A 115,343-nucleotide genomic window follows, 5' to 3' on the forward strand; every position below is an offset into this window, starting at 1 on the left:
CGGTGTCGGCGCGCGGTGCGTTGCCGAAGATTGGGCTGGCCAACGTGCGCAGCGGGTTGCCGATGATGGTGTCGAACGTCCTTCCGAGGCCCTCGATCGTGTGCCGCGCAGTCAGACCGCCTTGGCGTGGCAGGTCTGCGATCAGGTCGCCCACCCCTTGCGGCCTGGCCGTCGCCACCGACGCCGCACCGGCGACCGATCCGGAGAATTTCTGCGCCATCTGGTCGTACTTGTCGGGTGCGTCGCCAGCGTCGGCCGCCGAGCCCCCGAACTTTGCTGCGAGCTTGTCGTAATCCGGCATCACTTGATCCCCGTGCTGAGTTTGAAATTGTTCATCGCTTTGCGATCGGGGAAGGTGTACGTCTTCCCGTTCGGCGCGGTCACCGTGAACTGCTCGGCAGCCATCGGGTTCGGCACTGTCGGCGTGTCGTGGCTGCCGCCGCGGCCGTTGATCTGGCTGCGCAGGTTGTTGCGTACGTTCTGCGGCGCGCGCTGGGCTGCTGCGATTTCCTGCTGCATCTGGCTGACGGTTGCCTCATAGGCTGTCTGGCTCTTCGCCGTGCTCAGGATCTCGCGTGCGTGCTGCATGTCGCTGACGGTGGCCTTGCCGCCGCGCGCCATGGCGCCAGCGTAGGCGGTCGCCAGGCCAATATTGGCCGTCGCGAACTGGCTCATCGCCGGGTCGTTCGTCTGCGTGTCAAACATGACGTCTGCCTTACCGAACGGCAGCAGCCCGGAGCGTGCCACGTTGCGGCTCGCCTGGATCGCCAGGGGCGCCAGTTCGGCGGCTTCGGATGCGGCGTTCTCGATACGAGCGCTGATCGTGCCGGACGTGCGCAAGCCGGCCTTCTGGCCCTGATAGTCGGCGTTGATCGAGGCCAGGTCACCGCCGGTCAGGCCCTTCTCGACGGCTTTCTGCGCCACACGCGCGCGCAATTTGATCAGATTGGCAGCCCCCTGCGCGCCGCGCCCGAAGTTCTGGTACACGCTCGTGTCACCGCTCAGCGCCTGGTCGGCCAGCACGTCGAGGGTCGCGTTGTCGATCGACTGTTCACCGCCCGAACCCATGCCAGCTGCAGCGCGCGCCGCGAAGCGCCGATCAACAGCGCGAGAGTCGGGCGTCTGCCTTTTCTGGAACAGGCGCCCCGGCTGCGCCGTGTTTTTGTCGTACAGCTCATAGGCATCGCCCAGGTCTAAGCTGGCAATGTCAGGCTTGGCCCCGTACTGGCTGACTTCCTCGCGCCCATCTTTGTACGTGATCACGCGAACTGGCTTGCCCTCATGCGTGGCGATGTCAATCCGGTCTACCTGCGGCTGAAACTTGGCCACGTCTGCATAAATCTTGGCGGCCGATGCGTGGTCGCCCTCACTCGCGTAGATGTCCGCCCGCGCGAGCATTCGCTGCACGGCCTGCTGCGTCGCATTCTGGCGTGGCACCGCTCCGCCCTGCTGAATCGTCGGCGGCAGGAATGGTAGCTGCTGGCCCGCTGGCGCGGCGCCGTCATCCTGGCGCTTCGGCAGTCCGGGCAAGCCGGGCAATCCTGCCAGCAGCGCCGTCGTCGATGGGAATTGCGCACCATCGTCGGCGGCAAAAATCGAAGCCGGGCCGGGCGGCGCGCCTGCCGCCATCGGCTGCGGTGCACTGCCGAATACGCGCTGCGCAGCTTGATCGGCGCTCATCCCCTGTCGGGACAAGGCCATGATTTGATTCAGCCGTACAGGGTCGTAGCCGCTCATGCCGGCGGCGCTGGCGGCCGAGAAAGCCGCCTGGGCTTCACCATGGCTGTAGGGCGTGCCGTTGTAGGAGGTGTCGAGGCCGCCAGCGCCGGCTGCTTGCGGCGCGTTGTCGCGGAGCTTAGGCACCCCGTCCAAATTCTGGAGGCGTTCGAGAATGCGCGTATTTCGCGCATGCTCGCCTTCGGCATCCTGCAACTTCAGACCGTACAGCTTGAACTGCATATCCTGCATCTGCTTCTGCCGCTGCTGGTCAAGGTAATCGTCTCGGCCTTGCTGGAAGGCCTGCGCGCCCAGGCCGAGCGCTTGCATGGTGTTGACCGGCAGGCGCGATGGACCCGATGCCTGCATCATCTTCGTGCCCATGGCCAGCAGCCCAGCGCTCACTTCGGGGCTGGCATTGCCGGAAAGGATATCCGCGAGCAGTCCCATGATCAGCCCTCCGCCACATCGAGCAAGGGGGACATCGAGCTGTTGATGTCGCTGGTCGTGACCATCTCCGCAAAGGCCGCCAGCTTGGCATCAGCCACGCCCGGATCTTCCCGATCGAGCAACGTCACCAGCTTTTCGCCCAGCATGGTGCCGATCTCGTACAGCGAAATGTAGGCGTCGGCGCGCTTCAGCTCGCTATCGGTGGCGGGGCGAATCGTGACCTCCTCGCCGCGGCGGATTGCGTCGACGATATCGAGGAGCGTCAACCACTCGTGCCCAGGGTCAGCGCAGAAGTGGCCGATCACGTTCGGGGCGCGGTCGTTGAGCTCCTCAGGGAAGAATACAGCGCGCATGGGTCGTTCCTTTCGATGTAGTGGAACTGCCATTACACCGGAACGGAGTCCCAAAATCAGCGCTGTTTTGGGACGATTTGCAGCGCGGCCGCAATGTCGCGGTACGCTTGCGATTCCCCGACCTGGTAGCGACACATCAGCCGGTCGCGGATCTCGGCCCGGGCCCGGCCATCGCGCAGCAGCTGGTGCGCAAACTCGATGCGCTGAGCCTGCACCGGCGCCAGCAGCCCATGCCGAGCGCCGACAGCCTCGATCAGCTGGCGAAATTCTGCTATTGCTTCCGGCGGCGCGTCGCATTCGCCCAGGCCGGCGAGCAGGTCGGCCAGGACGTCAGCGCGCATCGGCAGCCCCTCGCGTGCGCATGCGCGCGATGTCGGACATAAATGCCGCGCCGGTCGCCTCGCGCGAGCGCGCGTACTGTTCGCAAAAGTCCCCCTTGCGTGCGTGCGCGTACCTGGTGCGGAAACAGCGCCGCCTCGCGCGCGTGCGCGATGTCGGAAGAAAATGCCGACCCGGCATCAGGCCGCCCCGTGCGCGTACGCGCGCGTACTGGTCCGAGATGGCGAGCCCTCATCGGCCTGCAGCGCCAGAACCTGGCCCAGTTCGGCCTCAGCTTTGGCCAGCTCGATATCGTAGATGCTGGTCGGCCGCGGCTTGAGGCCGAGGCATCGGCAAGTCAGCTCCGGCCGGGCGTCTTGAATGTAGTGCCACCGCAGCAGCTCGCGGCGCAGCGGCTGCAGGCGCTTCCATGCGCGCTCCACCAGGGCTGCATCCGCGCTGTCGATTCGATCACCGAACCCGGACAGCGAACCGGCCTCACCCTGCGCGGCGATGCGCATGCGGTCGCAGATGTAGCCCGTCATGGTCCCGTTGCCGCGCCTGGTACCCCCGCATGCCCAGCGTGCCCAGTTGATGATTCGGTCTTTCGTGGTCTGTTTCATGGACTCTCTTTCGTTGTTATTCTGATATTTCGTTACCAGTACGCGCGTGTACGTGCGCGCGCGGGCAATGCGTGCCGAAATTCCCCGCCTCACCCGTTCGGCGCGGTGCCAGCGCCGTACAGCTGGATCCACTGCTGGAGCCGCATGTAGTTGTTCTCGCGGGTCTGCCGGTAGCCAGCGCGGTGGGCGGCGGCCAGCTCCGACCAGTACCGGCGCATCTCGGCCGGGTTCGCCCTGGTCTGCGCCTTGGCGTCCTCGACGTCGGCCGCGTTCCACCCGTAGAAGTTGGCGATATAGGCGAAGTCCCGGAGGAATTGCTTAGATACCAACATCGGCCCAATCCTTTCCGACCTGGTGCGCATCCTGCTGATAGCCCGGTATCTGGATCTCGACGGCCAGCCCCTTCTGCACTAGCCGGCGCGCCAGCGCGAACGCGGCGGCCTGGCCGGTAAAGCTGGCGTCGTTGTCGCCGGCGATCAGCACGCGCTCTACGCCGACGGGCGGCACCCACGACTCCAGCAGGACGGCATTGGTAGCCGCCCAAACAGGCCCGCCAACGCGCTGAGAGGCCGCCAGAGCTGTTTCTATGCCCTCGGCTATACCGAGAGTCGCCCCGGCCGGTCCGAGCCTTACACAGCCCGTATTAAGCGGTTTGCCGGCCATGATCTTCTTCGGCTGTGGCACCGGCGCTTTCTGGCCGTCGTCCGTTAGGTAGGTGCGATGGATCGACGCGCCGGCGCCGTCTGGGTACCGGATGCGCGCCAGCATCGCCGGGAAGCGGCCCAAGTCTTTGCCGTCCTCGTCGGTGTAGCGCAGCGCCGGGTGCAGCCGCAGGTCGGCCGGCACCAGCTCGAGGCCGAGACGCCGATTCAGGTACCGCCACACTGGATCACCGTGCGTAACGGCCCGGGTCGCGTTCCATACCTGGGTGAGCGCGCGAACCTTGCTGTCCTCGTCGCGCTCCTTGACGATCGGGCCGGCCGGCACCGTGCCGACGATGCGGTCGACCTCCTTGGCGGCCTCGCGGAACGACCAGCCCTTGAGGTGCTGCAGCAGTCGGAAGCCGTCGCCGGACCCGCAATGTGAGCAGATCCACGTCCCGCGGCCTTCCTTGTCGTCGAACCGGTACCGATCCTTGCCGTCGCAGATTGGGCAGGGGCCGTGCTTCTTGCGCAGAAATGAGGCGTCCACGCCCAGCGACTGCAGAATGCCGGGCCAGCGGCCGACCGCTTCATCAGCCGTTCGAGGTTTCGTCGCCTGCATGGCTCGCCTCCTTCCGTTTCGCTGCGCGGATCTGCAGGTGCTTGAGGAACCCGATCACCTCCTTGCCCGGCGCCGCCGGCACGTCCTCCATTCCTCGTGGCCACACGCCGAAGTAATCCCTGTACCGGTGGGCGACCCACCCGGGCTGGCGGCCCTTCTCCTGCGCGAGCGCCAGCAGCTGGGAGTAGACGACCTGCTTTTCGAGCTTCGGCGCCTTGGCCTTCTTCTGCAGCGGCACCAGGTCGCCGTCCTGCACACGCACGTCGGCGCGGCGCTCCGGCGCAAACCCGCAGACCGGGCACTTGTGGACCGTCTTGACGTAGCTGCAGGAAGGACAGGCCTTCGGCAGCGGCTTTTCCTGCGCATCCTGGCCGCCCTTCGCGTCGCGGGGCGTGCCGTCGTCCAGCTCCAAGGGGAACTCCTCGGTGGGGAAGCCGAGACGCACGACGGTACCGGAGTGGTCGAGAATCAGCGCGCGGTCCTTGCTGGCGTGTGGGCGCAGCACCCGCCCGGCCATCTGGATGTAGCGGATCAGCGAGCGCGTGGGTCGTGCCAGGATCAGCGTGCGGCACGCTGGGAAGTCCCAGCCCTCCGCGAGGATGCCGACGTTCGATATCACCAGCGTGGCCCCTGCCTCGACGCGCGCCAGAATTGCGCGGCGCTCCTCCTCCTCGGTGTAGCAGTCGATGTGCTCCGCCGCGACGCCGGCACCCAGGAAGCGCTCGACGATGTGCTTGCTGTGCGCGATGTTCGCCGCGAAGCACACGGTCGGCGTGCCGGCGGCCAGGCGCAGCCAGTGCGTCACGATGTCGCCCACCAGCTCCGGCTTGTCGGCGGCGCGGCCGACGTCGGCATCGGTGTAGTCCAGATCCCCGAAGGCGTTACGGGCCTGCTTGATGCCGGTCATGTCTGGCTCGCTGGGGGCGTACACGTCGCAGTCGACCAGGTAGCCGGCCTCGATCAGCTCGGGGATCGTCGCGGCCACCGTCATGTGCTGGAACAGCGGGCCGCTCAGCTCGTCGTAGTGCTTGCCCAGGCCGCGCGCGTACGGCGTGGCGGACAGCCCGATAACTGGCGTGCCCTTGGCGGCCGCCAGCACGGCGCGATACTCGCGCGAACCGGCGACTGTATGCGCCTCGTCGATCAGGATCAGGTCGACGGCCGGCATGCCGCGGCGCGCGATCGTCTGAATGCTGCCCACCAGCACGTTCTCGTACACGCGGGTCGTGTTCTCGCCCTGGATGATGCCGTGCGAGATATCGGCGCGCTGGAAGCGGCGCGAGGTCTGGTCGACCAAGTGCACACGATTGCAAAGGAAGATCACGCGCTTGTGCTTCGCCTTCGCGCCGCGGACCAGGGCCATGCCGATCTCGGTCTTGCCGGAGCCCGTGGGGGAACAAAGCATTTCCCGCGTGATCCCCCCAGCCAAGGCGAGGCGGAGGTTCTGAACAGCTGCAATCTGATACGGCCGGAGCGTCAGGGGACCGGAATCGCCACCAGCCTGGCTGGGCGGGTTTTGGGGGTTAACTCTTCTCTTCTTAGCTGCATCCCAGTTGCTAGCGTAGTCTTCTGAGACGCGCGTCATTGGATAGCAAGGCGCTAGCATGCCGCTATCGGTTTGCATTTCTGCCATGTCCTAGCCTCCTGCTAGCGTTGCGCCAGCTCGGTGTCGATCAAGAAGCCGGACTCGATCAGGAGGGCGAGGTCCAGGCCAGTGATGGATAGCTTTCGCTCCAGGAAAGGGATGTCGTGGGGCACCATGCCGTTGTTCTGGCTAGCGAACAGCCACAACAGCATGAGGTGCCCTTTCGATAAGTCCGGAAGGGAGCAGAACGCGTAATCGTCCAGGATGGCGCGGTGCAGCTTGATCCACGGCGGATTGCGCTTGGCGTAGTGCTGGAACATGTTCCAGTTCTTTACGGCGAGGTGTCGGGCCCTCATGTGCAGCCCCTAGTCTGGCACTGGGCCGGCGCCGCTTTGTTCAAATCCTCGCGCCGGCCACGCAAGATGTAGCGGGCCACACCCTTGTGCACGAGGCCGTCAGGCGCGATAACGTCTTCCCGAACGGTGTAAATGTCCCAGTTCTCGCGCAGCTCCTTGACACGGGTCGCCATGCGCAGATAGCCGGCCGCCGTGCCCTCGTATGTGTTCAGGCCGTTCGGGCCGCGGAACTGCAGCGCGCGGCAAAGGGTGTCCAGCTGCGTCGCGCCATCGGTCGAGCGCAGCGACACGCCTGCTGCCGTGAGCTCCCGGCATACATCCGTGATATTCTGGATGCCGCAATCGATCACCTTTTGTGCCGATCCGAGCCCGCCAGCTTGATCGGATGGAACGCCCCCACCTCCGGGGGCGTTTGCTTTTGAGGATTGCTTGCTCATCGAGACCTCACGCGCTAGCAACTAAAGCGATGATGTCTTCTACCCGCCAAACAGTAGTGCGCGGGCCGAGTTTTACAGGAGGTGGGTACTTCCCGGCTTTTACGCCGGCCCACCAGGATGATTCACTTATCGGAATGATCGGCGGGATTGGCGGCGTGGCCCTTGGCCGGCCGACGATTTGCGAGACACGGAGAAAACCGGTCGAAGGGAGTTGGTGCATTTTGATTGCTCCTGTCTGAACTGGTCCAAAGTGGACCGACAGGGCAATCATGAGGTTTTCTAATGACCATTAATAGACCACCGCCAAGGAGGCTGTACAGCCTACCGGCAGCGTGTTCCGCCTGCCAGTAGGCATTACAGTCATCTAGTCAACGGTATTTTTGAAGCCAGATACGTATCGACTGAGAGTCCTAAACGTTAGCGGAAATTGCCGCATTAGTATTGAGGCGGCATCGTCATTACTCATCAAGGGGGAGATGTTATTTTTCCAAAATTCTCTAACTTCAGCTTTTAGCGCGTGGCTTTCAGCGTGAGCTGCAAGGCCAGCTTTTCTTGCAAGGTCCGATCTGACCTTGGATGCCAAGTCTTCCCTATCATGTTCTATCGCCATATTCCAGGCTTCGTCCCACATTGATAGGCCTTGCTCAAGTGTGATTGCATCGTAGGCTTCATGCATCAGGTCACAAGCTGATTCGACGTGCCCGTGCGTCATCTCGCTCGACGCTGCGTTGAGCCAATATACTGCCATACAGGTAAGTGCATCCGTAGCATTGAGTATCTCATGGCCAGTGAGCTGTTTTACGCCCTGCTTTCTCCCTTCTTTTGGTACCAGATCCGCGAATGCGTTGTAAAGGGTGTAAGCCCATCCTTCGCTATCTGCATATCCGGCTCCTGTTGCCATTGTCCGAGTAAAACTGTTGTTATTCATCGATTTGTCATCGATGCACGACTGCACGTAGGACGCGCACCGCCAACATTCAAGCCAGTAGTCATGTAGAGCTACCGAAATTACTTTTGGCAGGCTCGGGCCGTGCTTTTCCAGTAGCTTACTCAGTAATTTTTGGTAGAGGCTTTCCGCCTTGTATCCTAGTCCCGGAACGTTCGGGGCAGGGACGACCTCGGCGGGTAGGTGCAAATCGCGAACCTTCTGGATAGCTAACTCGGCGGTCAACCGGCTGCGTTGTTCTTCTTTTCGGATAAATTCATCGTGATCCATAAGTTCCTCTGAAGCGTTTTGCAATGCCATATTGGCAGCAGTTTTTCTTAGTTGGTATCCGTGTCCGTACTGAGCTGGTCCAGGTAGTCAGCCCATTGCTGCATCATCTTCCGGCGCTCAGGTAAGTGCGCGGTCCGGTTATAGGCCCGGCCGTTCGGATCTTTCACTGCATGCGCAAGCTGGTGCTCGATCAGGTCAGGCCTAAAGCCAAGCACCTCGTCAAGGATCGTGCGCGCCATGGCGCGGAAACCGTGGCCGCTCATCTCGTCCTTTTCGATCCCCATGCGCCGCATCGCTGCCAGAATCGCGTTGTCGCTCATCGGCCTTTCCCCAGTGCGGGCACTCGGAAATACGTACCGGCCATGCCCGGTCAACGCGTGCACCTCGCGCAGGATCTCTACTGCCTGCGTCGACAGGGGCACGATATGCGGGGTGCCGGTTTTTGTGACGGTATAGCGCCATTCACCGGCTACCAGGTCGATATGCACCCACTCGGCGGCGCGAAGCTCTCCAGGGCGGACGAAAACCAGCGGGGCCAGGCGGAGGGCGCAGGATACGGTGGGGGTCCCCTGGTATTCGTTCAGCGCGCGCAGAATGCCGCCGACCTTCGCCGGATCGGTCACCGCGGCAAAGTGCTCGCCGCGGACAGGGGGCAGGGCGCCGCGCAGGTCGCCAGACGGATCACGCGCGGCGCGGCCGGTCGCAACGGCGTAGCGGAAGACCTGGCCGCAGTTGCTGAGTGCGCGGTGTGCAGTCTCAAGGGCGCCTCGGGCTTCGATGCGCCTGATCACGTCCAGGAGCTCGGGCGCTGCAATATCGCTGATCGGACGCTTGCCCATCAGCGGGAAGATGTCGCGCTCGAGCCGGCGGATGATCCGATCGCCATGTGCTGCGACCCAGTTCGGCGCATGCTTCTCGTACCACTCCCGCGCCACAGTCTCGAAGCTGTTCGCGACTTGCAACTGGCGCAACGACTTCTGTGCCTTTCGGTTCAGGCTGGGGTCGATGCCGTCGGCGATCTGTTTCCGCGCGCTGTCCCGGCGCTCCCGAGCATCCTTAAGGCTGACATCCGGATACACGCCGAGCGACAGCAATTTTTCCTTCCCCTCGAATCGGTATTTCAGGCGCCACCACTTACCCCCGGCGGGGGTAACAAGTAGGAAGAGGCCACGCTCGTCGAAGAGCTTCGCCGGCTTTGGGCCGGGCTTGGCGGTGCGGATTGTGATGTCGGTCAGGGGCATTTGGGGTAAGTCCTTCGCCAGCGGGACGGTTACCCCAAAGAGTTACCCCCGCCGTGATTTGGATTTCGTTGGACTATGTTACCCCAAGTTGGAGCGTTCCCCATAGTAAAAAAGCCCGCACGAGGCGGGCTTTGGAGGCTGTTGGGCTAGCCTAAAGTGTTTTGTGGTGGAGACGGCGGGAATCGAACCCGCGTCCGCAAGCACTCCACAGACAGTTCTACATACTTAGCTCTGCCAATTAATTTAACCTGTCAGACGGGGACGAGCACCCTTCAGCCAGGCGAGTTACCTAAAATTTCGGAAGCAACCAAGTAACCCGGTTGAGTCCTAGCCTCTGTAAATGACTCCACAGCTTTTAACGGCCCACCCCAGAGGCGAGGTGTTGTGGAGCTAACAGCCCTTAGGCTGCCAGTGCGTACGAGTTATCGTTTGCAGTTAGTTTGTTTCTGGATGTATTTACGAGGTGACCAGCCCTCGGTATGCCCTGTTCTGCTTTGCAACCCACGTCGAAGCCAGGTCGTCCCCACAGAAGGAATGGGTATTGTACCCCAAAGCGCCACCAGCGCACAGCGTTTAAGCGGTTTTTAAGTGCCGCGTCAAGCCTTCAGTTCGACCAGCGGCCGCCCAGCCGCCGCCACCGGCGTCACCTCGGCCAGCCCTTGTTCGAACGTGCACTCGAACACATGGCGGCGCGATGCCGGCACGGTGTCGGTGCCGAGCTCGTAGAAGGCGTCCGCGTCCTTGAAACCGGTATCGACCGTCAAGCGTTCCAGCCAGTAGGTTTGCTGCAACTCGTGCAGATGATCGCGCCGGGTGCTCAGCTCGCTGTCGCGGCGGCCCGTGGGCGTCGCACCCTCGAAGTAGCGGATCAGCGCGCCCTCGACGATGTCCGTGCGGGTGCGAGTGGACGGCTCTTCCAGCAGCTCGGTCGACGTCGTCTCGACCTGCACCTCGTAGCGCTGCACCAGCAGGAAGCTGTCGTATTCCTGTTCGGTGGCTTCGCGCAGCCGGTTGACGGCGGTCACCATGCCCTTGGCCAGCTTGCCCGACGGATCGTGGGTCTGGCCGACGTACAGGATCTTGCCCGCGTTCGGCAGGCCTGTATCGTAGCGTTGCAGCAGGTCGTGGATGCTGAACGTTTCCGTCAGCGCACCCCAGTTCAGCAGCAGGTACTTGTCCTGCAGCTCCACCGTGGGTTTCTTCAACGTGGCCTCGAATGGCACATCCAGCTCGACAGTGATGGTGCTTTTGCGCGCTTCCGCGCCGATCAAGACGGGAATGGTCAGCTTCAGCGAGAAAAAGCCCCAGCTGACGCTGCGTTGCGGATCGATCCGCACGCGCGGACGCGCGACAAGGAAATAGATCAGCCGCTTCTCCATCGTACCGTCCAGCGCGAACTGCATGCGGCGCAGGTAGCGGCCGACCGGATCGCGGAAATCGGGCAACTGCGTGCCGTCGGCCAGCAGGTCGTACCAATAGAACTTGCTCTCTGCTACCGTAGCCGTCCAGGTTTGCGGGGCGGTACTGCGCGGTGTGAGGGACAGTTCGGTTGTTTCTTCACCAGGCATTCCTGTCTCCCTCGGGGAAATTGCTAGGTTATTATTTTAATTGCCATCCATGGTAAGCCCATTGTTGGGACCGAGCAATAGGAATTGCCTGAGTGCTCCTACTAACGTGCCGCGCTACAACGTCTACGCGGCCAGCGCGCCATCCTTCAACGTCGCCCGCAGCAGGGCCAGCAGATCCTGCGGCGTCGCCAGCAGGTGGTCGGCGTCCCAGCTTTGCGGCTCGACCGCGCCACAATAGCCCCATTGGCAGGCGATCGTCGGCATGCCCGCCGCACGGCCGGCCTGGATGTCGCGCAGGTCGTCGCCCGCGTACCAGCATTGCTCCGGTGCCAGGCCCAGCCGATTTGCCGCCTCCAGCAGCGGGGCAGGGTGGGGCTTCGCATGCGCCGTGGTGTCGCCGGAGACCACGCAGCTGGCGTGATCCAGGCCGATCAGCGGCATCAGCGGATCGGTAAAGCGGGCCGGCTTGTTGGTGACGATGCCCCAGACCAGGCCGGCGGCCTCGATGCCGTCCAGCAGTTCGCGCACGCCGTCGAACAGGCGGCTGTGCACCATCATCGCGGCCTGGTAATTGTCGAAAAAGCCCTGACGCAGCTCCTCGTAGCCTTCATCCGCCGGGGTCAGGCCGAACGAGGCGCCGATCATGCCGCGCGCCCCCGCCGAGGCGGTCGGGCGCAGGATCTCGTACGGCGTCGGCGCGAGGCCGCGCGCGGTGCGCAGCTGGTTGACGGCCGCGGCCAGGTCGGGGGCGGTGTCGGCAAGCGTGCCGTCGAGGTCGAACAGAATGGCGCGCGGGGCGGTAAAACTCATGGTGTGATCAAAAAGTAAAGAGGCGGCCGCAGCCGCCTGGATTGCCGGAAAAGCCGTTTATTCAGGACGCGTGCACGCCATCAGGTAATTGACGCTCGTGTCGTTGTTCAGGGAATAGAGCCGGGTCAACGGGTTATACCCCAGGCCCTTCAGGCTGTCCACCTGCAAGCCCGCACTGCGGACATATTGCGACAGTTCCGCCGGCGTGATGAACTTGTCGTAGTCATGCGTCCCGCGCGGCAGCATGCGCAGGATGTATTCCGCGCCGATGACGGCGTGTACGTAGGACTTGGCATTGCGATTGAGCGTCGAGAAAAACACGTGGCCGCCCGGTTTCACCAGGGTGGCACAGGCGCGCACGATCGCGCCCGGATCGGGTACGTGCTCCAGCATTTCCATGCAGGTGACGACGTCGAACTGGCCCGCTTCCTCGGCGGCCATGTCCTCGGCGGCAATCAGCTTGTAGCGCACCGGCACACCCGATTCCAGGCTGTGCAGATCGGCCACGCGCAGCGCCTTTTTCGACAGATCGATGCCCGTGACGGTGGCGCCCTTGCGCGCCATCGATTCGGACAGGATGCCGCCGCCGCAGCCGATATCGATCACGTGCTTGCCCGCCAGCGGCGCGCGCGCGTTGATCCATTCCAGGCGCAGGGGGTTTATGTCGTGCAGGGGACGGAATTCGGACGTGGGATCCCACCAGCGGTGGGCCAGTTCGCTGAATTTCTGTATTTCGAGAGGGTCGGCATTCGCATTCATGATCGGCATCATAGCGGTAATCGGGCGGGTTCCCAAGCACGCTTGCACGGCAAGCGGCAGGGAAAATGAAAACCCCGCCACGGGGGCGGGGTTTCGAGCTGCCCTGACGGGTCAGATCGCAGTCTGCGTATTACTTGCTGCGGGTACCGACGACTTCGATTTCCACGCGACGGTTCTTGGCGCGGCCTTCGGCGGTCTTGTTGTCGGCGACCGGCTGTTTCTCGCCCTTGCCTTCGGTGTACACGCGGTTGGCTTCCACGCCCTTGCTCAGCAGGTATGCCTTGACGGATTCAGCGCGGCGGATTGCCAGCTTGTCGTTGTAGGCGTCGGTGCCGACGGAGTCGGTGTGGCCGACGGCGATCACGACTTCGACGTTCATGCCGCCCAGTTTCGAGTGCAGCTCGTCCAGCGCCTGCTTGCCTTCCGGCTTCAGCACGGCCTTGTCGAAGTCGAAGAACGCATCGGCGTTGTAGCTGACTTTTTCCGAGGTCGGCACCGGTGCGGTCGGCACTGGGGTCGGGGTCGGCGCGGTCGGTGCCGGGGTGGCCGGTGCCGGCGGTGCGACGCACTTGCCATTTTCCAGGCGCTCAGGTTCCACGCAGATCGGCAGGTCGCAGCCTGGCACCGCGTCGGCCGGCGTCCAGTAGCCGGTGCGCCAGCAGAGGCCGAACGGATTACGGGCGATCACGCCGCGCTGGTCCTGCACATACGCGCTCTTCGGGGTCGGAGCGGGGATGTCCTGGGTCACTGGCGCGAAAGGCGGCGCGGTGGGCTTGTCCTGGGCGGCCACGGTGCCAGCCAGTACCGCCGACGCTGCAAAGAGGGATGCGATCAATTTTTTCATGTTTTTCTTTCCTTTCGGGGGTGATATCGGCAGAACACACTGCATTGTTCTTGGATGTAGTGCGTTGCGTGGTGCGAATACTAACACGCGCACCCCATGCACTACCATGGAGCGCTATGGGCCGCACCGCATGTGGACAGTACCGATTGCGAAACAGCCAAATTTGTTATTCCGGTCATTTTGCCATACGCGCGCAAAAGTCATGAGCGCGATCCAACCGGGCTCATTCTCTGATCCAAGAACAATGTTGTTTGGATGCAACCTGTTTTGCCGGCGCCCGGCGATAATAAACAGGAAATATTTCGGCACGATTACACGCGTCGGTCGCCATCAGTGTGCCTGAACGGTGCCGCCGGTGGCGCCACTTCGCCGTCGGGCAATGCTGCAATGCGGGCAAATAAGCCGGTGGGCATGCCAGCATGTTAAAATCGTGCGATTGTCTGCCCGCACCTGCGGCAGCGTGAAGGACTACCGGGGACCGCGCAGCACGTGCGCGCGGCGCCGTATGAACCGCCCTGGAACCAACGTCAGAGAACATCGACCCGCCAATGGATCAATTCGCAAAAGAAACAATCCCAATTTCCCTCGAAGAAGAGATGCGCAAGAGCTACCTCGATTACGCGATGAGCGTGATCGTGGGCCGCGCCTTGCCGGATGCGCGCGACGGCTTGAAGCCGGTGCACCGCCGGGTGTTGTTCTCGATGCACGAGAGTAATTACGTGCACAACCGTCCATACGTCAAGTGCGCGCGCGTCGTCGGCGACACGATGGGTAAATACCACCCGCACGGCGACTCGTCGATCTACGACACGCTGGTGCGCATGGCCCAGGACTTCTCGCTGCGCTATACGCTGGTGGACGGCCAGGGCAACTTCGGCTCCATCGACGGCGACGCTGCGGCGGCCATGCGTTACACCGAGTGCCGCCTGGACAAGATCGCCGGCGAGCTGCTGGCCGACATCGACAAGGAAACCGTCGACTTCCAGCCGAACTACGACGGCAAGGAAAAAGAGCCGACCGTGCTGCCCACGCGCGTGCCGAACCTGCTGATCAACGGCTCCTCCGGTATCGCGGTCGGCATGGCGACCAACATCGCCCCGCACAACCTGTCGGAAGTGATCAACGGCGCCCTGCACGTGCTGGCCAACCCGGCCTGCTCGGTAGACGAACTGATCGAACTGATCCCGGCGCCGGACTTCCCGACCGGCGGCATCATCTATGGCGTGTCCGGCGTGCGCGACGGCTACCGCACGGGCCGCGGCCGCGTCGTCATGCGCGCCAAGACCCACTTCGAGGAATTCGGCAAGGAAGGCGGTCGCACGGCGATCATCGTCGACGAGCTGCCATACCAGGTCAATAAAAAATCCCTGCTGGAGCGCATCGCCGAGAACGTGCGCGACAAGAAGCTGGAAGGCATTTCCGACATCCGCGACGAGTCCGATAAATCGGGCATGCGCGTCGTCATCGAATTGAAGCGCGGCGAAGTGCCGGAAGTGGTGCTGAACAACCTGTACAAGCAGACCCAGCTGCAGGACACCTTCGGCATGAACATGGTCGCGCTGGTCGACGGCCAGCCGAAGCTGATGAACCTGAAGGAGCTGCTGGCCACGTTCCTGTCGCACCGCCGCGAAGTGGTCACGCGCCGCACCGTGTTCGAGCTGCGCAAGGCGCGCGAACGCGGCCACGTGCTGGAAGGCCTGGCGGTCGCGCTGGCGAACATCGACGACTTCATCGCCATCATCAAGGCCGCGCCGACGCCGCCGCTGGCGAAGACCGAACTGATGGCGCGCGCCTGGGATTCGTCCCTGGTGCGCGAAATGCTGGCCCGCACAGGCGACGAAGGCCAGGCCGGCATCGAGGCGTTCCGCCCCGAGCACCTGCCGAAGCACTACGGCATGCAGCCGGACGGCCTGTACAAGCTGTCCGACGACCAGGCCCAGGAAATCCTGCAGATGCGCCTGCAGCGCCTGACGGGCCTGGAGCAGGACAAGATCGTCAACGAATACAAGGACGTGATGGCGCAGATCGCCGACCTGCTGGACATCCTGGCCAAGCCGGCCCGCGTGACCGCGATCATCGGCGACGAACTCAATGCGGCCAAGCTGGAATACGGCGCCAAGGACGAGCGCCGCTCGACCATCGAGCACAACGCGACCGACCTGGAAACGGAAGACCTGATCACGCCGCAGGACATGGTGGTGACCCTGTCGCACATGGGCTACATGAAGGCCCAGCCGATCTCCGAATACCGCGCGCAGAAGCGCGGCGGGCGCGGCAAGCAGGCCATGGCGACCAAGGACGAGGACTGGATCGACCAGCTCTTCATCGCCAACACGCACGACTACATCCTTTGCTTCTCGAATCGCGGCAGGATGTATTGGCTGAAGGTGTGGGAAGTGCCGCAGGGTTCGCGCACCTCGCGCGGCAAGCCGATCGTCAACATGTTCCCGCTGCAGGACAACGAGAAGATCACCGTCGTGCTGCCGCTGTCGGGCGAAAACCGCACGTTCCCGGAAGACCATTACGTGTTCATGTCCACCAGCCTGGGCACCGTCAAGAAGACGCCGCTGAAGGACTTCAGCAACCCGCGCAAGGCCGGCATCATCGCGGTCGACCTGGACGAGGGCGACTTCCTGATCGGCGCGGCGCTGACCGACGGCAAGCACGACGTGATGCTGTTCTCCGACTCCGGCAAGGCGGTGCGCTTCGACGAGAACGACGTGCGCCCGATGGGCCGCACGGCGCGCGGCGTGCGCGGCATGAACCTGGAAGAAGGCCAGAACGTGATCGCGCTGCTGGTTGCGGAGAACGAGCAGCAGTCCGTGCTGACGGCCACCGAGAACGGCTACGGCAAGCGCACGCCGATCACGGAATACACCCGTCACGGCCGCGGCACCAAGGGCATGATCGCGATCCAGACCTCCGAGCGTAACGGCAAGGTCGTCGCGGCCACGCTGGTCGACACCACCGACGAGATCATGCTGATCACGACGGGCGGTGTGCTGATCCGCACCCGCGTCTCCGAGATCCGCGAGATGGGCCGGGCCACCCAGGGCGTCACCCTGATCGCGGTGGAGGACGGCACCAAGCTGTCCGGCCTGCAGCGCATCGTCGAGGCGGACGCGGACGAAGTCGAGCTCGAGCCGGAAGGCGGCGCGGCGGCGGCAACGCCTGCGGCGGAGCCCGACACGCCAGCGGCCGACGACACCGCGGCCGAATGATCCATGCGGGCCCTGTTCGAGCGATCGGACCGGGCCCGCGGTGTTTCGGATCGATGAGAAACGCATAAGCTTAGAAGGAAAATCGTGAGCCGCATCGTGAGCAAGCCCGCTTGCGCGACACCAGGAAAGGACCAGCCGTGACGACGATCTACAACTTCTCCGCCGGCCCGGCCGTGCTGCCGAAGGAAGTGCTGCGGCAGGCGGCCGACGAGATGCTGGACTGGCAGGGCAGCGGCATGTCCGTGATGGAGATGAGCCACCGCGGGCCGGAGTTCATCTCGATCTACCGCGCCGCCGAGCGCGACCTGCGCGAGCTCTTGGCCGTGCCGGACAACTATCGCATCCTGTTCATGCAGGGCGGCGGGCTGTCGCAGAACGCCGTGATTCCGATGAACCTGGTCGGCCGTAAGGCGCAACCCGCGACGATCGATTTTGTCCGCACCGGTTCCTGGTCCAGCAAGTCGATCAAGGAAGCGGCGCGCTATGCCAACGTCAACGTGGCGGCGTCGGCCGAGGCCAATGGCTACACGGCCGTGCCGCCACAGTCGGAATGGCAGCTGACACCAGGCGCGGCCTACCTGCACTTGTGCACCAACGAGACCATCGACGGCGTCGAGATCGACTTCGTGCCCGAGCTGCCGGGCGACGTGCCGATCGTGGCGGACATGTCGTCGCACATCCTGTCGCGCGCCGTGGACGTATCGAAGTACGGCCTGATTTTCGGCGGCGCGCAGAAGAACATCGGCCCGGCCGGCGTCACCGTCGTCATCGTGCGCGACGACCTGATCGGGCATGCGTTGCCGATCTGCCCGTCCGCGTTCGATTTCAAGAACGTGGCCGAGAACGAATCGATGTACAACACGCCGCCCACCTATGGCATCTATATCGCCGGCCTGGTGTTCCGCTGGCTCAAGGAGCAGGGTGGTGTCGCGGCGATGGAACGCAAGAATATTGAAAAAGCCCGGCTGCTGTACGCGGCCCTGGACGCCGACGACTTCTACCAGAATCGCGTGGCGCTCGCCTACCGTTCGCGCATGAACGTACCGTTCTACCTGCGCGACGAGAGCAAGAACGAAGCATTCCTGGCCGGCGCCAAAGCGCGCGGCCTGCTGCAACTGAAGGGCCACAAGTCCGTCGGTGGCATGCGCGCATCCATCTACAATGCGATGCCGATCGAAGGCGTACAGGCGCTGGTCGACTACCTGAACGAATTCGCCGAGCGATAACCCCGCGCGCGATTCGACCCGACAGCAAAGGCCGGGGTCGGACCCGGCGGGTCCGACCCCAGTTCCTGGTTCCGGGTTGAAGCGTGCGCCGCCGGCCGCTTACAGATCACTAGCCAACCATGACAGACAAACTGAAACCCCTGCGCGAAAAGATCGACTCGATCGACGCGCAGATCCTCGCGCTCCTCAGTGAGCGCGCCCGGGTGGCCCAGGAAGTGGGCCACGTCAAGGCCGAGACCAACGCGCCCGTGTTCCGCCCCGAGCGTGAAGCCCAGGTGCTGCGCGGCGTGGCCGAGCGCAATCCCGGCCCGCTCGGCGGCGCCGAGGTGCAGACGATCTTCCGCGAGATCATGTCGGCCTGCCGCGCGCTGGAAAAGCGCGTCACCGTCGCCTATCTGGGCCCGGTCGGCACGTTCTCGGAGCAGGCCGTGTACCAGCAGTTCGGCCGCGCCGTCGAAGGGCTGCCGTGCGCCTCGATCGACGAAGTGTTCCGCGCCACCGAGGCGGGCACCGCCGACTTCGGCGTGGTGCCGGTCGAGAACTCGTCCGAGGGGGCGATCAACCGCACCCTCGACCTGTTGCTGCAGACGCCCTTGATCATCAGCGGCGAGGTGGCCATCGCCGTGCACCACAGCCTGATGTCGAAGACCGGCACGATGGACGGCGTCACCGCCATCTGCGCCCATTCGCAGGCGCTGGCGCAGTGCCAGGTGTGGCTGAACCTGAACTATCCCCACGTCGAGCGGCGCGCTGTCGCCTCGAACGCCGAAGCGGCGCGCATGGCGAGCCTGGACCCGACCATCGCGGCGATTGCCAGCGAGATCGCGGGCACGCAGTACAGCCTGGGCGTCGTCAAGGGCCACATCCAGGACGACCCGCACAACCGCACCCGCTTCGCCATCATCGGCAAGCTGCAGCCGGGCCCTTCCGGCAGCGATCACACCTCGCTGGTGCTGGCCGTGCCGAACAAGGCCGGCGCCGTCTACCAGCTGCTGGCGCCGCTGGCCAAGCACGGCGTGTCGATGACCCGTTTCGAATCCCGTCCCGCGCGCGTCGGCACGTGGGAGTACTATTTTTATGTCGACATCGAAGGCCACGTACAGAACCCGTCCGTGACGAACGCGCTTGCCGAACTCAAGGGAAACGCCGCCTTTTTCAAAGTGCTGGGCTCCTACCCGACCAGCCTGACCTGACCTTTCAATATAGAGAGAACTTATGTCCAAGCAATTCGGTCCTGAATACGTCCGTGCCATCGCTCCCTACCAGGCGGGCAAGCCCATTTCCGAAGTCGCGCGCGAGTTCGGCCTCGACGAGGCATCCATCGTCAAGCTGGCATCCAACGAGAACCCGTTCGGCGTGCCGGAATCGGCGCAGCGCGCGATGGCCCAGGCCGTGGCGGAACTGGGCCGCTATCCGGATGCCAACGGCTATGACCTGAAGCAGGCCCTGGCCAAGCGCTACGACGTGCCGATGGAGTGGATCACGCTGGGCAACGGCTCGAACGACATCCTGGAGATCGCCGCGCACGCCTTCGTCGAGCAGGGCCAGGCGGTGGTCTACTCGCAGTATTCGTTCGCCGTGTACGCGCTGGCGACCCAGGGCATCGGCGCGCGCCACATCGTGGTGCCGGCCAAGAACCACGGCCATGACCTGGACGCGATGGCCGACGCCATCGACGCCGACACGCGCCTGGTCTTCATCGCCAACCCGAACAACCCGACCGGCACCTTCGTCAGCGGCGCCGAGATCGAAGCCTTCCTGGCCAAGGTGCCGGCCAGCGTGGTGGTGGTGCTGGACGAGGCCTACAACGAGTTCCTGTCGCACGAAGACCAGTACGAGTCGGCCGAGTGGGTGCGCAAGTACCCGAACCTGCTGGTCTCGCGCACCTTCTCCAAGGCCTATGGGCTGGCCGGCCTGCGCGTGGGCTTCGCGCTGGCGCAACCGGGCCTGACGGACCTGATGAACCGCATCCGCCAGCCGTTCAACGTCAACTCGCTGGCCCAGGCGGCCGCCATCGCGGCGCTCAACGACAGCGAATTCCTGGAAAAGAGCGCGGCCAACAACGCGGCCGGCTACCGCCAGTTCGTCGAGGCGTTCGAGCAGATGGGCCTGGAGTACGTGCCGTCGCACGGCAACTTCGTGCTGGTCAAGGTCGGCAACGACCTGGCCGCCGGCGCGCGCGTCAACCTGGCCCTGCTCAAGCAAGGCGTCATCGTGCGCCCGGTCGGCAACTACGGCCTGCCCGAGTGGCTGCGCATTTCCATCGGCCTGCCGCAGGAGAACGCGGTGCTGATCACGGCCTTGCAGAAGGCGCTGGCGGAGGACCGTGGATAAAGTCGTCATCATCGGCGTCGGCCTGATCGGCGGCTCGTTCGCGCGGGCGTTGAAAAAGGCCGGCGCGGTGCGCCACGTGGTCGGCATCGAGCGCTCGGCGGCATTCGCCGAGCGCGCGCTGGCGCTGGGCATCGTCGACGAAGTGGCGACCGATTTCGCGGCGGTGGCCGATGCGGACCTGGTGCTGCTGGCCGCACCCGTCGCGCAGACGGGGCGCATCCTGGCGACGCTGGCGCCGCACCTGGCGCCCGGGACGATCGTCACCGATGCCGGCAGCACCAAGGCGGACGTCGTCGCCGCAGCGCGCGCCGCGCTGGGCGACAAGGTCGCACAGTTCGTGCCGGGCCACCCGATCGCCGGGCGCGAGACCAACGGCCCCGATGCCGCCATCGACGACCTGTATGTCGGCAAAAAATTCGTCGTCACGCCGCTGGCGGAAAACGCTGCGGCCGACATCGACCAAGTGGCGGCAGCGTGGCGCGCCTGCGGCGCCATCATCCACCGGCTGACGCCGGAGGAACACGACAAGGTGTTCGCCGCCGTCAGCCACCTGCCGCACCTGCTGGCGTACGCGCTGGTGGACGACATCGCCAACAAGCCGCACGCCGGCCTGCTGTTCCAGTACGCCGCCAGCGGCTTCCGCGACTTCACCCGCATCGCCGGCAGCTCGCCCGAGATGTGGCGCGACATCAGCCTGGCCAACCAGGCAGCATTGCTGGTCGAGCTGGACGCCTATATGGCGCAGCTGGCGCAGCTGCGCGCGCGCCTGGCGGCCGGCGACGGCGCCAGCCTGGAAGCGGTCTACGGCAACGCGCAGCGCGCGCGGCGCCAGTGGATCGAGGCCATCGAGGCGGCCGAGGCGCCGCCCCCTACCGATACCGCAGAATAGAAAGAGCATCATGACCGAATCTACCGAACACCCGCCGTATATCGACCTGCAACCGGTCATGCACGTGCAAGGCGTCGTGCGCCTGCCCGGCTCCAAGAGCATCTCCAACCGGATACTGTTGCTGGCCGCGCTGGCCGAAGGGGAGACCAAGATCGTCGACCTGCTCGATTCCGACGACACGCAGGTGATGCTGGGCGCGCTGCGCGCGCTCGGTGTCGAATGGACCGAGGAGCCGCCCACCGCCGTCAACGGCACGGCGCGCACGATCCACCGCGTGCGCGGTGCCAACGGCAGCTTCCCCAACCAGCAGGCCGACCTCTTCATGGGCAATGCCGGCACGGCGATCCGCCCGTTGACGGCGGCACTGGCCGTGATCGGCGGCGACTACAAGGTGTCCGGCGTCGCGCGCATGCACGAGCGCCCGATCGGTGACCTGGTCGATGCGCTGAACGCCGTCGGCGCCGCGATCGAGTACACCGGCAATCCGGGCTACCCGCCGCTGCACATTCGCACCGGCGCGTTCAATACCAACCGGCTGTCCGTGCGCGGCAACGTGTCGAGCCAGTTCCTCACCGCGCTCCTGATGGTGGCGCCGTTGATGGCGCACTCGCATGCGGTCACGATCGACGTGGAAGGCGAGCTGATTTCCAAGCCCTACATCGAGATCACGCTGAACCTGATGCGCCGCTTCGGCGTCACGGTGGAGCAGGACGAGTGGGCGTCGTTCACGATCCCGTCCGGCCAGCGCTACCAGAGCCCGGGCAATATCCATGTCGAGGGCGATGCCTCGTCGGCGTCGTACTTCATGGCGGCCGGCGCCATCGCCGGCGGCCCGGTGCGCGTGGAAGGCGTGGGGCGCGACTCGATCCAGGGCGACGTGCGCTTCGTGCATGCGCTCGAGCAGATGGGGGCGCACATCACGATGGGCGACAACTGGATCGAATCGAAGTCGAAGGGCCCGTTGAAGGCCATCGACGCGGACTTCAACCACATCCCGGACGCGGCGATGACGATCGCCATCGCCGCCCTGTACGCGGACGGCACCAGCACGCTGCGCAACATCGCCTCGTGGCGCGTCAAGGAAACCGACCGCATCGCGGCGATGGCCACCGAGCTGCGCAAGCTGGGCGCGGAAGTGGAGGAGGGCGCCGACTACCTGAAGGTCACGCCACCGAAAGTGCTGGCCGCGGCCACCATCGACACCTACGACGACCACCGCATGGCGATGTGCTTCTCGCTCGCCTCGCTGGACGGCGCCGCCCGCAGCGGCGCCCAGGTGCGCATCAACGACCCGAAATGCGTGGCCAAGACCTTCCCGGACTACTTCACCGCCTTTGCCGGCATCGCCCACGAAGCCAAGTACTAATTTCCTCAAAAATGGGGACAGACCCCATTTTTGAGGAAATGTTGCCAAAAAAATGGGGTCTGTCCCCATTTTCTTGGCAACTATCCGGCGGCTCGTCAGCGGAGTAAAATCCGCCAATGCCTACTTCCAACATCCCCGTCATCACGATCGACGGCCCTACCGCTTCCGGCAAGGGGACCGTCGCCCACAAGGTCGCCGACAAGCTCGGCTTCCACCTGCTCGACTCCGGTGCCCTGTACCGCCTGACCGCGCTGCAGGCGCTGCGCCGCCAGACGCCGCTGAACGATGAACATGCTCTTGCGAAACTTGCCGAGCACCTCCATATCGGCTTCACCGGCGAGGCGATCTTCCTGTCCAACGAGAACGTCACGGATGCGATCCGGGCGGAGGAGGTGGGCAATACCGCCTCGAAGATCGCCGCGCTGCCCGCCGTCCGGCAGGCCCTGTTCGGCTTGCAGCTGGGCTTTCGCAAGGCCCCGGGCCTGGTTGCCGACGGGCGCGACATGGGCACCGTGATCTTTCCAAACGCGCAATTAAAAGTGTTCTTGACTGCAAGTGTCGAGGCGCGCGCGGATCGCCGATATAAGCAATTGATCGGCAAGGGAATTTCTGCTAACATGGACGACCTCCTGATGGATTTGAAAGCGCGCGACGACCGTGATACTCAACGGGCCATCGCACCTCTCGTCCCTGCAGAGGGGGCGCATGTGCTCGATACCTCGGACATGACGGTCGAAGCGGCCGTTGCCCAGGTGCTGAACTGGTATGCGGCCGTCGGGAAATAGTTTGGTGCCGCAGGCGCGCTCTGTCCGCTTGCGGTGGTGTATGAGGACGCTGTGTCCTCCAACCCTCAACCCAGTTGAAGTCGCATCGTGCGAGCCTTGCTGGTTAACATGGAAGTACTATGTCTAATATGGAAAGTTTCGCAGCCCTCTTCGAAGAGTCCCTGTCGCGTCAAGACATGCGCTCTGGCGAAGTGATCTCCGCTGAAGTCGTGCGTCTGGATCACAACTTCGTGATCGTCAACGCCGGCCTGAAATCGGAAGCTTTCATCCCTGTTGAAGAATTCAAGAATGACCAGGGCGAACTGGAAGTCAAAGTTGGTGACTTCGTTTCCGTGGCCATCGAATCGCTGGAAAATGGTTTCGGCGATACCATCCTGTCGCGCGACAAAGCCAAGCGTCTGGCTTCGTGGCTGGCACTGGAAAAAGCAATGGAATCCGGCGAGATCGTCACCGGTACCGTCAATGGCAAAGTCAAGGGCGGCCTGACCGTCCTGACCAACGGCATCCGCGCATTCCTGCCGGGTTCGCTGGTCGACACCCGTCCGGTCAAGGACACGACCCCATTCGAAGGCAAGACCCTCGAGTTCAAGGTCATCAAGCTGGACCGCAAGCGTAACAACGTCGTTCTGTCCCGCCGCGCCGTCATCGAAGCTTCGATGGGCGAAGAGCGTCAGAAGCTGATGGAAACGCTGAAAGAAGGCACGGTCGTGACCGGCGTCGTCAAGAACATCACCGACTACGGCGCGTTCGTCGACCTGGGCGGCATCGACGGCCTGCTGCACATCACCGACCTGGCATGGCGTCGCGTGCGTCACCCGTCGGAAGTGCTGTCGGTTGGCCAGGAAATCACCGCCAAGGTCCTGAAGTACGATCAGGAAAAGAACCGCGTTTCGCTGGGCGTGAAGCAGCTGGGCGACGACCCGTGGACCGGTCTGTCCCGTCGCTACCCGCAAGGCACCCGCCTGTTCGGTAAAGTCACCAACCTGACCGACTACGGCGCGTTCGTCGAAGTCGAGCAGGGCATCGAAGGCCTGGTGCACGTTTCCGAAATGGACTGGACCAACAAGAACGTCGCTCCGAACAAAGTCGTGCAGCTGGGCGACGAAGTCGAAGTCATGGTTCTGGAGATCGACGAAGAGCGTCGCCGTATCTCGCTGGGCATGAAGCAGTGCAAGGCCAACCCTTGGGACGACTTCGGCGTCACCCACAAGAAGGGCGACAAGGTCAAGGGCGCGATCAAGTCGATCACCGACTTCGGCGTGTTCATCGGCCTGGCTGGCAACATCGACGGCCTGGTGCACCTGTCCGACCTGTCCTGGACCGAGCCTGGCGAAGAAGCCGTGCGCAAGTTCAAGAAGGGCGACGAGCTGGAAGCCGTGGTTCTGGCGATCGACGTCGAGCGCGAGCGCGTCTCCCTGGGCGTGAAGCAGCTGGAAGGCGACCCGTTCAACAACTTCGCAGCCATGAACGACAAGGGCTCGCTGGTTACCGGTACGGTCAAGTCGGTTGAGCCGAAAGGCGCCGTCATCGCCCTGTCCGAAGAAGTCGAAGGCTACCTGCGCGCTTCCGAAATCTCCCGCGATCGCGTGGAAGATGCCGGTACGCACCTGAAGGTCGGCGACAGCGTCGAAGCCCTGGTCATCAACATCGACCGCAAGGCACGCAGCATCCAGCTGTCCATCAAGGCGAAGGACAATGCTGAAACCGCTGAAGCCATGCAGAAGATGGCAGCTGACAGCAGCGCCGCATCGGGCACCACCAGCCTGGGCGCACTGCTGAAGGCCAAGTTCGATAACAAGAACTGAGCAAGAACTGAGCAAGAACCAAGACGAACGCGAACAGCAGATGACCAAGTCCGAACTGATCAACCGCCTGGCCGAGCGTTATTCGCAGCTGGTGGCGAAAGACGCGGAGTATGCCGTGAAGACCATTCTCGACGCGATGACCACCGCCCTGGCGAGTGGTCAGCGCATCGAGATCCGGGGCTTCGGCAGCTTCGCGCTGAACAGCCGGCCACCGCGCATCGGCCGCAATCCGAAGTCCGGCGACAAGGTGATGGTGCCCGAAAAACGGGTACCGCACTTCAAGCCGGGCAAGCAGTTGCGCGAGCGGGTGGACGCGATGGTCGGGCAACCGATCATCGAGGACTGAAGATTCTGCCGTAGCATGCAGTCAGGAGGGGCGGGCGCGAGCCCGCCCCTTTTTTTCGGGTCGTCGCGGCGTGCCGACTCGCGGTATCATCGGGTTTTGCAAGCAACAGGAAAGTACAACGATGAAGATAATCTCCACGGTAGTTGGCGTCATACTGTTTATCCTGTTCTTCGGTTTTGCCCTGAAAAACACGCAGGAAGTGGACCTGCACCTGTTCCTCGATTACGAATTGCGCGGCCCCCTGGTGCTGATGCTGCTGGCCTTCTTCGTGGCCGGCGCCGCCCTCGGCGTGCTGGCGCTGACCCCCACCGTATTCCGCTACCGGCGCGAGACGACCCGCCAGAAAGCGGCGATCCAGTCGCTGCAGGCCGCCGCGCTGCAGGTCAACCGCGCGCCGGACAACGTCAACGCGCAGCAGTAAGCTCCCCCCAAAAGATAAGTACGACACATGGAATTTGAACTCTGGTGGTTGCTGGGTATCCCGGCCTTCTTCGGCCTGGGATGGATCGCCGCGCGCGTGGACATCCGCCAGCTCGTCTCCGAATCGCGCACGCTGCCGCGCGGTTATTTCAAGGGCCTGAACCACCTGCTGAACGACCAGCCGGACAAGGCCATCGATTCCTTCGTCGAGATCGTGCGACAGGACCCGGAAGCGGCGGAGATGCACTTCGCGCTCGGGAACCTGTTCCGCCGCCGCGGCGAGACCGAGCGCGCCATCCGCGTGCACCAGAACCTGCTGTCGCGGCCCGACCTGCCGGCCGACGAACGGGCCCACGCCGAATACGAGCTGGGCCAGGATTACCTGAAGGCCGGCCTGCTCGATCGCGCCGAGGAGACCTACCAGCGCCTGCTGGACACCGGCTATGCCGTGCAGGCGCGCCGCGCCCTGCTGGAGATCTTCCAGCGCGAGAAGGAGTGGGTGCGTGCCATCGAAGCCGCGATCGCGCTGCAGGAGGCGGGCGCCGGCTCGCGCCAGAAGGAGATCGCCCAGTTCTACTGCGAGCTGGCGCAGGACGCGCTGGTGCACATGCACCCGGACGACGCGCTGCCGCTGCTGGACCAGGCGCTGCACGCCGACCGCACCAGCGTGCGCGCGACGATCCTGGTCGGCGACGTGCAGCAGGCCAAGGGCGACACCGAGGCCGCGCTGGCCACCTGGCGCCGCGTCGAACAGCAAAGCGTGCCGCACGTGGCGCTGGTCGCCCAGCGCCTGATGGACGGTTACCGCAAAGTGGGCCGGCCGGAGGAGGGTGTCAGCCTTCTCAAATCCTATCTGCAGCAGGCCTCGTCGATCGACCTGCTGGAAGTGGTGTTCAAGGCGGTGCTGGAGCTGGAAGGCGTCGAAGCGGCCAAGCAGCTGGTGGGCGACGAGTTGCGCCGCACGCCGACTCTCCTGGGTCTCGACAAGTTCCTCGAGGCGCGCATGCTGGACGCGCCGCCGGCCGTGCTGGGCGAGCTGTCGCTGGTGAAGAACCTGGTGCACGGCTACACACAGAAGCTGGCGCGCTACCAGTGCAGCCACTGCGGCTTCAAGGCGCGCCAGTTCTACTGGCACTGCCCGGGCTGCAGCCGCTGGGAGACCTACCCGCCGCGCCGTACCGAAGAACTGAATGTGATGAACTGAAGCTGCCGTACGCCCGGCACACCCGAATGCAAGAGCTGGGGTCGGACCCGTCGGGTCCGACCCCCGATTTTGGTCCTTGGGTTACCTGACGTTACCTGGGCGCCAGCCTACAAGCAATAACGGGAAAATATCTTGAGCCTGACTACCTACACCGCCCCCGCCCTCGACAAAGTCCGCGTCCTCGTCGTCGGCGACGTCATGCTGGACCGCTACTGGTTCGGCGACGTCGGCCGCATCTCGCCGGAAGCCCCGGTGCCCATCGTCCGCATCGAGAAGCGCGAAGCGCGCCTGGGCGGCGCCGCCAACGTGGCACGCAACGCCGCGGCGTTGGGTGCGCACGCAGGCCTGCTGGGCGTCGTCGGTGCCGACGAAGCGGGCAGCGAAGTCGAACAGATGCTGCACGCCGGCGGCATCCACAGCTTCCTCAAGCGCGACGAAGCCATCTCCACCATCATCAAGCTGCGCGTGATCGGCCGCCAGCAGCAGATGCTGCGCATCGACTTCGAGGAGCCGCCCAGCGACGTCGTCCTGCGCAACAAGCTGACGCAGTATCGCGCGCTGCTGCCGGACTACGATGTGATCGTGCTGTCCGACTACGCCAAGGGCAGCCTGGTCAACGTGTCGGACATGATCATGTACGCCCGCGCCGAGAACAAGATCGTCATGGTCGACCCGAAGGGCGACGACTTCACGCGCTACACCGGCGCCACCGTCCTGACGCCCAACAAAGGCGAACTGAAACGCATCGTCGGCAGCTGGAACAGCGAGGAGCAGCTGACCGAAAAGGCGCAGAACCTGCGCGAGTCGCTGCTGCTGGAAGCGCTGCTGCTGACGCGCTCCGAGGAAGGCATGACCCTGTACACGCGCACCGACCGCTTCCACATCCCGGCCGACGCGCGCGAGGTGTTCGACGTCTCCGGCGCCGGCGACACGGTAATCGCCACCATGGCGGCGATGCTGGGCGCGGGCGCGGGCTGGAACGAGGCGGTGCAGACCGCCAACCGGGCTGGCGGCATCGTGGTCGGCAAGCTGGGCACGGCCACCGTCACGCGCGCGGAGCTGTTCGGCGCCTGAGTTTGCGCGGGCGCAAAGCGCTGCGGCCACGCTTGACCATCTGTCAACCACGGCTGTGACGGAACGTTACTGGAATCCGGGGCGCATGCCGGGCCCTGCATCCAACACATCCGGAGGACCACATGTTGAAGAAACTGATGCTGGCCGTCGCGACGATGGTCGCGGCCATGAGCATGGCATTCGCGCAGGTCGACGTGAACAAGGCCGACCAGGCCGCACTCGACACGATCAAGGGCATCGGCCCGGCCAAGTCGAAGGCCATTCTGGAAGAGCGCAGCAAGGGCGAGTTCAAGGACTGGGCCGACTTCCAGAAGCGCGTCAAGGGCATCGGCGGCAAGAACGCCGCCAAGCTGTCCGAGGCTGGCCTGCAGGTGAACGGCAAGTCGCTGGACGGCGCACCGGCCAAGCCGGCGGACAGCGCCAAGATGGCGGAAGCGAAGAAGGACGCCACGAAGAAATAAGCGGCCTGCGCCGCGTCAACGAAGCCCGGGCCCGGTCCCGGGCTTTTTCTTGCGCGGTTGTGGCTGGCGACACACAACAATACAGGCGTTGACGCATCGCAAACAATTGTTGTTCATAAATCTTTATTTCCTTGAATTATCGATGTATCCTCTTGGAATTACTTTTCGGGGAGCATCGTGATGCGTACATCGTTCAGGAACTTCGCCGCCGCCGCCGCGTTGACGGCAGCCGCCGCTGCCCAGGCGGGAAATGTCGGCATCAGCGCCGGCAGCTATTATTCGCCTACCCTCGCCAGTGCCCTGACGGCACAGGGCAATACCGTCAGTGCGGTGGACTGGTACAACGACAGCGTGCTGTCCCAATATCAGGTCTACATCCAGGATGGCAGCTCCTATGCCAACGCCGACGCGCTGGACCGCTTCGTCTTCAACGGCGGCACGCTGATCCAGCTGCCCTGGAGCTTCACGCATGTATCGTTCACGGAAAACACCGCCGTGTTCGGGCCGCGCTGGAGCGGCACGCTGCGCGAAGCCAGCCCCGCCATCGACGTGCTGGCAGCGGGCGACTGGCTGCTGAACGGCGTCACGCTGCCGGCGGCGGGCACGCAGACGATCGGCCGTGAAGTGGGCAACGAATTCGTCGAGGGCGTGACGCCCGTGCTGGCCTGGGAGGACGGTACCGCGCTGCTGGGCTACCGCCGCTATGGCGCCGGCCTGGTGGTCGGCTTCGACGTGCACCTGACCACCTCGGACGCGTCGCCGCTGTCGGCCGCCTGGTCGAACCAGGTCGTCTTCAATGCCGTCAGCGCGGTGCCGGAACCGGCCACCTGGGCGCTGCTGGTGGCTGGCGCCGGCGTGCTGCTGCTGCGTCGTCGCCAACCCGAGTAAAACGTCTCAGGCGCCCGCCGGCAGGTTCGCGAGAAACGCGTGGATCTGCGACACCACCTGGGCGCCTTCGCCGACGCCGGCCGCCACCCGCTTGGTCGAGCCGGCGCGCACGTCGCCGATCGCGAACACGCCCGGCACGCTCGTCTCCAGGGGCGAGCGCGCCGGCTGTTCATCCGGGGCGATGCCCTGTTCCAGCTTGGCGCGGCACTGCGCCTTCGTCACGTCGTGCCCGGTGCGGATGAAGCCCTGGGCATCGACGTCCACGCCGCAGTCGCCCAGCCAGTCCGTGTTCGGATCGGCGCCGATGAACAGGAAGACGCGGCCCACGTCGCAATCCGTCTCTTCGCTGGTCCGGTTGTTGCGCAGGCGGACCTGCTTCAGGCCATCCTCGTCGCCTTCCAGCGCCACGATCTCGGTATGCGTGTGCAGCTCGATATTGGCCGTGGCCTGGATGCGCTCGATCAGGTAGGTCGACATCGTCGCCTTCAGCCCTTCGCCGCGAATCACCATGTGCACCTTCTTGGCATGGCCGGACAGGAACACGGCCGCCTGGCCGGCCGAGTTGCCGCCGCCGACCAGGATGACTTCCTCGCTGCGGCACAGGTTGGCCTCGATGCGCGAGGCCCAGTAGTAGATGCCGCGGCCTTCGAACTGCTTGATGTTGGCCAGCGCAGGCCGGCGGTAGCGCGCCCCGCATGACAGCACCACGGTGCGGCCCTGCACGCAGCTGCCGTCCGCCAGCTCCACCCGCAGCGGCCAGGTGTCGCACAAGAGGCGCGCGGCAGCGGCGGGGACCGCCACCTCCACGCCGAACTTCTGCGCCTGCACGAAGGCGCGGCCGGCCAGGGCGCCGCCCGAGATCCCGGTCGGGAAGCCCAGGTAGTTTTCGATGCGCGCGCTGGCCGCGGCCTGGCCGCCGTAGGCGCGCTGCTCCAGCGCCAGCACGGACAGGCCTTCCGAACCGGCATACACGGACGTCGCCAGCCCGGCCGGGCCGGCGCCGACGACGATCACGTCCCACACCTTCGATGGATCCAGCTCCGGCAGCATGCCCAGGCAGCGGCCGATGTCGGCATTGCTCGGGTTTTTCTTGACGCTGCCGTCCGGGCAGACCACCAGCGGCCAGTCGTCCGCCGTCGGCTGGTAGTACTCGCACAGGGTGCGTGCCTGTGCATCTTCCTGCGGGTCGAGGATCGTGTGCGGATGGCCATTACTGGTCAGGAAGCTCTGCAGGTGGAACAGGCGCGGATGGCCGTGCGGTCCCACCAGCACCGGGCCACCGGAGCCCACCTCCAGCAGGTTGACGCGGCGCAGGATCAGCGCGCGCACGATGCGCTCGCCCAGCTCGGCCTCGGCGATGACGAGCGCGCGCAGGTTTTCCGGCGAGATCACCAGCGCTTCCACCTCGCCGACGGCGGTGGCGTTGACCAGGGACGGCCGGCCGGCCAGCTGCGACACCTCCGCCGTGAATTCACCCGGGCCGTGCTCGGTGATGAAGGCCGAATTGCCCAGGCCATCGTAGCGGTTGATGGCGATGCGACCGGCCAGCACGACGACCATGCCGAACGTCGTATGGCCCGCCTCCAGCACGCGCACGCCGTTGTGATACGTGCGCACGGTGCCGAAGCGGTGCAGGCGGCGCACCTCCGCGTCCGTCAGGCGCGGAAAAATCTGGTGGCGGCGCGATTCGATGGTGGCGCCGATGGCGGGAACTTCGTCCTCCTTGCTGGCTTCGGGAACGAACTGGGTGGGAGTAAGCGTCATGTTGGCCATTGCGGGTCGGTACGTGGATGGGTTGCGTGCGCCCTGCAAGTCTACCCGATGGCGTGCACGGCTTGGGGCCATCGGTGCGCCGCTCTCCCGCAAGGCAGAAGCACGGCTGCGTCGTGCGTGCCAGCGTGCGGCGAATAGGCTATCCTCGTGCCAGCACAACAGGGAGACGACAATGGCGGGGCTGGCAATCAGGGGCGTGCACAAGCGGTTCGGCGAACAGCGGATCCTGCATGGGATCGACCTCGATATCGCCGATGGCGAGTTCGTCGTGTTCGTGGGGCCGTCCGGCTGCGGCAAGTCCACCTTGCTGCGCACGATCTGCGGGCTGGAAGAGCCGGACGCCGGCACGATCGCCATCGGCGGGCGTGACATGACGCACGTGGAGCCGGCCAAGCGCGGCATCGCGATGGTGTTCCAGAGCTATGCGCTGTACCCGCACATGACGGTCTACGACAACATGGCGTTCGGCCTGAAGCTGGCCGGCACGCCGGCCGCGCAGATCCGCGAGAAGGTGCAGCAGGCAGCCAGCAGCCTGCGGATCGAAGCGCTGCTGCAGCGTAAGCCGAAGGAGCTGTCCGGCGGCCAGCGCCAGCGGGTGGCGATCGGCCGCGCCATCGTGCGCCATCCCGAGGTATTCCTGTTCGACGAGCCGCTGTCGAACCTGGACGCCGCGCTGCGCGTGCAGATGCGCATCGAGCTGAAGAACCTGCACCGCAGCCTGAAAAGCACGATGATCTACGTGACGCACGACCAAGTCGAGGCGATGACCCTGGCCGACCGCATCGTCGTGCTGCGCGGCGGCAAGGTCGAGCAGGTCGGCGCGCCGCTGGAGCTGTACAACCGGCCCGGCAACCTGTTCGTGGCCGGCTTCATGGGCTCGCCCGCGATGAACTTCGTCAAAGGCACGGTGCGCGCCGGTGGCGTGGACGCGGCCGGCGTGCGCCTGGCGGTAGCCGACGTGGCGGGCCTGGCCGACGGCGCCGCCGTCACGCTGGGCCTGCGCGCCGAACACGTGCAACTGGCGCCGCCGGACAGCGCCGGTGGCATCGCCGTCCAGGTCCAGGCTACGGAGCTGCTGGGCGACTTCAGCTACGTCTACCTGCAACCGGAGCAGGGCGGCGACCAGCTGGTCGCGCGTGCCGATGCGGACGCCACCTGGCAACCCGGCCAGCGCGCGACCATCACGGCCGATGCCAACCGCTGGCACGTCTTCGACGAGCAAGGCAACGCCCATCGTCCCAACCGCTGAGCCCGTGTCCCACCACGGGGTCAGACCCCAAAGTGAGACACGAGCTCAGCCGTGCCAACAGCCCAGCCCGTGTCCCACCACGGTGTCAGTCACCAAAACGGGACACGAACTCGACAGCTGCTGGACGATGCCGCACAATGCTTGGATGACCACACTGACCATCCGCGCCGCCACGGCAGCCGACCTGCCCGACTTTTTCCCCTACCTTGCCGACCAGCTGGCCGAGAACGGTGTCGGCGGCATGCCCCTGTTCCAGCCGATGCCAAGGGGCCAGCGCAGCGTGCCGCCTGGCCGTATCGAAGCTTTCACGAATGGCCTGGCGACGCCGCTGACGGCGCCGGGCTGGCGCCGCCTGTGGCTGGCCTTCGACGGCGCCGCAATCCGCGGTCACATCGACCTGCGCGCCCGGCCCGAGGCGGAATCTGTCCACCGTGCCTTGCTGGGCATGGGCGTGCACCGCGCCGCGCGCCGCTCCGGCCTCGGCATGGCGCTGCTGGACACGGCCATCGACTGGGCCGTGGCGCACGGGCCGCTGGACTGGATCGACCTGGAAGTGCTCAGCGTGAACGAGCCGGCGCGGGCGCTGTACCGCAAGCGCGGCTTCGTGCAGACGGGCGAGATCGCCGACCTGCTGCGCATCGATGGCGAACGGCACGGCTATGCCTACATGGCACTGGCGCTGCGACCGCAAGCATCGGGCTCCGAGTCGGATTAGAATGGTCGTTTTGGGTTAGAAAAAGCTGAGCGCATGACTTACAAGACCATCGCCGACACGATCGGCAACACCCCGCTGGTGCAACTGGTGCGCCTGCCGGGCGCCGACGCCGTCGCGCGCAACAACGTCATCCTGGGCAAGCTGGAAGGCGACAATCCGGCCGGTTCCGTCAAGGACCGCGCCGCCATGTCGATGCTGCGCCGTGCCGAGGAGCGCGGCGACATCAAGCCGGGCGACACGCTGATCGAAGCCACCAGCGGCAATACCGGCATCGCGCTGGCGATGGCCGCCGCCATCCGTGGCTACAAGATGGTGCTGCTGATGCCGGAAAACCTGTCCGAGGAACGGCGCCAGAGCATGGCGGCCTATGGCGCGCAGATCGTGCTGACGCCGAAGACGGGCGGCATGGAATACGCGCGCGACCTGGCCGAGCAGATGCAGAAGGACGGCAAGGGCATCATCCTCGACCAGTTCGCCAACGCCGACAATCCGCGCGCCCACTATGAGACGACCGGTCCCGAGATCTGGCGCGACACGGAAGGCCGCATCACGCACTTCGTCAGCGCGATGGGCACGACGGGCACGATCATGGGCGTGTCGCAGTACCTGAAGGAGAAAAACGAGGGCATCCGCATCATCGGCGCCCAGCCGGAGGAGGGCTCGTCGATCCCCGGCATCCGCAAGTGGCCGGAAGCCTACCTGCCGAAGATCTTCGACAAGGCGCGCGTGGACCAGATCGAGTCGGTGTCGCAGGCGGCGGCCGAGCGCATGGCGCGCCGGCTGGCGGCGGAGGAGGGCATCTTTTGCGGCATCTCGGCCGCTGGCGCCTGCGAGATCGCACTGCGCATTTCGCAGACGGTGGAGAACGCGACGATCGTGTTCATCGTCTGCGACCGGGGTGACCGGTATTTGTCGACGGGCGTCTTCCCGGCGTAAGCCCATGGGACAGGCACCGATCGGCGCCTGTCTCCCGGAGCTGCCGGCAATAAAAAAGCGCGCCCAAGGCGCGCTGATGACGGCGGACGCACCGCGTAACGCCCTGCCCGCAAGCGGGAGGGCGCCAGCGCTGGCGCGGCATCAACCGTTGTTGTTGCTGTTGTTGGTGCTGCTCTGTGGCGTTTCGCCTTCTTTCGGCTTGAACTGCTTGTCGCTGATACGGAACTTGTTGCGGCGGTCGCCCATCAGGTAACGCAGGTCGCGGATCGACAGGTCGCTGACTTCGTGCATGCGAATCAGCAGCGAGGCGCCGACCGGCAGGCGGTGGTGGCGGATCTTGCTGATGACCGGCGGCGCCACTTCCAGCGCGCGCGACAGGGCCGCGTCGTTCTTCAGGCGCAGGTTCTCGATCAGCGTGTCCAGCAGGCGATTGGGGTTGTACTGCAGCAGATCGTCGCCTTCCGAATCGTTGTTCATATCAATACCGACTTGATTTGTCATGATACGTCTGTTCCTTCTGTAAAGTTGTTCTGCAAAGTGAAACACTCGGAGCTCAAGCTGCGCTTCAGGGCCACGTTCCGGCCGTGCGCAAGGCTGCGCGCGACGTTTCCGAGACCCCTATGTTCTCCCTTCACTGAGGAACGATACGCGGATTCCGGGATAACAAGGTTTCATAATATATACACAATTGTACAACATTCCGCAATATTTTACTCACGAGCAATAGAAAAATGGTCCATCTTTTGCTCGCCGTTGTCCTATCGCAACAATGTGTGAGAATTCTACCTGAATTTTTGTGGTAGATAAACGCACAAGAGCGGACGCGGCTTTGTCAATCGTACAATTTTAAGTGTAATATAAAACTTACCACTACTGCTGCACTAAATGCAACAGTAACGGCAGTTTCCCACAAACATTACATTCTTGCAAGCAACGAACGGAGCTTTTTACGCTCCGTTACATATGCGCGCGTTACGACCCGGAACGGGTGATGCGGACTGCGCGGCCCAGTTCGACGACGGACATCGCATAGAAATAGCTGCGGTTGTATTGCGTGATCGCGAAGAAGTTGTTGCTTGCTACCCAGTATTCGGTCGGCTCCGAGCCGTTCTGGAGGTCCACCAGCCCGTAGAGCATGCTTGGCGGCAAGGAGGATGTGGTGACGATGCCGGCCCCCGTCAAGTCTTCCGGGCGAACTTTTGCTTCGAGGCCAAGATTCAGGTATTGCTCCCACGCGCGGCTGGGCGATACGGTGGCGTGATAAACGATGGGACCAGGCTGGTCGCGTTGCCAGCCATGGCCGACCAGGAAGGCCGCCACGCTGCCGATCGCGTCCGCTGCCGAGTTACGCAGGTCGATGCGGCCGTCGCCGTCGAAGTCCACCCCGTACTTGACGATATTGCTGGGCATGAACTGCGGCATGCCGACGGCGCCGGCGAACGAGCCTTGCAGCGAGAGCGGATCGATGCCGGTCTGGCGCGCGTACAGCAGGGTGGCCTCCAGCTCGTCGCGGAAGAACGCCATGCGCGCATCGCGGTTCGGTGCGACCGGGTAAGCGAAGGCCAGCGTCGTCAGCGTGTCGATGACACGGAAGCGTCCCGTATCGCGGCCGTAGATGGTTTCCACGCCGATGATGCCGACCAGGATCTCGGCCGGTACGCCGTACAGCGCCTCGGCCCGCGCCAGCGCCTCGGCATTGTCGTTCCAGAAGCGCACGCCGGCGTTGATGCGGATCGGTTCGATGAAGCGGCTGCTGTAGACCGTCCAGTTCTTCGGCTTGCCCGGCGGCGCCGGCTTGACCAGCTGCACGACGGAATCGAGGTAGCGCACATTCGACAGCAGGGAGGCCAGTTCGGTACGGCTGAAGCCGTGCTTGCCGACCATGTCGTCGACGAAGGCCTGCACTTCCTTCCACTGGCCGAAGTTGACGAATTCCCCGGTGTAGTAGTCGCTGGCGGGCGCCGCGACGGGCTTTTTCGCCGGCTTGGCCTTCGACTTCTTCACGTTCTTGTGGGGCGCCGCGAACACTTCGGGCGGGCACAGGCTGGTGGCGGCCACGAGGGCGGACAGCAGCAGGGTGACTAAGGGTTTGTTACGGAATCGCTTGGCAAATGTCATGGAAAATCGTGGATCAGCGCAATAGTGAGGCCAGCCTGGCGGCGGACCGGTTTCGTTCATCGTCGTCGAGTGCGCGATAACGGAGCGCACTATAGAGTTCCAGAAATTCCGCATAGGCGGCCTTCCGCTCTTCCGGCAGCGGCAGCGCCCGCACTCGGAGTACCAGGCTGTGCGGTCCCTCGCCGGTCGCGGGCACGAGTCCGTGACCGGCCAGCTGACGGCACAGGCGGGCGTAGGCCGCCTGCACCGGATCGGCCGCGCGAGCCCGTCGCAGGCGTCGCCAGCCCCAGATCAGCAGGCCCAGCAGTGCCGCCGCTGCGGGCGTGTGCCAGGTGCCGACCTTGTCCCATAGTTCCGCAAGGAAATTTTGCTGCCGTTCGGGATTGTAATCCAGGACCCATTGATTCCAAGCATTATTCATCGCATTGATGCGAAAACGCAGGCGCGAAAGCCACGAATCCTTGTCGTTCTGCAAAGCGATCAGCCCGGTCAGGCCGAACGGTGCCTGCGCCGGCAAGGCGCGCGCGAGGCTGGCATTGACCCGTTCCGGCGCCACTGCCGCGGTGGGATCGACGCGGCGCCAGCCCTGGCCGGCGATCCAGACCTCGGCCCAGGCGTGCGCATCGGACTGGCGCACCGTGACGTAGCCGTCCACCGGATTGAATTCGCCGCCCTGGTAGCCCGTGACGACGCGGGCCGGGACGCCGGCGGCACGCATCAGGAACACGAACGAGCCGGCAAAGTGCTCGCAGAAGCCCTGGCGGGTACGGAACAGGAACTCGTCCACGCTGTGGCGGCCCAGCAGCGCCGGCTCCAGCGTGTATTCGAAGCGCTTCTCGCGCAGCAGGCGCAGGACGGCATCGACGATTTCCGGCGTGCCTTCGCGCCGTTCTTGCGCCAGCGCCCGCAGTCGCGCGCCCAGTGCCAGCGTCAGCGGATTGAAGCCCGCCGGCAGTTGCAGCCACTTGCCTGTCAGCGCCGGGTCCAGGTCGGCCTGCAATGTGTACTGGCTATGCGCGGTGGCGCGGTAGCGGATGCGTTGCTGCAGTGGACGCAGGGTGAAGGTCTCCAGTTCGTCGGACGTGGCCACGCGCTGGCCCGGCACCGGCAGGTCCGGGCGGGTCAATTCCAACGTGAACAGGTAGCGCCGCTCGCTCGCTTCCATCGTGATCTCGTGGCGGATCGCGCGCCCGCCCAGGGCCATCGTCAGGCCGTCGGCGTTCCTGCGGTAGGGCGTGCCGCCAATGCGGGTCCAGGTGCGGCCGTCGTAGTTGCTGAGCACCACGCCGCGCCAGTACAGCCGGTTCTGCGCCGGTGCCGGATCGAGGAAGCGCACCCGGAACGCCACTTCCTCCGACAGTGCCAGGTTCGTCATCGAGCCGGGCGCCATTGTGTCCGAGATGCCGGTGCGGGCCGAGCGGGCATCGCCCGGCAGGCCCCATAACGGCCCCTGGATGCGCGGGAAGCCGATGAACAGCAGCGCCGCCAGCGGCGTGGCCAGCAGGGCCACCTTGCCGGCCAGGCGCACGCGCCGCGCCAGCGGCGGCACCGCGCCCGTGTACTGGAACGTCAGCTGTGCCGTCAGCAGCACCACCAGCGTGACGGCCATGCCCAGGGCGGTGAGCATCGTCTGCGAATAGAAGAAGTTCGTCAGCAGCAGGAAGAAGCTGAGGAACAGCACGACGAACAGGTCGCGCCGCGCATGCATTTCCAGCAGCTTGAACGCCAGCAGCAGCGCCAGCATGGCCACGCCCGGGTCGCGCCCCAGCAGCGTGCGGTAGGAGTACCACACGCCTGCCATCGCCAGCAGCGCGACCGGCAGCAGCAGCCAGACGGGCGGCAGGCGCCGGCCGCGCCACGTCAGCAGGGCGCGCCAGAACAAGGTGACGCAGACGGTGGCGCTGGTCCACAGCGGCAGGTGGGCGAAGTGCGGCGCGATCACGAGCAGCGCCGCCACGACCAGCAGCAGCGTGTCGGCCTTGTCGCGCGTCAGCACGGGCAGGCGCATCAAGTACCTCCCGCGTCGCCGTACAGCGCCAGCGCGCGCAGGCAGGCGGCGCGATGCGCATCGCCCAGCGCGGCCGGATAGTGGTGGTGGCCCAGCCGGAAGGCATACGGCAGCGCGCGTGCCTCGGCCTGCAGCACCCACTGCGTCATGCGCGCCAGCCGCAGCTCGAGGTCGAGTTGCAGCGGCAGGTCGGCGAAGTCGAGCAGCAGCTCGGCCACGGCGCCGCCGTCGAAGTGCTTGGTGACGAGCTGGCCGCCGTCCTCCGGGTGCAGGCGCGCGATCTGGCGCCAGGCCAGGTGGCGCATCGGGTCGCCGGGCTGGTAGCTGCGGATGCCGGCGAAGTTGTCCAGCCCCACGGTGCCGTGGCCTTCCGCGCTGGCATCGCCGCGCGAGGGCAGCGGCGGGGCATCCTGCTCGGGGAACGGGTAGACCAGCACGCGCAGGTCCGGCTGCCAGTTGCTCCAGGCGCCGAACAGGCCGAGCGGAAAGCGCGTCGTCAGGCGCACCGGTGGCGCCACCAGCCAGCCGCGCCGGCTCGCCGGCACCGTCAGCGTGACGGCGGTGCTGGCGCCGGCCGCCACGTCCACCGCATGGGCGGGCTGGGTGCGCCACGGCGTGCCGGCCGGGTGGAAGCCGATGCGGATGGCGCAGCGGTCGGCCTGGCCGTCGTTATGCAGCTGCAGCTCGAACTGCGCTTCCTCGCCCGCGAAAACGGGCTGCGCCCGTCCCGCGAGCAGGCGCAGGCCGGCCAGGTTGCGCACGGTGAGCACCATGTCGACGATGGCACAGGAGCCGGCAAAGAACGTCAGCGCAAACCCCAGCCCCAACGTGTAATTGATGGCGCCGACCAGCATCAGCACCAGCAGGGCGACATACGCCACGCCGGCGCGGCTGGGCAGCACGTAGACGCGGCGCATCGTCAGCACGGTCGCGGCGCTGCGTTCCGGCATGCGCGAGGCCGGTCTGGCCATGGCTAGACCGGCACGGACTGCTGCAGCCGCAGCACCAGGTCGCGGCTGGCCAGCGCCACGCCGTGCGCCGACTTCAGGGGGCGCAGCCGGTGCGCGCAGACGGGCACCAGCACGGCCTGCACGTCCTCCGGCAGCACATGGTCGCGCCCCTCCAGCGCGGCCCAGGCGCGCGCCGCCTGCAGCAGCGCGAGCGCCGCGCGCGGCGACAGCCCTTCGGCGAACGAGCCGTTCTGGCGCGACGCCTGGGCCAGCGCCTGCACATAGTCGACCAGCGCGGCCGACGCGTGAATCCGGCGCAGCCCCTGCTGCGCCGCCGCCAGTTCGGCGGGCGTCATCGCCGCCGGCAAGGTCTTGAGCAGCGCGCGCCGGTCCTCGCCCAGCAGCAATGCCCGCTCCGCGGCCGGGTCGGGGTAGCCCAGCGAAAGGCACATCAGGAAGCGGTCCAGCTGCGATTCGGGCAAGGGGAAGGTGCCCACCTGGTGCGTGGGATTCTGCGTGGCGATGACGAAGAACGGCTCGGGCAGCGGCCGCGTGACGCCGTCCGCGCTGACCTGGCGCTCCTCCATCGCCTCCAGCAGGCCCGATTGCGTCTTCGGCGTGGCGCGGTTGATTTCGTCGGCCAGCAGCACCTGCGTGAAGATGGGACCGGGGTGGAACACGAAGCCATTCTTTTCGCGCTCGTAGATCGAGATGCCCGCGACGTCGGCCGGCAGCAGGTCGCTGGTGAACTGGATGCGGTTGAAGCGCAGTCCCAGCGAAATGGCCAGCGCGTGGGACAGCGTGGTCTTGCCGACACCCGGCACGTCCTCGACCAGCAGGTGGCCGCCGGCCAGCAGGCAGGTCAGCGCCTGGCGGATCTGCAGGTCCTTGCCGACGATGATGGTCCCCACCTGGCGCGCGACGTCGTGCAATTTTGCATACATGGTGTCTGATATCATGGTGCCTGTGATGCAGGGGATTCTACCCTGCGCCATTGATCATGCGGTACGGAAACGAGCGGGTACAGACCACAGCACAATGACCACAGCCATTTACAGCCATCCCGATTGCCAGCGTCACGAAATGGGGCAATGGCACCCCGAATCCCCCGCGCGGCTGCAAGCCATCGCCGACCAGTTGATCAATGCGCACATCGACGACCTGCTGGAGCATCGCGAAGCGCCCCTGGTGGACTTGGCCGACGTGGCGCGCAATCACTCGCCCAACGCCATCGCCATCGTCAAGACCCAGCCGCACGAGGGCGACGACTACTATCCGATCGACGGCGACACCTCGCTGAACCGGCACAGCTGGCAGGCCGCATTGCGCGCCGCCGGGGCGGCGGTGGCGGCGACGGATGCCGTCATCGATGGTGAAATCGATAACGCCTTCTGCGCCGTGCGACCGCCCGGCCACCACGCGCGGCCGTCGGCGCCGATGGGCTTCTGCCTGTTCAACAACGTGGCCATCGCGGCGCGCCACGCGCTCGATGCGCGCGGCCTGAGGCGGGTCGCGATCATCGACTTCGACGTCCACCACGGCAACGGCACCGAGGAAGCGTTCCGCGACGAGCGCCGCGTGCTGATGGCGAGCTTCTTCCAGCACCCGTACTATCCCTACGTGGACGCGCTGCCGATCACGCCGAACCGGATCAACGTGCCGGTGCCCGCCTACACCAAGGGCGACGTGGTGCGCCAGCTGGTGCTGGACAAATGGCTGCCGGCGCTGCACGCGTTCAAGCCGGAGATGATCTTCATCTCGGCCGGCTTCGATGCCCACCGCGAGGACGACCTGGGCGGCATGGGCCTGGTGGAGGCGGACTATGCGTGGATGACGGAGCAGTTGGTGGCGGTGGCGAAAAAGCACGCCAGAGGACGCATCGTCAGTTGCCTGGAGGGCGGCTACAACCTGTCGGCCCTGGGGCGCAGCGTGGTGGCGCACGTCAAGGCGCTGGCGGAAATATGAGAGACCCATGGTGTCAGGCACCTATCTGCGGGTCGGAGACCCGCAGATAGGTGCCTGACACCGCAGGGTTACGTCCCATATTCGAATTCGACCATCGCATCGTCGCCCCAGCCCCCATCGGCCAGCGGCGGCGTGAAGCGGCGCGCGTGTTGCCGGTTGACGGGCAGGGCCTCGCGCCGCGAACCCTCGCGCAGCCAGGCCGCGCGCAAGGCCTGTGGCGCCTCGAAGGCAGTGTGCGCCAGCGGCGAGTGGCACGGCCCGCCGTTCGCTTCCAGCGCGCCGCGCGCCTGCGGCGTCAGCGCCTCGCGGTCGATCGCCCACTGCACCGCGCATTGCAGGCGCAGGTCGCCCAGCCGGCGCGCATTGGCCGGCACGCCCGGGCTGCGCACGTCCGGCCGCCAGCGGAACGAATTGCGCTTCTTGTTCAGTACCAGTTCGGCGCGGTCGGCCAGCGCCGCCGCGCTGCGCGGGAGCACGAAGCCGCCGTCGGCCGCCAGCTCGACGGGCAGGCTGACCGTGTCGCCGCTGATCGTCAGGGTCAGGCCGTCCAGCGTTTCGCCGGTTGCGGCGGGACGCAGCAGGAAGCGCAGCGCGGCTTTCGGCGCGTGCGCGCGCTCCAGGTCGAACGCGTCCAGCCCCTTGACCATCGTGCGGTAGGCCTTCAATTCCGGGTCGCGGATGCCTGCCACTTCGACAACGGGGGCAGCGTTCGCAAAAGCGTGGAAGGCGAGCAGAAGGGCGGCAAGTTTCATGGCGGGACGAATGGCGGGCAGGCGTCTATGGTACCAGCGACTTGCTGCCAAGAAAATAGGCGACACGCCACAGTCCCGGTAAAATAGCGGATTGATCCAACGATTTTGAAGGCAACAGCATGGCTATCCAATGGTTCCCGGGGCATATGAACGCCGCCAAGAAAAAGGCGGCGGAACAGATGGCGGACGTCGACGTCGTCATCGAGGTGGTCGATGCCCGCCTGCCGGCCGCCAGCTGCAATCCGCTGGTGGAGGAGCTGCGCAAGTTCCGCTCCAAGCCCTGCCTGAAGATCCTCAACAAGATCGACCTGGCCGACCCGGACGCCACGGCGGCCTGGGTACGCCATTTCGAGCAGGACAGCAGCGTGACGGCCTACGCGATGACGACCAAGAAGCCGGCGGACGTGGCCAAGGTCATCGACAAGGCGCGCGCGCTGGCGCCGCACCGCGGCGTGCCGACCAAGCCGCTGCGCATGATGATCATGGGGATTCCGAACGTCGGCAAGTCCACCTTGATGAACGCGCTGCTCAAGCGCCGCGTCGCGAAGGTGGGCGACGAGCCGGCCGTCACCAAGACGCAGCAGAAGATCTACCTGGACATGAACACCGCCATCATCGACACGCCCGGGCTGTTGTGGCCGAAGATCGAGATGCCCAGCGACGGGTTGGCGCTGGCGGCCAGCCACGCCATCGGCGCCAACGCCCTGATCGAGGAAGAGGTGGCGACGTGGCTGGCGGAAGAGCTGCTGCGCCGCTACCCGCAACTGCTGCAGGCGCGCTACGGCTTCAAGGACATCGCCAGCATGGACGGCATCGCCGTCGTCGAAGGCCTGGCGCAGAAGCGCGGCTACCGCATCCGCGGCGGCGACTGGGATTTCGAGAAGGCCTCGCACATGCTGCTGCAGGACTACCGCAGCGGCGCGCTGGGCCGCATCTCGCTGGAGACGCCGGAAACGCGCGCGGCCGCGCTGGCGGTGTTCCAGGAAGAGGAGCGCATCAAGGCCGAGAAGGCGGCAGCCAAGGCTGCCGAGAAGGAAGCGGAGCGGATGCGGGGCAAGCGCGGGACCTGAGCCCGCGGCGGCCGATCCGCAGGGGTCTGTCCCCGGTAAGTGGTGGCCGACGCGCTTGCCGTTGACGTCACTAGGGGACTGACCCCGGTTTTAACCGCCGCTATCAACCTGTTCTGTTCGCGCTCGAGCGATGCGATAAAAATCGGGGTCAGTCCCCTGACGAAGCCGGTGGCGAGCGCTGGGGCGACCACTTATCGGGGACAGACCCCAGCTGATCATCCGCCAACACTTACCTCGGCAAACCCTAGCCAAACCGGAAGCTCGACACCGCCAGCGCCCCGAAGAAGTCCTCCTCGTGATACACGACGCTGGCCGGCTCGTCCTCCGCCGCGCCCAGCGCCACCATCAGCGGCAGCAGGTGCTCCTCGCGCGGGTGCGCCTGGCGCGCTGCCGGCGCCCGTTCCCATTCCAGTAACGCCTGCGTGCGCTGCGCCGGCGGCAGCGCCATCGCCTCCCGTAACCAGCCGTCGAACGCATGCGACGCCGCCGCTCCCGCCGCATTGAACGCGCGCAGGTTGTGGTAACTGAGACCGCTGCCGACGATCAGCACGCCCTCGCGCCGCAGCGTGGCCAGTGCTCGCCCGGCGGCCAGGTGTTCGGCCGGGTCGAGACCGTGGCGCAGCGACAGCTGCACGATCGGCACGTCCGCCCCGGGAAATACGGGATACAGCGCCGAGAAGGTGCCATGGTCGAAGCCGCGCGCGTCGTCCAGCGCGGCCGGCAGGCCCGCACCCTGCAGCAGCGCTTGCACCCGGGCCGCCAGCGCAGGGTCGCCCGGCGCGTCGTAACGGATCTGGTAGGTGTGCGGCGGGAAGCCGCCGTAGTCGTAGATCATCGGCGGGCGGGCGCCGGACGACACCATGAAGTCACGGCCCTCCCAGTGCGCGGTGACCGCCAGCACGGCCCCCGGCTTGCCGCCGACCTGGCGCGGGATGTCGCGCAGCGACGCGTCCAGCGCGTCGTAGGCGCTGCCGAACTGCTCGCGCATCCACGGCCAGGGGCCGCCGCCGTGCGACAGGAAGTAAGTGGGAAGAGAAGTCATGCAGTGCTCCGTTCAATCGGGATCAGCACCGACTATAGGACCGCGCGCCTGCGATCGCAACGGCCAAAATCTCGATACTGACGTTCGACTTTTTCAGCCCTTGTCACGTTCGCCCAGCGCCAGGCGCACCAGCGCGAACAGCCGGGCCGCGCGCATCCAGCCGATCACCAGCGCGATCAGTTCCGTCAGCAACAGCGCGCCGAGGAACGGCGCCGGGCTGGCTGGCGTGAGCTGCAGGCGCGCCAGCGCCAGCAGTGCGGCCAGCAGCAATCCCACCAATGTCAGTGCGCCATAGGCGCCCAGCACCGCGCCGGTGCGCCGCGCCAGCAGGCCCAGGCCGCGCCACCAGCCCGCCACGGCGGACGGCCGTCGGCGATCGATGGCAAGGGCCGCGCGGCCGGCGTCGAGCGTCAGGTTCGCCAGCAGCACCAGCAAGGCCAGCGCCGCCGCGGCGGACCAGGTGGCCAGGCGTGCCTGCCCGGGCAAGATGACGTTGCGGCCATGTTCCTGCGCCAGGTCCAGCAGTGCCGTGCCGCCGGCCACCGCGGCGCCCAGCGGTACGATACTCCAGCACAGCATGCGCGCCATGCGCGGGTATTCGGCCAGTGCGCCGGCCAGCAGCGGTTTCATCCGCGGCGGCTCGGGCGCGCGCGCCGCCGTGACGACGGCGCCGGACAGCAGCGGGGACAACGCCAGCATCGCCAGCAGCGCGCCCAGCCCCGCCGTGCCCAGCGCCGCACTCTGGTGGCCCAGCACCGTGGCGAGATCGCCCAGGGCGACCATGTCCAGCGCACGGGCCAGCGCGGGCGCCTGCGTCGAGTAGTCCAGCTGGCCCGCCAGCAGGCTGTAGACCGGCAGTGCCAGCAGCAAGGTGGGCAGCAGCACGCAGGCTGCCCACAGCGCCAACAGGCGCCACTGCAGCGCGGCGCGGGCCGGATGGAGGAGGGAAGTGGTCATAGCGTCGCCAGCAGGGCCAGGAGGGTTTGCACGATGGTGCCGAGGTCGAGGGTCCAGCGCCGCGTGGCGCTGGCGTCGGCCGCCAGGGTGCGGCCGTCGTCCAGCTTGTTCGCATCCAGCAGGTGCTTGCGCTCGGGGTCCAGCTGGGCCGATACGGCCCGCACCGGCTTGACCCATTCGAAGCGCCGCCAGCGTTCCTGGCCCTGCCATTGCACGGTCTCGCGGCTGCCGTCGGCAAACGTGACCACCAGCGTCTGCGGCACGGCCGCGCCGCGCCGGCGCAGCACCACCGCGGTACGCCAGGGGAACGGCCCGGTGCCGGGCCTGGCGTCCGGGTGCTGATCCTGCCAGCGCCGGCGCGCCGCCTCGGCCTGCTCCTCGGCGGCCTCGTCGGTCACGTTGACGTTGGCGCCGGCGTAGCCCGGCTGCGGCAATACCTCGTCGCTGGAGAAGTCCGCGATGCGATCATCGACCGGCTGCGCCGCGTACACCTGCTGCTCGAATACGGTGTTCACCAGAGCGGCCTGGCCGCTGACTTCCGCCAGGGTTGCCTGCAGGTCGGCGATGCTGGGGTGGCGGAACTTCCAGCGCTGGTAGTAGGTGCGCATGGCGCGCTCCATCACGTCCTTGCCCAGTTGCGCCTCCAGGTCGCGCATCATGACGGCCGTGCGCGCGTAGACGGGACCGACGCCTTCCAGCCGCAGCCAGGCGTTCTCGCCCAGCGGATCGGCCGGCTCGGCCAGCGCCAGGCTGGCGCGCTCGCCGTCGAACACGTCGAAGGCGGGGGCGAAGCCGAGCCGGCGCAGCAGCGACGTGGTCGCATGCAGTTTCTGGCCGCGCTCGCGCAGCATGCGCTGGTTCCAGAATTCGTTCAGGCCCTCGTCCAGCATCGGTTCCTCGAACTCGTTGCTGGCCAGGATGCCCTGGAAGTAGCCGTGGCCGAACTCGTGGATCGTGACGAAATCCAGCGCCATGCCGCCCAGCGTGTCGCGGGCCGGGTCGGACACGCTGTCGGCCGTGAAGAACGTGGGGTATTCCATGCCGCTGGCCTCGCGCCCGTTGTAGGGCGGGATCACGGCCGTCACGGTGCGGTAAGGGTAGGGCCCGAGCGTGCGAGTGAAGTAGTCGAGCGAGTCCAGCGCGGCCTGCAGCACCGGCTGCGCGTTGGAACGGTACTCGGGCGGGAACAGCACCGTGACCTCGACCGGATGCGGGCCGCCACGCCAGGTCGCGCGCAGCGGCGGCGCCGTGCGGCTGTCGGCGGTCCAGGCGAAATCGTGCACGTCGCCCTGCACGTAGTGGTGCGTGACCAGGCCGCCCCGCTCGACCGGCTGGCCCTGCAACTGGCCGGTCGCACCGACCGTATAACCCTTGGGGACCGTCAGGCGCACGTCGTAGTGGCCGAAGTCGGCGTAGTACTCGGATTCGGCATGGTATTCGTGCACGTTCCAGCGCACCGCCGTTGCGCCCCGTTCGCCCGGCAGCTCCAGCACGCCGATCTTGGGAAACCACTGCGCCACCAGGTGGAAGGTGTCGAAGTAGCCGGTGCGCACCGTCACGCGCGGCAACTGGTCGAAGAACGCAATGTCGAGTGTCGTGCTGGCGCCCGGCGCCACCGGCTCCGGCAGGTCGAAGCGCACGACGGTGCGGTCGGTGGCGGGGCCGCCGTCCGGCTGGACGTAGCGCCATGGCACCGCGCGGCCGCCCTGGCGTACCGCACGCAGTTCCGTATAGCCGTATTTTTCCGGGCCCGCGTCCAGGCCGGAGCGGAACGACTCGCCGCCGTTGCGCTCCTCCGTATAGAACGTGCTGTTCTCGTTGCGGTGCGCGTTCAGGTACAGGTGCAGGTAGACACTCCTGACGGTCAGCGCGCTGCGATTGCGCCACGTGAGCTGCTGGCGCGCCTCGATCGTGTGGCGCAGCGGGTCCAGCGTGGCATCGATGCGGTAACTGGCGACGCGGTCCGACAGCGTTGCTTCGGTGCCGGTGCGCGGACCGCCCCAGGCGCCGGGTGCGCTGGGCGTGCGTACGGCGGCGGCGTTGGCAGGGGCGAACGGGATATCGGGTGTGGCAGGCGTGGCGGGCGCCTTGGCCGCCGGCGCGTCCTGGGCCAGGACAACGGCCGCCGCCAGCGCTGCCAGCGCTGCCAGCGCGGCTGGAAAGAGGGTCGAGCGACGGGGCTGCATATTGCTCCTGTCGGGAGAGGGATGCAGGAACTATAACGACTGCCGTGCAGGATTCGCAACACGTTTGTAGGCGCGACGCAGCGCCCCTGCGCTTAAAGCGGCCTTAATTTCGCGCCGGGGGTGAACCGGCGCCGCAAAAGATGGTAATCTCGCGGCGTTTACACCCGGGCCCCTGGCCCTGTTCACGCAACCAGACAAGAAGGAAGATCATGCGTTTTCTGCGCCTCATGCTTGCCGCCACCGCACTGCTGGCCTTTACCGCCACGTCCCAGGCCGCCGAACCCGGCTACACGACGCTGGCCCAGCCTGTCCGCACCGACAGCGGCAAGAAGGTCGAAGTCATCGAGTTCTTCATGTATACCTGCCCGCATTGCCACGCGCTCGATCCGATGCTGACCGAATGGGTCAAGAAGCAGGGCGACAAGATCTCGTTCCGCCGCCTGCACTTCCCGGCCGGTGGCGAGAAGGATCCGCTGGCGCATGCCTACATCACGCTGGAAGCGATGGGCCAGGTCGAGCAGTTCCACTCGAAGATCTTCAACGCCATCCACGTGCAGCGTGACCGCATCTACCGCAGCGACGAGCAAATCACCGACTTCCTCGTCAAGAACGGCATCGACAAGACCAAGTACCAGCAGGTCTTCAATTCCTTTGGCGTGCTGACCAAACTGAAGCGCCTGGGCCCGACGATCGGCGCCTACAAGATCGACACCGCGCCCACGCTGGTGGTGGACGGCCGCTACGTGACGTCACCAAGCCTGGCCGGCGCGCCGGGCATGCCGGAACTGCAGGCCGGCAAGCAGACGCTGGCCGTGCTGGACCAGCTGGTGGCCAAGGCCGCGGCGGAGAAAAAGTAAGTCAGGAGGCAGTACCATGAGCGACCGCGAAGAAGTGATCATGAAGGCGTACGATGCGCTGGAGCCGGACGAGAAGCGCCTGTTCAGCGTCAGCAACGTCAACCACCTGGCCTGGAGCCTCGTCGTCGTGCTGACGCTGGTGCTGGGCTGGTTCGCGGCGGCCCTGGTCAACGCGGAGAACCAGCGCCACGCGCTGCTGACCAGGCAGTGCCAGGACCGCGTGTTCAAGGAGGAGGTCGACAAGACCTGCCTCTTGAACGTGCGCTCGCGCGAGCACTGGTGGCAGCACCTGTCGTATGCGCTGGGGCATTTGTCGCCGGAGAAGTGAACCCGAGTCGCTAATGCCGCAAAGTCAGGATGTAACGTGTTTGGCCGCCGGCGCATACTTCGATCCGCGACCAAAAACCGGGGTCAGACCCGCCGGGTCTGACCCCAGCTCTACGCTTTTGGGTGAACTTAGCGGCATTGGTGCCTGTCGCCGGCGTTCTAACTCACCATCAGCTGCGTGGACTTCAGCTGCGCGCTGCTCGGTCCCACGTGAATGGTGAAGCTGCCCGGCTCCACCACCCGCTTCATCTCCATATTGTAGAACCACAGGTGTTCGGGCCGGATCTCGAACACCAGCGTGCGCCGCTCGCCCGGGTTCAAGGTCACGCGCTGGAAGCCCTTCAGCTCCAGCACGGGGCGGGTGGCGGACGAGATGTCGTCGCGGATGTACAGCTGCACCACCTCGTCGCCGCGCACCGGCCCCACGTTCGCCACGTCCACTTCCACCTGGGTCGACTCGCCCGCCTTGATGCTGGCCTTCCTCAGCCGCGGTGCCGCGATGTCGAACTTCGTATAGCTCAGGCCAAAGCCGAACGGGTATAGCGGCTTGGTACTGCCGTCGATGTAGCCGCGCCGCGCCGACGGCTTGTGGTTGTAGAAGATCGGCAGCTGGCCGACGTCGCGCGCAATCGACACGGGCAGCTTGCCGCCCGGGTTGGCGCGGCCGAACAGGATGTCCGCCGCCGCGTGCCCCGTCTCCTGGCCCAGGTACCAGCCCTCTACCAGCGCGTCGGCGCGTTCGGCCAGCAGGTTGACCGACAGCGGCCGGCCGTTCAGCAGGAACACGACGGTCGGCTTGCCCAGGGCGAAGATGGCGCGCGCCAGGTCGTTCTGCTGGCCCATCAGGTCCAGGCTGTCGCGGTCGCCCAGGTGGTTGTCGGCCCAGGCCTCGCGGCTGGTCTGCTCGTTGTCGCCCAGGACCATCACGATCGTGTCGGCATTCCTCGCCGCCGCCACCGCCTGCTCGATCAGCTGGGCGTTGACGTCGGCCGGCGTGAAGCGGATCTCGTCCTTGCCCCAGATGCGTTCCTCCGTGATGCGCACGCCCTCGCGGTAGTCGAAGGCGAAGCCCTGGGCCTTGGCTTCCGCCTGCAAGGCCTCATGGATCGATACCACGTGGCGCGGCACGTCGGAGTAGCCACCGATCGGCGTATCCTTCGCATGGGTGCCCAGCAGCAGCAGGCGCCCGACCTTCTTGCCGTCCAGCGGCAGCAGGCCCTTGTCGTTCTTCAGCAGCACGACCGAGCGCACGGCCGCCTCGCGCGCCAGCGCCACCGCATCCGGCGTGGCCGTCAGCCGGTCGGCCGCCTGCGCGTCCACGTAGGGCTGCTCGAACAGGCCGGCGTTGAACTTCAGCGTCAGGATGCGGCGCACGATGGCATCGATCTCGCTCACCTTGACCTGCTTGTCGCGCACCAGTTGCGCCAGCGCGCGGTAGCCGTGGCCGTCCGGCGTCTCGATGTCCACGCCGGCCTTGATGGCATACAGCGCGGCGTCGCGCGGCGTATCGGCCAGCCGGTGGCGCGTGACCAGTTCCTTGATGCCGAAATAGTCCGACACCATCACGCCCTGGAAGCCCCATTCCTCGCGGCAGACCTTGTGCAGCAGCCAGCGGTTGGCGTGCGAGGGCACGCCGCCGATCTCGTTATACGAGGGCATGATGGCGGCCACCGGCGTCTCGCGCACCAGCTTCTCGAATGGCGGGAAGAACTCCTCGCGCAGCGTGCGTTCCGACACCTCGGCCGGGCCGATATTGGTGCCCGATTCCGGCTGGCCGTGGCCCGTCATGTGCTTCAGCGTGGCGAGTACCTTGTCCTTGGCCAGCTTGCGCTCGGTGCCCGAGAAGCCCAGCACGGCTGCCTTGCCCATCTCGCCGCACAGGAACGGGTCCTCGCCGTAGGTTTCCTCGATACGGCCCCAGCGCGGTTCGCGCGCCACGTCCACCACGGGCGCCAGCGCGAAGTTGGCGCCACGCGCGCGCATCTCGCGCGCGGCCACCGCGAACACCTTCTGCGCCAGTGAGGGATCGAAGGTGGAAGCCAGTGCGATCGCCTGCGGGAACGAGGTGGCGTCCTTCGCCACGTAGCCGTGCAGCGCTTCCTCGTGCAGGAACAGCGGGATGCCCAGGCGGGTCTGCTCGACGGCCCAGCGCTGCACCGCGTTGATATACGTCGCCGTCTCCAGGGCATTGCGGTTGGGCCGGGCGCCGCTGTCGCCGGCACCGCCTGCGCCGGTGCCTGCGGCATTGTCCGCGCTGGCCTGGCCCTGGCGGTCCGATGGCCGCGCCAGCATGCCCAGGCCGTGTGGGTAGAGCTGCGACGCCTTGGCCGGTGCGAAGTCGCCGTTGGCTTCCTCGATCAGGTTCTTCTCCTGCCACACGCAGTCCATCTGGGCGATCTTCTCCTCCAGGGTCATGCGTTTGAGCAGGTCGTCGACGCGGCGCGCTACCGGCGCATTGGGATTCTTGTACAGCGGCGTCGTGGCGGCCAGCGCCAGGGTGGGCGCCGCGGCCAGGGCGGCCAGGCTCGATGCAGAGGCCAGGAACTGGCGGCGTGGGGGGATATGCTTGGTCATCGTGTCTCCGTCTGTTTTTTGTACTTGCCAAGGGCTGGCGTCGGACCCGGCGGGTCCGACCTCGCGTACTCTGCTGCTAACGCTTGCCGGCGCGCGTCGCCACGTCCACCCATACCGCGAGGGTCAGGATGAAGCCCTTGACGATCATTTGCCAGTAGGTGTCCACGTCCAGCATCGACATGCCGTTGTCGAGGCTGGCCATCACCAGCGCGCCGATCAGCGCGCCGTACACGGTGCCCGAGCCGCCCCGCATCGAGGTGCCGCCGATGAAGCAGGCGGCGATCGCATCGAGCTCGCCCGAGGTGCCGGCCGAGGGCGAGCCGGCCGCCAGCCGGGCCGTGTTGACGATGCCGGCCAGCGCGCACATCAGGCCCATGATCCCGAAGATCCACAGCTTGACGGCCTTCACGTTGATGCCGGACAGGCGGGTCGCCTCCATATTGCTGCCCACCGCATAGATGCGGCGGCCGAACACCGTCTGCGTCGTCATGTAGGTGAACACGGCCAGCAGCGCGAGCAGCAGCAACACCGGCAGCGGGATGCCCTCGTAGCTGTTCAGGGTCGTCACGAAGCCGGCCAGCACGGCGGCGATCAGCAGCAGGCGCAGGCCGTCGCGCCACAGCGGCGCCTGTGCCAGCTGGTGCCTGGCGCGGCTGATGCGCTGGCGCCACGTGAGGAACACTGCCACCCCGAACAGCAACACGCCCAGCAGCAGGCCCAGTTGCGGCGCCAGGTAGCCCTGACCCAGGTGCACCAGCTCGGGCGAGACGGGAGCGACGGTGATGCCGTCGGTCACGCCCAGCACGATGCCGCGGTAGGCCAGCATGCCGCCCAGGCCGACGATGAAGGAGGGAATGTGCAGGTAGGCCGTCAGGTAGCCGTTGAACAGGCCGATGAACAGGCCGATGGCCAGCACGGCCAGCAGGTTGACGGGCAGCGGCAGGCCGTGCGTGACGTCCAGCACCGCGGCGATCCCGCCCAGAAGGCCCAGCAGCGAGCCGACCGACAGGTCGATCTCGCCGGCGATGATGACGAGCGACATGCCGCAGGCGACGATGCCGGTGATCGCCATCTGCCGCATCAGGTTCGACACATTACGTGGCGTGATGAAGCCGCCATCCGTGTGCCATGTGAAGAAGCCCCAGATCAGCGCGATGGCGATCAAGAGGGCCAGCATCTTGTACTGGGTGAACAGCTTTTTCAGTTGGTTGCTTTTCATGGAGTCGTCGGGTTCAATGGGTGATGGCGGCGGTCAGCAGCGTTTCCTGCGTCAGGTTATCGTTGACGAAGTCGCCGCGCAGGCGGCCTTCGCCGATCACGAGCACGCGGTCGGAGATGCCCAGCACCTCCTGCAGCTCGGACGACACCATGACGATCGACACGCCCTGACTGGCCAGGTCGAACATCAGCTGGTAGATCTCGAACTTGGCGCCCACGTCCACGCCGCGCGTGGGCTCGTCCAGGATCAGGATCTTCGGCCGTGTCAGCAGCATCTTGGCCAGCACGGCCTTCTGCTGGTTGCCGCCCGAGAGGCCCGTGATCGGCAGGAACGGGCTGGCCGTCTTCAGCTTCAGGCGGCCGATCTCCTCGCCCACCGTGCGCAGCTCGCCCTCGGCATCGATGCGCGTGCCACGCGCGAACTGCTGCAGCACCGCCAGGGTCATGTTGTGGCCCACGCACAGGTCCGGCACGATGCCATGGTGCTTGCGGTCCTCCGGCACCATCGCCAGCCCGTTCCGGATCGAGCGCAGCGGCGAGGAGGTGTCGAGCGCGCGGCCTTCCAGCAGCACCTCGGCCTCGAACGGGCCGTCGTAGGCACCGAAAATGGCGGACACCAGTTCCGTGCGGCCGGCGCCGACCAGGCCCGCGATGCCGAGGATTTCGCCGCGGCGCAGGGTGAACGAGACGTCGTCCACGCGCTTGCGGCGCGGGTTGTCCGGATCGCGGCAAGTCACGTGGCGCGCCTCGAAGATCACTTCGCCCGGCGTGTGACGCCGCTGCGGATACAGCTGGTTCATTTCGCGCCCGACCATCTGGGCGATGATGCGCTCCACGCTCATGTCGCGCATCGGTGTGGTGGCGATGTGGCGGCCGTCGCGGATCGTCACGATGGTGTCGCAGATCGCCTCGATCTCGTCGAGCTTGTGCGAGATGTAGATGCAGGTGACGCCCTTGGCTTTCAGCGAACGGATGATGTCCAACAGGATCGCGATCTCGGCGGAGGTCAGCGAGGACGACGGCTCGTCCAGGATCAACAGCCGGGCGTTCTTGTTCAGCGCCTTGGCGATTTCGATCAGCTGCTGGTGGCCGCCGCCGTACTGCTTCACCGGCAGCACCACGTTGACGTCGCGGATATTCAATTCGGCCAGCAGCTCCACCGCGCGGCGGTTCATGGCGTCGTAGTCCATGCGGCCGCCCGGCAGCCGGATCTCGTTGCCGAGAAAGAGGTTCTCCGTCACCGACAGTTCCGGCACCAGCATCAGCTCCTGGTGGATGATGACGATGCCGGCGGCCTCCGTCTCGCGGATCGACGTCGCACGCAGCGGCGCCCCCTGCCACAGGATCTCGCCGTCGTAGGTACCGTGCGGGTAGACGCCGGACAGCACCTTCATCAAGGTGGACTTGCCGGCGCCGTTCTCGCCGCACAGGCCGACGCATTCGCCCGCGCGCACCTTGATGTCGATGCCGTCGAGCGCGCGCACGCCGTCGAACTGCTTGACGATGCCGCGCATCTCAAGGAGGTAGTCGTTCATGCATGTCTCCAGAAATCGGGCCTTCGCGGCCTCTGGTTCTAGGGTAAAAAGGTCAGTGATTATGCCGTGGCAGCGTGGCGGCCACGCCGCGGTATTCCACCGCCAGCTCCATGCAGGCTCCCGTGTGCATCTGGCCTACCGTGGCGCGGTACAGTTCCTGCCACGGCGTCTGGCTGGGCGGCACCGGCGGAATGCCTTGCTCCTTGCGGCGCGCCAGCTCGGCATCGTCCACCAGCATGTCGCAGGTGCCCGCGTTCAGGTCGATGCGGATCGTGTCGCCCGTGCGCACGTAGGCCAGGCCGCCGCCGACCGCCGATTCCGGCGACGCGTTCAGGATCGACGGGCTGTCAGACGTGCCGGACTGTCGGCCATCGCCCAGCGTGGGCAGGTTCTTGATGCCGCGCCGGATCAGCGCGTCGGGCGGTTGCATGTTGACCACCTCGGCCGAGCCGGGCCAGCCGATCGGGCCGGCACCGCGGATGACCAGGATGCAGTCCTCGTCGATGTCCAGGCTCGGATCGTTGATGCGGGCGTGGTAGTCGCCGGAGCCGTCGAACACGATGGCGCGACACTCGAACACGCCCTCGCGCCCCGGCTGCGACAGGTAGCGCGCGCGGAACTCGGGCGAGATGACGGAGGTCTTCATGATGGCGAAGTCGAACAGGTTGCCCTGCAGGACAAAGAAGCCGGCCTGTGTCTTCAGCGGCGCATCGAACGGCGTGATCATCTCGCGGTCCACGCTCGCGCGGCCATGCAGGTTGTCCGCCATCGACCTGCCGGTGACGGTGGGGCGGTCGGCACGCAGCTTGCCGGCCTGGTGCAGCTCCCACATCACGGCGGGCACGCCGCCGGCGCGGTGGAAGCGCTCGCCCAGGTACTTGCCGGACGGTTGCATGTTCAGCAGCAGCGGCACGTCGTGGCCATACTCCATCCAGTCCGACAGCTTCAGCTCCACGCCGGCATGGCGTGCCATCGCGATGATGTGTTGCTGCGCGTTGGTCGAACCGCCGATGGCGGCGTTGACGACGATGGCGTCGAGGAAGGCGTCGCGCGACAGGATGTCGGACGGCTTCACGTCCTGCTCGGCCAGCGCGACGATGCGCCGGCCCGTCTCGTACGCCATCTGGCCGCGCTCGCGGTAGGGCGCCGGAATGGCGGCGCAGCCGGTCAGCGACATGCCCAGCGCCTCGGCGATCGCATTCATCGTCGAGGCCGTGCCCATCGTGTTGCAGTGGCCGGCGGAGGGCGCCGAGGCGGCGGCGATCTGCAGGAACTTCTCGTTGTCGATCTCGCCCGCCGCGAGGCGGCGGCGGCCCTTCCAGATGGCGGCGCCGGAGCCGACCAGTTCCCCGTCCAGCCAGCCGTCCAGCATCGGCCCGCCGGACAGCACGATGGCGGGAATGTCCACCGTGGCCGCCGCCATCAGCTGCGCCGGCGTGGTCTTGTCGCAGCCGGTCGTCAGCACGACGGCGTCGATCGGATAGCCGTGCAGGATCTCGACCAGGCCCAGGTAGGCCAGGTTGCGGTCGATGGCGGCGGTGGGGCGGCGGCAGTTCTCGAAAATCGGATGCAGCGGGAACTCCATCGGGATGCCGCCGGCATCGCGGATGCCGTCGCGCACCCGCTTGGCCAGCTCCAGGTGGATGCGGTTGCAGGGGCTGATGTCGCTGCCCGACTGGGCGATGCCGATGATCGGTTTGCCGGAACGCAGTTCCTCCGGCGTGATCCCGTAGTTCATGAAGCGCTCCAGGTACAGCGCCGTCATGTCGATGAAGTCGGGATTGTCGAACCAGTCCTGGGAACGGTAGCGGCGGCTCATTGGACGTCCAATCGGAACGGTTGCGGTGCGAGACCGGGAACGGAAACGTCGAACGCGAACACGGCGCCGGCCAACGGATGGCGCGCGCGCGCGTCCTCGCTCATGCCTTTCCAGGCCGTGGTCGCGAACGCGGTGCGCAGGTCCGGGCCGCCGAAGGCGATCTTGGTCACGTTCGGGCAGGGGAATACGACGAAGTCGAGCAGCTCGCCGCTCGGTGCATAGCGCTCCACGCGGCCGCCGCCGAACGAGGCGATCCACACGCAGCCCTCGGCATCGACGGCGCTGCCGTCCGGATGGCCGGCGCCGGCGATGGTGACGAAGGTGCGCTTGTTGGACAGCTTGCCGCGCCCGTCCACGTCGAAGGCGTAGACGGTCTTGCCGAGCGTATCGGTATGGTAGAACGTGCGCCCGTCCGGGCTGAAGGCGGGGCCGTTGGTGATGACGTAGCCGTCGTCATGGCGCTGCAGGCCGCCGTCGTAGCGGTACAGCGCGCCCGTGGGCGCCGTTTCGCCATTGTCCATGGAGCCGAACCACAGCGCGCCATCCGGACCGATGGCGCCGTCGTTCATGCGGTTGCCGGGCCGGTCGCCTTCCAGCGACAGCAGCGGCTTGAAGCTGCCGCGGGCCGGATCGAAATGCACCAGCTGGCCGGGCAGCCCGCACACCAGGCCGCCACCATGGACGGGCAGGGCGAAGCCCGTTTCGTCCGGCAGCTCGAAGCTGTCGCGCGCGTCGCCTTCGCTGTCGCAACGGTGCAGCTTGCGGCCCTTGATGTCGACGAAATACAGCAGCTGTTCCTCGGCGTGCCACACCGGGCCTTCGCCCAGCTTGGCGCCCACGGGCCAGATGCAGCGCGGGGTGATGGCTTGTGCGTTCATGCGCCGTACCATCCCGCATCGACGAAGTAGTCGCGCCCCGAGCAGCGGCCCGCGTTGTCGGAGGCCAGGAACAGGGTCAGCGCCGCCACGTCCTCCGGCTCCACGCGCTCGTGCAGGCATTGCGCGGCCAGGATGTTGGCTTCGTCTTCCGGCGAATGCCACAGCGCCATCTGGCGCGGCGTCTTGACCGAGCCGGGAATGATGGTGTTGACGCGGATGCCGTCGTTGCCCAGGTCGCGCGCCAGGCCGCGCGTCAGGCCCTCGATGGCGGCCTTCGCCGTCATGTACAGCGACAGGCTGTCCAGCGCCAGGTGCCACGAGATCGAACCGAAGTTCAGGATCACGCCGCCGCCGGCCGCTTTCATCCCCGGCGCCACCGCCTGCGCGCAGAAGAACTGGTGGCGCAGGTTGACGGCCAGGCTGTCGTTCCAGTACTGCGGCGTCACTTCGTGCACCTGGTGGCGGTTGTCGTTGGCCGCGTTGTTGATCAGGATCTCGACCGCGCCGACCTCCCGCTCGATCTGCGCGAACGTGGCAGCCACGGCGTCGAGGTCCGTCAGGTCGCAGCGCAGGAAGCGGGGCGGGTGAGCCACGCCGGCGCCGGTCGCGACCTGCGCCGCCAGCGCGTGCGACGCCTCCTCGGCGATGTCCAGGAACACGACCTGCGCGCCCTGGCGCGCGAACGCGTCGACGATGGCCGCGCCGATGCCGGTGCCGCCACCGGTGACGACCACGCGCTTGCCAGCCAGGTTGGGATAGGTCGCGTACACCAGCGGCGCCCTGCTTGTCGTTGCTACGGTCATCGATTCGTCTCCGTTTGTGGTGTTGGCAGGTTGCGCCGGGCCAGGTTGCCGTACAGCGCACGCACGCCGAAGGTCCAGGGCGCGATGCGGTCGCTGCGCTGGACATGATTGACCAGGCCACCCAGCGCCGGCGTCGTGATGGTGACGCGGTCGCCCAGGTGGTGGGTAAAGCCGCCGCCCGCGCTGTCGCGGTCCTTGATCGGCGAGAACATGGTCCCCAGGAACAGCATGAAGCCGTCCGGGTACTGGTGGTGCCTGCCGCAGGTCTGCGCGACCAGGTCGAGCGGGTCGCGGCTGATCTGGCGCATCATGCTGGCGCCAGCGAGCACGAAGTCGTCGTCGGCGCCTTCGATGGTCAGGCGCACCTCGGCGTTGCGCACCGTGTCCAGCGTGAAGCGTTCGTCGAACAGGCGGATGAAGGGGCCGATGGCGCAGGAACCGTTGTTGTCCTTGGCCTTGCCCAGCAACAGGGCGCTGCGGCCCTCGATGTCGCGCAGGTTGACGTCGTTGCCCAGGGTGGCGCCCATCACGCTGCCGCGGCTGTTGACGGCCAGTACGATCTCCGGCTCGGGGTTGTTCCACTGCGAATCCGGGTGCAGGCCGACGTCCGCGCCGAAGCCGACCGCCGACATCGGCTGCGACTTCGAAAACACCTCGGCATACGGGCCGATGCCCACTTCCATGTACTGCGACCAGGCACCGCGGCTGATGAATTCCTGCTTCAGTTTTTCTGCTTCGGGCGAGCCGGGCTTGATGCTGGACAGGTCGGCGCCGATCGTGGCCAGCAGCTCGCCGCGCAGGCGCTCGGCGCGGGCGGCATCGCCGCCGGCCTGTTCCTCGATCACGCGTTCCAGCAGGCTGACGGCGAACGTGACGCCGCAGGCCTTGATGGCCTGCAGGTCGCATGGTGCCAGCAGCCGCGCCGGTGTGTGGTTGCCGGCGAGGGCATCGACGATCAGCCGCTCGGCGTTGCCCAGGTGCTCGCCGGGCGCCGTGCGGGCGATGGCCACGGCATCTTCGCGTTCCAGCAGGTCGGCGACGGTGGCCGCGTGGGCGGTGATGTCGTACACCTCGCCGGCGCGCACGGCGACGACGCAGGGGCCGTCGATGGCGCCGCCGCGCCAGACGCGCCCGACCAGCAGGGCGTCGGCCAGGTCGGCCGGCAGCAGCGACATTGCTGACGCTTCCTTCATGATTGTCTCCTTGTCGGTGTTGTATCGGTTATCGGCGGCCCAGGCTGGGCCGCTTGGGCGAATAGGTCCAGCCGGGCACCAGGTATTGCATGGCCATCGCATCGTCGCGCGCGCTGCCGCCCACTTCCTTGAACAGGGCGTGGGCCGCCATGATGCGTTCCATGTCCGGCTCGATGCCCAGGCCTGGCCGGTCCGGCACGGCGACCGCGCCGCCGATGATCTCGAGCGGCTCGCGGGTCAGGCGGGCCAAGCCTTCCTGCCAGATCCAGTGCGTGTCGATCGCCGTGATGCGGCCCGGCGCGGCCGCCGCCGCGTGGGTGAACATCGCCAGCGACACGTCGAAGTGGTTGTTCGAATGCGAACCCCACGTCAGGCCCCAGTCGTGGCACAGCTGCGCCAGCCGCACGGCGCCTTGCATCGTCCAGAAGTGCGGGTCGGCCAGCGGGATGTCGACGGCGTCCAGCCGGTACGAATGCGCCAGCTGGCGCCAGTCCGTCGCCACCATATTGGTCGCGGTGGGGATGCCGGTGGCGCGGCGGAACTCGGCCATGACCTCGCGCCCCGAGTAGCCGTGCTCGGGGCCGCACGGGTCCTCCGCATAGGCCAGCAGGTGGCCCTGGCCGCGGCACAAGGCGATGGCTTCCTCCAGCGACCAGGCGCCGTTCGGGTCCAGCGTCACGCGCGCCGCCGGGAAGCGGCGCTTCAGCGCTGCCACCGCCGCCATCTCGTCGGCACCAGTCATCACGCCGCCCTTCAGCTTGAAGTCCTGGAAGCCGTAGCGCGCCACCGCAGCCTCGGCCTGGCGCACGATGGCTTCGGGCGTCAGCGCTTGCTCGTGACGGATGCGGTACCAGCCGTCGCCCTCGCCCGCCAGATAGGGCAGGTCGGTGCGGGCGCGGTCGCCGATATAGAACAGGTAGGCCAGCATCGGCACGCTGTCGCGCTGCTGGCCGCTGCCGAGCAGCTCGCACACGGGCACGCCCAGGTGCTGGCCCAGCAGGTCGAGCAGGGCCGCCTCGATGGCCGTCACCACGTTCTCCAGGCGCAGGTTGATCTCGTGCGGCTGGCGCAGCACGGCTTCCTCGGCGGCGGACGTGACTTGGTGCTGCACCGTGCCTGCCGTGTCCTGACGCGTCAGTGCTGCGCGCACGGTGTTCAAGGTGCGGTTCCACCGGCCCGTCTGCGTACCCACGACCAGCGGCACCGCGCGTTCCAGCGCGCGCAGGATGCCGGCGCCGCCGGGCACTTCGCCGATGCCGGTGCGGCCCGCGCTGTCCGTCAGCAGCACCAGGGTGCGCGTGAACCAGGGAGCGTGGGCGCCGCACAGGTTGAGCAGCATGCTGTCGCGGCCCGCGACCGGAATCACCCGCATGGCGGTGATCGACGGAGAAGCGGGCGTGTCGGGTTTTGTTGCGTGTACCATCGGCTTAACCTAAAATGAATAGCGCTAACATTTTTGCAGTGTGCGGCAATTGGCGGGTCAAGTCAACACGTGCCGATGCAAAAAATGCCATGCACGGCGAGCGCGCCTGAACCGGCGCGGCGCCACCACGAAAGCGAAATCCTGGCAACGACACGCCCGACCGGACGCAGATTCCGGCGGGCCACAACGGAGACAACAGGTGAAAAACTACCGCAGCATGCTGGCCGCTTGCCTGGGCCTGGTCTTGTGCGCCGCCGCCGCGGCGCAGCCCACCCGCTGGGTGGCATCCTGGGGCGCGGCGCAGCAGGTGCCCGAGCCCCGCAACGAACTGGCCGCGCAGTACTGGCTTGACGCCACCTTGCGCCAGATCGTGCACACGTCGCTGGGCGGCACGAGGCTACGGGTGCGCATCAGCAATGCGTTCGGTCCCGAGCCGCTGGTACTGGACGGTGCCGGCATCGCCCGCGCCCGCGTGCCTGGAGACCCGTCGATCGATGCGGTGTCGGCGCGCGCGTTGACGTTCGACGGTCGCGCCGCCGTCACCATCCCGGCGGGCGCCGAGTACTACAGCGATGCCGTCGCACTGGCGCATCCGCCCGGCGCCGACCTGGCCATCTCGCTGTACTTCAAGGCGCCGCCGGCGCGCCAGACCGGGCATCCCGGTTCGCGCGCGACCAGCTTCGTCGGCAGCGGCAACCGGGTAGGACAGGCGACGTGGGACGATGCCGTCAAGGTCGAGCACTGGTATGCGCTGGCGGACGTCGAGGTGGAGGCGCCGCCCGGCACGCGCGCCGTGGTGGCCGTGGGCGACTCGATCACCGACGGCAATGGCGCGACCACGGACGCCAACAACCGCTGGCCCGACCTGCTGGCGCAACGCCTGCGCGCGAACGGAAGGCCGCTGGGCGTCGTCAACGCCGGCATTGGCGGCGGGCGCATGCTGCGCGACGGCCTGGGACCGAACCTCGTTTCCCGCTTCGAGCGCGACGTGCTGGGGCGCGCCGGCGTGTCGCACGCCATCGTCATGATCGGCGTGAACGACCTGGGCAACCTGCACCGCAACGTGTCGGACGAACCAGCCCTGCGCGCGCGCCTGCTGGAGGATCTGCGGCTGGCCTATCGCCAGCTGGTCGAGCGTGCGCACGACCGCGGCGTTTGCGTGCTCGGCGGCACGATCACGCCGTACGGCGCCAGCGACTACTACAAGCCGGGGCCTGTCAACGAGGCGGACCGGCGCCTGTTGAACGACTGGATCAGGACGTCCGCCATCTTCGACGGCGTGGCCGACTTCGACGCGGCGCTGCGCGACCCGGCCGCGCCCCATCTGCTGCGCAAGGAGTTCGACAAGGGCGACGGCCTGCACCCGTCCGGTGCCGGCATGCGCGCGCTGGCCGAGGCGGTGCCGCTGGAGGCGCTGCGCGGCTGCCGCTACGCTCCGCAGGGGCGGCAATGAGAGCCATCCTGGCGTTGGCGCTCGTGTGCGCGCTTCTGCCGGCGTGGGCGCAGGAGCCGGCACGCTTGGTGTCGTTCGACGCGCGGGGCGCCGTGACCCTGGCCGCGCACGGCAAGGCGGCACCGCTGTACCTGGACGGCGCCGACCACGCGGGCGTGCTGCGCGCCGCGCGCGACCTGCGCGAGGACGTGCGCCGCGTCACGGGGCTGGCGCCCGCGCTGCGTACCGAGGACGCGCCGGCCGGGCGCGACGTCGTCATCGTCGGCACCCTCGGCCACAGCGCACTGGTCGACAGCCTGGTGGCGGCCGGCAAGCTGGACGTCTCCGCCATCCGCGGTAAATGGGAGGGCTGGCAGGCGCAGACCTTGACGCGGCCGTTGCCCGGCGTCGAGCGCGCCCTGGTGATCGCCGGCAGCGACAAGCGCGGCACGATCTACGGCATCTACGAACTGTCGCGGCAGATCGGCGTCTCACCCTGGCATTGGTGGGCCGACGTGCCGGCCACGCGTCATGCGGCGCTGTCGGTCAGCGCGGCGCGGCCGGTTACAGACGCGCCGGTGGTGCGCTACCGCGGCATCTTCCTGAACGACGAGGCGCCGGCGCTGACCGGCTGGGCCAAGGAGAAATTCGGCGGCTACAACCACCGCTTCTACGAAAAGGTGTTCGAGCTGCTGCTGCGCCTGCGCGGCAACTACCTGTGGCCGGCCATGTGGGACGCGGCCTTCTTTGCCGACGATCCCTTGAATGGCAAGCTGGCCGACGAATACGGCATCGTCATGGGCACCTCGCACCACGAGCCGATGATGCGCGCGCACAAGGAGTGGCAGCGCGGCGGCCAGGGGCCGTGGGACTACAGCCGCAACGGCGGCGTGCTGCGCGAATTCTGGCGCGGTGGCCTGCGCGCCACGCGCGAGTATGAAAAGGTGATCACGCTGGGCATGCGCGGCGACGGCGACGAGCCGATGTCGCGCCAGGCCAACGTCGCGCTGCTGGAAAAGATCGTCGCAGACCAGCGCGCGATGATCGGCCAGGAACTTGGCGAAAACGTGCCGCAGGCATGGGCGCTGTACAAGGAAGTACAGGAGTACTACGAGCAGGGCATGCGCGTGCCGGAGGACGTGCTGCTGCTGTGGTGCGACGACAACTGGGGCAACCTGCGCCGCCTGCCGACGCCGGAGGAACGTGGCCGCGCCGGCGGTGCCGGCATCTACTATCACTTCGACTACGTGGGCGGGCCGCGCTCGTACAAATGGCTGAACGTGACGCCGCTGCCCAAGGTATGGGAGCAGATGCACCTGGCCTGGCGGTACGACGCGACGCGCATGTGGATCGTCAACGTGGGCGACCTGAAGCCGATGGAAGTGCCGATGGAATTCTTCCTCGACTACGCATGGAACCCGGCGCGCTGGCCTGCGGATCGCCTGCAGGACTGGCTGCGCGGCTGGGCCACACGCGAGTTCGGCGCGGCCCATGCGGCGGACATCGCCGACATCGTGGCGAAGTATGCCAAGTACAACGGCCGGCGCCGGCCCGAGATGCTGGAGCCGGGCACCTACAGCATGGTGCATTACGACGAGTGGGAGCGTGTGGTGGCGCAGTTCCGCGCCATCGCGGCCCGCGCCGAGCGCATCGCCGGCGACCTGCCGCGGCAACGGCGCGCTGCGTTTTACCAGCTGGTGCTGCATCCGGTGCTGGCCAGCGCCAACGTCAACGAACTGTATGCGACCGCCGCGCGCAACGCGCTGTACGCGAAACAGGGCAGGGCCGAGACCAACGCGCTGGCCGCGCGGGCACGGGCGCTGTTCGCTCAGGATGCGGCGCTGACGCAACGCTACCACGCGCTGAACGGCGGCAAGTGGAACCACATGATGGCGCAGACGCACCTGGGCTATACCTACTGGAACCAGCCGCCCGTCAACGTGATGCCGCCGGTCAGCGAGGTGCAGCCGAAGGCGGGTGCCGACCTGGGCATCGCGGTCGAAGGCAGCGAACGGGCCTGGCCCGACAGCGAACCGCTCGCGCTGCCGGCGCTGGACCTGCACGAGCGGCGCGCCCGCCATCTCGACATCTTCAACCGCGGCACGCGGCCGTTCGGCTTCACGCTGCGCGTGGTCGAGCCATGGCTCGTCGCGGACGTTACAAGCGGCACGGTACGCGCCACACAGCGCATCGAGGTCGATGCGCGCTGGGACGAGGTGCCGGCCGGGACGACGCAGGGCACGCTGATCGTCTCCGCGCTGGGCCGCGACGTGAGCATCCGCGTGCCCGTGCACAAGCCGGCCGGGCCGGCACCCGGCAGCGGCTTCGTCGAGACGCATGGTGTGGTGGCGATGGAGGCGCCGCATTACGCCCGCGCGCTGGCGCCGGCGGGACGGCAGTGGCTGCAAGTGCCCGATCACGGTCGCACCCTGGCCGGCATGACGACCTCGCCGGCCGACGCGTCCGCCCTGGCGCCGACGGACGGCATGCGCCTGGAGTACGACGTGCACACTTATACGACCGGTGCGGCCACCATCGACGTCACGCTCGCACCCACGCTGGATTTCCAGCCGGGCCGGGGCCTGCGCTACGCGGTAGCCATCGACGACGAGGCGCCGCAGATCGTCGAACTGCACGCGGACAAATCGCTGGCCGCGTGGGAGCGCCGCGTGGCGGACGGCGCCGCGACGTTCAGCACGCGCCACCGGCTGGCGCGGCCCGGCGCGCACGTGTTGAAGTTCTGGGCGCTCGATGCCGGCGTGGTGCTGCACCGGATCGTGCTGGACCTGGGCGGCCAGCGTCCCAGCTACCTGGGCCCGCCCGAGAGCCCGCGCATTCCCTGAGGAGACACGATGAGCATCTGGAGCAAATGGCTGGCCGCCGTGCTGGCGCTGGCCCTGCTGGCGCCGGCGTACGCGCGGGAAGAAGACGGCTACGACCTGTGGCTGCGCTACCGGCCGCTGGCCGGGGCGGAGCGCGCAGCCATGCTGCGCCATGCGCGCGAACTGGTGGCGCCGGCGGCGCCATCGCCTGCCGTGCAGGCGGCGCTGGCCGAGTTGCGGCGCGGTGTGCAGGGCATGACGGGCCGCTTGCCGCTCGACGGCAAGCAGGCCAAGGCAGGCGCCATCGTGCTCGGCACTCCCGCCAGCCTGCCGCCCTCGCTGCGCCCCACCGGATTGGAGCAACTGGGGGATGAGGGTTACGTCATCCGGCACCGCGCCAGCGTGACGGTGATCGCGGCCAATACCGATGCCGGCCTGCTGTACGGCGCCTTTGCCTGGCTGCGCGCGGTGGGCACGGGCCTGGCGCCGGACCGCATCGACGAACGCTCGGCACCGAAGTTGCAGCGGCGCGTGCTGAACCACTGGGACAACCTGGATCGCACGGTCGAGCGGGGCTATGCGGGCGAATCGATCTGGGACTGGTGGGCGCTGCCCGGCGTGCGCGACGCGCGCTACCTGGACTATGCGCGCGCCAACGCATCGCTGGGCATCAACGGCACGGTGCTGAACAACGTCAATGCGAAGCCGGAGATCCTGACCGCGCCGTGGATCGCCAAGGCGGCCGCGCTGGCCGACGTGCTGCGGCCGTACGGCATCCGGGTTTACCTGTCGGTGCGGTTCTCGACGCCGCTGGAGCTGCGGGAGACGGCGACCGCCGATCCGCTGGCGCCGGAGGTGGCGGCCTGGTGGCGCGGCAAGGCGGACGAGATCTACCGCGCCATTCCCGACTTCGGCGGCTTCCTGGTGAAAGCCAACTCGGAAGGCCAGCCCGGGCCGCAGGACTACCGGCGCAGCCACGCGGACGGCGCCAATATGCTGGCGGCGGCGTTGGCGCCGCATGGCGGCATCGTCATGTGGCGTGCCTTCGTGTACGCGGCCGAGAATCCCGTCGACCGCGCGAAGCAGGCCTACGACGAGTTCGGCCCGCTCGACGGCAAGTTCGCGCCGAATGTGCTGGTGCAGGTCAAGAACGGCCCGATCGACTTCCAGCCGCGCGAGCCGTTCCACCCGCTGTTCGGTGCGATGCCGCGCACGCCCCTGATGCTGGAGGTCCAGATTACCAAGGAATACCTGGGCTATGCGACCCACCTGGCCTACCTCGGGCCCTTGTTCGAGGAGACGCTGCAAAGCGACACGGGCCACGCGCCCGGCCTGACGGTGGCGCGTGTCGTCCAGGGCGCGCAGGCGGGAGGGCGGGCTACGGGGATGGCCGGCGTCGCCAATATCGGCAGCTCGCGCACGTGGACCGGCTCGCACTTCGACCAGGCCAACTGGTACGCGTTCGGCCGCCTGGCGTGGGACCCGCGGGGCTCCAGCCGCGCCTTCGCGCGCGAATGGGCGGCGCAGACCTTCACGCGCGCACCCGGGGCGCTGGACGATATCGCGGCCATGATGATGGACTCGCGCGAGGCGGTGGTGAACTACATGACGCCGCTGGGCCTGCACCACATCATGGGCACCGGCCACCATCACGGCCCGGCGCCATGGGTGGCCGGGCTGGCGCGGCCGGAATGGAACCCGGTGTATTACCACAAGGCCGACCGTGGCGGCATCGGCTTCGACCGCACCGCCAGCGGCAGCGACGCGCTGGCGCAGTACGCCCCGGCCATCGCGCGGCGCCATGCCGATCCGGCCACGACGCCGGACACCTTGCTGCTGTGGTTCCACCACCTGCCGTGGGACTACCCGATGCCGTCCGGCCGCACCTTGTGGGCCGAGCTGGTGGCGCGCTACGACCTGGGCGTGGCGCAGGTGCGCGCCTTGCGCACGCGCTGGGCCGCGCTCGCGCCGTTCATCGATGCGCGCCGCCACGCCGAGGTCGCGCAACGGCTGGACGTACAAGTGGCCGAGGCCGGGTGGTGGCGCGATGCCTGTGTGGCGTATTTCCAGTCGGTGTCCGGCCTGCCGCTGCCGGCCGGCACCCAGCCGCCGGCGCAGACGCTGGAGTACTACCGGGCGCTGCGCTTCCCCTATGCGCCGGGGCACGGTTGAGGTGCCGGCGCAGGGAGGCTGTGGTAAAGTCCGCGGGTCCGATCGGACCTGAGACCAACAACAAGCTTGCAAAGCAGATGACGAGAACCAAGGCGAAAAGCGACCCGGCGCCGCCACCGAAAACTGGCAAGGCGCGCAGCGCCGACGGCGACAGGCCCGGCGTGCCCACGATGTCCGACGTGGCCCGGCTGGCAGGCGTTTCGCCGATGACGGTGTCGCGCGTGATGAACGGCGACCCGAACGTGCGCCAGAGCACGCGCCGCAAGGTCGACGAGGCCGTGGCTGCGCTGAACTACGTGCCGAACCAGGCCGCGCGCCGGCTGGCCGGCGCCCGCGCGATCCGCGTGGGTTTCTTGTACAGTAATCCCAGCGCCGGCTACCTGTCCGAATTCCTCGTCGGCCTCCTGAACCAGGCCAGCCTGCACAACGTGCAGCTGGTGGTGGAGAACTGCGAGGGCGAGCGCTGGGAGGCGCAGACGCGCCGCCTGATCGACAACGGCGTGGACGGCATCATCCTGCCGCCGCCGCTGTGCGACACGCCCGGCCTGATCGACCTGATCGACGCCGCCGGCATGCCCGCCGTGACGGTCGCTTGCGGCCAGCCGGACGAGCGGGTCGGCGCCGTCAGCATCGACGACTACCAGGCCGCCTACGACATGACCTGCCACCTGGTCGCGCTGGGGCACCAGCGCATCGGCTTCATCGTCGGCCACCCCAACCAGACCGCCAGCGCGCGCCGCCTGGCCGGCTTCAAGGCGGCGATTGCGGACAAGGGGGCGGAGAGCGCGCCGGAACTGCTGGTGCAGGGGATGTTCACGTACCGCTCCGGGCTGGACGCGGCGGAGATCCTGCTGGGACTGGAGCAGCGCCCCACGGCGATCTTCGCCAGCAACGACGACATGGCGGCGGCCACGGTCGCCATCGCCCACCGCCTCGGCCTGGACGTGCCGGGCGACCTGACCGTGGCGGGCTTCGACGACACGGCGCTGGCGACGACGATCTGGCCGGAGCTGACCACGGTGCGCCAGCCGATCACGCAGATGGCGGAGACGGCGGTGCAGTTCCTGGTGCGGCACATCCGCGGCCGGCGCGAGGGAACGGACGAGGGGCCGCAGCACGTGGTGATGGAGTTCGCGCTGATCCGGCGGCAGTCGGATGCGGCGCCGCGGCGGCGGCCGAAGCGATAGCTTGGGGTCTGTCCCGTTTTTTGGGACTGACCCCGAAGTTGGCCGGATGCGTCGGATACGCCGAGTAACTTCGGGGTCAGTCCCCTGCGGGGACAGACCCCAGGCACATCAGGCGGCCTTGTCCCGCACGATCGTCACGGTACACGTGGTCCCCGCCACCAGCGGCACCCCGACCGGCACCGCATCCAGATGCACCCGCACGGGAACGCGCTGGGCCAGGCGCACCCAGTTGAAGGTCGGGTTGACGTCCGCCAGCAGCTCGCGCCCCGTCGTCGCGTCGCGGTCGGTGATGCCGCGCGCGATGCTCTCGATATGGCCGCGCAGGGCCACGCCGTCCATCAGCTGCACATTGACCGGCGCGCCCGGCTTCAACAGCGGCAGCCGGGTTTCCTCGAAATACCCCATCACGTAGAACGAGGCGTTGTCGATCAGCGCCAGCTTGGCCGCGCCGACGGCGGCGAAGTCGCCGGCGTGCACGCTCAGGTTGGTCACGTAGCCGGTCACGGGCGCGCGCACGACGGTGCGTTCCAGGTTCAGCCGCGCCAGTCTCAGCGCCGCCTGCGCGGCGCGGTACTGCGCCGTGGCGGTGCCGACCGCATACTGCGCCGTCTCGCGGCTTTCGGCCGAAACCACGTCGTCGCCCAGCGCCGCGCGCCGTTGCGCCTCGCTGCTGCGCCGGCCCTTCTCGACACCCTGGGCCGCCAGCGCGGCCTCGGCGCTGGCCAGGGCGTTGCGATAGCGCTCGTCGTCGACGACGAACAGCACGTCGCCCTTGCGCACCAGCTGGTTGTCATGCACCCGCACGCTTGTTACGACGCCGGCGACGTCCGCGCCGATCGTCACCACGTCCGCCTTGACGCGGCCGTCGCGCGTCCACGGCGACGCCATGTAATGGTCCCAGCCGGTCTTGCCGGCCCACAGGGCGGCACCCACCAGCAGCAAGGTCAGGATCAGGCGGAAAAGCTTGGCGACAGCGTTCATGGTCTTGGTCAGAATTGAGGGTTATTGGTACAGCCAGGCGGTGACGCCGCCGACGATGCAGATCAGCAGGCACAGGCGCGCCAGCGCCGGGTGCCACAGGCGGCGATACACGCCGGCATGGCTCAGCACCCAGTCCAGCACGCCCTGCAGCAGCAGGCAGCCCAGGAACACGGGCAGGATGGTGGGAATCAGGACGCCCAGGATGGACAGTTCACGCGGCATCGTTCGCTCCGGTCGGGTCAGGGTGGTCGTCGGCCTGGTCGAGCAGCGACGTGTAGATGGCATGCAGGTCCGCCAGCGCCGTGCGCAGGCGGGCGGCGCGGGCGGCTTCGCACCCGCCGTCGGCCAGCGCGGCACGGATCGCGGTGCCGGCATCGAGCAGGGCGGCCACGGCGGCGGCATTCGTCCCGGCGACGGGCGCGCGCAGATAGGCGGCCAGCCGCGCCAGCGCCGCCTGCAACGCATCCCGCACCGGTCCGCCCATCGAGGCCGCCAGCAGCATGCGCAGCTCGATCACCGCATGGCCCAGCTCGAGCAGGGTCAATCCCTCGCGCACGACCGCGTGGACAGCAAGCGGCGGCGTGGGCCCGGCGGCGGCATTCAGTTGGCTGAGCAGGTCGCGCACGCGATTGTCGAAGCGGTGGCGCAGGCGCCTGCCGTCGCCCAGCCGGCCGCGGCAGGCCGCCAAGGCTTCGCGCCACAGCGCGGCGCGCACGTGGTCGCGGTTGCCCATGGTGTGCTCCGGCAGCAGCACGGCGAAGATCACCCAGGCCAGCAGCACGCCGGCGATCTGCGCCAGCATGCCGTTGGCCATGCCGACGGCGTCGTAATGCATCAGGTTGACGGGCGCGACGAACTGGCTGGAAAACATCGCCATGCCGATGCCGATGCCGGCCCGCTTCGGGTCCGTCATCAGCCACAGCGCCAGCGAGAACAGCGGCAGCGCCGCCAGCACCAGCATCGGAAAATCGCTGGCGCGGATCACCAGCAGGAACTCGGTGGCGAACGTCAGCGGCGTGGCGAGCAGAAAGCCGGTCATGACCTGTTGCACCATCGCGGTGGGGCGGGGCGAACTGGAGGCCAGCGCGCAGAACACGGTGGTCATCACCAGCGACGTCGCCAACTGGCCCCAGGCCAGCCAGTACCACACGGTGGCGGCGGCCAGCAGCGCGAATGCGGCGCGCGCGCCGCTGGCCAGCACGATGCCGGGCGGCGTCTTCGGCGCGTAGGCCTGCGGCTCGCTGACCTGCTGGCGCTTGTCCTGCGCCAGGCCGCGGTAGACGGCGTCGAAGGCGGCCAGCTGGGCGGCAAAGCGTTCGGCCAGCTCGATGGCCGTCTCGGCGTCGATGGCGGCGCCACGTGCCAGCCCGGTGTGCGCTGCCAGCGCCGCCCTGGCCGTGGCGGCGGCGGGTGCCAGGGCGGCCGGCAGTTGCGCCAGCGGCTTGGCCGCGCATGGGGCGAGCGCGCCGGCCAGCAGCCGGTGCAGCGGCGCCACCAGGGCGGGCACGGGCGAGGCGGCGTCGGCCCGGTGCAGCAGCCGGTGCAGCGTGTAGAGCGTGGTCAGCGCCGTCATGAACGCGCCGTTGAAGGCGTGCAGCTGGCGCGCCTGGCCGCGCGCGCCGGTCTCGAAGAAAGCCGCGGCGCGGCCCGATTCCAGCGCGGCGATGTCGGCGGCGTAGCGCAGGTGCGCCAGCTCCGCTTGCGCGGGCGTCAGCTGGCCGTCCAGTACCTGGCGGCAGAACGTGAGGAAGCTGTCGTAGCGTGCCTGCACCGTGCGCCGCACCTGGCGGCCGTGCGCGCGCGGGAACAGCACGTCGTGCACCACGGCGGCCACGATGACACCCAGCGCCACCTCGGTGGCGCGCGTGACCGCGGCGGCGAACACGCCGGCCGGGTGGTCGAGCGCGGGCACGGCGATCATGCAGGCGGTGTAGCCGGCCAGCACGAAGCTGTACGACTGCTGGTTGCGGTGCATCGCGGCGCCCGCCGTGCACAGGCCCACCCACAGGGCCAGGCCGGCCAGCAGTACGGGCGCCTGCTGCGGGAACAGCGCGATCAGCAGCAGCGCTGCGCTGCAGCCGACCACGGTGCCGAGCAGGCGATAGAAGGCTTTTTCCAGCACCATGCCGGAGGAGGGCAGGGCCAGGATGAAGGTGGTCGTCATCGCCGTGCCGGGCGAGTCGAGGCCGAGCCGGAAGGCGATCCACAAAGCGAGGAAGGCGGCGAAGGCGCTGCGGGCGACGAAGATCAGGCGTTCGCCGTCGCTGGCGGCCCAGCCGCGCAGCTGTGCTGCCAGCCAGGCCGGTTTGTCGGGAGAGGTGGTACTGCCTTGGGCCATTTTTTCGTTGGCCCAGCGGGCCTTATGTGTTGTCCAGATTGTCCAGCTGGCGCAGGAACAGCTTTTCCTGCAGGCGGATGTCGTCCATGCTGTAGCCGTCGTAGGCGCGGGTGGTGCGTTGCCACACTTCCGGCATCACCTGTTCGATCAGGCGGCGCCCGGCATCGGTCAGCGAGATCATCACGCAGCGCCGGTCGCCCGGGCGGTTGCCGCGCGTGACCAGGCCTTGCGCTTCCAGGTCGTTGCAGACCCGCGTCAGGTTGGCCGGCTTTTCCATGCATGCCTCGCCCAGCGCGGAGGCGGTGGAGGTCTCGTTTTCCGAGCCGTACAGCACGGCCAGCACCATGTAGCTGGCGTCCACCAGGTCGTACTTGCGCAGCACGGCGTTCGACAAGTCCTTCATCCGCTTCTGCACGTGATATGTCAGGCGCAACAACCGCATCTGGTCTTCCGGGAAGGCCGGAATGCGGCTACGGATGGTTTGTAGGCGCTTGTTGGTAGCGTCAAAGCTGCTCATTCACGCACTCCTGTGCAGGGATATCGAAACCCTGATTGTACAAGCGGGTTGCACTAGGGGAAATGAATTTCCATGCCTCCCCCCAGTGCCGTCATCAGGCTGGCGTAGTTGTCCAGGCGCTCGCCGGCTACCCGGAGCAGCTGATCCTGTTCGGCCAGCAACGTCAACTTCGCCTGCAATACCCCGAGATAATCGGTCATTCCGGCCTTGTAAGCCTGTTCGGCGAGCATTTCGGCGCGCCGTGCGGACGCCAGCGCGCGCGCCGCCAGCCGTTCCTGTTGTTGCGCGGAGTGTATCTTTGCTACCACATTGGCAACATCAGCCAGGGCCTGCACGACCGTTGCGTTGTACTGTTCGACCGCCGCGTCGTAGGCCGCCGTCCGCGCGCGCAGCTGGCCGCGCAGCCGGCCGCCCTCGAAAATGGGCAGGGTCAGCGCGGGCGTCACGCCCATGGTGCGGGCCGAACTTTCCAGCAGCCGCGAGAACCCGAACGACTGCAGCCCGGCAAACGCGGCGATATTGATGTTCGGATAGAACGCCGCCCGCGCCGCGTCGATCTCGCGGGCCGCCGCCTCGACCCGCCAGCGCTGCGCGGCGATGTCGGGACGCCGCCCGACCAGTTCGGCCGGCAGCGCGCTCGGCAGCCCCAACCGGGTGCCGTTCTCGAGCAGGGCCGGCGCTGGCCGGACGATGGTGTCGCCATCGCCCGGTCCCTTGCCGACCAGTGCCGCCAGCTGGTGGCGCAGCACGGCGATCGATGCGCCGATCTCTTCGTGCTGGCGCCGGCCCGCCGGCAATGTCGTTTCGATGGCCGCCACGTCCAGCTCGCCCGTCAGGCCGGCCTGGTGCCGCTTGCGCGCGATCTCCAGGATGCGCTGGCGCTGGGCCAGGCTGTCGGCCACGCTGTCCTGCAGGGCGTGGCGGTACCACAGCTGGATATAGTCGCGCACGATCGCCGTCTGCAGGGCCAGCCGCGCCATCTGTGCTTCCGCCGCCGCCACGTGCGTCTCGTCGATGGCTGCCGCCAGCAGGTCGTGTTGGCGGCCCCAGACATCGAGATCGTAGGAGCCCGTCAGCGTTGCCGCGTTGTACCACTGCCAGCTGCCGGCGATCGCCGCCGGTGCCGAGCCGTGGCTGGCAAACAGCTCGCGGGTGCTCGACGCGCTGGCGTCCACCTTCGGCAGCGTGGCCGCGTTGGCGACGCCGGCCAGCGCCTCGGCCTGGCGCACGCGCGCCTGCGCCACCTTCAAGGTCGGGTTGTCGGCCAGCGCGGCCGCCATCAGGCGGTCCAGCTGCGGATCGCCGAACGCCTTCCACCACTCGTCCCGGGGCCAGGCGGCGGCGGGATCGGCTGCTCCTGCGATGACCTTGCCGGCCGCCAGGTCGGCAGGGCGCAGCGCATGGGCTTGCGGCTGGACGTTGCCCATGTCGGCGCAGCCGGCCAGGGCCAGCGCGACAGCCATGGCGGTCAGGGAAAGGCGCAGCGACCGCATTGCTTACCTGGCGTAGTGCTTCTTGGTTTGCGCAACGTCCAGGTCGGCTTCGTTTTCGATCAGCGTGCCGTTGCGGCGCGCTTCGATGGCCTGGGCGCGCACTTCGGCGCGCGTCAGCGCGCGCGAAGCGGGCACGTTGACCTGGGTGTGCGCCGTGGCGACGGCGGCGGCAGCCGGTGCGGCCGCCGCTGCGGCCTCGTTGCCTTCCGCGCCGAAAGCGGCACCGGCGGTCGCCAGGGCCAGGGCGGCGATAACGTAGTAAGCGGTTTTCATGATGACCTCCTGAAATGTCGAGTATGCAGGAAGTATATCGATGAATAGTACATTTGTGAAATAGATAGTTTAAATGAGTGCGATAAGGAAACTCTATCGCGTGGGGTGCGACGCCGGATCGGCGGCTTTGTTAGAGTAATTGCAAGGCCGCGTTCGCGGCGACAGCTAACAGGAGGCAATCATGAGCGGTACCAGCACACTCGATCCCGACAACTTCCCGCAGGCGCCCGACCGCGTGCTTGGCCGCGGCCACGGCACCGGCGCGCTGGGCCCCAGCGACACATCCGACTCCGGCAGCGACGTGCAGGGTGGCTCCGGCCTGGCCCAGCAGGTGGAAGAGAACCGGCTCGACCGGGGCACCAACGAGGATGACGACCTGGGCACGGCGGGCGGCACGGCCGGGCCGGACGTCGGCGACGCCGACCTGGACAGCGACACCGATGCGGGCGGCACGGGCGAACGCGCCGCCGTCGGCCGCGACACCACCTCGCCGGACGGCGCCGACATCAACGTCGACCATATCGAGACGATTCCGTTCGCGGGCGAGGAGGGACTCGACGAGGACGTGGAACGCGGTTGAACCCGTGGTAACAGGCAACTATCGCAGGGCGTTATCGCCCCGCGACAGGTGCCTGTCACCGGCGTGCTCAATGCGGCGGATTGATGCCGTCGCCCGTCACCCGTGTGGTGCCCGAGCGCGACAGCATCCAGGCGGCCACCAGCGCGCCGCCACCCAGCAGTGCCAGCTTGAGCGGCTTATAGCGCAGGCTGGCCTGGGTGTACGGCGACGATTCCGTCACGTCGCCCATGCCCTGGCGCTGGCGCAGTTCCTGGTTCGCGTCCGGCGCGTGCAGCGCGTCCTGGCGCCCTGAGCGGGACGCACGGTTGCTGCGCTGGCCGCTCCACATCATCGTCTCGCCCATCTTGTCGAACAGGCGCGGCAGGTGGAAGCCGCCCACCGAGTTCATCTTCGACGCGCCGCCCACGTGCACGTCGCGCTTCGGATGCTGGGCCGCATACAGGATCGCCTCGGCCACCAGCTCCGGCGCGTAGATCGGCGCGGGCAGCTTCGGTTCCACGTCCATGTAGTTCTTCGCGTGCACGGCAAACATCGTGTCGATGGCGGCCGGCTTGATCAAGGTGACGGAGATCGGCACGCCGTCCTTTTCCAGCTCCATGCGCAGGCTGTCCGTATAGCCCTTGACCGCGTGCTTCGATGCCGCGTACATGCCCTGCAGCGGCACCGACACGTCCGACAGCTCGCTGCCCAGGTTGATCAGGGCGCCGCCGCTCTTCTTCATGTGCTTGACCGCTTCCATCGAGCCGTTGACGACGCCCCAGAAATTGGTCTGGAACAGGCGGTGGTTGTCCTCGTCCGACACTTCCTGCAGGCGGCCGAAGATCGACACGCCCGCATTGTTGACCCAGGTATCGATGCGGCCGAAGCGGGCAATGGCCGCCTTGGCCAGGGCCGCCACGTCGTTCTTGTCGCCGACGTCGGTGGGCACGACCAGGGCCTCGGTGCCGAACGTCTGCAGTTCCTTCTCGAGCTGGTGCAGCGCATCCTCCGCGCGCGCCGCCAGCACGAGTTGCGCGCCTTGCGCCGCCGCCATGCGGGCGGTCGTCAGGCCGATGCCGCTGGTGGCGCCTGTGATGACGATGACCTGGTCCGACAATTTTTTCAGATGCATGCTGGGCTCCTTCTTGTTGTCCGGTTGGCTGAATGTGCGGGTTATCGTACTAGCAAGGCCCAGTGCGTGGCGTACGGTTCTTCCCGTTAACACGGGCGGCCGGCAAGGAATCGGTCGTGACAAACGGTGAGAATTTTCGGTGTACCTGGCAGGTATGATGTCGAAATCCCAACTATAAAGGTACTCCATGCGCTTCTTCTCTCCGCGCCGTCTCGGCCTCGCGGCCGCCATTGGCCTGCTGTTTTCCCACAGCGCCATGGCGCTGCCTCCCGTCACCAAGGCCCACCCTCGCGTCTATGCGACCCAGGCCGATTTCGATCGCGTCGCCCTCGAAGCCGGCATTCGCGCCGGCGCCTTTCCGTCCGCTGGCACAGTCAGCTTCGACCTGATCCCGGTGGTGAAGGGCCCCAAGGATGTGGCGGGCGCCCCCATCTTTGGCCAGGATCCCGATAACGGTTCCTCCGCCAACGGCTTCCTGATCTTCTACACGAGCGACGACAAAGGCCTGTATGTCGCGGCCAACTTGTACGGTGCGAACGGGGCATCGTTTGTATGGTTGAGCGAGCAACCATTGATCGAGGGCCAGCGCAACAGGATCTCGTTTACCTATGACGCCAACGCCCGCACGGCAAAGCTGGTCGTCAACGGACGCGAGTCGAGCGCGCGCAACTGGACGGACCCATGGCAACCGAGCGCGCAGCAATTCTCGTTCCGCAGCCACCGCGGCGACGTGATCGAGAACTTCAAGCTCGCCGGGCCGACGGCGACGGACGTGCTGTGGCAGAGCGCCAGGATCGATCCGGAGCTGCATACGTCATGGCGCGCGATCCTGGGTGCCGCCAAGACGGCGGCGGCGCAGATCAACGCCTGCGGCACCACGGCCAGCGACATCTGCAACGACATCCGCGAGAAAGGCCGCAAGGAGATCATGGAGCCGGCCCGCCATCTGGCGATGGCCTATCGCTACACCGGCGATCCGGCACTGCTGGCGGCCATCCGCGAGCACATCCGCCTGCTCAAGGGCGTCAGCCCGCTGACGACGGGCGGCGAGTGGAGCATGGGCGCGCGTGTCGGCACGCTGGGCCTGTACTACGACTGGCTGTACAGCTACCTGGATCCCAGCGAGCGCGACGCCATCGCCGCCCACATCAAGGCAACGATCCGCGCGGACAAGCTGGACGGCAACCCGAACCTGGACCTGATCTACTCGGCCTGCGGCCACCAGGGCCTGTCGGCCACCGTGCTGGACTGCGCCCAGAAGCCCGTCTTCCAGGACTGGAACCGCTACGCCACGCCGGCACTGCCGTCGACTTCCGACACCTACATCAGCGGCCATGCGGCCACTGGTGTGTCGTTGACGGCGGCAGCCCTGCTGGCCATCGTGGAAGACGGCGCGCAGCCGAAGCACACCGACGTGGTGCCGATGCTCGACACCATCTACAGCCATTTCAAGCTGGGCTACCTGCGCGCACGCGATCTGTACTCCGTCGATGGCGGCAATCCATCGCTGTTCTCCTATGCGAGCGCGGCGGGTGAAACCAGCGAACGCCTCGTCATGTGGCAGCGTGCCCTGTCCGGCAACTCGGGTTTGCAGCTGGCGTCGCAGCAGTACTATCTCTACCCCTACCTGTATGCACTGCGTGCGGACGGCTCGTTCCCGGCCCGGGGCGACTCCTACACGTTCCCGGTGGAGCTGGCCGGCGCCCTGGCGCTGGGCAGCCGCATGCTCAATCCCGACAACACCGATCCGAATGCCCCGGAGGACCAGAAATACATCATCGATCCGGTCGCCTATGCCTTCTACACCAACAAGGTCCAGCCGGTGCGTGCCGCCCGCAATACCGCGACGCTGTGGGAGCGCCTGATCTACCCGCAAAAGCAGCCGCGCACGCCGCTGACGATGCCGACGGAGCTGGCACGCCACTTCAGGACGGCGGGGAATGTGATCGTTCGCAACACCTGGGACAACGCCACCAACACGCTGCTGGAGTTCAAGTCGGCATCGTTCATCAGCGAAAACCACCATCACCTGGACCAGAACAGCTTCTCGCTGTACTACAAGGCGCCGCTGCTGGTCGATTCGGGCCAGTACGACGACTACAACACCACGCACTGGCGAAACTACTACCAGCGCACGATCGCGCACAATGCGATCGTCCTCGACGACACAAATAAGGACTATTACAAGCAGGACTACTATTACGACAACAAGTACACGAGCAGGGACGGCGGCCAGTGGTACGCCAACAAACTGGTCAAGCGCGCTACCTACCCGACCATCGAGGAAGCCCTGCTGCCGGGCGGCAGCAACCTGTTGCACGGCGTGACGGGCTTCGAGGACGGCGGCGACTACGTCTACGTTGCCGGCAACGCCAGCAAGGCCTATCCAAGCCTGGACTCCAGCGACAAGTATATCGTTGACCAGAACGCCGGCATGCAACGCAGCATCGTCTACCTGCGCCGGCCGGACAGCCGGCTCGACGTCACGCCACCGCTGGTCCTGGTCTTCGACAGCGTGCGCAGCAAGGTGAAGGCGACGTCGCTGCTGCATACGGTCGGCCAGCCGGCGGCGGACGCTGGCGCAACGCGACTCGGTGCGGGCCGCTACCAGTACGGCAGCGGCGCGGGCCTGTTCACGGTGCGCAATGGCGGCGGCATGCTCACGGTACAGACGCTGCTGCCGAAGAGCGCGACGCGTAGCGTCGGACTGGTGGGCGGCCAGGGCAATCCGAACGACGTGTGCAAGCAATACAAGCGTACCAAGGTAGGAAACGAGTACGTCGATGCGTTTGTCGCGGACGCCGCCGACTGCCGTTTCCTGGTGCGCCACTCGGACAATCAGTGGGTCAACTATCCGCCGCGCACCAACAAGGACGATCCGACCGATCCGGGTGCCGTCTCGATGCCGGCCAACGCGCCGGATATCGGCGCATGGCGCCTGGAGATCAGCGACAGCGCGGCCCTGCCGGCCGACGCCGCCGGCTACAAGACGCAGTACTTCCTGAACGCGCTGCACGTCGCCGACACGGACGGCGCCAGCGGCGGCGTGGCGACCCTGGCGCAGCCGGCGGCGCTGCTGCCGGTGCAAAGCGCGGACACGGCGGCGGTCAAGGTCAACAGCGACCTGGTCGTCGTCTTCAACGGCGGCGCGACGACCGGCACCACGTTGCAGTGGCAGCCGGGCAGCTACAGCGGCAAGACGCTGGTGGTGGGCCTGCAGAAGAACGGCTGCTATGCACTCGACAAGAGCGCGCCGATGTGGCAACTGAAGCCGGTGGCTGCCTCCTGCACGCATACGGCGTCCGCCAACGGCGTCGTGCAACTGCCGTAAGGGGCGAGTCGGGCGGTGCCTCAGTAGACAGGAGGCACCGTCCCGGTTTCCCCCATGACTTCCGCCACCCAATCCGCGAACACCCGGACCCGCGGCGACAGCTGCCGCTGGTACGGGTACAGCACGGTGACGGGTAGCGAAGGCGGACGGTACTGCGGCAGCACCTCGCGCAGCAAGCCGTCCGCCAGCAGCGCCTCGACGCGATAACGGGGCAGCTGCGCCAGTCCCATGCCGCCCAGGCAGCAGGCCACATAGGCCTCCCCCTCGCTGACGCTGACCTTGCCGGGCAAGGTCACGCTGCGGCGCGCACCGTCGATGTCGAACTCGAACGGCAGCATCCTGCCGCTCGACGCCGAATACCAGTTCACCGCCAGGTGGCCGCGCAGGTCGTCCAGCGTGGCCGGCATGCCGTGCGCGTCGAGATACGCGGCGCTGGCACACGTCACCTGCGGCAGGACGGCGACACGGCGGCCCACCATCGTCGAATCGGGCAGCTCGCCCACCCGCAGCACGCAATCGACGCCTTCGCCGACCAGGTCCACGCGGCGGTCGCCCAAGCCCACTTCCAATTCGATGTCCGGAAAGCGGGCGAAAAATTCGCTCAGCCGCGGCAGCACGAACACGCGGCCCAGGGTGGACAGGTCGATGCGCAGCTTGCCCTTCGGCGCGGCGCCGGCGTGGCCGAAGCCCGCCTCCGTCTCGTCCACATCGGCCAGGATGCGCAGGCAGCGCTGGTAGTAGGCCTGGCCGTCCGAGGTCGGCGTCACCTTGCGCGTGGTACGGTGCAGCAGTTGCACGCCCAGCCGCGCCTCCAGCCGGCGGATCGCGTGGGTGGCCGTGGCAGCCGGCAGCTTGAGGTCGTCGGCGGCCCGGCTGAAATTGCCCAGCTCGACGATCCGGGTAAACAGGCGCATCGCGTCGAAACGGTCCATGGGGTTCGATTATTGTTGGAGATTGCATAGTGTAGCTGGCGAACACCGGTTTATTCGGCGTGACGTCGAAGTCATACTGGCTCCATCGACAAATCACGGGAGCACATCATGCAAGACCAGCCAGTTGCCATCGTTACCGGTGCCTCGCGCGGCATCGGCGCCGCCATCGCACAGCGCCTCGCACGCGACGGTTATGCCGTCGTCGTCAACTATGCCGGCCGCGCGGCCGATGCGGAGGAAGTGGCCGCGCTCATCGCGGCGGGCGGCGGCAGCGCGATTGCCGTGCAGGCCGACGTGGCGGACGGTGCCGCGGTGACGCGCCTGTTCGACGCCGCCATCGAACGCTTCGGCCGGGTGGACGTCCTCGTCAACAATGCCGGCGTGATGCCGGCGCACTTGCCGCGCCTGGCCGATACCGACGACGCCGCCTTCGACTGGATGGTCGGCGTCAACCTGAAGGGCACGTTCAACACGCTGCGTACCGCCGCCACGCGCCTGGCGCAGGGCGGGCGGATCGTCAACCTGTCCACCAGCCTGGTCGGGCTGGCGCTGCCGGGATATGCCGTGTATGCGGCGAGCAAGGCGGCCGTCGAGACGATGACGACCATCCTGGCCAAGGAAATGCGCGGGCGCGACATCCGCGTCAACGCGGTGGCGCCCGGGCCGACCGCGACGGAACTGTTCCTCAACGGCAAAAGCGACGAGCAGGTGCAGCACCTGGCGCGGATGGCGCCGCTCGAGCGCCTGGGCCAGCCCGGCGACATCGCCGACGCGGTGGCCTTCCTGGTCCGACCGGGCGGCTGGGTCAACGGGCAGACGCTGCGGGCGAACGGCGGCATCGTGTAAGCACGCGGCGTGCAAAAAAATCTACTGTTTGTGACAATTGGTGAGAAGGATCGGGGGTTCCTGTCTCTACCATTATGGTTTTGTCCACCTGGAGAAACCATGAAGAGAGCTGCCATTGTCCGCAAGTCGGTTGCCGTCGCCATCTCGGCCCTGTTTGCCGGAAGCGCCCTGGCCGGATTGCCGTCCGGCGTGACCGTCAAGAGCGAGCACCCGCGCCTGTATGCCAGCGCCGCCGATTTCGACCGCCTGGCGCGCGAGGCTGCCGTGGGCCCGAAGTCCATGCCTGCGCGCAAGGGGGAACTGAAGTTCACGCTGACGCCGGTGCCCAAGGGCACCGGCGACGGTCCCAACGCGGCCATCCTTGGCCGCTGGGATGGCCAGAATTCGATCCTGGTCCGCTACCTGGACGATAACGTGCCGGCCGGCATGGTGCGCCTGCAGTTCGCCCTGCAACGTACGGCGACGTCGAATCCGCTGAACGCCTTCGCGGCCGGGGTCGACGTGGTGCCGGGGCAGCCGCACACCTTCGTGCTGACGTGGGACAGCGTCGCGAAGACAGCCAGCCTGACCGTGGACGGCGTGCTGCAGCCCGCGAAGTGGAGCGCGCAGGCCGCCGACTGGTCGCCCAGCGGCCAGCAATTCATCCTGGGCGAACGCGCCGGTGGCGTACTGACAAATCTCAGCGTGCGCGACCTGGAAACGGGTGCGGCATGGTCGACCGTGACGGACCAGCCGGTCGAGATGGCGCTGCACAAATCCTGGCAGGGCTACCTGCAGACGAGCAAGATCATCGCCGACAAGATCTTGAATACCTGCGACCTGAACAAGCCACTGGCCGAACAGGGCGAATATTGCAATACCACGAAGGGCGGCCGCGGCAAGATCACCGAGCCGGCCAAGTGGCTGTCGCTGAGCTACCGCTTTACCGGCAACCCGGACATCCTGCTGGCAGCGAAAAAGCACATCAAGCTGCTGCTGAAAGCCGAGCCCGGCGCGGGTGAGACCGACAGCCCCGAGTGGAGCATGGGCGGCCGTGTGGGCGCGATGGGCATTTATTATGACTGGCTGTTCGAGGCACTGAAAGGCGACAGCCCGGACGGCGTGCTGACCTACCACCAGGCACTGGCTCAACGCATCAAGGCGACCATCGCGATCGACGTGCCGAACGAGACCGACGACCTGCTCGGCTCCGTCTGCGGTGGCGCGGCCAAGGATGCCAGCGGCGTCTGGGTGACGCCGAAGATCACGGCCAATCCGTTCGATTGCGCGGTCAAGCCCAGCTACACGACCGCGCCCGGCCCGAACATCCGCACCAACTACCTGAGCGGCCACACGGCCAGCGCCAATACGGGCTCGCTGCTGGGCCTGCTGGCGATCGCCGACGCCAACCCCGAGGTCAAGCCGCTGATCGACACGCTGTACGACCACTTCAAGTTAGGCTACCTGCGCGCGCGCGATCTCGTCGGCGAGAACGGCGGCAACCAGACGCTGTTCGCCTATGCGATCAACTCCGGCGAACAGGCCGACCGCCTGGTGATGTGGAACCGCGCGCTGACGGGTGCCTCGGGCCTGCAAATGGCGTCGGCGCCGTACATGACTTATCCGTACATCTATGGCGTACGTGCCGACGGCAGCTTCCCGGCGACCGGCGACGACTTCAAGTTCGACCTGGCGGCGCGCGCCGTCGGCAGCATGGCCCTGGTCGGGGCGGCGTCGGGCGACCTGCACGCCGCCAAGTTCTACTGGAACGATGTGCTGCCGCAGCGCGCGTCCAATAATTACAGCACGTTCGAGGAACGCCTGCTGTATCCGAAGCCGAGCAAGGCCGCGCCGACCACTACGCTGCCGCTGTCGCGCCATTTCACGCGCTCCGGCAACGTGTTCATGCGCGACACCTGGGACCATGACCAGGCCACGCTGCTGGACTTCAAGTCCAGCTCCTTCATCAGCGAGAACCACCATCACCTGGACCACAACAGCTTCTCGCTCAGCTACAAGGCGCCGCTGCTGCTGGATTCCGGTCGCTATGACCGCTACGGCAGCGAGCACTGGCTGAACTACTACACCCGCTCGATTGCCCACAACACGATCACGGTGTTCGACAAGACCGAAACGTTCGGCAGCCGCGCCGCCAATGACGGCGGCCAGTGGTTCGGCAGCCGCCCCACCTACCCGACCATCGAGCAGATCGACGTCGGCGGCTCGAACGTCCTCGATGGCGTGGCATCGTACGAGGAGGGCGTCGACTACGCCTACGTGACGGGCAATGCCAGCAAGGCGTACGTCAACAGCAAGCTCGATGCCAACGCTGGCTTCCTGCGCAGCATCGTCTACCTGCGCCCGCAGGCGCGCAGCGAACGGCCGAAGGTACTGGTGTTCGACAGCGTGCGCCCGACCAAGCTGGGCGTGGAGATCACGTCGCTGCTGCACAGCGTGAACAAGCCGACCAGCACGATCGTGCCGAACGACGAGCACAATGGCCGCTACACCTTTAATTTCGCCGGCGCCGCCGAGCCGCTGACGATCCGCAATGGCGGCGGCATGGTCACCGTGCAGCCGCTACTGCCGGCGCAGAGCGATATCGCCCTGATGGGTGGCCTGAACGAAGGATCGAGCTGCACCCAGGCGGCGGTCCCGGAGGGCAAGCTGGATGAGCCGGCGCACGGCGAGTTCACGTCGCAGGATTGCCGCTTCCTGGTGCGTACCAAGCAGTCGGACGGTTCGTACGCCTGGCGCAATTACGGCATCCTGGAGAACCCGCCGGAAGACTCGCGCGGCACCGACATCGGCGCCTGGCGCATCGAGATCACGCCACGCACCGCACCGGCGCTCGGCACGGCGCAGTACTTCCTGAACGTGCTGCACGTGGATGACAGCGACGGCGCCACCAGCGGTGCCGCCGTCGTCGAGAAGGCGCGCCTGCTGTCGGCCGACGGCAACGCGGTCGCCGTCTCGATGGCGGATGGCCGCCTGGTCGTGTTCCATGGCGGTGTCGCACCGGGCGCCACGACGGACGAGATCAGCTGGAGTGTCGATGCCGCCAATCCGAAGCAGCCGACGCTGGTGGTGGGCCTGCAGAAGGGAGCGGCCTACACGCTGACGCAGGTCAGCAGCACGCGCGTCAAGCTGACCCGCAGCAGCACCGGCACGCTGAAGGCGACCAACGGCGTCATCAAGCTGAACCGCACCTAAGGGCGGCAGGAGCCCCGCTGGCGCGGGGCAAAAAAAACCCGCCGCGGCGGGTTTTTTTATTGGCTGGGCAGCGCTCAGGCGAACTGTTCGTTCACGAAGTTCCAGTTGACCAGGTTCCAGAACGTCTCGACGTATTTCGGACGGGCGTTGCGGTAGTCGACATAGTAAGCGTGTTCCCACACGTCGCAGGTCAGCAGCGGCTTGTCGGCCGTCGTCAGCGGGGTCTGCGCGTTGGAGGTGTTGACGATGTCGACGGTGCCGTCGGCCTTCTTCACCAGCCAGGTCCAGCCGGAGCCGAAGTTGCCCACGCAGGACTTGCTGAACTCTTCCTTGAACTTGTCGAACGAACCCCATTTGGCGTTGATCGCGTCCGCCACGGCGCCGGTGGCCGCGCCGCCCGCGTTCGGGGCCATGCAGTTCCAGTAGAACGTGTGGTTCCACACCTGGGCGGAGTTGTTGAAGACGCCACCGGACGACTTCTTGATGATCTCTTCGAGGGACATGTTCTCGAACTCGGTACCCTTGATCAGGTTGTTCAGGTTCGTTACATAGGCCTGGTGGTGCTTGCCGTAGTGGTATTCCAGGGTTTCCTTGGAGATGTGCGGCTGCAGGGCATCCATCGCATACGGCAGTGGCGGCAGGGTATGTTCCATATTTGTTTCCTTTTAGTTGAGACAACAATCAGTTTGCCAGATCGACCACTATTGTAATGCGTTGTCCCGGGCGTTGCCGAAATCCCCTGTAAAACGTGCGGCTTAGGAGGTAACGGCTGATCCGCCGAGCCCTATGGTGACAGGCACCGATCTGCGGGTCGTCGACCCGCAGATCGGTGCCTGTCACCACGGGGTTACTCAAGCGTTGCCTGCACGCCAGCCACCTGCACCGCCGCGCTGCCCTCGGCCAGCCGCACCGTCAACGTCCCGCGCGGCTGGATCTGGCCAGGCGAGCGCAGGATCGCCCCCTTCTCGTTGGTGACGATCGCATAGCCCCGTTCCAGGGTGCGCTGCGGATTGAGCAGCTCGAGCTGCGCGGCCAGCGCCTGCAGTGCCTCGCGCCGCTGCGCCAGGCCGTTGCCGATATTGACCGTGCAGCGATGCTGCAGCGCGGCCAGGTGGGCGCGCACGGGACGGGTGTCGGGACGGCGCGCCGCCAGCCGGCCGGCCAGCCGCTCGAGGCCGTGGCGCGACGCGTTCAGCGGCGCGCGGTTGGCGTGCATCATGGCGGTGGACAGCGCCAGCAGTTGCAGGCGCTGCTGGCGGATGCGGGCCGACGGACTCTGCAGACGGCGCGCGTGGTTGTCCAGAGTCTGTGCGGCGTCGTCCAGCGTGCGGCGCAGCGCGCGCCGCAGGTCGGCCGCGTCCGCCCGCAGCGAGGCCAGCCAGTCGCCGCGCGGCGTGGCGGCCAGTTCGGCGGCCGCCGTGGGCGTGGCCGCGCGCAGGTCGGCGGCGAAGTCGGCGATCGTGAAGTCGGTCTCGTGGCCGACGCCAGAAATCACCGGCATGCGGCAGTTGGCGATGGCGTACGCCACCACTTCCTCGTTGAAGCACCACAGGTCCTCGATGCTGCCGCCGCCGCGGCAGACCAGCAGCACGTCGCACTCGGCCCGGCGCGAGGCCGTGTCGATGGCCTCGGCGATGCGCGCCGCCGCCAGCTGACCCTGCACCAGTGTCGGGTACAAGACGACGCGCACGTGCGGCGCGCGCCGGCGCAGCGCCGTCAGCACGTCGCGCAGCGCCGCCGCCTGGGGGCTGGTGACGATGCCGATGGTGCGCGGGAACAGGGGCAGGGGACGCTTGCGCGCCTCGTCGAACAGGCCGGCCGCCGCCAGCTTTTCCTTCAGGCGCATGAAGGCTTCGAACAGCGCGCCCACACCGGCACGGCGGATGGCTTCCACATTGATCTGGTAGTCGCCGCGCGGGCCGTACAGCGTGACCAGGGCGCGCACCTCGACCTTGTCGCCTTCGCGCGGCACGAAGCCGGCGTACTGGGCGCGGCCGCGGAACATCACGGCGCGCACCTGGGCCGCGTCGTCCTTCAAGGTGAAGTACCAATGACCGGAGCTGGCGCGCGTGAAGTTGGAAATCTCGCCCGCGATCCACGTCAGCGGGAACGAGCGCTCCAGCAGGCGGCCGACGGCCTGGTTCAGGGCACTGACCGTGATGACGGCGGGCTGTTCGAATGCGGGATCGGGGCTATTGATGGTCATGGTGCTGAGGTTTCTTGGATGCTATCCACACTGTCATGGAGCGGTCATGCTTATGTCATATCTCGCCTTTTACCGCAAGGTGTTTTTGTAAACACTTGATTTGTAAACGTAAACCCAAATGCTGCATTCGCGTGCAGCGTAAGAATTCTCTTACAGATCAATGACTTTGCTGATGGCGGCAGGTGTTACGCACAAAGATATCCACAGAATTTGTGAGCAAACGGGGATAAGCGCCCGACCGCTGCCAAAAAATGCCGCAAAGATACATTTGTGATTGTTTTCAAGCACTTACCTGAGAGGTAGTCGCCTTCCCCACAAGATTATCCACAAAAGCTGTGCAGAAGACGCAACGGGGAAGCCCTGCCGCCCTGCCTGCCGAACGCCGCCGTGAACACGCCGAGGCCTGCCTAAAAACCGGGCACATTGTTTTTTCTGATTCAAATCAAGGGATTACGGCTACCCACAACGCTTGCGCACAATATTGTCCACAGTTTTTGTGCAGAAGCGGCAGTTTATCCTCGCGGCAGGGCACAGCGCGGCAATTTCTCACCCATGCACGAAATTTAGGCAGAGTAACTTTCATGAGCGAAATCAAGGACTTGCTCAGCCGTTCTGGCCATTGCCAACAGTTTTATCAACAGTTTATGTGCAGAACCGAACATGCGCCAAGACACGACCTGGAGCGTGGCTGCAACGAAAACGCGCACAGCCAAAATACTCAGCAATATCAAGCACTTGGGTGCGCGGCGTGGGCATTGCTAACAATATTGTCCACAGAAAATGTGAAAAAGCGCACAGACGAGCGACCTCGGTTCTGCTGCTCAAATTTAAGGCATCAAAATAAATTTGAATATAATCAACGGCTTACGACTATTTCTTGACGTTTATCACAATCTTTTCCACAGAAAATGTGAAGAAGAGCAGGCTTCGTGGACGGCCATGGCACCGCAGCCGGACCGTACTTGCCGAGCGCCGCCCAACACGCTACATTGCGCGTCTGGCTGTTGCCTGCCCATCATCCAAGGAGTTCGTTTTGCTTGCCATCTTCCAAGCCGCCGGCTGGCCCATCTGGTTGCTGCTGATCGCTTCCATCGTCGCCACCGCTTTGATCGTGGAGCGGCTGATGTCGCTGCGGCGCACCCGCATCCTGCCGCCCAGCACGCTGGACGAGGTAGTGCGCATCTACCAGAGCGGCAACGTCACACCGGACATCATCGCCAAGCTGGAGTCCAGTTCGCCGCTGGGCGTGGTGCTGTCCGCCGCGCTGCGCAACGTCGATGCGCCGCGCGAAGTCATGAAGGAATCGATCGAGGAGGCCGGCAGCGGCGTCGCCCACACGCTGGAGCGCTTCCTCACCACCCTGGGCACCATCGCCACCCTGGCACCGCTGATGGGCCTGTTCGGCACCGTCGTCGGCATGATCGAGATCTTCGGCGCCCAGAACCCCAGCGGAACCAATCCCGCCCAGCTGGCGCACGGCATCTCGGTGGCGTTGTACAACACGGGCTTCGGCCTGGCGATTGCGATGCCGACCCTGGTGTTCTACCGCCACTTCCGCGCGCTGGTGGACAGCTTCGTGCTGCAGATGGAGCAGCAGGCCGTGCGCTTCGTCGACGTCGTGCACAACTCGCGCAAATAACGGAGCCGCACGCCGTGAACTTCCGCAAAGGCCAACGCCGCGAGGACCCGGAGATCAACCTGATCCCGTTCATCGACGTGCTGCTCGTGATCCTGATCTTCCTGATGGTGACGACCACCTACAGCAAGTTCACGGAGCTGCAGATCACGCTGCCGACGGCGGACGCCGAGAAGGCCGTCGAACAACCGAACCAGATCGACGTGACCGTCGATGCCAAGGGCAACTACACCGTCAACGGCGCGCCCGTCTCCTTCCGCGACGTCGGCGGGCTGGCGCAGTCGTTGAGGAATGCGGCGAAGCCGGGCGCCAATCCGGTCGTCGTCGTCAACGCCGACCAGTTCGCGATGCACCAGATGGTCGTCAACGTGATGGAGGCGGCGCGCATCGCCGGCTTCGACCGGCTGACGTTCGCCGCCCAGTCGGGCAGCGGCAAATGACGCCGTTCCTGTCGCGCTGACGATGTCGCTGGAAACCACCCTCACGCGCGCCTGGCTGCGGCGCGGCCCGCTGGCCTGCGCGCTGTATCCCGTCTCCCTGCTGTTCCGCGCCTTGGCCGCGCTGCGCCGGCTGCTGTTTCGCGCCAAGGTGCTGCGTTCGGCCGCGCTGCCCGTGCCGGTCGTCGTGGTCGGAAATATCTTCATTGGCGGGACCGGCAAGACGCCGCTGACGATCTGGCTGGTCGAGCAGTTGCGCGCGGCCGGCCTGACGCCGGGTGTCGTCTCGCGCGGCTTCGGCGCCAAGGGCAGCGCGCCGCGCGCCGTCACCCCAATGTCCACGCCGGCCGAGGTGGGCGACGAGCCGGTCTTGATCGCCAGCCGCGCCGGCTGCCCCGTCGTGGTCGGGCGCGACCGCGTTGCCGCCGGCCGCGCGCTGCTGGCCGCCCATCCCGCAGTGGACGTCATCCTGACCGACGACGGCCTGCAGCATTACGCGCTGCGGCGCGACGTCGAGGTGGTGCTGTTCGATGCGCGCGGCACCGGCAACGGCTGGACCCTGCCGGCCGGGCCGCTGCGCGAGCCGCCGGGGCGCAAGCGCGACGTCACCGTCGTCAACACGCTCGCGCTGACGCCGGCGCTGGCAGAGCAGGTGGGCAATGGCGGTCCGCTGTTCCAGATGACGATGCGCGGCGACGTGGCCGAGCGCCTGGCCGACCGCGCCGAGCGGGTGCCGCTGGCGGCGCTGGCGGCGCGCGCAAGCAAGCTGGCGGCGGTGGCCGGCATCGGCAATCCGCAGCGCTTCTTCGCACTGCTGGCCGGCGCCGGCCTGCGCTTTACCGAGCTGGCGCTGCCCGACCATCACGACTTCCTCGACAACCCGCTCGCCGGGCTGGACGCGGACCTGATCTTGATGACGGAGAAGGATGCAGTAAAATGCGCACACATCGAAGAACTGAGAAACGATCCCCGGCTGTGGGTCGTTCCGGTCAGCGCGCAGATCGATGCTGCGCTGGCCGAACACATTGTGGAGAAATGCCGTGGACGCACGTTTGCTTGATATCCTGGTCTGCCCTGTCTGCAAGGGCCCGCTGGTGCACGACAAGAAGGCCCAGGAACTGATTTGCCGCGGCGACCGCCTGGCCTTCCCGATCCGCGACGGTATCCCGATCATGTGGGCCGACGAGGCCCGCACCCTGCAGGACACGGTCGAGTAAGCGGTGTCCTTCGTCGTCATCATTCCGGCGCGGCTGGCCTCGACCCGCCTGCCGAACAAGCCGCTGGCCGACCTGGGTGGCAAGCCGATGATCGTGCGCGTGGCCGAGCGCGCGCGCCTGTCCGGCGCGGCCCGCATCATCGTCGCCACCGACCACGAATCGATCCGCGCGGCCTGCGTGGCGCACGGCATCGAGGCGTGCATGACGCGCGCCGACCATCCGTCCGGCACCGACCGCATCGCCGAGGTGGCGCGCGCGCTGGCGCTGGCGCCGGAAGCCGTCGTCGTCAACCTGCAGGGCGACGAGCCGCTGATCGACCCGGCCCTGCTGGCCGCCTGCGCCGGCCGCATCGGCGCGGACGTGCCGATGGCGACCTGTGCCCATCCGATCGGCGACGCGGCGGAAGCTTTCAATCCGAATGTCGTGAAAGTCGTGCTGGACAAGGCCGGCCGCGCGCTGTACTTCAGCCGCGCCACGATTCCCTGGGCGCGCGACGCGTTCGCCGCCAGCCGCGACATCCTGCCGGCCGGGTATGCGCCGCTGCGCCACATCGGCCTGTACGCCTACCGCAACGATTTCTTGCAGGCTTACCCCGGCCTGGAGCAGTCGCCGCTGGAAACCATCGAGGCGCTCGAGCAGCTGCGCGTGTTGTGGCACGGCCACCCGATTGCCGTGCACGTCACCGATGCGGCGCCCGCACCCGGGGTCGACACGCCGGAAGATCTGGCGCGCGTGCGCCGTCACTTCGACTGAATAAAGTCCGATCAAATTACGTGGCTAAAACGCTCCCAAGGTGGCGTTGCGGCGGCGTTTTGTGGTAAGTTTCGTCACAACCCTGACACACTTACCATATTATTAAAAACGTTCTAGGAATTTTCATGCGTCTCATTCTGTTAGGAGCTCCCGGCGCCGGCAAGGGCACCCAGGCCAACTTCATCAAGGAAAAATACAATATTCCTCAGATTTCGACTGGCGACATGCTGCGTGCCGCCATCGCGGCCGGCAGCGAACTGGGCATCGCCGCCAAGAAGGTCATGGACGCTGGCCAGCTGGTGTCGGACGATATCATCATCGGCCTGGTGAAGAACCGCCTGAAGGAAGCGGACTGCGCCAATGGCTACCTGTTCGACGGCTTCCCGCGCACGATCGCGCAGGCCGATGCGATGAAGGATGCCGGCGTGAAGATCGACTACGTGCTGGAAATCGCCGTGCCGGACGAATCGATCATCGAGCGCATGGACGGCCGCCGCTGCCACCAGGGTTCGGGCCGCGTCTACCACGTCAAGTTCAACCCGCCGAAGGTGGAAGGGCTGGACGACGTGACGGGCGAGCCGCTGGTACAGCGTGACGACGACCGCGCCGAGACCGTGAAGAAGCGCCTGGACGTGTATCACAACCAGACCGAAGTGCTGCTGGGCTACTACAACGAATGGGCCAAGTCGGGCGACCCGATGGCGCCGAAATACCGCCGCATCGAAGGCGTCGGTCCGGTGGAGGAAATCCGCGACCGGGCGTTTGCCGCACTGGCGGAGTAACGCGACAAGGCGGACCTGCGGGTCCGCTTTTTTTTTCATGACTACTACACGCCGGTCCTCCGATCGGCGGTATCGCGATTTTGCAGCACGTGGTTTGGCAGGCCGCCCGCTTGGGCGGTTTTCTGAAAAGGCGTTGTTTCACTGAAGATCCGATAACATTGGGGGACATATGGCAGCTAGTCTGTGGTTTGCTGTGGCGTGCGGCGTCATCGCCGTCGTGTACGGGCTGTATTCACGCAGCTGGATCCTGGGGCAGGACGCGGGCAATGCGCGCATGCAGGAAATCTCCAATGCGATCCAGCAGGGAGCGGGCGCGTACTTGGCGCGGCAGTACCGGACGATCGGCATCGTCGGCGTCATCCTCCTGCTGGCCATCTTCTCCATGCTGGGCGCCCACACGGCGCTGGGCTTCCTGATCGGCGCGGTGCTGTCCGGCGCCTGCGGCTTCATCGGCATGAACGTCTCCGTGCGCGCCAACGTGCGTACGGCGCAGGCGGCGTCGATAGGGATGAACGAAGCGTTGAATGTCGCCTTCCGCGGTGGCGCCATCACCGGCCTCCTGGTGGTCGGCCTGGGGCTGTTGGGCGTGGCGCTGTTCTACTGGATGCTGACCACGTTCTCGGCCAGCGCCTACCCGGCACCGCAAATGACGCCGCATGACGTCGTCAAGCCCCTGATCGGGCTGGCCTTCGGTGCCTCGCTGATCTCGATCTTCGCGCGCCTGGGCGGCGGCATCTTCACCAAGGGCGCGGACGTCGGCGCCGACCTGGTCGGCAAGGTGGAAGCGGGCATCCCGGAGGACGATCCGCGCAACCCGGCCGTCATCGCCGACAACGTGGGCGACAACGTGGGCGACTGCGCCGGCATGGCGGCCGACCTGTTCGAGACCTATGTCGTGACCCTGATCGCGACGATGCTGCTGGGCGCCCTGATGATCACGGACGCGCCGCACGAGGCGATGCTGTACCCGCTGCTGCTGGGCGGCGTGTCGATCCTGGCGTCGATCGTCGGCTGCCTGTTCGTCAAGGCCAAGCCGGGCAAGAAGATCATGTCGGCGCTGTACACGGGGCTGTGGTGGTCGGCGATCCTGTCGCTGATCGGCTTCGCCGTCGTCACCTGGCTGTTGTGGACCGACGACACGATGCGCTGGAAGATGATGGGCGCCACTTTTGTGGGCATCGTGCTGACCGGCCTGATGGTCTACATCACCGAGTTCTATACCGGTACCGACTTTAAGCCGGTACAGCACATCGCCGATGCTTCCACCACGGGCCACGGCACCAACATCATCGCGGGACTGGGCGTATCGATGAAGTCCACCGCCTGGCCGGTGCTGGCCGTGTGCGTGGCGATCCTGGTGTCGTTCAAGCTGGCCGGCCTGTACGGCATCGCGGTGGCCGCCACGGCGATGCTGTCGATGGCCGGCATCATCGTCGCGCTGGACGCCTACGGCCCCATCACCGACAACGCCGGCGGCATCGCCGAGATGGCCGGCATGCCCGACTCCGTGCGCGCGATCACCGACCCGCTGGACGCGGTGGGCAACACGACCAAGGCCGTCACCAAGGGCTATGCGATCGGCTCGGCCGGCCTGGCCGCGCTGGTGCTGTTCGCCGACTACACGCACGCGCTGGAGTCGGTCGGCAAGACGATGACGTTCGACCTGTCCAACCCGATGGTGATCGTCGGCCTGTTCATCGGCGGCCTGATTCCCTACCTGTTCGGCGCGATGGCGATGGAAGCGGTGGGGCGGGCGGCCGGCGCCGTCGTCGTCGAGGTGCGGCGCCAGTTCCGCGACATCAAGGGCATCATGGACGGCAGCGGCCGGCCCGAATACGACAAGGCGGTGGACATGCTGACGGCGTCCGCCATCCGCGAGATGATCGTGCCTTCGCTGCTGCCGGTGATCGTGCCGATCCTGGTCGGCATGCTGCTGGGACCCGCGGCGCTGGGCGGCATGCTGATGGGGACCATCATCACGGGGCTGTTCGTGGCGATCTCGATGACCACGGGCGGCGGCGCCTGGGACAACGCCAAGAAGTTCATCGAGGACGGCCACCACGGCGGCAAGGGCTCGGACGCGCACAAGGCCGCCGTCACGGGCGACACCGTGGGCGACCCCTACAAGGACACGGCCGGCCCGGCCGTCAATCCCCTGATCAAGATCATCAACATCGTCGCGCTGCTGCTGGTGCCGCTGCTGCCGACCACCGGCTGGCTGGCCGTCACCGCCGAGCCCTTGCTGGCGCACGGGCCGGCCAAGGCGCAGGTGGCGGCGGAGGCGACGCCGGCACGGCCCGCGCCGGAAGTGAAGGCGCAGCGCTGAAGCACCGGTAAGCAGCACCGGGTCTCGCCAGCCAACAGTGCGATGCCAGGCCGCGCCCCCGGCGTATCATCTGGTACCGACCCGGAGCCTCCGATGATCCCAACCATCCGCCGCGGCAGCGCCTTTGCCATGTTGGCGCTGCTGGCAAGCCTGGCGTACGCCGAACCGCCCGTCACCTCGACGATCACACCCGCCGAGCGCGCCGCCTACGCGCGCCTGCCCGTCTGCAAGCTGCGTCCCGACGGGCGCGGCCTGGCCGTCGAGCCGTGCCGCACGGCGCCACCCAGGCGCCCAATGCCACGCCGGCCGGTACCGCTGCAGGTCGAGCCCACGCCACCCGTCACCACCGCGCCGGCCGAACCGCCCGCGCCGCTGTTCGCATTGACCCCGCGCACGAGCCAGGTGGCGCCGGCGCCCGGCACCTCGGTCACGCCGCCGCCGTCGCCCTACGTCAACCACGCGCCCGGCGCCTTTGCCGCGCCACCGCCCGGCGTCAGCCAGCCGGTCCCCGCTACCTGCGGCCCGGCGGGCTGCCGCGACGCGGCCGGCACGCAGTACAACGGCCCCGTGCTGACGAGCCCCAGCGGGCGCTTGTGCAGCAGCGCGGCCGGCGTCATCACCTGCATGTAAAGCAGCGCTAACCCGCAGGTGTCAGGCACCGATCTTCGGGTCGGAGACCCGAAGATCGGTGCCTGACACCACGGGTTCAGCCAGCGCGCTACAATAGTGGTTGACGTTAACGTAAACGTCACCCACTACGAAGGAGACACCAACAATGCAGATCAACGGTAACGTATTCATCATCACGGGCGGCGCGTCCGGCCTGGGCGCCGCGACGGCGCGCATGCTGGCGCAGGCGGGCGGCAAGGTCGTGCTGGCCGACGTGCAGGCCGAGGCGGGCGAGGCGCTGGCGCGCGAACTGGGCGCGGACGCGGCGCGCTTCGTGCGCTGCGACGTCACGTCCGAGGCGGACGGCCAAGCCGTCGTGGCCGCGGCCACCGCGTTCGGCACGCTGCGCGGCCTGGTCAACTGCGCCGGCATCGCGCCGGCCGTGAAGACCGTCGGCAAGGACGGCCCGCACCCGCTGGACGTGTTCCAGCGCGCCGTCAACATCAACCTGATCGGCACCTTCAATATGTGCCGCCTGGCGGCCGACGCGATGAGCAGGACCGAGGCCGCCGCGCAGAACGAGCGCGGCGTGATCATCAACACGGCCTCCGTCGCCGCGTTCGACGGCCAGATCGGCCAGGCCGCCTACGCCGCATCGAAGGCCGCCGTGGCCGGCATGACGCTGCCGATGGCGCGCGACCTGTCGCGCAGCGGCATTCGCGTGATGACGATCGCGCCGGGCATCTTCGAGACGCCGATGCTGCTGGGGATGCCGGCCGAGGTGCAGGACGCGCTGGGCAAGATGGTGCCGTTCCCGCCGCGCCTGGGCAAGCCGGACGAATACGCCCACCTGGCCAGGACGATCATCGAGAACGTCATGCTGAACGGCGAGACGATCCGCCTGGACGGCGCCATTCGCATGCAGCCGAAATAAGGTAGCATTGCCGCAATCAGGAGCGCGCGGGACCGCCCGCGCGTTTTGTTTTGCGAGAGAGTTCATGAACCGTTTCAAGAATCTGGCCTGGGCCGCCGCGCTGCTGTGCGCGGCGCCCGCGCTGCACGCCCAGGATGCCACGCAGGCGGCGCCGGAAATCGCCACCGGCTATACCGCCAAGACCGGATGGACCGCGTCGAAATACATGGTGGCCGCCGCCAACCCGCTGGCCACCGAGGCCGGCTACCGCATGCTGAAGCAGGGCGGCACGGCGCTCGACGCGGCGATCGCCACGCAGATGGTGTTGACCCTGGTGGAGCCGCAATCGTCCGGCATCGGCGGCGGCGCCTTCCTGGTGCATTTCGATGGCAGCAAGGTGCGTTCCTACGACGGCCGCGAGACGGCGCCGATGGCCGCCACCGAACGGCTGTTCCTGGACCAGGACGGCAAGCCGGTGTCGCGCGAGACCGGCATCGTGGGCGGACGTTCGACCGGCGCCCCGGGCGTGCTGCGCATGCTGGAGCTGGCACACAAGCACCATGGCAAGCTGCGCTGGGCGACGCTGTTCCAGCCGGCGATCGAACTGGCCGAGCAGGGCTTCAACGTCAGCCCGCGCCTGCACGCGCTGCTGCGCTACGACCAGAAGCGCCTGACGCGCGATCCGGTCGCCGCGGCGTACTTCTACGACGGCGCGGGGCAGCCGCGCCCGGTCGGCTACCTGCTGAAGAATCCCGAGCTGGCCAGGGTGCTGCGCGAGGTGGCCAAGGGTGGGGCGGACGCGTTCTACCAGGGCCGCATCGCGCGCGACATCGCCGCCAAGGTGAGGAACCATCCGACCAATCCCGGCCTGTTGACCGCCAAGGACATCGCCGACTACCGCGCCAAGGAACGCGATCCGGTCTGCAGCGACTACCGCAAGTGGACCGTGTGCGGCGCGCCGCCGCCTTCTTCCGGCGGCATCGCGATCGCCGAGATGCTGGGCATCCTGGAATCGACCGACATCGCCGCGCACCGTCCCGTGAACGGCGTGCCGGACGCGCAGGCGCTGCACCTGTTCAGCGAGGCCGGCCGGCTGGCCTACGCCGACCGCAATCGCTACGTGGCCGACACCGACTTCGTGCCGCTGCCGGGCAACGGCGTGGCGGCGCTGCTGGACAAGCGCTACCTGGCCCGGCGCGCCGCACTGATCGGCACGCAGTCGATGGGCAGCGCGCGCGCCGGCACGCCGCTGGGCATGCAGGTGGCGTGGGGCACGGACACGGCGCTGGACAAGCCATCCACGTCGCACCTGGTCGCCGTCGACCAGTACGGCAACGGCCTGTCGATGACGACCTCGGTGGAGGATGCCTTCGGTTCGCGCCAGATGGTGGACGGCTTCATGCTGAACAACCAGCTGACCGATTTTTCGTTCGACGCTGTGGACGAGAACGGCCCGATCGCCAACCGCGTGCAGCCGGGCAAGCGCCCGCGCAGCGCGATGTCGCCCACGCTGGTGTTCGACAAGGCGACCAGGAAACTGGTGCTGGCCACCGGCTCGCCGGGCGGTTCGGCCATCATCAACTACGTGGCCAAGGTGCTGGTCGGCACGCTGGACTGGAACCTGGACGTGCAGCAGGCCATCAGCCTGCCCAATTTCGGCAGCCGCAACGGCCCGACCGAGCTGGAAGCGGGGCGCTTCCCGGACGCCACCGTGCAGCAGCTGAAGGCGCGCGGCCACGAGGTGCGCCAGTTCGAGCAGAACTCGGGCCTGCAGGGCATCCAGCGCATCACCCGCGACGGCCGCGATGCGTGGTTCGGCGGCGCCGATCCGCGCCGCGAGGGGATCGTCAAGGGCGATTGAGCAGCAAACCCGCCGGTGACAGGCACCTGTCTGCGGCTCTCCGAGCCGCAGACAGGTGCCTGTCACCATGGGTCTCAAGATGCGAGTTACCGTAGGTCCAAAGCTGTTGCAATCTGGCCCCAGGCACCACCCGACCCAAGCCCCCTCGTGTTACCCTTAGTAAATGGGAATGAAAAAGAAGACCGGCCTGATACTGACCGGGGGCGGCGCCCGTGCCGCCTACCAGGTCGGGGTGCTGCAGGCGATCTCCGACATCTTGCTGGAAGCCGGTTGGCCGCCGGCCCGGAATCCGTTTCAAATCATCTGCGGCACGTCCGCCGGCGCGATCAACGCGACGGCGCTGGCTTGTCGCGCCGATAACTTCGGCGAAAGCGTGGCGCGCCTGCTGGACGTGTGGTCGCACATCGCCGTGGCCCAGGTCTACCGCGCCGATTCGCTGGGCGTGCTGCGCTCGGGTGCGCGCTGGCTGTCGCTGCTGTCGTTCGGCTGGCTGCTGCGCAAATGGCATGCGGCGCCGCCCAACTCACTACTGGACAACACGCCGCTGGTCAACCTGCTGCACCGCATGCTGGACCTGCCGCGCCTGGACAGCGTGCTGCAGGAAGGCCTGCTGCACGCGGTCGCGGTGACGGCGTCGTCGTACACCGGGGGGCAGCACCTGACCTTCTACCAGACCGCCGCCGAGATCGCGCCGTGGGTGCGCATGCAGCGCGTGGCGCTGCAGGACCAGATCGGCGTCGAGCACCTGCTGGCGTCGTCCGCGATCCCGTTCATCTTCCCCGCCACGCCGCTGTTCCTGGGCGGCCACCGCGAGTATTGCGGCGACGGCTCGATGCGCCAGCTGGCGCCGATCTCGCCAGCGATCCACCTGGGCGCCGCCAAGGTGCTGGTCGTCGGCGCCGGCCGGCTGACGGAGCCGGCGCGCGCCGCGACCGAGTCGGCCCGTTATCCCAGCCTGGCGCAGATCGCCGGCCACGCGATGTCGTCGATCTTCCTCGACAGCCTGGCGGTGGACATCGAACGGCTGAACCGCATCAACCAGACCCTGTCCGTGCTGCCGCCCGAGCTGCTGGAAAAGACGCCGCTGCGTCCCGTGCAGCTGCTCGTCATCGCGCCATCCGAGCGGCTCGACGAGCTGGCGCTGCGCCACATCGGCAGCCTGCCGGCGCCGGTGCGCACGCTGCTCTCCGGGATCGGCGCCACCGAGGCGCGCGGCGCCGCGCTGGCTTCCTACCTGCTGTTCGAGGCCAGCTACACCAATGAGCTGATCCGCCTGGGCCAGCACGACACCTACGCCCGCCGTGCCGACGTGCTGGCATTTTTCGGAGCGTGACGACGATGCCGCTCTTGCTTCGTACCTTGCTCGCCGTGCTGCTGCTGTTCGCCGCCATGGTGGCCAGCGCCGCGCCGGCGCGCTCGCTGCGTTTCGAACAGCTGGGCGTGGCGGACGGCCTGGCCCAGGAATCCGTGCTGGCCATCGCCCAGGACCGCCAGGGCTTCATGTGGTTCGGCAGTCAGGGCGGGTTGTCGCGCTTCGACGGCTACCGCACCGTGGTGTACCGCCATACCTTGTCCGATCCGCACAGCCTGGCCGAGAACTGGGTGCGCGTGATCCACATCGATGCCGTCGGCCGCATGTGGGTGGGCACCGACAATGGCCTGGACCGCTTCGATCCGCTGACCCAGCGCTTCACGCACTACCGGCCGGACGAGCCGGAACAGCGCGGCAACGGCAACCGCCACGTGCGCGCGATCATCGACGACGGCGCCGGCGGCCTGTGGGTCGGCACGGCGGACGGCCTGCAGCGCTTCGACCCTGTCACGGGCCGCTTCACCTTGTGGCACAACGAGGTGGCCAATGCACGCAGCCTGGCGCACGACCAGGTCAACGCGCTGGCGCGCGACCGCGCCGGCCGCCTGTGGATCGGCACGCCGGCAGGGGTGGACGTACTGCTGCCGGGCGCCCAGGCGTTCCGCCACTTCGCCGTGCGCTCGGCCAGCGGGCGCCCCGTGGCCGTGCAGGCGCTGCTGATGGACAGCGAGCAGACGCTGTGGCTGGGCACCCATGAAGGGGTGGAGCGCTGGCAGCTCGGTCCGGGCGGAATGGAGCCGCGCCGGCAGCGGCTCGATGCGACGCACGGCCTGCCGCCCGGCACCGTGGCGACCTTGTACCAGGACAGCGAAGGCACCGTCTGGGTCGGCATGCGCAACCAGGGCCTGCTGCGCTGGATACCGTCGGCGGGCCGCTTCGTGCAGTACCGCCACCAGCTCAGCGACCCGCACAGCCTGGCGGACGATTACGTGTCCTCGCTGTTCCGCGACCGCGTCGGTACCTTGTGGGTCGGCACGTGGTACAACGGCCTCAGTCGGGTCGACCTGGCCAGCGGCGGCTTCGCGCGCATCGTCAAGGACCCCGAGCAGCCGCGCTCGCTGAGCGACAATCGCGTGTTCACGCTGGCCGACGCGGGTGGCGGCAAGCTCTGGATCGGCAACAACGATGGCCTCAGCCTGCACGATCCGCTGACAGGCGAGAGCACGCTGTTCGCGCTGCCGCGCGGCGAGCACGCGCGCCATGAAGGCGCCGTCACGGCGCTGTGGCCGGGCGACGGCGGCCAGCTGTGGGTAGGCTCGCGTGCCGGCGTGCGGCAGTTCGACCCAAGCACGCGCACCTTCGGCCCCGCGCTGCTGGCGCGCGGCGACCCCGAGACGGACGTGGTGCGCTACCTGTACAAGGACCGCGGCGGCATGCTGTGGGTGGCCAGCAAGGCGGGCCTGGTGCGGCTCGATCCGGGCAGCGGCGGCGTGCTGCTGTTCCGGCACGACCCGGCCGACCCGCACAGCCTGTCCGACAATATCGTGCGGCCGTTGCTGGAAGACCGCTACGGCAACCTGTGGGTCGGCACGTTCAACGGCCTCGACCTGCTGGACCGCAAGACCGGGCAGTTCCGCCACTTCCGCCACGACCCCGACGACCCGGACAGCCTGTCGCACAACGAAGTGCATTACCTGTACGAGGACGCGCGCGGCACGCTGTGGGTCGGCACGGCCTCGGGCCTGAACCGCATGGAGCGTCACGCCGATGGCAGCGCCAGCTTCCGCCGCTACCTGCGCCAGGACGGCCTGGCGGACGACGCCATCGCCGGCATCCTGGCCGACCGCGCCGGCAAGCTGTGGGTGTCGACCAACACCGGCGTGGCCAGCCTCGATCCCGCGTCCGGGCGCATCAACAATTACTCCGGCGTGGACGGCACCATCGAAGGCGCCTACTTCGACGGCTCGGCGCTGTCCGCCGCGGACGGCACGCTGTACTTTGGCGGCTTCAACGGCGTGACGGCGTTCGACCCGCGCGAGATCCGCTCGAACACCGTGGCGCCGCCGGTCGTCATCACCGACTTCCAGATCTTCAACCGCTCGCAGCGGCCGGGCGAGAGCGGTCCCGATGGTCATGTGGTGCTGAAGCAGGCGATCGAATACACACGTGCGCTGACGCTGCAGCAGGACGATTCCGTGTTCGCGCTGGAGTTCGCGGCGCTGCACTTCGCCGCGCCGCAGCGCAACCGTTTCGCCTACCAGCTGATCGGCTTCGACCGCAACTGGGTCAGCACCGATGCCGGCAAGCGCTTTGCCACCTACACCAACCTCGATCCGGGCCAGTACGTGTTCCGCGTCAAGGCGGCCAACAAGGACGGCGTGTGGAGCGAGCCCGCCACCCTGACGATCACGATCCTGCCGCCGGTGTGGAAGACCTGGTGGTTCCGCACGCTGGCCGTGCTGCTGGCGCTGGGCGCCGGCTTCCTGCTGTACCGGGCGCGCGTGCGCGTGCTGCGCCACCAGCGCACCCGGCTGGAACAGCAGGTCGGCCTGCGCACGGCCGAGGTGGAACTGAAGAACCGCATGCTGCTGGAGCAGAAGCGCGAGCTGGAGCAGCGCGACGAGCGCCTCAGCCAGGCCAAGCAGAAGGCCGAGGACGCGACCCGGCAGAAGTCCGAATTCCTGGCCAATATGAGCCACGAGATGCGCACGCCGCTGGCGGGCGTGATCGGCATGCTGGGTTTCGCGCTGCGCGACGAGACGCTGGCCAGCACCACGCGCGAGCAGATCGAACGGGGCCAGGCCAACGCGCAGTCGCTGCTGTCGATCATCAACGACCTGCTGGACTTTTCCAAGATCGAGGCGGGCAAGCTGACCATCGAGAAGATCGACTTCGCGCTGGCGGCCACGGTGGAAAACGTGGTCAGCCTGTTCGAAGAGCAAGCCGCCGCGCACAGCATCGAATTCCGCGTCGAGTTCGGCCACGACCTGCCGCCGTTCGTGATCGGCGATCCGACCCGGCTGCGCCAGGTGCTGGTCAACCTGGTCGGCAATGCGTTCAAGTTCACCCAGCGCGGCCAGGTGACCCTGCGCGTGGAGCGCATCGGCGAGGACGGCACCGCGTGCACGCGGATCCGCTTCACGGTCGAGGACACCGGCATCGGCATTCCGGCGTCCGAGCTGCCGCGCCTGTTCGAGAAGTTCGAGCAGGCCGACGCGACGACCACGCGCCGCTATGGCGGCACGGGCCTGGGCCTGGCAATCTGCCGCCAGCTGGTCGAGCTGATGGGCGGCGAGATCGGCGCCGTCAGCACGCCCAACGTGGGCAGCGTGTTCAGCTTCACGTTGCCGCTGCCGCGCGGCATCGCGCCGCCGCTGGTGCCGCACGCACCGCGTGAGCCGCACAGCCACCAACTGCGCGTGCTGTGCGCGGAAGACTTCCCCACCAACCAGATCATCGTGCGCATGATGCTGGAGGACCTGGGCCACAAGGTCGACATCGCCGGCAACGGCGCGCTGGCGGTGGCGGCGTGCGCACACACGCGCTATGACCTGATCCTGATGGACGGGCGCATGCCGGAGATGGATGGCCCGACCGCGACCCGCCTGATTCGCGCCGGCGGCCCGCCGGATGCGCCGGTGCGCGACCAGGGTCTGATGATCATCGCGCTGACGGCCAACGTCAGCGAGGAAGACCGCAGCCGTTACCTGGCGGCCGGCATGGACGACTTCCTGACCAAGCCGATCGACGAGGCGGCCCTGCACTTCCAGCTGTCGCGCGCCATCGAGCGCCAGCTGCAGCGCGGTATCGCGCTGCCGCCGATGCCGGGCCGCGCGCAGCCGGAGCGGCCCAGCGTGGCGGAACTGGACGCGATGTTCGGCGTCGATACGCTGCCGCCGCCCGCGGCCGTGCCGGCGCCGCAGGGTGAGCCGGCGGCGGAGGCGGAGCGAGTGGCGGCAGAAAAAGCGGCGGCCGAAGCGTTGCGCCTGCGCCTGCGCGACGCGTTCATCGCCGACCTGCCGGGCCGGCTGGACGAGCTGGACGCCGCACTGGCGGCGGCCGACGCCGACGCGGCGGGGCGGCTGTTCCATGGCATGAAAGGCAGTGCCGCCTACCTGCAGGACGTGGAACTGCACGCCCTGTGCTCGGAGCTGGAGCGCGCCGCCGACCGCGCGCTGTGGCCGGCGATCCGGCACAAGCTGCCACGCCTGCACCAGATGCTGGGCCGGATCGTGTCGCCCGCGCGCGCCGGCTGACGGGCTGGCGTGGCCACCGTCCAGCCGTGCGCGCATTTACAGCGGCGCCCGATGCGGGCATCATGTGGAACCGCCCATCAACGGCACAGCCGATAGAGTCAATGAAAGTTCTGGTAGTAGACGACGACGTGGTGTCGCGCATGATGCTGATGCACCTGATCGACAGCAGTGGCAGTTTCGACATCACGGAGGCGGAAGACGGCGCCGATGCCTGGCGCCAGCTGAGCGCGGGCCTGCGTCCCGCCATTTGTTTCTGCGACCTGCGCATGCCACGCCTGTCCGGCATGGAGCTGTTGCAGCACGTGCGTGCCGACCCGGCGCTGGCGGAGCTGCCGTTCGTGCTGGTGTCCTCGGCCGGCGACCGCGCCACCGTGGAGCAGGCCACGCAGGCGGGCGCCTCCGGTTATATCGTCAAGCCATTCGAGGCGGGCCACGTGCGCGCGCACCTGGCGCGGCTGCTGGGCGGGGCAGGGCGGGCACTGCCGGCCGAGGCCCCCGCCGCCACGCAGGCCCGCCTCGGCATCGACGCGCGCCGCCTGCAAGCCTACCTGGCCGGTTTCGAGCAGCAGCTCGCCGCCGCCCCCGCCGACATCGACACCCTGCTGCAACGCGGCGACCAGCAGGGCGCGCAGGCGCGGCTGGAACGTCTCGTGACGGGCTGCGCCACCCTGGGCCTGCACGGCGCCGAGGCCGCGCTGCGTTCTCTGCACGGCACCGCGCTGGCGCCAGCGCGGTTGCAGGCGGTGCTGGCGGACGTGGTGCAGGCCGTGCAGCGGCAGGCGGCGCTGGTCGTTGGTGCCTGAGCCATTGCGGCGCTTCCAGGCTTGGGGTCTGTCCCTTTGGGACTGACCCCGGTTTTCCTCCGCGGCGCAAAGCTATCGATTAAAACCAGGGTCAGTCCCCTTCGGGGACAGACCCTAAGCCTTCAAGCGCCCACTCCAACCCCTTGCCATAAAAATACTTTAAGTTTAAAGTAAAGCATCGCCGGGCACCGGCAGCCATGACCTGACAGGGGTAACCATGAGCACAGATGCAAACAGCGCCAGCGGCCACGTCGATCCATTCGCGCGGACGCACCTGCCGCCCCGCGAGCAATGGCCCGAGCTGTTGTTCGAGCTGCCCGAGCTGCACTATCCCGCGCGCCTGAACTGCGGCGCCGCGCTGCTGGACGTCGCCGTCGCCCGCGGCCAGGGCGAGCGTCCCGCGCTGCACGGCGCGCACGGCAGCTGGACCTATGCGCAGCTGCTGGAGCGGGTCGACCGCATCGCCCACGTGCTGCGCGGCCCCATGGGCCTGGTGCCGGGCAACCGCGTGCTGCTGCGCGGCGCCAATACGCCGATGATGGCGGCCGCGCTCCTGGCCGTGTTCAAGGCCGGCTGCATCGCCGTGCCCACGATGCCGCTGCTGCGCGCGCGCGAACTGGCCACGATCGTCGCCAAGGCCGAGGTGGACGCGGTGCTGTGCGCGGCCGAGCTGTGCGCGGAACTGGAGCAGTTGCCGGCCTGCCCGCCGGTCATGCACTTCGGCAGCGCCGGCGCGCAGCTGGAAACGCTGATGGCAGCCCAGCCGGCCACGTTCGCGGCCTGCGACACGGCGGCCGAAGACGTCTGCCTGATCAGTTTCACGTCCGGCACCACGGGCGTGCCGAAAGGGACGATGCACTTCCACCGCGACCTGCTGGCCATCTGCGACACGTTCGCCCGCCACACGCTGCGCGCGCAGGCCGACGACCTGTTCATCGGCACGCCGCCGCTGGCGTTCACGTTCGGCCTGGGCGGGCTGCTGCTGTTCCCGCTGCGGATCGGCGCGGCATCCGTGCTGCTGGAGAAGCTGACGCCGGAAACGCTGCTGCAGGCGATCGAACGCCATCGCGCCACCGTCTGCTTCACGGCGCCCACGTTCTACCGCCAGATGGCGGCGCTGGCGGGGCGCTTCGACCTGGCCAGCCTGAAAAAGACGGTGTCCGCCGGCGAGGCGTTGCCCGTGGCCACGCGCCAGGCCTGGCAGGAGGCGACCGGCCTGCGCATGATCGACGGCATCGGCGCCACCGAGATGCTGCACATCTTTATCTCCGCCGCCGGCGACGACATCCGCCCCGGCGCCACCGGCAAGCCGGTGCCGGGCTACCGCGCCTGCGTGCTGGACGAAGCCGGGCGGCCGCTGGGGCCAGGCGTGGTGGGCCGGCTGGCGGTGCAAGGGCCGACCGGCTGCCGCTACCTGGCCGACGAGCGCCAGCGCGACTACGTGCAGGGCGGCTGGAACCTGACGGGCGACGCCTACGAGATGGATGCGGACGGCTACTTCATCTACCGTTCGCGCACGGACGACATGATCATCTCGGCCGGTTACAACATCGCCGGCCCGGAGGTCGAGGATGCGCTGCTGCGCCACCCGGCGGTGGCCGAATGCGGCGTGATCGGCCGGCCCGACCCGGAGCGCGGCCAGCTGGTCGAGGCGCATGTCGTGCTGCGGCCCGGCCATGAACGATCGGCCGAGCTGACCGCGCAGCTGCAGGACTTCGTCAAGCATCAGATCGCGCCCTACAAATATCCCCGCTCCGTGGTGTATGCGCAGGCGCTGCCGCGCACCGAGACAGGCAAGCTGCAACGCTTCCGGCTGCGCGCCGAGGCCGCGGCCAAGGAACCGTCATGAACATCGTCTGTATCGGCGGCGGTCCCGCCGGCCTGTATTTCGCCCTGCTGATGAAACGCCAGCAGCCAGCGCACCGCGTTGTCGTGGTCGAGCGCAACCGCCCGTACGACACGTTCGGCTGGGGCGTGGTGTTTTCCGACCAGACCCTGGGCAATCTGTCGGCCGCGGACGAGCCGACGGCGCGCCAGATCCTGCAGGCGTTCAACCACTGGGACGACATCGAGGTGTGCTTCAAGGGCGAGGTGGTGCGCTCCGGCGGCCACGGCTTCTGCGGCATCGGTCGCAAGCGCCTGCTGGGTATCCTGCAGGAGCGCTGCCAGGAACTGGGCGTGGAGCTGGTGTTCGAGACGGACGTGGCGGACGACCAGGCGCTGGCCGCGCGCTACCAGGCCGACCTGGTGATCGCGTCGGATGGCCTGAACAGCCGCATCCGCACGCGCTATGCCGACACCTACCGGCCGCAGGTCGAGGCACGCCAGTGCCGCTTCGTGTGGCTGGGCACGACGAAAAAATTCGACGCCTTCACGTTCGACTTCCGCCAGACGGAACACGGCTGGTTCCAGGCGCATATCTACCAGTTCGACGGCGCCACCTCCACGTTCATCATCGAGACGCCGGAAGAGGTGTGGCGCGCGGCCGGGCTGGAGGAGATGTCGCAGGAGGAGGCGATCGCTTGGTGCGAGCGGTTGTTCGCCGACCGGCTCGACGGCCATCCGCTGCTGTCGAACGCGGCGCACCTGCGCGGGTCCGCGATGTGGATCCGCTTTCCCCGCATCGCCTGCGAGCGCTGGGTGCACTGGAACGGCGCCGTGCCAGTGGTGCTGATGGGCGACGCGGCCCACACGGCGCACTTCTCGATCGGCTCCGGCACCAAGCTGGCGCTGGAGGATGCGATCGAACTGGCGCGCTGCCTGGCCAGCGGTGCCGGGCTGCGCGACGACCTGCCCGCCGCGCTGGCGCGCTATGAGGAAGTGCGCGCCGTCGAGGTGGTAAAGCTGCAGAGCGCCGCGCGCAACTCGATGGAGTGGTTCGAGAACGTGCGGCGCTACACGGCGCTGGACGCGCCGCAGTTCGCTTATTCCATGCTGACGCGCAGCCAGCGGCTGTCGCACGAGAACCTGCGCCTGCGCGATCCGCGCTACGTGGCCGGGTACGAGCAGTGGTTCGCCCGGCGCGCGTTTGCCCAGGCCGGTCTGCCTGCCCCAGCCGACCTGGCCATCCCGCCGATGTTCACGCCCTATAAAGTGCGCGACCTGGTGCTGAAGAACCGCATCGTCGTCTCGCCGATGGCGCAGTACAGCGCCGTCGACGGCACCGTGGGCGACTGGCACATGGTGCACCTGTGCGCGCGCGCACTGGGCGGCGCCGCGCTCGTGATGGCGGAAATGACGTGCGTCTCGGCGGACGCGCGCATCACGCCGTTCTGCCCGGGGCTGTACACACCGGAGCATACGCAGGCCTGGCGCCGCATCGTCGACAGCGTGCACACGCTGTCGGATGCGAAGATCGGCGTGCAGCTGGGCCATGCGGGCGCCAAGGGTTCCACCCGCGCCATGTGGGACGGCATCGACCAGCCGCTCGATGCCGGCAACTGGCCATTGGTGTCGGCATCGCCGCAGCAGTACCTGGAAGGCGTCTCGCAGCTGGCCCGTGAAGCGAGCGAGGACGACCTGCGCCGCATCGAGGCCGACTTCGTGCGTGCCACGGTGGCGGCGGAGCAGGCCGGCTTCGACTGGCTGGAGCTGCATTGCGCGCACGGCTACCTGCTGTCGTCGTTCATCTCGCCGCTGACGAACCGCCGCACCGACGACTATGGCGGCAGCCTGGAAAACCGCTGCCGCTTCCCGCTGCGCGTGTTCGCGGCGATGCGCGCGGCCTGGCCGATGCACAAGCCGATGAGCGTACGCATCTCGGCGCACGACTGGGTCGAGGGCGGCATCACGCCGGATGACGCGGTACGGATCGCGCGCCTGTTCCGCCAGGCCGGGGCGGACGTGATCGACTGCTCGTCCGGCCAGGTCAGCAAGCGCGAGAAGCCGGTATTCGGCCGCATGTTCCAGACCCCGTTCGCGGACCGGGTGCGCAACGAGGCCAACATCGCCACGATGGCGGTAGGTTCGATCTTCGAGGCCGATCATGCCAACGGCATCGTGGCGGCGGGGCGGGCGGACCTGTGCGCCGTCGGCCGGCCGCACCTGGCCAACCCGGCCTGGACGCTGGCCGAGGCGGCCCGCATCGGCTACCGCCCGGTGCCGTGGCCGCGCCAGTACCTGCCGGGCAAGCAGCAGCTCGAACGCAACCTGGAGCGCGAGCGCCAGTTGGCTGCGGCGGGCACGGGCTTGACACCGCAGCAGGTCGCGGCGAAGCTGCTGGAAGGCTAACGAGGACGAGCATGCAGTTGAACGAACCGGACGAAGAGCGCGACGACGAGGCGCTGGACCTGGCCAGCCGCCTGACGGACGACCATCACCAGTCATTGAAGCTGTGGCTGCGCATGCTGTCGTGCACCGTCAAGATCGAGAACGAGATCCGTTCGCGCCTGCGCGCGCAGTTCGGCATCACGCTGCCGCGCTTCGACCTGATGGCGCAGCTGGAGCGTCATCCCGAAGGACTGCGCATGGGCGAGCTGTCGAAGCGCATGATGGTCACCGGCGGCAACGTCACCGGGATCACCGACCAGCTGGAGAAGGAGAGCCTGGTGGTGCGGGTGCCCGACCCGCGCGACGGCCGCGCCTTCACGGTCAAGCTGACACCAGCGGGCCGGCGCGCCTTCGGCCGCATGGCCGCCGTGCACGAGAGCTGGATTACGGAGCTGCTGCAGGACATGCCGGCAGCCGACAAAAGCACGTTGATCGAGCTGCTGTCGCAGATGAAGGGGCAGCTGTACGCCCGCACGGAAAAAAACGAGGAGTCACGATGAAATACCTGCAGGGGCAGCCGCATGCGCTGCCGGGCCATGGCCTGCGCCTGGCCAGTTACGAAGCGCGCCACTTCCTGTTCGCCGTCGAGGAGGGCGTCGCCACCTTGACCTTGAACCGGCCCGAGCGCAAGAACCCGCTCACGTTCGATTCCTACGCCGAACTGCGCGACCTGTTCCGCGCGCTCGCCAGCTGCGACGACGTCAAGGCCATCGTCATCGCCGGCGCGGGCGAGAATTTCTGCAGCGGCGGCGACGTGCACGAGATCATCGGCCCGCTGACGCAGCTGGACATGCCGGGGCTGCTGACGTTTACGCGCATGACAGGCGACGTGGTGAAAGCCATGCGTGCCTGCCCGCAGCCAATCGTGGCCGCCATCGACGGCATCTGCGCCGGCGCCGGCGCGATGCTGGCGCTGGCTTCCGACATCCGCTTCGGCACGGAGCGCAGCAAGACGGCGTTCCTGTTCACGCGCGTGGGCCTGGCCGGCTGCGACATGGGGGCGTGCGCGTTGCTGCCGCGCGTGATCGGGCAGGGCCGCGCCGCGGAGCTGCTGTACACGGGGCGCTCGATGTCCGGCGGCGAGGGCGAGCGCTGGGGCTTCTTCAACAGCCTGCACGCGCCGGACGCCGTGCTGGCGGCGGCGCAGGCGTTTGCCGCCGACCTCGCGCGCGGGCCCACCTTCGCGCACGGCATGACGAAGAAGATGCTGCAGCAGGAGTGGAACATGGGCGTGGACGAAGCGATCGAAGCGGAAGCGCAGGCGCAGGCGATCTGCATGGCCACCAACGACTTCCACCGGGCGTATCACGCCTTCGTGGCGAAGCAGAAACCGGCGTTCGAGGGGGACTGAAATGGCGCACAAGGACTACCTGGACTGGCCGTTCTTCGCGCCGCAGCACGGGCAACTGGAAGCCGCGCTGGACGAATGGGCCGGGCGCGAGCTGGCGCACGTGCATGCGCAATACGGCAAGGACGTCGACGGCGCCTGCCGCGACATCGTGCGCCGGCTGGGCGAGGGCGGCTGGCTGCGCCACGCCGTCGGCGGCACGGCGTATGGCGGCGCCGGCGAGACGATCGACACGCGCGCGCTGTGCCTGATCCGCGAGACGCTGGCGCGCCATGAGGGCCTGGCCGACTTTGCGTTCGCCATGCAGGGGCTGGGTTCCGGCGCCATCAGCCTGTTCGGTACGCCCGCGCAGCGTGAGGGCTACCTGCCGCGCGTGGCGCGCGGCGAAGCCATCGCCGCGTTCGCGCTGTCCGAACCGCAGGCCGGCTCCGACGTGGCGGCCATGGCGTGTGCCGCCGAGGCGGACGGCGACAGCTATGTGCTCAATGGCGAGAAGACCTGGATCTCGAACGGCGGCATCGCCGACTTCTACGTGGTGTTCGCCCGCACCGGCGAGGCGCCTGGCGCGCGCGGCATCAGCGCGTTCGTCGTCGACGGCAATACGCCGGGGCTGACGATCGCCGAACGTATCGCCGTCATCGCGCCGCATCCGCTGGCGCGGCTGCGCTTCGACAACTGCCGCATCCCGGCCACGCGCCGCATCGGCGCGGCGGGGCAGGGCTTCAAGGTGGCGATGGCGACCCTGGACGTGTTCCGCACCTCGGTCGCGGCCGCGGCGCTGGGCTTCGCGCGCCGTGCGCTCGATGAAGCACTGGCGCATGCGACGGCGCGGCCGATGTTCGGCCAGGTGCTGGCGGACTTCCAGCTGACGCAGGCGAAGCTGGCCCAGATGGCGACCGGCATCGACGCGGCCGCGCTGCTCACGTACCGCGCGGCCTGGCAGCGCGACCAGGGCCGCAACGTCACGAAAGAGGCGGCGATGGCCAAGATGACGGCGACGGAAACGGCGCAGCAGGTCATCGACGCGGCCGTGCAGCTGTTCGGCGGCCTGGGCGTCGTCAGCGAGCATCCGGTCGAGCGGCTGTACCGCGAGATCCGCGCGCTGCGCATTTATGAAGGCGCGACCGAGGTGCAGCAGCTGATCATCGCGCGCGAGCTGCTGCGCGGCGCGAAGGAGGCGACGTGATGCAGATCCTGCAGCCGCCGGGCTGGGCCCGCCCGAAGGGCTATGCCAACGGCGTCGCGGCCAGCGGCCGGCTGGTGTGCGTCAGCGGCATGATCGGCTGGGACGCGCAGGGTGTGTTCCACAGCGACGACTTCGTCGCGCAGACGCGCCAGGCGTTGACCAATATCGTCGAGGTGCTGGCCGAGGCAGGCGCGCGGCCCGAGCACATCGTGCGCATGACCTGGTACGTGGTTGACCGCGCCGAGTACCTGGCCGCGCAGCGCGAGATCGGGGCGGCCTACCGCGACATCATCGGGCGGCATTATCCCGCCATGACGGCGGTGGCGGTGACGGCGCTGATGGAGGAGCGGGCGCGGGTGGAGATCGAGGTGACGGCCGTGGTGCCGGAAGGCGGCCGCTAGCCGCCTTCCATGGCAATTCAGGCCTGGCGCTGGCGGCCGAAGCGCGCGGCGACGAGGGCGCCGATGCCCAGCATCAGCCAGCCGGAAGGTTCCGGAACCGGACTGGTGCCCGCATACGCACTGAACGATTGGGCGATCCACATCTGCTGACTGGTGTCCGTATCGTTGCGATACGTCACCGAGATCACGTCCTGGAACGTGCCATCGGTATCATGGTAGGCGGTGTAGCCGACCACGGGTGTGGTCCACCATTCCGGTGCCACGTCGAGGGCGTAGAACACCGAGCCGCCGGGCAGCGTGGCCGGATCCCTGACTGGCTGATCTGGCTGTCGAAGCGGGCGGTAAGCGTAAAGGCCGTGTGCGGCAGGACGATGACTGGCGTGTGCAAGCGGCCGTTGATCCCGGCGGTGCCCAGCTGCGTGCTGGTCAGGCTGGCTTGCAGTTCAAATAGCGGGTTGGCGCGCAAGTTCCAGGCCGCGCTGCCGCCCGCTGTGCTCAAATCTTTGGAACCGCTCTGCAGGCCCTGCAATGTTTGGTAGTGTTCCTGGTGATGGTCATGCCAGTTCCAGCTGCCGAAATCGATCTCGGTCGTGCTCCAGTCGACCGCGCTTGGAGTGTAGGCATCGGCAGGGTTCAGATCCGTGTGGCTGATGGAAAAGCCGGACAGCCGTGTATTGATAACGGTGCCCGCCAGCGCGGGAATCGTGCAGAGCGTCATCAGTGCGGCGGCGAGCGGGCGGGTCATGTGGCCAGTCAGATGCATGCGGTTATCCAGGTGAGGGGGCGGTGAGGACGAGGCTTTCAAATTGCAAGTAATTGTCAATAATGCAACCACGGAGCCTAGCACGACATTGGCATCGGGTTAGCTGGTGCGGCCAGCGTTCGGCACAAATTGTCTTCGGTCAATTTCAAGGCTCGTGATATATTGCCAACATATGCAACTCTGCAATTTGTGATATGACCTTCTCATTGTTTCGCGCCGAGTTCCCTGCCTGTTTCCTGTGCAACCCTGCCGTCACCAGCGCGAGGTGACCGGTGCTGTTTAATACGTTTGCATTCTTCGGCGTCTTCCTGCCGCTGACACTGCTCGGCTACTTCACCCTGTCGCGCAAGTCGCTGCGGGGCTCGATCGTCCTGCTTCTGGTGGCATCCGTCATCTTCTACAGCTATTGGGACATTCGCTACCTGCCGCTCCTGGCCGGTTCGATCGTCGGCAACTTCCTGCTGGGGCAGGCTATCGTCGGCGGCGTGCCCGGCACGCCGGCCGCGCGGCGCTGGCTGGTCGCCGGCATCGTCGCCAATCTGGCGCTACTGGTGTTTTTCAAGTACGCCAACTTCATCGTCGACAACTTCGCCTACGTCACCGGCTACGACATCGCGTCGCCCGGCATCGAACTGCCGATCGGCATCTCGTTCTTCACCTTCACGCAGATCGCCTACCTGGTCGACTGCTACCAGGGCAAGGTGCGCGAGACCCGGCCGGAAAGCTACGGCCTGTTCGTGACCTACTTCCCGCACCTGATCGCCGGTCCGATCCTGCACCACAAGGAGATGATCCCGCAGTTCGATGCGCCGGAAACGCATCGCTTCAACCGGGGCCGCCTGACGGTGGGCATGATGTTCTTCGCCATCGGTCTGTTCAAGAAGGTCATCATTGCCGACGGCGTGGCACGCTTCGTCGGTCCCGTATTCGACGTGCACTATGCCAGCCTGACCCAGCTCGAGGCATGGGCCGGGGCGCTGGCCTACACGTTCCAGCTGTACTTCGACTTTTCCGCCTATTCGGACATGGCGTACGGCCTGTCGTACATGTTCGGCATCATCCTGCCGATCAACTTCTTCTCGCCGTACAAATCGACGTCGATCATCGAGTTCTGGCGCCGCTGGCACATCACGCTGTCCACCTTCCTGCGCGACTACCTGTACATTCCGCTGGGCGGCAACCGCAAGGGCAAGGTGCAGCGCTACCTGAACCTGGTCATCACGATGCTGCTGGGCGGGCTGTGGCACGGCGCCAACTGGACGTTCATCGTGTGGGGCGCGCTGCACGGCTTCTACCTGATCGTCAACCATGCGTTCCGCGCCGTGGCCGGCGACCGTGGCGGCCTGCCGCGCGCGATCCTTGGCCTGGTGGCGACCTGGCTGGCCGTCGTCGTGGCCTGGGTCGTGTTCCGCGCCAACTCGATGCACATCGCCTGGTCCATCCTGGAAGCGATGGGCGGCGGCACGGCACCGGCCGTCGTCGGCGACGCGATGCTGGGCGCGAGCCGCATCATGCCGATGGCCGAATGCCTGGGGTGGCTGGCCGTGTGCGGCGTCATCGCGCTGCTGCTGCCGAACGCCTACCAGCTGCTGGGCAAGGGCGTGCTGGTGGAGCTGGAGGAGCGCATGCGCGGCCCGCGCGGCGGCCTGCTGCTGGGCGCCATGGTGATGGGCAGCCTGTTGCTGCTGGCGATCAGCGAGACCCGGGGCGTCTCGGAATTCCTGTATTTCAATTTCTGACGATATGCGATTCATACTTTCCGTACTTGGCGGCGTGGTGCTGGCGGCCCTCGGCCTCGAGGCGACGCTGCAATGCCTGCCCGTGCACTCGGGCGTGCGCATGGCGCAGTCCAGCGCGGCGACCCCGTACGCGCACTACCTGCCCGGCCAGTCCTACGTCTATTCGCATGGCTGGGCGCTGGCCAACATGCAGCGCGGCACGACCAGCCGCGATGGCTTCGTCCACTCGAAGGACATCGCCGCCGGCGCCAACGTGCTGGTCACCGGCGACAGCTTCATCGAAAGCTACATGCTGCGCTACGAGGACACGGTGCAGGGCCGCCTCGACACGGCGCTGGGCAAGGTCTATGCGCCGGCATCGTCCGGCAACGGCCTGGCCGACGCGCTGGTGCTGGCGCGCCACTTCCTGCCGCTGACGCATGCGAAGACGATGGTGGTGTTCGTCGAGCCCTTCGACCTGCGCCTGATCGAATACCCCGCCGGCCGCGGCCACAACTATTTCGGTTTCGACGACGGCAAGGTGGACATCCGCCACATGCCCTACGTGGAATCGAACCTGAAGGAGAAGGTGCTGCGCTCGGCGCTGCTGCGCTACGCCTACTACAACCTGAAGCTGCCCGACTGGGCCAGCGGCAAGGTCAAGCCGGCCGAGGCAGCGTCCGACAACAGTACCGCGCTGGCCCAGCACCGCGCCCGCCGCGACGCGGCGCTCGACTACTTCTTTGCCGAACTGGGCAAGCTGCAACAGCAGTACGGCACCCGCTTCGTGTTCCTGGTCGACGGCGACCGCGAGGCGATCTACTCGCAGGGCAAGAAGACGACGTGGCCGGCCGAGGACCGCGCCGCGCTGCTGGCGCGCCTGCGCACCGGCGGCTACGCGGTGGCCGACATGCAGCCGGTGTTCGAGCGGCACTGGGCGACCTATGGCGAGCGGATGGATTTCCTGCCGATGGATGGGCACTGGAACCGGGTGGCGCATGCCCTGGCGGCGAAGGAATTGTTGCCGTTGCTGGCGAAATAAACGCGCCGGGGCCGGCTTGACACGCCGGCCATGGTGCCGATCTCAGACGCCGGGATCAGGCAACAACGGTGCGGGAGTGAACAGCGGCCGCCGGGGAAGCGCGAAAATGAGGTGGGTGCGCGAGCTATGCGCGATGGGAAGTCTGGTCTTTGGTCCCCCCGACTGGAATCGAACCAGTATCCCACGCTTAGGAGGCATGTGCACTATCCATTGTGCTACGGGGAGGACGCCAAAGCGAGCGCAATTATAGCCGACCGGCCGGCAAATGTTAGTGTCCTTGCCAGTCTGTCGGTACAATGCCGGCTTCACGCATTGAAAAAGTCACCATGGCAGTCATTTCCCTCTCCCAGGCGCAGCTGGCGTTCGGCCACCACGCGCTCCTCGATCACGCCGAGTTCTCCCTTGAAACGGGCGAACGTGTCGGCCTGATCGGCCGCAACGGCACCGGCAAGTCGTCGCTGCTGAAAATCATTTCCGGCCGCCAGAAACTGGACGACGGCCTGCTCGTCATGCAGCAGGGCCTGCGCATCGCCTACGTCGAGCAGGAGCCGCAGTTCGAGCCGGAGATGTCGGTGTTCGACGCCGTCGCCTCCGGGCTGGGCGAGCTGCCGGCCCTCGTCAAGGAGTACGACCGCCTGACGGGCCAGTTCGGCCAGGGCGACGACGAGGCGCTGATGGAACGCATGCACGAGATCCAGGTCAAGCTGGACGCGGCCGATGCCTGGAGCATCAACAACAAGGTCGAGCAGACGCTGGACCGCCTCAACCTGGGTCCCGATGCGCTGATGAAGACGCTTTCCGGCGGCATGCAGAAGCGCGTGGCGCTGGCGCGCGCGCTGGTGGCGGGGCCGGACGTGCTGCTGCTGGACGAGCCGACCAACCACCTGGACTTCACCTCGATCCAGTGGCTGGAAGGGCTGCTGCGCGACTTCAAGGGCAGCGTGCTGTTCATCACCCACGATCGCTCGTTCCTGGACAACGTGGCCACCCGCATCGTCGAGCTGGACCGGGGGCGCCTGATGTCCTACCCGGGCAATTTCAGCACCTACCAGACCCGCAAGGCGGAGCAGCTGGCCATCGAGGAAATCGAGAACGCCAAGTTCGACAAGTTCCTGGCGCAGGAGGAAGTATGGATCCGCAAGGGCGTGCAGGCCCGCCGCACGCGCGACGAAGGCCGCGTGCGCCGGCTGGAGCGCCTGCGCGAGCAGCGCGCCGCGCGGCGCGACCAGCAGGGCCAGGTGCGCCTGGAGGTGACGTCCGGCGAGCGCTCCGGCAAGATCGTGGCGGAACTGGACAACGTCAGCAAGGCCTTCGGCGAGAAGGTCATCGTGCGTGACTTCTCCACGACCATCCTGCGCGGCGACAAGGTCGGCCTGATCGGCACCAACGGCGCCGGCAAGACCACGCTGCTCAAGCTGATCCTGGGCGAGGAGCAGGCCGACAGCGGCACCGTCAAGCAGGGCACCAAGCTGCAGGTGGCCTACTTCGACCAGATGCGCGCCCAGCTGAACGAGGAAGCCAGCCTGGCCGACACGATTTCGCCGGGCAGCGACTGGGTCGAGGTCAACGGCCAGAAAAAGCATGTGATGAGCTACCTGGGCGACTTCCTGTTCGCACCGGAACGCGCCCGCTCGCCGGTGCGCACGCTGTCCGGCGGCGAGCGCAATCGCCTGTTGCTGGCGCGCCTGTTCGCCAAGCCGGCCAACGTGCTGGTGCTGGACGAGCCGACCAACGACCTTGACATCGACACGCTGGAGCTCCTGGAAGAGCTGCTGGAAGATTACCCGGGGACCGTGTTCCTCGTCAGCCATGACCGCATGTTCCTCGACAACGTGGTCACGCAGGTGATCGTGGCCGAGGGTGGCGGTGTGTGGCGTGACTACATCGGTGGTTACAGCGACTGGGAGCGCGTGCGCGCGGCGCCGGCCGCCGCGCCGAGGAAGGCCGACGCGAAGGCCGAAGTGCGGCCGGCCAAGGCCGAACCCGCGGCCGCCCCGGCGCCGGCAGCGGCGGCCGCGCCGAAAAAGAAGCTCAGTTTCAAGGAGCAGCGCGAACTGGACGAATTGCCGAAGCTGATCGCCAGCCTGGAGGACGAGCAGACCGCGCTGAATGTCACATTGTCCGATCCCGACTTCTACAAAAAGACGCCCGGCGAGGCCAAGCGGCTGCAGCAGCGCATCGGCGAAATCGAGGAGCAATTGATGGCCGCGCTGGAGCGCTGGGAACAGATCGAGTCGCGCTCCTGAGGCGCGATGTAACAATTTTGTCATGGTAATTTTGCTACTGCCGGCAATGTAATTGTTGTATCATTGCCGCGGTGCAGCAATACGCGGTCCGGCGCCGGGGCAATCTGGCAGTAAATTGCCTTCGCGCACATTTTGTGCGCTACAGC

The 115,343-nt window shown here is 67.1% G+C and carries 98 protein-coding genes, 1 tRNA gene and 1 other RNA gene (1 of these 100 running past the window's edge); 52 read left to right on the forward strand and 48 right to left on the reverse strand.

Features of this window, described 5'->3' with window-relative positions; all coding sequences use genetic code 11:
- The 17 genes from E7V67_006295 to E7V67_006375 all read right to left on the reverse strand — a co-directional run.
- Positions 1 to 301 carry the 5' portion of a hypothetical protein gene (locus E7V67_006295; GenBank protein ID WUR14716.1) on the reverse strand. Its footprint begins 1,910 nt before the window's first position, so 301 of the gene's 2,211 nt are visible here — the first part of the coding sequence; the start codon lies at positions 299 to 301; its stop codon lies beyond the left edge, outside the window.
- Complete coding sequence (locus tag E7V67_006300) at positions 301 to 2,166, reverse strand: hypothetical protein (protein WUR14717.1); 1,866 nt, start codon at positions 2,164 to 2,166, stop codon at positions 301 to 303. The genes E7V67_006295 and E7V67_006300 overlap by 1 nt, the downstream gene beginning before the upstream one ends.
- Positions 2,167 to 2,168: 2 nt before the next feature.
- Positions 2,169 to 2,519, reverse strand: coding sequence for a hypothetical protein (locus E7V67_006305; GenBank protein WUR14718.1), 351 nt, complete (start codon positions 2,517 to 2,519; stop codon positions 2,169 to 2,171).
- 56 nt (positions 2,520 to 2,575) lie between these two features.
- The gene (locus E7V67_006310; protein WUR14719.1) at positions 2,576 to 2,860 is read right to left on the reverse strand and encodes a hypothetical protein; all 285 of its coding nucleotides are present in this window, start codon (positions 2,858 to 2,860) and stop codon (positions 2,576 to 2,578) included.
- Between the two features lie 177 nt (positions 2,861 to 3,037).
- Positions 3,038 to 3,460: a hypothetical protein gene (locus E7V67_006315; GenBank protein WUR14720.1), complete on the reverse strand. Its 423-nt coding sequence runs from the start codon at positions 3,458 to 3,460 to the stop codon at positions 3,038 to 3,040.
- Between the two features lie 89 nt (positions 3,461 to 3,549).
- Positions 3,550 to 3,792: a hypothetical protein gene (locus E7V67_006320; GenBank protein WUR14721.1), complete on the reverse strand. Its 243-nt coding sequence runs from the start codon at positions 3,790 to 3,792 to the stop codon at positions 3,550 to 3,552.
- Entirely contained in the window at positions 3,779 to 4,723 is a 945-nt protein-coding gene (locus E7V67_006325) for a primase-helicase zinc-binding domain-containing protein (GenBank protein ID WUR14722.1), read from the reverse strand. Before E7V67_006325 ends, E7V67_006320 begins: the two co-directional genes overlap by 14 nt.
- Complete coding sequence (locus tag E7V67_006330; GenBank protein WUR14723.1) at positions 4,695 to 6,356, reverse strand: DEAD/DEAH box helicase; 1,662 nt, start codon at positions 6,354 to 6,356, stop codon at positions 4,695 to 4,697. Before E7V67_006330 ends, E7V67_006325 begins: the two co-directional genes overlap by 29 nt.
- A gap of 14 nt (positions 6,357 to 6,370) precedes the next feature.
- Positions 6,371 to 6,664 carry a hypothetical protein gene (locus E7V67_006335; protein ID WUR14724.1) on the reverse strand — a complete coding sequence of 98 codons (294 nt, stop codon included), beginning with the start codon at positions 6,662 to 6,664 and terminating at the stop codon, positions 6,371 to 6,373.
- On the reverse strand, positions 6,661 to 7,101 hold the full coding sequence (locus tag E7V67_006340) for a hypothetical protein (protein WUR14725.1): 441 nt from the start codon (positions 7,099 to 7,101) through the stop codon (positions 6,661 to 6,663). Before E7V67_006340 ends, E7V67_006335 begins: the two co-directional genes overlap by 4 nt.
- A gap of 364 nt (positions 7,102 to 7,465) precedes the next feature.
- Positions 7,466 to 8,347 carry a hypothetical protein gene (locus E7V67_006345; GenBank protein WUR14726.1) on the reverse strand — a complete coding sequence of 294 codons (882 nt, stop codon included), beginning with the start codon at positions 8,345 to 8,347 and terminating at the stop codon, positions 7,466 to 7,468.
- Positions 8,348 to 8,364: 17 nt separating this feature from the next.
- On the reverse strand, positions 8,365 to 9,558 hold the full coding sequence (locus E7V67_006350) for an integrase arm-type DNA-binding domain-containing protein (GenBank protein ID WUR14727.1): 1,194 nt from the start codon (positions 9,556 to 9,558) through the stop codon (positions 8,365 to 8,367).
- 164 nt (positions 9,559 to 9,722) lie between these two features.
- Positions 9,723 to 10,083, reverse strand: a transfer-messenger RNA (tmRNA) gene (ssrA, locus tag E7V67_006355).
- Between the two features lie 71 nt (positions 10,084 to 10,154).
- Positions 10,155 to 11,126, reverse strand: a complete 972-nt coding sequence (locus tag E7V67_006360; GenBank protein WUR14728.1) for a hypothetical protein — start codon at positions 11,124 to 11,126, stop codon at positions 10,155 to 10,157.
- A 123-nt stretch (positions 11,127 to 11,249) separates the two neighbouring features.
- Positions 11,250 to 11,936 carry a phosphoglycolate phosphatase gene (gene gph, locus E7V67_006365; protein WUR14729.1) on the reverse strand — a complete coding sequence of 229 codons (687 nt, stop codon included), beginning with the start codon at positions 11,934 to 11,936 and terminating at the stop codon, positions 11,250 to 11,252.
- A gap of 57 nt (positions 11,937 to 11,993) precedes the next feature.
- Positions 11,994 to 12,695 (reverse strand): bifunctional 2-polyprenyl-6-hydroxyphenol methylase/3-demethylubiquinol 3-O-methyltransferase UbiG, encoded by a 702-nt coding sequence (ubiG, locus tag E7V67_006370; protein ID WUR14730.1) that lies wholly within the window; start codon positions 12,693 to 12,695, stop codon positions 11,994 to 11,996.
- Positions 12,696 to 12,825: 130 nt separating this feature from the next.
- Positions 12,826 to 13,539 (reverse strand): OmpA family protein, encoded by a 714-nt coding sequence (locus tag E7V67_006375; protein ID WUR14731.1) that lies wholly within the window; start codon positions 13,537 to 13,539, stop codon positions 12,826 to 12,828.
- A gap of 548 nt (positions 13,540 to 14,087) precedes the next feature.
- On the opposite strand from E7V67_006375, the gene gyrA reads away from it, so the two are divergent.
- The 14 genes from gyrA (at position 14,088) to E7V67_006445 (ending at position 29,558) form a co-directional block, all read left to right on the forward strand.
- Positions 14,088 to 16,760, forward strand: a complete 2,673-nt coding sequence (gene gyrA, locus E7V67_006380; GenBank protein ID WUR14732.1) for a DNA gyrase subunit A — start codon at positions 14,088 to 14,090, stop codon at positions 16,758 to 16,760.
- Positions 16,761 to 16,897: 137 nt separating this feature from the next.
- Complete coding sequence (serC, locus tag E7V67_006385) at positions 16,898 to 17,986, forward strand: 3-phosphoserine/phosphohydroxythreonine transaminase (GenBank protein WUR14733.1); 1,089 nt, start codon at positions 16,898 to 16,900, stop codon at positions 17,984 to 17,986.
- A gap of 119 nt (positions 17,987 to 18,105) precedes the next feature.
- Positions 18,106 to 19,179: a prephenate dehydratase gene (gene pheA / locus E7V67_006390; protein ID WUR14734.1), complete on the forward strand. Its 1,074-nt coding sequence runs from the start codon at positions 18,106 to 18,108 to the stop codon at positions 19,177 to 19,179.
- A 22-nt stretch (positions 19,180 to 19,201) separates the two neighbouring features.
- Complete coding sequence (gene hisC / locus E7V67_006395; protein ID WUR14735.1) at positions 19,202 to 20,320, forward strand: histidinol-phosphate transaminase; 1,119 nt, start codon at positions 19,202 to 19,204, stop codon at positions 20,318 to 20,320.
- The gene (locus E7V67_006400; protein ID WUR14736.1) at positions 20,313 to 21,209 is read left to right on the forward strand and encodes a prephenate dehydrogenase/arogenate dehydrogenase family protein; all 897 of its coding nucleotides are present in this window, start codon (positions 20,313 to 20,315) and stop codon (positions 21,207 to 21,209) included. The genes hisC and E7V67_006400 overlap by 8 nt, the downstream gene beginning before the upstream one ends.
- Before the next feature lie 10 nt (positions 21,210 to 21,219).
- Complete coding sequence (aroA, locus tag E7V67_006405; protein WUR14737.1) at positions 21,220 to 22,575, forward strand: 3-phosphoshikimate 1-carboxyvinyltransferase; 1,356 nt, start codon at positions 21,220 to 21,222, stop codon at positions 22,573 to 22,575.
- A 116-nt stretch (positions 22,576 to 22,691) separates the two neighbouring features.
- Positions 22,692 to 23,360 (forward strand): (d)CMP kinase, encoded by a 669-nt coding sequence (gene cmk / locus E7V67_006410; protein ID WUR14738.1) that lies wholly within the window; start codon positions 22,692 to 22,694, stop codon positions 23,358 to 23,360.
- A 128-nt stretch (positions 23,361 to 23,488) separates the two neighbouring features.
- Positions 23,489 to 25,165, forward strand: coding sequence for a 30S ribosomal protein S1 (gene rpsA, locus E7V67_006415; protein WUR16236.1), 1,677 nt, complete (start codon positions 23,489 to 23,491; stop codon positions 25,163 to 25,165).
- A gap of 40 nt (positions 25,166 to 25,205) precedes the next feature.
- A complete protein-coding gene (locus tag E7V67_006420; protein ID WUR14739.1) occupies positions 25,206 to 25,511 on the forward strand; it encodes an integration host factor subunit beta in 306 nt (101 codons plus the stop codon).
- Between the two features lie 121 nt (positions 25,512 to 25,632).
- The gene (locus tag E7V67_006425) at positions 25,633 to 25,932 is read left to right on the forward strand and encodes a LapA family protein (GenBank protein ID WUR14740.1); all 300 of its coding nucleotides are present in this window, start codon (positions 25,633 to 25,635) and stop codon (positions 25,930 to 25,932) included.
- A gap of 27 nt (positions 25,933 to 25,959) precedes the next feature.
- Positions 25,960 to 27,135 carry a lipopolysaccharide assembly protein LapB gene (gene lapB / locus E7V67_006430; GenBank protein ID WUR14741.1) on the forward strand — a complete coding sequence of 392 codons (1,176 nt, stop codon included), beginning with the start codon at positions 25,960 to 25,962 and terminating at the stop codon, positions 27,133 to 27,135.
- A gap of 132 nt (positions 27,136 to 27,267) precedes the next feature.
- Entirely contained in the window at positions 27,268 to 28,209 is a 942-nt protein-coding gene (rfaE1, locus tag E7V67_006435) for a D-glycero-beta-D-manno-heptose-7-phosphate kinase (GenBank protein ID WUR14742.1), read from the forward strand.
- Between the two features lie 122 nt (positions 28,210 to 28,331).
- The gene (locus tag E7V67_006440; GenBank protein WUR14743.1) at positions 28,332 to 28,670 is read left to right on the forward strand and encodes a helix-hairpin-helix domain-containing protein; all 339 of its coding nucleotides are present in this window, start codon (positions 28,332 to 28,334) and stop codon (positions 28,668 to 28,670) included.
- Between the two features lie 180 nt (positions 28,671 to 28,850).
- A complete protein-coding gene (locus tag E7V67_006445) occupies positions 28,851 to 29,558 on the forward strand; it encodes a PEP-CTERM sorting domain-containing protein (GenBank protein WUR14744.1) in 708 nt (235 codons plus the stop codon).
- 6 nt (positions 29,559 to 29,564) lie between these two features.
- On the opposite strand, the gene E7V67_006450 is transcribed toward E7V67_006445, so the two are convergent.
- Positions 29,565 to 31,322 carry an FAD-dependent oxidoreductase gene (locus tag E7V67_006450; GenBank protein WUR14745.1) on the reverse strand — a complete coding sequence of 586 codons (1,758 nt, stop codon included), beginning with the start codon at positions 31,320 to 31,322 and terminating at the stop codon, positions 29,565 to 29,567.
- Between the two features lie 181 nt (positions 31,323 to 31,503).
- Between E7V67_006450 and ugpC the strand changes: the two genes are divergently transcribed.
- The 3 genes from ugpC (at position 31,504) to cysM (ending at position 34,231) form a co-directional block, all read left to right on the forward strand.
- On the forward strand, positions 31,504 to 32,580 hold the full coding sequence (gene ugpC / locus E7V67_006455) for a sn-glycerol-3-phosphate ABC transporter ATP-binding protein UgpC (GenBank protein ID WUR14746.1): 1,077 nt from the start codon (positions 31,504 to 31,506) through the stop codon (positions 32,578 to 32,580).
- 145 nt (positions 32,581 to 32,725) lie between these two features.
- Positions 32,726 to 33,295 (forward strand): GNAT family N-acetyltransferase, encoded by a 570-nt coding sequence (locus E7V67_006460; protein ID WUR14747.1) that lies wholly within the window; start codon positions 32,726 to 32,728, stop codon positions 33,293 to 33,295.
- A 33-nt stretch (positions 33,296 to 33,328) separates the two neighbouring features.
- A complete protein-coding gene (gene cysM, locus E7V67_006465) occupies positions 33,329 to 34,231 on the forward strand; it encodes a cysteine synthase CysM (GenBank protein ID WUR14748.1) in 903 nt (300 codons plus the stop codon).
- Positions 34,232 to 34,372: 141 nt separating this feature from the next.
- On the opposite strand, the gene E7V67_006470 is transcribed toward cysM, so the two are convergent.
- The 5 genes from E7V67_006470 to E7V67_006490 all read right to left on the reverse strand — a co-directional run bounded on the left by E7V67_006470 (position 34,373) and on the right by E7V67_006490 (position 40,251).
- Positions 34,373 to 34,708, reverse strand: a complete 336-nt coding sequence (locus tag E7V67_006470) for a hypothetical protein (protein ID WUR14749.1) — start codon at positions 34,706 to 34,708, stop codon at positions 34,373 to 34,375.
- A 495-nt stretch (positions 34,709 to 35,203) separates the two neighbouring features.
- On the reverse strand, positions 35,204 to 36,349 hold the full coding sequence (mltB, locus tag E7V67_006475) for a lytic murein transglycosylase B (GenBank protein WUR14750.1): 1,146 nt from the start codon (positions 36,347 to 36,349) through the stop codon (positions 35,204 to 35,206).
- A gap of 13 nt (positions 36,350 to 36,362) precedes the next feature.
- Complete coding sequence (locus tag E7V67_006480) at positions 36,363 to 38,357, reverse strand: DUF3488 and transglutaminase-like domain-containing protein (protein WUR14751.1); 1,995 nt, start codon at positions 38,355 to 38,357, stop codon at positions 36,363 to 36,365.
- Positions 38,357 to 39,328 carry a DUF58 domain-containing protein gene (locus E7V67_006485; GenBank protein WUR14752.1) on the reverse strand — a complete coding sequence of 324 codons (972 nt, stop codon included), beginning with the start codon at positions 39,326 to 39,328 and terminating at the stop codon, positions 38,357 to 38,359. Before E7V67_006485 ends, E7V67_006480 begins: the two co-directional genes overlap by 1 nt.
- Positions 39,329 to 39,330: 2 nt before the next feature.
- Complete coding sequence (locus tag E7V67_006490) at positions 39,331 to 40,251, reverse strand: AAA family ATPase (protein WUR14753.1); 921 nt, start codon at positions 40,249 to 40,251, stop codon at positions 39,331 to 39,333.
- Between the two features lie 94 nt (positions 40,252 to 40,345).
- On the opposite strand from E7V67_006490, the gene E7V67_006495 reads away from it, so the two are divergent.
- Complete coding sequence (locus tag E7V67_006495; GenBank protein WUR14754.1) at positions 40,346 to 41,272, forward strand: histone deacetylase family protein; 927 nt, start codon at positions 40,346 to 40,348, stop codon at positions 41,270 to 41,272.
- 68 nt (positions 41,273 to 41,340) lie between these two features.
- On the opposite strand, the gene E7V67_006500 is transcribed toward E7V67_006495, so the two are convergent.
- Positions 41,341 to 42,024 (reverse strand): hypothetical protein, encoded by a 684-nt coding sequence (locus E7V67_006500; GenBank protein ID WUR14755.1) that lies wholly within the window; start codon positions 42,022 to 42,024, stop codon positions 41,341 to 41,343.
- A gap of 119 nt (positions 42,025 to 42,143) precedes the next feature.
- Between E7V67_006500 and ylqF the strand changes: the two genes are divergently transcribed.
- Complete coding sequence (gene ylqF, locus E7V67_006505; protein WUR14756.1) at positions 42,144 to 43,094, forward strand: ribosome biogenesis GTPase YlqF; 951 nt, start codon at positions 42,144 to 42,146, stop codon at positions 43,092 to 43,094.
- Between the two features lie 244 nt (positions 43,095 to 43,338).
- On the opposite strand, the gene E7V67_006510 is transcribed toward ylqF, so the two are convergent.
- The 3 genes from E7V67_006510 to E7V67_006520 all read right to left on the reverse strand — a co-directional run bounded on the left by E7V67_006510 (position 43,339) and on the right by E7V67_006520 (position 47,279).
- Positions 43,339 to 44,136 carry a class III extradiol ring-cleavage dioxygenase gene (locus E7V67_006510; GenBank protein WUR14757.1) on the reverse strand — a complete coding sequence of 266 codons (798 nt, stop codon included), beginning with the start codon at positions 44,134 to 44,136 and terminating at the stop codon, positions 43,339 to 43,341.
- Positions 44,137 to 44,229: 93 nt separating this feature from the next.
- Positions 44,230 to 45,093 (reverse strand): hypothetical protein, encoded by an 864-nt coding sequence (locus E7V67_006515; GenBank protein ID WUR14758.1) that lies wholly within the window; start codon positions 45,091 to 45,093, stop codon positions 44,230 to 44,232.
- Complete coding sequence (locus E7V67_006520) at positions 45,090 to 47,279, reverse strand: M1 family metallopeptidase (GenBank protein WUR14759.1); 2,190 nt, start codon at positions 47,277 to 47,279, stop codon at positions 45,090 to 45,092. Before E7V67_006520 ends, E7V67_006515 begins: the two co-directional genes overlap by 4 nt.
- A gap of 209 nt (positions 47,280 to 47,488) precedes the next feature.
- Between E7V67_006520 and E7V67_006525 the strand changes: the two genes are divergently transcribed.
- Both E7V67_006525 and E7V67_006530 read left to right on the forward strand, forming a co-directional pair.
- The gene (locus E7V67_006525) at positions 47,489 to 48,136 is read left to right on the forward strand and encodes a thiol:disulfide interchange protein DsbA/DsbL (protein WUR14760.1); all 648 of its coding nucleotides are present in this window, start codon (positions 47,489 to 47,491) and stop codon (positions 48,134 to 48,136) included.
- Between the two features lie 16 nt (positions 48,137 to 48,152).
- Positions 48,153 to 48,464: a hypothetical protein gene (locus E7V67_006530; protein WUR14761.1), complete on the forward strand. Its 312-nt coding sequence runs from the start codon at positions 48,153 to 48,155 to the stop codon at positions 48,462 to 48,464.
- A gap of 158 nt (positions 48,465 to 48,622) precedes the next feature.
- Here E7V67_006530 and E7V67_006535 read toward each other — a convergent pair whose 3' ends face one another.
- The 8 genes from E7V67_006535 to E7V67_006570 all read right to left on the reverse strand — a co-directional run bounded on the left by E7V67_006535 (position 48,623) and on the right by E7V67_006570 (position 59,906).
- A complete protein-coding gene (locus tag E7V67_006535) occupies positions 48,623 to 51,037 on the reverse strand; it encodes a glycoside hydrolase family 3 N-terminal domain-containing protein (protein ID WUR14762.1) in 2,415 nt (804 codons plus the stop codon).
- A gap of 76 nt (positions 51,038 to 51,113) precedes the next feature.
- Positions 51,114 to 52,256, reverse strand: coding sequence for a sugar ABC transporter permease (locus E7V67_006540; protein ID WUR14763.1), 1,143 nt, complete (start codon positions 52,254 to 52,256; stop codon positions 51,114 to 51,116).
- A 13-nt stretch (positions 52,257 to 52,269) separates the two neighbouring features.
- On the reverse strand, positions 52,270 to 53,790 hold the full coding sequence (gene xylG, locus E7V67_006545) for a D-xylose ABC transporter ATP-binding protein (GenBank protein ID WUR14764.1): 1,521 nt from the start codon (positions 53,788 to 53,790) through the stop codon (positions 52,270 to 52,272).
- A gap of 52 nt (positions 53,791 to 53,842) precedes the next feature.
- Complete coding sequence (locus E7V67_006550) at positions 53,843 to 55,609, reverse strand: IlvD/Edd family dehydratase (GenBank protein WUR14765.1); 1,767 nt, start codon at positions 55,607 to 55,609, stop codon at positions 53,843 to 53,845.
- Positions 55,606 to 56,487, reverse strand: coding sequence for an SMP-30/gluconolactonase/LRE family protein (locus E7V67_006555; protein WUR14766.1), 882 nt, complete (start codon positions 56,485 to 56,487; stop codon positions 55,606 to 55,608). Before E7V67_006555 ends, E7V67_006550 begins: the two co-directional genes overlap by 4 nt.
- Complete coding sequence (locus tag E7V67_006560; protein ID WUR14767.1) at positions 56,484 to 57,290, reverse strand: SDR family oxidoreductase; 807 nt, start codon at positions 57,288 to 57,290, stop codon at positions 56,484 to 56,486. The genes E7V67_006555 and E7V67_006560 overlap by 4 nt, the downstream gene beginning before the upstream one ends.
- Positions 57,287 to 58,483 (reverse strand): fumarylacetoacetate hydrolase family protein, encoded by a 1,197-nt coding sequence (locus tag E7V67_006565; GenBank protein WUR14768.1) that lies wholly within the window; start codon positions 58,481 to 58,483, stop codon positions 57,287 to 57,289. The genes E7V67_006560 and E7V67_006565 overlap by 4 nt, the downstream gene beginning before the upstream one ends.
- 28 nt (positions 58,484 to 58,511) lie before the next feature.
- On the reverse strand, positions 58,512 to 59,906 hold the full coding sequence (locus E7V67_006570) for an enolase C-terminal domain-like protein (protein WUR14769.1): 1,395 nt from the start codon (positions 59,904 to 59,906) through the stop codon (positions 58,512 to 58,514).
- Between the two features lie 199 nt (positions 59,907 to 60,105).
- Between E7V67_006570 and E7V67_006575 the strand changes: the two genes are divergently transcribed.
- The 4 genes from E7V67_006575 (at position 60,106) to E7V67_006590 (ending at position 67,519) form a co-directional block, all read left to right on the forward strand.
- On the forward strand, positions 60,106 to 61,359 hold the full coding sequence (locus E7V67_006575; protein ID WUR14770.1) for an SGNH/GDSL hydrolase family protein: 1,254 nt from the start codon (positions 60,106 to 60,108) through the stop codon (positions 61,357 to 61,359).
- Positions 61,356 to 64,181, forward strand: coding sequence for a glycosyl hydrolase 115 family protein (locus tag E7V67_006580; protein WUR14771.1), 2,826 nt, complete (start codon positions 61,356 to 61,358; stop codon positions 64,179 to 64,181). The genes E7V67_006575 and E7V67_006580 overlap by 4 nt, the downstream gene beginning before the upstream one ends.
- Positions 64,182 to 64,190: 9 nt before the next feature.
- Positions 64,191 to 66,332: an alpha-glucuronidase family glycosyl hydrolase gene (locus E7V67_006585; protein WUR14772.1), complete on the forward strand. Its 2,142-nt coding sequence runs from the start codon at positions 64,191 to 64,193 to the stop codon at positions 66,330 to 66,332.
- A 77-nt stretch (positions 66,333 to 66,409) separates the two neighbouring features.
- A complete protein-coding gene (locus tag E7V67_006590) occupies positions 66,410 to 67,519 on the forward strand; it encodes a LacI family DNA-binding transcriptional regulator (protein WUR14773.1) in 1,110 nt (369 codons plus the stop codon).
- Between the two features lie 108 nt (positions 67,520 to 67,627).
- On the opposite strand, the gene E7V67_006595 is transcribed toward E7V67_006590, so the two are convergent.
- Genes E7V67_006595 through E7V67_006620 form a run of 6 tightly spaced genes read right to left on the reverse strand, consistent with a single transcriptional unit; the run spans position 67,628 to position 73,121 of the window.
- Entirely contained in the window at positions 67,628 to 68,500 is an 873-nt protein-coding gene (locus tag E7V67_006595; protein WUR14774.1) for an efflux RND transporter periplasmic adaptor subunit, read from the reverse strand.
- Between the two features lie 21 nt (positions 68,501 to 68,521).
- Complete coding sequence (locus E7V67_006600; GenBank protein WUR14775.1) at positions 68,522 to 68,722, reverse strand: DUF1656 domain-containing protein; 201 nt, start codon at positions 68,720 to 68,722, stop codon at positions 68,522 to 68,524.
- A complete protein-coding gene (locus E7V67_006605; GenBank protein WUR14776.1) occupies positions 68,712 to 70,838 on the reverse strand; it encodes an FUSC family protein in 2,127 nt (708 codons plus the stop codon). The genes E7V67_006600 and E7V67_006605 overlap by 11 nt, the downstream gene beginning before the upstream one ends.
- 22 nt (positions 70,839 to 70,860) lie before the next feature.
- A complete protein-coding gene (locus E7V67_006610; protein ID WUR14777.1) occupies positions 70,861 to 71,355 on the reverse strand; it encodes a MarR family transcriptional regulator in 495 nt (164 codons plus the stop codon).
- Between the two features lie 53 nt (positions 71,356 to 71,408).
- Entirely contained in the window at positions 71,409 to 72,848 is a 1,440-nt protein-coding gene (locus tag E7V67_006615) for an efflux transporter outer membrane subunit (GenBank protein ID WUR14778.1), read from the reverse strand.
- 3 nt (positions 72,849 to 72,851) lie between these two features.
- Complete coding sequence (locus E7V67_006620) at positions 72,852 to 73,121, reverse strand: DUF4148 domain-containing protein (protein WUR14779.1); 270 nt, start codon at positions 73,119 to 73,121, stop codon at positions 72,852 to 72,854.
- Positions 73,122 to 73,302: 181 nt separating this feature from the next.
- Between E7V67_006620 and E7V67_006625 the strand changes: the two genes are divergently transcribed.
- Entirely contained in the window at positions 73,303 to 73,701 is a 399-nt protein-coding gene (locus tag E7V67_006625) for a hypothetical protein (GenBank protein WUR14780.1), read from the forward strand.
- Positions 73,702 to 73,768: 67 nt separating this feature from the next.
- Here the strand turns inward: E7V67_006625 and E7V67_006630 are convergent, their stop codons facing one another.
- Positions 73,769 to 74,812 (reverse strand): SDR family oxidoreductase, encoded by a 1,044-nt coding sequence (locus E7V67_006630; GenBank protein ID WUR14781.1) that lies wholly within the window; start codon positions 74,810 to 74,812, stop codon positions 73,769 to 73,771.
- Between the two features lie 187 nt (positions 74,813 to 74,999).
- On the opposite strand from E7V67_006630, the gene E7V67_006635 reads away from it, so the two are divergent.
- On the forward strand, positions 75,000 to 78,143 hold the full coding sequence (locus E7V67_006635; protein WUR14782.1) for a heparinase II/III family protein: 3,144 nt from the start codon (positions 75,000 to 75,002) through the stop codon (positions 78,141 to 78,143).
- 20 nt (positions 78,144 to 78,163) lie between these two features.
- Here the strand turns inward: E7V67_006635 and E7V67_006640 are convergent, their stop codons facing one another.
- A complete protein-coding gene (locus tag E7V67_006640) occupies positions 78,164 to 79,075 on the reverse strand; it encodes a LysR family transcriptional regulator (protein ID WUR14783.1) in 912 nt (303 codons plus the stop codon).
- Between the two features lie 108 nt (positions 79,076 to 79,183).
- Here E7V67_006640 and E7V67_006645 point away from each other — a divergent pair, with 108 nt between their 5' ends.
- Complete coding sequence (locus tag E7V67_006645) at positions 79,184 to 79,921, forward strand: SDR family oxidoreductase (GenBank protein WUR14784.1); 738 nt, start codon at positions 79,184 to 79,186, stop codon at positions 79,919 to 79,921.
- Between the two features lie 99 nt (positions 79,922 to 80,020).
- A complete protein-coding gene (locus E7V67_006650) occupies positions 80,021 to 83,113 on the forward strand; it encodes a heparinase II/III family protein (protein ID WUR14785.1) in 3,093 nt (1,030 codons plus the stop codon).
- Positions 83,114 to 83,187: 74 nt separating this feature from the next.
- Here E7V67_006650 and sodB read toward each other — a convergent pair whose 3' ends face one another.
- Complete coding sequence (sodB, locus tag E7V67_006655; GenBank protein ID WUR14786.1) at positions 83,188 to 83,766, reverse strand: superoxide dismutase [Fe]; 579 nt, start codon at positions 83,764 to 83,766, stop codon at positions 83,188 to 83,190.
- Between the two features lie 194 nt (positions 83,767 to 83,960).
- Positions 83,961 to 85,319: an exodeoxyribonuclease VII large subunit gene (gene xseA / locus E7V67_006660; protein WUR14787.1), complete on the reverse strand. Its 1,359-nt coding sequence runs from the start codon at positions 85,317 to 85,319 to the stop codon at positions 83,961 to 83,963.
- A gap of 581 nt (positions 85,320 to 85,900) precedes the next feature.
- On the opposite strand from xseA, the gene E7V67_006665 reads away from it, so the two are divergent.
- The 20 genes from E7V67_006665 (at position 85,901) to E7V67_006760 (ending at position 109,428) form a co-directional block, all read left to right on the forward strand.
- A complete protein-coding gene (locus E7V67_006665) occupies positions 85,901 to 86,200 on the forward strand; it encodes a hypothetical protein (protein WUR14788.1) in 300 nt (99 codons plus the stop codon).
- A 152-nt stretch (positions 86,201 to 86,352) separates the two neighbouring features.
- Positions 86,353 to 86,958, forward strand: coding sequence for a MotA/TolQ/ExbB proton channel family protein (locus E7V67_006670; protein ID WUR14789.1), 606 nt, complete (start codon positions 86,353 to 86,355; stop codon positions 86,956 to 86,958).
- Positions 86,959 to 86,972: 14 nt separating this feature from the next.
- A complete protein-coding gene (locus tag E7V67_006675) occupies positions 86,973 to 87,395 on the forward strand; it encodes a biopolymer transporter ExbD (protein WUR14790.1) in 423 nt (140 codons plus the stop codon).
- Positions 87,396 to 87,417: 22 nt separating this feature from the next.
- Entirely contained in the window at positions 87,418 to 88,452 is a 1,035-nt protein-coding gene (gene lpxK / locus E7V67_006680) for a tetraacyldisaccharide 4'-kinase (protein ID WUR14791.1), read from the forward strand.
- On the forward strand, positions 88,433 to 88,609 hold the full coding sequence (locus tag E7V67_006685) for a Trm112 family protein (protein ID WUR14792.1): 177 nt from the start codon (positions 88,433 to 88,435) through the stop codon (positions 88,607 to 88,609). The genes lpxK and E7V67_006685 overlap by 20 nt, the downstream gene beginning before the upstream one ends.
- 3 nt (positions 88,610 to 88,612) lie before the next feature.
- On the forward strand, positions 88,613 to 89,362 hold the full coding sequence (gene kdsB, locus E7V67_006690; protein ID WUR14793.1) for a 3-deoxy-manno-octulosonate cytidylyltransferase: 750 nt from the start codon (positions 88,613 to 88,615) through the stop codon (positions 89,360 to 89,362).
- A gap of 125 nt (positions 89,363 to 89,487) precedes the next feature.
- Positions 89,488 to 90,144, forward strand: a complete 657-nt coding sequence (gene adk, locus E7V67_006695) for an adenylate kinase (GenBank protein WUR14794.1) — start codon at positions 89,488 to 89,490, stop codon at positions 90,142 to 90,144.
- Between the two features lie 169 nt (positions 90,145 to 90,313).
- A complete protein-coding gene (locus tag E7V67_006700) occupies positions 90,314 to 92,470 on the forward strand; it encodes a sodium-translocating pyrophosphatase (protein ID WUR14795.1) in 2,157 nt (718 codons plus the stop codon).
- A gap of 93 nt (positions 92,471 to 92,563) precedes the next feature.
- Positions 92,564 to 93,100 (forward strand): hypothetical protein, encoded by a 537-nt coding sequence (locus E7V67_006705; GenBank protein WUR14796.1) that lies wholly within the window; start codon positions 92,564 to 92,566, stop codon positions 93,098 to 93,100.
- 145 nt (positions 93,101 to 93,245) lie between these two features.
- Complete coding sequence (locus tag E7V67_006710; protein WUR14797.1) at positions 93,246 to 94,013, forward strand: 3-hydroxyacyl-CoA dehydrogenase; 768 nt, start codon at positions 93,246 to 93,248, stop codon at positions 94,011 to 94,013.
- Between the two features lie 64 nt (positions 94,014 to 94,077).
- Positions 94,078 to 95,853, forward strand: a complete 1,776-nt coding sequence (gene ggt / locus E7V67_006715; protein ID WUR14798.1) for a gamma-glutamyltransferase — start codon at positions 94,078 to 94,080, stop codon at positions 95,851 to 95,853.
- 163 nt (positions 95,854 to 96,016) lie between these two features.
- A complete protein-coding gene (locus E7V67_006720) occupies positions 96,017 to 97,186 on the forward strand; it encodes a patatin-like phospholipase family protein (protein ID WUR14799.1) in 1,170 nt (389 codons plus the stop codon).
- A 5-nt stretch (positions 97,187 to 97,191) separates the two neighbouring features.
- Complete coding sequence (locus E7V67_006725; GenBank protein ID WUR14800.1) at positions 97,192 to 101,421, forward strand: two-component regulator propeller domain-containing protein; 4,230 nt, start codon at positions 97,192 to 97,194, stop codon at positions 101,419 to 101,421.
- Positions 101,422 to 101,522: 101 nt separating this feature from the next.
- Positions 101,523 to 102,224 (forward strand): response regulator, encoded by a 702-nt coding sequence (locus E7V67_006730; GenBank protein WUR14801.1) that lies wholly within the window; start codon positions 101,523 to 101,525, stop codon positions 102,222 to 102,224.
- A 217-nt stretch (positions 102,225 to 102,441) separates the two neighbouring features.
- A complete protein-coding gene (locus tag E7V67_006735; protein ID WUR14802.1) occupies positions 102,442 to 104,073 on the forward strand; it encodes an AMP-binding protein in 1,632 nt (543 codons plus the stop codon).
- Entirely contained in the window at positions 104,070 to 106,454 is a 2,385-nt protein-coding gene (locus E7V67_006740) for a bifunctional salicylyl-CoA 5-hydroxylase/oxidoreductase (GenBank protein ID WUR14803.1), read from the forward strand. The genes E7V67_006735 and E7V67_006740 overlap by 4 nt, the downstream gene beginning before the upstream one ends.
- A gap of 11 nt (positions 106,455 to 106,465) precedes the next feature.
- Positions 106,466 to 106,993, forward strand: coding sequence for a MarR family transcriptional regulator (locus E7V67_006745; GenBank protein ID WUR14804.1), 528 nt, complete (start codon positions 106,466 to 106,468; stop codon positions 106,991 to 106,993).
- Positions 106,990 to 107,844: an enoyl-CoA hydratase family protein gene (locus tag E7V67_006750; protein ID WUR14805.1), complete on the forward strand. Its 855-nt coding sequence runs from the start codon at positions 106,990 to 106,992 to the stop codon at positions 107,842 to 107,844. Before E7V67_006745 ends, E7V67_006750 begins: the two co-directional genes overlap by 4 nt.
- Position 107,845: 1 nt before the next feature.
- Positions 107,846 to 109,027, forward strand: coding sequence for an acyl-CoA dehydrogenase family protein (locus E7V67_006755; protein WUR14806.1), 1,182 nt, complete (start codon positions 107,846 to 107,848; stop codon positions 109,025 to 109,027).
- Positions 109,027 to 109,428, forward strand: a complete 402-nt coding sequence (locus E7V67_006760; protein WUR16237.1) for a RidA family protein — start codon at positions 109,027 to 109,029, stop codon at positions 109,426 to 109,428. Before E7V67_006755 ends, E7V67_006760 begins: the two co-directional genes overlap by 1 nt.
- Positions 109,429 to 109,445: 17 nt before the next feature.
- On the opposite strand, the gene E7V67_006765 is transcribed toward E7V67_006760, so the two are convergent.
- Together E7V67_006765 and E7V67_006770 are read right to left on the reverse strand one after the other, a co-directional pair.
- Entirely contained in the window at positions 109,446 to 109,664 is a 219-nt protein-coding gene (locus E7V67_006765; GenBank protein ID WUR14807.1) for a PEP-CTERM sorting domain-containing protein, read from the reverse strand.
- The gene (locus tag E7V67_006770; GenBank protein ID WUR14808.1) at positions 109,613 to 110,191 is read right to left on the reverse strand and encodes a hypothetical protein; all 579 of its coding nucleotides are present in this window, start codon (positions 110,189 to 110,191) and stop codon (positions 109,613 to 109,615) included. Before E7V67_006770 ends, E7V67_006765 begins: the two co-directional genes overlap by 52 nt.
- Positions 110,192 to 110,463: 272 nt before the next feature.
- Here E7V67_006770 and E7V67_006775 point away from each other — a divergent pair, with 272 nt between their 5' ends.
- Together E7V67_006775 and E7V67_006780 are read left to right on the forward strand one after the other, a co-directional pair.
- The gene (locus E7V67_006775; protein ID WUR14809.1) at positions 110,464 to 111,930 is read left to right on the forward strand and encodes an MBOAT family protein; all 1,467 of its coding nucleotides are present in this window, start codon (positions 110,464 to 110,466) and stop codon (positions 111,928 to 111,930) included.
- A gap of 4 nt (positions 111,931 to 111,934) precedes the next feature.
- Positions 111,935 to 112,951: a hypothetical protein gene (locus tag E7V67_006780; GenBank protein ID WUR14810.1), complete on the forward strand. Its 1,017-nt coding sequence runs from the start codon at positions 111,935 to 111,937 to the stop codon at positions 112,949 to 112,951.
- 150 nt (positions 112,952 to 113,101) lie between these two features.
- On the opposite strand, the gene E7V67_006785 is transcribed toward E7V67_006780, so the two are convergent.
- A tRNA-Arg gene (locus tag E7V67_006785) sits at positions 113,102 to 113,176 on the reverse strand.
- A 101-nt stretch (positions 113,177 to 113,277) separates the two neighbouring features.
- Between E7V67_006785 and E7V67_006790 the strand changes: the two genes are divergently transcribed.
- Positions 113,278 to 115,197, forward strand: coding sequence for an ATP-binding cassette domain-containing protein (locus E7V67_006790; protein WUR14811.1), 1,920 nt, complete (start codon positions 113,278 to 113,280; stop codon positions 115,195 to 115,197).
- Positions 115,198 to 115,343 lie beyond the last annotated feature (146 nt).

Source organism: [Empedobacter] haloabium, from assembly GCA_008011715.2.
Lineage (GTDB): Bacteria > Pseudomonadota > Gammaproteobacteria > Burkholderiales > Burkholderiaceae_D > Rugamonas > Rugamonas haloabia.

Coding starts and splice junctions, on each gene's coding strand:
- E7V67_006300 (WUR14717.1), bottom strand. CDS start 2,166: ATGGGACTGCTCGCGGATATCCTTTCCGGCAATGCCAGCCCCGAAGTG.
- E7V67_006305 (WUR14718.1), bottom strand. CDS start 2,519: ATGCGCGCTGTATTCTTCCCTGAGGAGCTCAACGACCGCGCCCCGAAC.
- E7V67_006310 (WUR14719.1), bottom strand. CDS start 2,860: ATGCGCGCTGACGTCCTGGCCGACCTGCTCGCCGGCCTGGGCGAATGC.
- E7V67_006315 (WUR14720.1), bottom strand. CDS start 3,460: ATGAAACAGACCACGAAAGACCGAATCATCAACTGGGCACGCTGGGCA.
- E7V67_006320 (WUR14721.1), bottom strand. CDS start 3,792: ATGTTGGTATCTAAGCAATTCCTCCGGGACTTCGCCTATATCGCCAAC.
- E7V67_006325 (WUR14722.1), bottom strand. CDS start 4,723: ATGCAGGCGACGAAACCTCGAACGGCTGATGAAGCGGTCGGCCGCTGG.
- E7V67_006330 (WUR14723.1), bottom strand. CDS start 6,356: ATGGCAGAAATGCAAACCGATAGCGGCATGCTAGCGCCTTGCTATCCA.
- E7V67_006335 (WUR14724.1), bottom strand. CDS start 6,664: ATGAGGGCCCGACACCTCGCCGTAAAGAACTGGAACATGTTCCAGCAC.
- E7V67_006340 (WUR14725.1), bottom strand. CDS start 7,101: ATGAGCAAGCAATCCTCAAAAGCAAACGCCCCCGGAGGTGGGGGCGTT.
- E7V67_006345 (WUR14726.1), bottom strand. CDS start 8,347: ATGGCATTGCAAAACGCTTCAGAGGAACTTATGGATCACGATGAATTT.
- E7V67_006350 (WUR14727.1), bottom strand. CDS start 9,558: ATGCCCCTGACCGACATCACAATCCGCACCGCCAAGCCCGGCCCAAAG.
- E7V67_006360 (WUR14728.1), bottom strand. CDS start 11,126: ATGCCTGGTGAAGAAACAACCGAACTGTCCCTCACACCGCGCAGTACC.
- gph (WUR14729.1), bottom strand. CDS start 11,936: ATGAGTTTTACCGCCCCGCGCGCCATTCTGTTCGACCTCGACGGCACG.
- ubiG (WUR14730.1), bottom strand. CDS start 12,695: ATGAATGCGAATGCCGACCCTCTCGAAATACAGAAATTCAGCGAACTG.
- E7V67_006375 (WUR14731.1), bottom strand. CDS start 13,539: ATGAAAAAATTGATCGCATCCCTCTTTGCAGCGTCGGCGGTACTGGCT.
- gyrA (WUR14732.1), top strand. CDS start 14,088: ATGGATCAATTCGCAAAAGAAACAATCCCAATTTCCCTCGAAGAAGAG.
- pheA (WUR14734.1), top strand. CDS start 18,106: ATGACAGACAAACTGAAACCCCTGCGCGAAAAGATCGACTCGATCGAC.
- hisC (WUR14735.1), top strand. CDS start 19,202: ATGTCCAAGCAATTCGGTCCTGAATACGTCCGTGCCATCGCTCCCTAC.
- aroA (WUR14737.1), top strand. CDS start 21,220: ATGACCGAATCTACCGAACACCCGCCGTATATCGACCTGCAACCGGTC.
- cmk (WUR14738.1), top strand. CDS start 22,692: ATGCCTACTTCCAACATCCCCGTCATCACGATCGACGGCCCTACCGCT.
- rpsA (WUR16236.1), top strand. CDS start 23,489: ATGGAAAGTTTCGCAGCCCTCTTCGAAGAGTCCCTGTCGCGTCAAGAC.
- E7V67_006420 (WUR14739.1), top strand. CDS start 25,206: ATGACCAAGTCCGAACTGATCAACCGCCTGGCCGAGCGTTATTCGCAG.
- E7V67_006425 (WUR14740.1), top strand. CDS start 25,633: ATGAAGATAATCTCCACGGTAGTTGGCGTCATACTGTTTATCCTGTTC.
- lapB (WUR14741.1), top strand. CDS start 25,960: ATGGAATTTGAACTCTGGTGGTTGCTGGGTATCCCGGCCTTCTTCGGC.
- E7V67_006440 (WUR14743.1), top strand. CDS start 28,332: ATGTTGAAGAAACTGATGCTGGCCGTCGCGACGATGGTCGCGGCCATG.
- E7V67_006445 (WUR14744.1), top strand. CDS start 28,851: ATGCGTACATCGTTCAGGAACTTCGCCGCCGCCGCCGCGTTGACGGCA.
- E7V67_006450 (WUR14745.1), bottom strand. CDS start 31,322: ATGACGCTTACTCCCACCCAGTTCGTTCCCGAAGCCAGCAAGGAGGAC.
- ugpC (WUR14746.1), top strand. CDS start 31,504: ATGGCGGGGCTGGCAATCAGGGGCGTGCACAAGCGGTTCGGCGAACAG.
- E7V67_006460 (WUR14747.1), top strand. CDS start 32,726: ATGACCACACTGACCATCCGCGCCGCCACGGCAGCCGACCTGCCCGAC.
- cysM (WUR14748.1), top strand. CDS start 33,329: ATGACTTACAAGACCATCGCCGACACGATCGGCAACACCCCGCTGGTG.
- E7V67_006470 (WUR14749.1), bottom strand. CDS start 34,708: ATGAACAACGATTCGGAAGGCGACGATCTGCTGCAGTACAACCCCAAT.
- mltB (WUR14750.1), bottom strand. CDS start 36,349: ATGACATTTGCCAAGCGATTCCGTAACAAACCCTTAGTCACCCTGCTG.
- E7V67_006480 (WUR14751.1), bottom strand. CDS start 38,357: ATGCGCCTGCCCGTGCTGACGCGCGACAAGGCCGACACGCTGCTGCTG.
- E7V67_006485 (WUR14752.1), bottom strand. CDS start 39,328: ATGGCCAGACCGGCCTCGCGCATGCCGGAACGCAGCGCCGCGACCGTG.
- E7V67_006490 (WUR14753.1), bottom strand. CDS start 40,251: ATGTATGCAAAATTGCACGACGTCGCGCGCCAGGTGGGGACCATCATC.
- E7V67_006495 (WUR14754.1), top strand. CDS start 40,346: ATGACCACAGCCATTTACAGCCATCCCGATTGCCAGCGTCACGAAATG.
- E7V67_006500 (WUR14755.1), bottom strand. CDS start 42,024: ATGAAACTTGCCGCCCTTCTGCTCGCCTTCCACGCTTTTGCGAACGCT.
- ylqF (WUR14756.1), top strand. CDS start 42,144: ATGGCTATCCAATGGTTCCCGGGGCATATGAACGCCGCCAAGAAAAAG.
- E7V67_006510 (WUR14757.1), bottom strand. CDS start 44,136: ATGACTTCTCTTCCCACTTACTTCCTGTCGCACGGCGGCGGCCCCTGG.
- E7V67_006515 (WUR14758.1), bottom strand. CDS start 45,093: ATGACCACTTCCCTCCTCCATCCGGCCCGCGCCGCGCTGCAGTGGCGC.
- E7V67_006520 (WUR14759.1), bottom strand. CDS start 47,279: ATGCAGCCCCGTCGCTCGACCCTCTTTCCAGCCGCGCTGGCAGCGCTG.
- E7V67_006525 (WUR14760.1), top strand. CDS start 47,489: ATGCGTTTTCTGCGCCTCATGCTTGCCGCCACCGCACTGCTGGCCTTT.
- E7V67_006530 (WUR14761.1), top strand. CDS start 48,153: ATGAGCGACCGCGAAGAAGTGATCATGAAGGCGTACGATGCGCTGGAG.
- E7V67_006535 (WUR14762.1), bottom strand. CDS start 51,037: ATGACCAAGCATATCCCCCCACGCCGCCAGTTCCTGGCCTCTGCATCG.
- E7V67_006540 (WUR14763.1), bottom strand. CDS start 52,256: ATGAAAAGCAACCAACTGAAAAAGCTGTTCACCCAGTACAAGATGCTG.
- xylG (WUR14764.1), bottom strand. CDS start 53,790: ATGAACGACTACCTCCTTGAGATGCGCGGCATCGTCAAGCAGTTCGAC.
- E7V67_006550 (WUR14765.1), bottom strand. CDS start 55,609: ATGAGCCGCCGCTACCGTTCCCAGGACTGGTTCGACAATCCCGACTTC.
- E7V67_006555 (WUR14766.1), bottom strand. CDS start 56,487: ATGAACGCACAAGCCATCACCCCGCGCTGCATCTGGCCCGTGGGCGCC.
- E7V67_006560 (WUR14767.1), bottom strand. CDS start 57,290: ATGACCGTAGCAACGACAAGCAGGGCGCCGCTGGTGTACGCGACCTAT.
- E7V67_006565 (WUR14768.1), bottom strand. CDS start 58,483: ATGAAGGAAGCGTCAGCAATGTCGCTGCTGCCGGCCGACCTGGCCGAC.
- E7V67_006570 (WUR14769.1), bottom strand. CDS start 59,906: ATGGTACACGCAACAAAACCCGACACGCCCGCTTCTCCGTCGATCACC.
- E7V67_006580 (WUR14771.1), top strand. CDS start 61,356: ATGAGAGCCATCCTGGCGTTGGCGCTCGTGTGCGCGCTTCTGCCGGCG.
- E7V67_006585 (WUR14772.1), top strand. CDS start 64,191: ATGAGCATCTGGAGCAAATGGCTGGCCGCCGTGCTGGCGCTGGCCCTG.
- E7V67_006590 (WUR14773.1), top strand. CDS start 66,410: ATGACGAGAACCAAGGCGAAAAGCGACCCGGCGCCGCCACCGAAAACT.
- E7V67_006595 (WUR14774.1), bottom strand. CDS start 68,500: ATGAACGCTGTCGCCAAGCTTTTCCGCCTGATCCTGACCTTGCTGCTG.
- E7V67_006600 (WUR14775.1), bottom strand. CDS start 68,722: ATGCCGCGTGAACTGTCCATCCTGGGCGTCCTGATTCCCACCATCCTG.
- E7V67_006605 (WUR14776.1), bottom strand. CDS start 70,838: ATGGCCCAAGGCAGTACCACCTCTCCCGACAAACCGGCCTGGCTGGCA.
- E7V67_006610 (WUR14777.1), bottom strand. CDS start 71,355: ATGAGCAGCTTTGACGCTACCAACAAGCGCCTACAAACCATCCGTAGC.
- E7V67_006615 (WUR14778.1), bottom strand. CDS start 72,848: ATGCGGTCGCTGCGCCTTTCCCTGACCGCCATGGCTGTCGCGCTGGCC.
- E7V67_006620 (WUR14779.1), bottom strand. CDS start 73,121: ATGAAAACCGCTTACTACGTTATCGCCGCCCTGGCCCTGGCGACCGCC.
- E7V67_006625 (WUR14780.1), top strand. CDS start 73,303: ATGAGCGGTACCAGCACACTCGATCCCGACAACTTCCCGCAGGCGCCC.
- E7V67_006630 (WUR14781.1), bottom strand. CDS start 74,812: ATGCATCTGAAAAAATTGTCGGACCAGGTCATCGTCATCACAGGCGCC.
- E7V67_006635 (WUR14782.1), top strand. CDS start 75,000: ATGCGCTTCTTCTCTCCGCGCCGTCTCGGCCTCGCGGCCGCCATTGGC.
- E7V67_006640 (WUR14783.1), bottom strand. CDS start 79,075: ATGGACCGTTTCGACGCGATGCGCCTGTTTACCCGGATCGTCGAGCTG.
- E7V67_006645 (WUR14784.1), top strand. CDS start 79,184: ATGCAAGACCAGCCAGTTGCCATCGTTACCGGTGCCTCGCGCGGCATC.
- E7V67_006650 (WUR14785.1), top strand. CDS start 80,021: ATGAAGAGAGCTGCCATTGTCCGCAAGTCGGTTGCCGTCGCCATCTCG.
- sodB (WUR14786.1), bottom strand. CDS start 83,766: ATGGAACATACCCTGCCGCCACTGCCGTATGCGATGGATGCCCTGCAG.
- xseA (WUR14787.1), bottom strand. CDS start 85,319: ATGACCATCAATAGCCCCGATCCCGCATTCGAACAGCCCGCCGTCATC.
- E7V67_006665 (WUR14788.1), top strand. CDS start 85,901: ATGAGCGAAATCAAGGACTTGCTCAGCCGTTCTGGCCATTGCCAACAG.
- lpxK (WUR14791.1), top strand. CDS start 87,418: ATGTCGCTGGAAACCACCCTCACGCGCGCCTGGCTGCGGCGCGGCCCG.
- adk (WUR14794.1), top strand. CDS start 89,488: ATGCGTCTCATTCTGTTAGGAGCTCCCGGCGCCGGCAAGGGCACCCAG.
- E7V67_006700 (WUR14795.1), top strand. CDS start 90,314: ATGGCAGCTAGTCTGTGGTTTGCTGTGGCGTGCGGCGTCATCGCCGTC.
- E7V67_006705 (WUR14796.1), top strand. CDS start 92,564: ATGATCCCAACCATCCGCCGCGGCAGCGCCTTTGCCATGTTGGCGCTG.
- E7V67_006710 (WUR14797.1), top strand. CDS start 93,246: ATGCAGATCAACGGTAACGTATTCATCATCACGGGCGGCGCGTCCGGC.
- ggt (WUR14798.1), top strand. CDS start 94,078: ATGAACCGTTTCAAGAATCTGGCCTGGGCCGCCGCGCTGCTGTGCGCG.
- E7V67_006720 (WUR14799.1), top strand. CDS start 96,017: ATGGGAATGAAAAAGAAGACCGGCCTGATACTGACCGGGGGCGGCGCC.
- E7V67_006725 (WUR14800.1), top strand. CDS start 97,192: ATGCCGCTCTTGCTTCGTACCTTGCTCGCCGTGCTGCTGCTGTTCGCC.
- E7V67_006730 (WUR14801.1), top strand. CDS start 101,523: ATGAAAGTTCTGGTAGTAGACGACGACGTGGTGTCGCGCATGATGCTG.
- E7V67_006735 (WUR14802.1), top strand. CDS start 102,442: ATGAGCACAGATGCAAACAGCGCCAGCGGCCACGTCGATCCATTCGCG.
- E7V67_006740 (WUR14803.1), top strand. CDS start 104,070: ATGAACATCGTCTGTATCGGCGGCGGTCCCGCCGGCCTGTATTTCGCC.
- E7V67_006745 (WUR14804.1), top strand. CDS start 106,466: ATGCAGTTGAACGAACCGGACGAAGAGCGCGACGACGAGGCGCTGGAC.
- E7V67_006750 (WUR14805.1), top strand. CDS start 106,990: ATGAAATACCTGCAGGGGCAGCCGCATGCGCTGCCGGGCCATGGCCTG.
- E7V67_006755 (WUR14806.1), top strand. CDS start 107,846: ATGGCGCACAAGGACTACCTGGACTGGCCGTTCTTCGCGCCGCAGCAC.
- E7V67_006760 (WUR16237.1), top strand. CDS start 109,027: ATGCAGATCCTGCAGCCGCCGGGCTGGGCCCGCCCGAAGGGCTATGCC.
- E7V67_006770 (WUR14808.1), bottom strand. CDS start 110,191: ATGCATCTGACTGGCCACATGACCCGCCCGCTCGCCGCCGCACTGATG.
- E7V67_006780 (WUR14810.1), top strand. CDS start 111,935: ATGCGATTCATACTTTCCGTACTTGGCGGCGTGGTGCTGGCGGCCCTC.
- E7V67_006790 (WUR14811.1), top strand. CDS start 113,278: ATGGCAGTCATTTCCCTCTCCCAGGCGCAGCTGGCGTTCGGCCACCAC.